This window comes from Ruminococcus sp. (assembly GCF_016283395.1).
The window spans coordinates 1-111217 of record NZ_JAEEMU010000043.1 but is presented as its reverse complement, the minus strand read 5'-3'; the positions used below and the strand labels follow the sequence as shown (position 1 = coordinate 111217).

The window sequence follows — 111217 nt, the reverse complement described above, 5'->3', positions numbered from 1 at the left end:
CCAAGGACGCCCGCGACTATATCGATTCCGCGATAAACGGCAGGGAAAACGTCTATGAGGCGGTCTCGGAGAATAACTTCTTCCGCACCGATATCTCCGACGACTGCGACAACTACCCCATGCTGTGGGGGCTTCCCTCCATGAGGGCTTTCCAGAGCGTTGTCAGCACCTCTATCATGGAGTTTTACGACAATATCGGCGTACAGCGCGATGTTGCCTCGCGTCCCGACTTAACGCATTACACGCTCCGCGGTCTGTGCTCCGTGAAGTATTTCTACCGCGAGGTCACTGACGGCTGCGCGATAGACAAAATATCCGGCAAAACTCAGGATATCTCCGACAAGACCGGTAAAAACGGCATAAACGCCTCAAAGGTGGATATCAGGGAGTACCTCCCCGGCTTTAAGCTGGTGGAGTCCGGCAAGAATTTCGAGGTCTACGAAAACGAGCTCTACATCCCCATGGGATTCGGCTACGATACGTATATCTCAGAGGACACCGCAAAGGGATTCCTCAAAGGCACACGCGAAAAAATGCTTATAAAGGCACTCGTCCTCAGCGATGAGCAGATAGAAAAATACGGCGATATCCTCACGGAAATGTCACCTGCCCTGCCGCATAATTTCTCGAGAACGAGCTACGAACGTGCCTGCCATGAAAAACAGAGGAACTGCTCTAAGAGCTTCTCCTATGATTCCCACGGCTTCACCGCCGATATAGAGCTCAAAAAGCCGGAGCTCGTATTCTTCAGCGTCCCATACAGCGAGGGCTGGACTGCTTCCGTCAACGGCAAGCCCGCCGACGTTGAAAAGGTCTCGTACGGCTTCATGGCGGTAAAGGCTGACGCCGGCGATAACAAAATAGAGTTCCGTTACGAAACTCCCGGCTTCCGCACCGGAGCCTGTATCTCGCTCGGAGCAGGAGGCGTGTTGATAGTCTATTTGCTGATAATGCGCTTGTTCGACAAAAAACGCCGCTTCAAACGCTTCACGCACAGCTATGACTACAGCTCGCTTGAAAAGGTCTCCGCATCGGAGATATACACCCGAAGCTTTATCAAAAAGGATCAATAAATCAGTACACATAATATACAGGAGGAATTTACATGCATCTTGATGAAAAAACACTCAGAAGCGAAACTATCTACGAGGGTCCCATATTCACAATTACCCACGACACCGTTGAGCTCGAAAACGGAAAAGAAGCTATCCGCGATGTTCTTCTGCATCACGGCGGAGTCTGCGTGCTCCCCGTAAATGAGGACAACGAGGTCTTTCTCGTTAAACAGTTCCGTTACCCCTTCCGCACGGTTACTCTCGAAGCTCCCGCGGGCAAGCTCGAAAAGGGCGAGGACCACGCTGAATGCGGCAGACGCGAGCTCCTCGAAGAAACAGGCTGTACCTGCTCGGAGTACACCTTCCTCGGCGAGATGTACCCCACTCCCGCATACAACACCGAGATAACCTATATGTACCTCGCGAGAGGACTCTCCTACGAGAAGCAGTCCCTCGACCCCGATGAGTTCCTCGACGTTGAGAAGATGCCCCTCTCAGATGCGGTAAAGCTCGTAATGGAGGGAAAAATACCCGACGGAAAGACTCAGATAGTCATTCTCAAGGCTGCAAAAATGCTCGGTATAGACTAAAAAAGAAAGCATTCATCGGGACGCCCCGCTGAATGCTTTTTTCATGTTATTCTTCATTCTCTCCTGTTTCAGCTTCGCCGGCAGAAGCCTCTTCTGCGGCGATAACCGCCATTTGCCTTTCATAGGCTTCAAGTATGCTTTCCTCGAAAAGCTTCCTTGCCGCGCCCGAGATAGGGTGAACTATATCACGGAAGACACCGTTTTCATCTTTCCTGCTCGGCATTGCAACGAATAACCGCTCATCGCCCTGCACTACCTTGATATCATGAACTGCGAACATATCGTCGATAGTTACAGAAACGACTGCGCGAAGCCTTCCCTCGGTCATTATTTTCCTTATTTTGACATCTGTGATCTCCATGCTGTGCTACCTCCTTTACTATGGATTCTATTACGTCGAACTGAAAAACAAATTTTACCATTGTTTATTCATCAAAACATATGTCCGCATTATATTATAACTCATTAATCTAAAAAAAGCAATACTTATTTGAAATAATTAAAAAAATATTCGCCGATGTAAACCGTAAAAGTGACGTGCCGGTGACATTCAGCAAAAATCCGAACATTTATTCAAATTTGCTATTGAAAAATCCTGCGGGATATGTTACAATAATAAAATAGGTATACTATGTCAGCTCGCGGAAACGACTGACTCAACACATATTAGAAAAGGTGATAGATTTTGGATAACAGTATCTTGAATATCTTAGAAGGCAAAAAGCATATTCACTTCATCGGTATCGGCGGCTCGGGAATGTATCCCCTCGCGCAGATACTCCACGGACAGGGCTACTACCTCACCGGCTCTGACAACAACGAGACCGAAACTCTCGACGCCGTAAGAAATATGGGTATCCCCGTGTTCATCGGTCAGCGCGCCGAGAATATCGAGGGCGCAGACCTCATCGTCCATACTGCCGCTATAATGGCTGACAACCCCGAGCTCATGGCCGCAAAGGCAAGCGGTGTTCCCGTGCTCGAGCGTGCAGACCTCCTCGGTATCGTTACGAGCTGGTACGATAACGCTATCTGCGTTTCCGGTACTCACGGCAAGACCTCCACTACTTCTATGATAACTCAGATACTCTTCACCGCAGGTATCGACCTCTCTGCATACATCGGCGGAAAGCTCCCCTGCATCGGCGGAAGCGGCAAATCCGGCACAAGCGATATCCTCGTTTGCGAATCCTGCGAATTCGAGGACCACTTCCTCAAATTTTACCCCGATATATCCGTTATACTCAATATCGACGCCGACCACCTCGACTACTTCGGCACTCTCGAAAACATCATCAAGTCCTTCCATAAATTCAACGAGAACACCTCGAAATGCATCATCATAAACGGCTCTGACGCCAACTCCGTGAAGTCGCTCGAGGGCATAACCGGCAAGGAGATAATCACCTTCGGCAAGGACAGCTCCTGCGACTACTATCCCGAGAACGTAAAACATGAAAACGGTCTCCTCACCACTTACGATGCTATGTACAAGGGCGAAAAGCTTGGCACTGTCACTCTTCACGTTGCAGGCATACACAATGTCCTCAACTCACTTGCAGCAGTTGCCGCTGCCCGTTATGTTGGCACTGATTTCAAGTTCATACAGAAAGGTCTCGAGGACTTCCGCGGTGCTAAACGCCGTTTCGAGAAGCTCGGCTTTGAAAAGGGCATAACCGTAGTCGATGACTACGCTCACCACCCAACCGAGCTGGAAGCTACTCTCAATGCAGCTATGGAGATGAATTTCAACCACGTATGGGCTGTGTTCCAGCCTTTCACATTCTCACGTACAAAGCTCCTGCTTGACGACTTTGCAAGAGTTTTACAGATACCCGATCACGCAGTTCTTACCGACATAATGGGAAGCCGTGAAAAAAACACCTACGGTATCTTCACCCGTCACCTTGCAGAAAAGATACCGAACTGCATATGGTTCCCACAGGACGAGACAGCTGAATGGACAGACGAAAGAAAAAACGCTAACTTTGAACAGATATGCGACTATGTATGTAAACACGCCGAGGAGGGCGACCTTGTGATCACTCTCGGCTGCGGTGACGCTTACAAGATCGCTAAGATGATACTGAAAAAGCTTTCGGAGGAATAATTATGCTCAAGGATAAGGAAATCGCTGTTTTCAACTATATCAAATCCCGTCTCAGTGACGGTATGTCGCCGTCAGTCAGAGAGATAATGGACGCAATGGGTTTCAAATCCACATCAACTGCTCACCGTTATATCGAGACTCTTGTCCGCAACGGACTCATCGAGAAAACAGGCAACCTGAACCGCACCCTGCGTCTGCCAAACAGCGGAACTACTTCCGTTCCCGTTATGGGCACCGTCACAGCAGGTCAGCCTATCACAGCTGTTGAAGATATCACGGGATATATCGGCTTTGAAGCTCCGGGAGTTGATCCGCAGGATCTTTTCGCACTGAAAATACGCGGCGAGAGCATGATAAACGCAGGTATCCTCGACGGTGATATCGTTATCGTTCAGCGCGCGAATTACGCTGAAAACGGCGATATCGTCGTAGCCTTTATCGACCGTGAGGAGGCTACTGTCAAGACTTTCTACAAGGAGCGCGGACACTACCGCTTACAGCCTGAGAACGATACAATGGAGCCTATCATCGTTGACGAAGTGGAGGTTCTCGGCAAGGTCATCGGCTTGAAGCGTTACTATTAAGCCGTTAGCTCTTAGCCATTAGCCATTAGCCTTTAGCTTGTAGGGGACGGCGTCCTCGACGTCCCTCAGACAGACGTTACTACGATAAATCGGAATTTATGTGAGGAATAATATGATATTAAAAAGAGGAATTACAGGTTTTTTTGACGGCGATAATTGTTCTTTAACAGAAAATGGCTATATGGCTTTCAAACAAGTCTGTTATTGCATTCAGACAAATACAACTAATTTACTTGATATTTGTAAACCTGATAACGCCAATTATTTTTATGCTCACTTTAATACATATGGAAAGGAACTTTATGTTCTTCTAAATAAATATCACCCTATCATAGCTTTTACAAATGAACTTACTTTTATGAATAAAGTATTTATTAACGTTCCAGAAAACCACGTTTACTTTATGAATTATGATATAGTTAGTGCTGATATCTTAAATTCTCCATTCACTAATATTGAATATGATTTATTCAAGGTAGAATTGGAACAAATAAAATATTGGAATCCTACTTCTATTGGAAATATTATTTTTAATGAATGGGATTAAAAGTATATATTCTGATTTATCTCAGACTCTCAACTCTCAATTCTAAACTCTCAACTAAAACAACTCCGAGGTGAAAACATGACACTAAACGAAATAATGGCACTTATTGACCGTTCATTATTTGCCGCTATAGGATACACCGACGAACAAAACAGACAGAATATACGCAAGGTTTTCTGCGTATGGCATAAGGGCTTGGGCAGACACCTAATCTCCACGAATACAAGTTCGAGCCATGTAAAGAGCCTTATGAAAAACAATAACGTATGCCTGTACTTCTCAGACGATACAACATTTGAGGGGGTATGCCTGTACGGAAGAGCTGAGATACGCTCCGAAAGAGAGTATAAGGAGCTCCTCTGGAATGAGGGCGACGAAAAATACTACCCCAACGGTATAGATGACGAGGACTACTGCGTTCTTGAAATAATAGCCGAAAGCGGCAGGTTTTACCGATTTGACGGAAAAGGTGATCTGTCAAAGGCTGATATTGACTCCTTCGACAGTGACAAAAAATACGAAAACGGGTACTCAAAGTTCAATGAAAAGAGTTGATAACAATGCAGGATAAGCACCAGAATAACGATCTTAACGACATATTGTCAGCCTTTAAGTCAGCTGCGTCCGACGACGGAAGCTCTTCAGGAAAGAAAATGAGCTCAGAGGAAGCTGCGGCAAAAGTCGAGGAAATGTTTGCACAGGCAAGGGCTCAGAGTGCAAGTAAAAAGAAAAAGCGCGGCAGTTCATCTGCCGAAGAAGCTCCTGTTTCTTTTGAATTTCCCGAGACAGCTCCCGAACCCTTGAAAACCGAGGAAAAGAGCGCAGGCATATCAATAGTTACAAAGGAAAAGAAAGAAAGTGCAAAGGCGAAAGATGAGAGATTACAGTCTGACGTTGCCGCACTTTCCACAGAGCTGACCGAGGGAAGGCTGAGTTCGGAAGAAGCTGAGAAAAAGATCACCGAGATGCTGACTCTTGCAAGCTCGCAAAATCAGAAAAAAACGAATAATTCAGCCTATTCCCCAAAAACAGTCGAAGTCATTGTTCTTACAGTCATTGCTGTTCTGCTTTTTGTTATTACAACGGACTCGGGACTCCCCGGACCGCTTTCCCCTGTCGCTATCCTTCTCCCTGCTCTTTTCGGAATAGGATACAGATATTTCAAACAGCAGTTACCTATACGCAAAGCTGTTACGGAAAGTATCCCTCACATCATAATATCAGCTGTATTTATGATAGGTGTCATACTCGCCTTTATATAAGTTGAGAGTTATTATTTAACTCTTTCTGCAAATATTTATAATGGAGGATATCACATACAAATATATATCCTGCTCTGTAATAACGTTCACACTATCACTATGCACTGACAACTTCTCACTAAAATAAAAATTTTTCAAAAACCTCTTCCATTTCTGCGAAAAATAGTGTATAATGTAAGTTGGTTTAAAATACGCCACGGAAAGGACGATACTATGCTTAATGAAGTTAAGGTAATCATCTGCGGAAAGGAATACAAGATAAAGACCGCAGAAGCACCTAATTACGTATTTGCTCTCGCAAGAGCACTTGAAACAAAGATCAACGAGATCACCGCAGCAAGCGGTTCTTCACCCTATGCTGCTTCAATAATGGTCGCTATGGCTCTCCTTGACGACCTCAACAAGGCTAATCAGCGTCTTGACAGTATCCGCGACCAGACTAAGGAATATGTTGACGAGGCTGGCAGAACACGTATCGAGCGTGATGCTGCACAGAAGGAGATCGAAGTCCTCAAGTCAAAGATAGTTCAGCTTGAGAATATGGTAAAGCTCAAGCAGCTCAGTGACAGCATTTAATGAATAAAGCCGAAATACTCGCCCCCGCAGGCAGCATGGAGACTTTACAGGCTGCTCTCAGATCGGGTGCAGACGCTGTATACATAGGCGGCAAGCGTTTTTCCGCCAGAAGCAGTGCTGCAAATTTCTCTGCGGAGGAAATAGCCGAAGCCGCAAGGCTCTGCCACAAGTACGGTGCAAAGCTGGATCTTGCGGTGAATACTATCATTTCCGATGAAGAAGCCGAAAAGTTCTGCGAATATATCAAAGCCGCTGCACAAAGCGGAGTTGACGCGTTCATCGTTCAGGACTGGGGCTGTGCGGAGCTTATACGCCGCTGTGTTCCCGATGCCATACTTCACGGCTCTACACAGATGTCGGTGCATACCGCCGAGGGAGCTTCCCTGCTCCGAGAGCTGGGCTATGCAAGGGTAGTCCCTGCGCGAGAGCTTGACAAAACTGCTATTTCACGCATCTGCAATGTGGGTATAGAGACCGAGATATTCGTACACGGTGCGCTGTGTATGTCAGTTTCGGGACAGTGCTATATGTCCGCCATGATAGGTTCGCGTTCCGCTAACCGCGGCTGCTGCGGACAGGCTTGCAGACTGCCGTTCTCGGCTGTGGGAAATAAGAGCAAAGCCGCATTGTCACTGAAAGACCTTTCTCTCCTGCCATATGCACAGGAGCTTGCAGAAATGGGCGTTGACTCATTCAAAATAGAGGGACGCATGAAACGCCCCGAATATGTAGCTTCGGCAGTACACGAACTCAAAGCTTCTCTTGACGGTGAAGCCCCCGATATGAAGCTCCTGCGCGGAGTTTTCTCGCGAAGCGGCTTTACCAACGGTTACTATACCGCACAGAGAACGGATATGTTCGGCGTACGCGAGAAGGACGATGTTATTTCCGCTCACGAGCTTATACCAAAGATACACGAACTATACCGCTTTGAGCGCAAGGCTTTTACTGCTGATTTCCATGCAGTCATAAAGAATGACACACCTGTGTGCATTACTGCGACTTGCGGTGATATCTCGGTAAGTGCTCAGGGTGATATCCCTCAGCAGGCTATAAATCGCCCTACCGATATAGATATGCTCACAAAGCAGCTTTCTAAGCTCGGAGATACGGTATTCAGCTTCGGTAAGCTTACTGCCGATATAGATGAAGAACTTATTGTCCCCGCAGGCAAGCTCAACGAGCTGCGCCGCGAAGTGGCTGAAAAGCTCACAGAACGCATTATATCTGCAAATACACCTGCTTATACCATAACGGACTATTCACCGCAGAAGCCCGAACGCTCCGCAGTCTGTATGTCTGAAAAGCTTCCTGTAAGGACTTTCTGCCGAACAACGAAGCAGGCTGTCATTGCAGCTCCTCTTTCGGAATATGTAATTATCCCCGAAGAGCTGATAAATGATGAACTTCTCGGTGCCGTGGATACGGAAAAGATAATAGTTTCTCCTCCGCGCTTCATTGCCAATGAGGAAAAACTGGCAGGCAGACTTATCGAACTGAAAAGCAAGGGCTTGAACAGGCTTTACTGTCATACTCCCGATCATATCGCTATGGGCAGAAAGTCGGGATACAAGCTCCACGGAAGCTTCACCCTGAATGTTTACAACTCATTCAGTGCCGAATATCTTCACGGTCTCGGACTTGAGGACTGCGTTTTCTCCGTTGAAGCTACATTGCCGCAAATAGCCAATGTGCGTACATCTCTGCCGATGGGTGCGGCAGTATACGGCAGACTTCCCCTTATGCTCACACGCAACTGCCCCATAAAGAATGAAGTGGGCTGCGGAAAATGCACAAAGAAGCTCATTGACCGCACAGGACGCGAGCTCCCTGTAGCCTGCTCAAAGGACTACGTGGAGATACTCAACGCCGACAGACTCTCCATGCTTGACAGAACAGACGAACTCAGCAATATATCATTCGGTGTCGCTTATCTCTCAGATGAGGACGATGATATGATACGCTCCGTTCTCTCAGGTCGAAAGCCGCAGGGAAACATCACCCGCGGACTATACTACAGAGGTATCTGAATATGAAACTTACCTTCAAAAAACTTGATCCAAAGGCTGTTATCCCCTCCCGTGCCACAGCAGGGAGCGCAGGTCTTGACCTTTGCGCCTGCCTCGATGAGCCTGTTACTCTCGAAGCAGGAGAGATAAAAATGATACCCATAGGTATCACTGCACAGCCTGACTGTGACGATATCGCACTGCTCATCTACCCACGCTCGGGACTCTCATCAAAATTCGGAGTCTCACTTGCCAACTGCGTTGGTGTTGTTGACAGCGATTACCGCGGAGCATGGTTCGTTCCGCTCATCAACCACGGAAAAGCTCCGTTTACGGTCGAACACGGTATGCGTATCGCACAGGTGATCCCAACACGTATCTTAATGCCCGAGATAGAAGTCAGCGACGAACTCTCGGAGACTGAGCGCGGAAGCGGCGGCTTCGGCTCGTCAGGCATCTGATATATACTAAGTTTTACAAAAGATTGGAGATATTATTATGAAAAAAACTCTATATTTTCTGCTTCTTCTTATATGCGGCTGTATACTCGGCGGAATAATCGCAAGTGCGGCTTCGGGCTCATTCGCATGGCTTGGCTGGTCAAGAGGTATCACACTCGCTCCGAGTACATTTGCTACCGACCTTATCTCACTTACCTTCGGTTTTTCTATAAATATCAGCGTTGCACAGGTCATCTGTATCATCGCAGCGATATATGCATACATAAAGACCGCTCCAAAGGTGATCTCAGGCTGAAAAATATATCTTCTGTTGTCCTTTTCGACAGTTTTTCATCACCAGCGGACAGTTATGTCACCGTAATACACTAAATTTGTCGGGAAATGCTTTTTCTCGCCGAAAATTCTTGTACATATGTCCCTTTGGTGATATAATATAATATGTGTATAACAAGAATTAATGCATTTTAAGGAGCTGCAAAATGTTTACAAAAGATATTGGCATTGACCTCGGAACTGCTAATACCCTCGTATATATGAGGGGAAAAGGTATAATAATAAGAGAGCCTTCAGTAGTTGCCGTAAATACAAGAACGGATAAATGCCGCTATGTCGGTAAGGAGGCAAAGGACGTCATCGGTCGTACCCCCGGTTCTATCGTTGCTGTCAGACCTCTGAAGGACGGCGTTATCGCCGATTTCGATATAGCTACCACAATGCTTCAGGAATTTATAAGGAAAGCCCTCAAGGGTACTCTTTTTACCAAAGCTAACGTTATCATCTGTATACCTTCGGGCGTTACTGCCGTTGAAAGACGTGCTGTACGTGAGTCCTGCAAAAAGGCAGGTGCTAACAACGTACTCATTATCGAGGAGCCTATGGCTGCCGCTATCGGTGCAGGTCTCCCCACAAACGCTCCCGCAGGCAGCATGATAGTTGATATCGGCGGCGGTACGAGCGAAGTCGCTGTAATATCAATGGGCGGCATCGTTGCTTCACGCTCTGTAAGATGTGCAGGCGATGAGTTCGATGCAGCTATCATCAACTATATCAAGAAAAAGTATAATCTCCTCATCGGTGAAAGAACTGCCGAGAACATCAAGCTGGATATCGGCTCTGCTTTCCCAAGTGAGAAGGAAGAAGCTCAGGAGATAAAGGGAAGAAATCTTCTCAACGGTCTCCCAGAGAATATAACAGTTACTTCTGCCGAGATACGTGATGCTCTCGTTGAGCCCCTTTCAAGAGTCATAGACGCTATAAAGTCCACTCTTGAAGAAACCCCTCCCGAGCTTTCGGCAGATATCATCGACCACGGCATTACACTTGCAGGCGGCGGCGCACTTCTCCGCGGTCTGGACAAGCTAATAAACCGCGAAACAGGTATGCCCGTTTATATCGCCGAGTATCCTCTTGACTGCGTTGCAGAGGGTACAGGCAAGATACTGGAAAATATCAGCGATTATCAGGACGCTCTCACCGAAAACGTCAAGTACTATTAAGGAGGAGCTTCATGCGTGAATTCTTTAAAAGCACCAGATGTAAGGTCCTGCTTGCTTTTCTCGCTTTCCTTATTGGTATAATGATCTATGCCGTCACAAGAGGCGGCTATTCCATTTCGGGAGCCTCCTTTATCAATACAGTAACAAAGCCTTTCCGTGCAGCCTCCAACAGGATAAGCATGAAAATGGAGAATACTGTCGATAAGCTCTCAAACGCCGACAAATACTATGAGGAGAACGAACGCCTCAAAAAACAGATAGGCGAGCTCAATGCTCAGCTTACAGAATATGACGCTATAAAGGCAGAAGTTGAAGAGCTCCGCAAATTCGTTACCATAAAGGAAAAGAATGAGGATTATCAGCTTTCTCAGCCATGCGGCGTTCTGGGCTATGTTACCAATGATCCTTTCAAGTCGTTTACTATTGACAAGGGCTCTGAGGACGGTATCCTTGTGAACTGCCCTGTTGTTACCGCAGAGGGACTTGTAGGAATAACAGTTGAGGTGTCAAAGCACGTTTCCACTGTGAGAACTATCCTTTCTCCTGATCTTTCCGTAGCAGCTGTTGCTTCGTCGTCAAATGCCGATCAGGGCATAATCGAGGGCAATATACTCTCTTCTGAGAACGGTCAGACAAAGCTTATCCACGTTCCGAAAAAGAACAAGCTCAAACGCGGCGACCTTATGATAACCACAGGTACAAGCGGACTTTTCCCCAAGGATTACCCTATCGGTACTATCCTTGAAATAGGTCTCGACTCTAACGGTCTTTCCGTATGTGCTGATATACAGCCATGTGTGGACGTTACAAGACTTACCTCTGTCATTGTTATAACCGATTTCAGCGGTAAATTCCATGAGGACGAGGACGAAGAAAGCAACGAAAAGTCTGAGGATAAGGCTGATAAGGACGAGGGAAAAGCCCATGAGGATTAAAACTACCCGTCAGCAGCATATCCTGCGCATAAAAACAACACTGCGCTGGCTGCTGTATTACCTGCTTATCTTCCTGAGCTTTATCATAATGACCTCGGGAACGCTCTATAAGCCCATACTCCTTGTGCCCCTTGCCATAGCTATCTCTATAAACAACAATATCTACGGTTCGGCAGTAACGGGAGCATTCTGCGGTTTTCTCATTGATATATGCTGCGGCAAGCTTTTCGGATATAATGCCGTTATACTTGCATTCTTCTGCATATTGACCAATCTTGTATTTGAGCTTTACCTGAAAAACCGCTTCATCAATTATCTGATGATAACGGCTGTAGTATCATACATACAGTGCTGGCTGGATTATAAATTCTACTATCAGATATGGGATTACGAAAATGTAGGACGCATATTCGTGAGAGTTTCCCTTAGAGTCTGGGCATACACTGTAATATCAGCTTTCTTCATGTATCTCCTTGTAAAGCTTGTCAACAAGCTGCTCATGCCAAAGGAGCACCTTACTATCGAAGAAGCTATAAATACAAATATACAAAACGAAAACAAAAGATGAAATGCTTCGACCGCACTTTAACTGTGCGGTCAAAACTATAAGGAGGCAGTTAATTGAAAGGATTTGCAGAAAACCTAAAATCCATGATCATTATCCTGCTGGTAGTCCTGCTCGCTCTGCTCAGTTCACTGAGACTTATGAAAATACAGGTAGTCGGCGATAAGAATATCGCTGCTCCGAACCAGTATGAGCCGGGTACTCTTACCTATAACAAAGGCGTAAAGGCTACCCGCGGAGAAATAATCGACTATGACGGCAATGTGCTCGTTACAAACGACTCCAGAACAGACCTTGTCCTCAGAATGGCTTTCTTCCCTACCGATCTGCAAGAGGGCAACAAAACTCTTCTCGGAATTTACCGCGCACTTGAGGAAAGAGGCTATAAATTCAAGGAAAGCATACCCGTATCCTTTACAAAGCCTTATGTTTTCACATCAAAGGAGACAGATGAGCTTATCTCAGACCTTAACCTCAATGTTTATGCTACTGCCGAAAACTGTATCGACAAGCTCATATCCGATTATGAGATAGACGATAAGTATAATGACGAGGAAAAACGTATCATTGCAGGTATGCGCTATCAGATGATAGATAAGGACTTCTCCTACAGCAATGATCTCCTCCTCGCTGAGGGAGTCGATGAAAAAACTGTAGTTGACCTTAAAGAGCTTGGCAACTTCTATCGCGGCATCGAAGCTATCGATGCTTCCGAGCGAAAGATAGTCCGCGGAGATATTCTCCCACACGAGATAGGCACTGTAGGTCCTATCTACGCAGAAGAATATGACGAGCTTAAAAATAAGGGCTACAGCTACAACGATGTGCTCGGAAAGAGCGGTATCGAAGCCGCTATGGAGACCGAACTGAGAGGTCTTAACGGACAGGAACAGATAGCTGTCAAGGACGGTGTGGTAAGAGATGTAAAGACTATATCCGATGCCACATCAGGTGAAACTGTCAAGCTCACCGTAAACGGTGCTTATCAGCTGAAGCTCCAGAATATACTTGATAACTTCCTTACCAACACTTTCCCGTCTATAAATCCCAAACCTTCAATACTCAAAGGCAACTGCGGTGCAATATGCGTTCTTGACGCTAAGACAGGTGCTGTAAGAGGAATGGCTACAGCTCCGACCTACAATCTCAAGGATTACACAGAAAACTATGACTACTTTTTGCAGGCTAAGGATACTCCCCTTGTTAACCGCTGCACATATGGTCTTTACCGTCCGGGTTCAACTTTCAAGACCATTACTGCTACAGCAGGTCTGAATGAGGGAGTCATCACAGGAGGAACTCCCCTTGTATGTCATCAGGGATATGATTTCTACGGAACATACTACTCCTGTACGGGCTATCACGGCAATATCACTGTCCGCCCTGCTATCGAGGTATCATGTAACTGCTTCTTCTACGAAGTATCAAGAATGTTGGGTATCGACAATATCACAAAGTACGCCAAGCTCTACGGACTCGGCTCACATACAGGCATCGAAACAGGCGATGCTGAGGGCTATCTCTGTAACCCCGAGACCTTTGCCGAGCACGGTCAGGAATGGTATATCGGTTACGTTATACAGGCAGGTATCGGTAACCAGGACTGCGGTATGACTCCGCTGCAAATGGCTGTAGTTGCCAATACTATCGCTAACCGCGGTGTAAGATATCAGCCATATCTGGTAGACAGCTATTACAAATACGGCACAGATACTCTTATCAAAAAGACCGAGCCTACTATAGCTCAGCAGATAGAGCTGAATACTCCCGACCTTTACGACTATATCATCGGCGGTATGATGGACGCTGCAAGAAGTATGCCTGCAAGATACTCTCTTACAGACTTAGGCTACGATGTTGCTATAAAGACAGGTACTCCTCAGACAGGTCGTAACCTCGATGAGCAGAACTCATTCTTCATCGGCTTTGCTCCTGCTGACAACCCCGAAGTTGCTTTTGCAGGCGTTATCGAAAGCGGTGAGTATTCAAAGTATATGATACGTGACCTTCTCCTTGCTTATCAGGAGTGCTACGGTCTTAACGGCGTTAAGCCCTCGAAGCAGAAGCTCCCCGAGGAAGTACGTCCCGAGCTTACAACTACATCATCTACTACTACAACTACCACTACTACGACTACCACAACTACTGTTGAAACTGTTATCGAACCATATTCAGAAGCTCTCACAGATGCTCCTGCTGAGCCGTGGACTCAGCCTGTTCAGCAGCAGCCTTGGACAGAATACCCTGCCGCTGTTCCAACAGAGCCTACAGTGCCTTACGATCCTAATGCACTTTCTCCCGAAGCTTCACAGGATCCGAACTATCAATGATAATTTAAAACTCAAAGGGACGATATTATATCGTCCCTTTTTTGTGCCCGAGTGATTAGTTATTAGTGGTTAGTGCATAGTGTAGGGGCAATGCCACATCGCTCCGTTTGGACTTCGTTACATTTTGTCGAGCTGATGTGAGCAAAAGTCCCAACACTCTCAACTATCAGCTCGCGGACGACCTCTGGTCGTCCCTACAATTCTACTCACTAATAACTAATCACTATGCACTAATCACTAACCACTTGCTGACTTCCAAAGGCAGCCGCTCTAAGTTCTAAAGCATAAAAATGTATATTTTCCGACTAATTGTCAATAATATGGTCGGAGGTGTTAGTGTGAAGAAAAACGAACTGACCGATAAACATTATGCAAAAGGCTCTAAGGGCTTCTATGCCGCACTTGGTATAAGTGCTGTTATGATAGGAGCTGCCTGCCTTTTTGCTCACAAACAGGGCGACAGGATAGCCGATATGAAACCTGTCACAAACAAGCCTGCTGTCCATGAAGCAGCCGTTGACAGACAAGTTACAAACATACCCAAAGCCACGACTCCTGCTTACAGAGTCACTACCGCAGTGGTCACAATGCCGATTTTTACGGACGCACCCACAGCGACAATACCTGCTGCTGAGATAAGCGTAGATGCTCCCCCTGCTGCCGAACCCGTACAGGCAGAAGCAGAGGAAACTGCCGCACAGGACATGACAGACCTTAAACTCCCTGTGGCAGATATAAGCAATATCATCAACCCATTCAGCGGCGGCGAGCTTGTAAAAAACGAGACAACAGGCTCATGGCAGACTCACAATGGTGTGGATATAGCCGCCGAAGTAGGTGCAGAGGTCTATGCCGTAGCTGGCGGTGAAGTAACAGCTGTGAAGAACGACGCTCTGTGGGGAGTAACTCTGCTCCTCGACCACAAAAACGGATATACTACCAGATACTGCGGACTCAATGCTGACCTTGCCGTGCAGGAGGGAGACAAACTCAACGGTGGCGATGTCATAGGAACTGTTGGAGGCTCTGCCGATATCGAAAGCTCACTTGCTCCACATATCCACATTGAAATGACACACAACGGCGCATTTATTGATCCATTGCCTTTACTGGGAAGTTAAAAATTATGTCTTTTGTAGGGGACGGCGTCCTCGACGTCCCGTTGTAGGGGCGGATATTATCCGCCCGTAAGTTTCAAAGTCCAATTAGGGAACGCCTTCTCTTGCAAAGCGTTCCCTCTTTCAAAACAGTCCACTGGACTGTTTTGAAATTCACCCTTTGCGATGCGCCTTCGAATTATTTCGCTGTTCTTTAAGAACTGGGAACAGCGACCAAAGACTCTGCCAAAGGAACACAGTCCCTTTGGAATCCCGTTCATACGCTCATCAAGTAATTACGTTAACTCATAATTTATAAAAGCCATAGCCCTTAAACTTCCGTATGAATACCGCCTTTACATATTGACTTTTGCGTGATACTGTGCTATAATCTGTTTTATTATCATAAAACGGAGGTATCAGTATGAAAGCACTAATTATCAATTGCAGCCCCGTAAGAAACGGCGCAACAGCGGAGATAGTCCGCATAGTCACAGAGGAATTGTCAAAAAAATACACTGCCGAAAGTATCTGCATAGACGACTATGATTTCAGCTTTTGCAAAGGGTGCAGAAGCTGCCATAATACAGCGGAGTGTGTTCAGCACGATGACATTGATGTAATTATGGATAAATTCGAGAACGCCCATATCATCGTTTCTGTAGCTCCCTCCTACTGGGCTGACGTTCCTGCTCAGTTCAAGGCTTTCATCGACAGATGCACTCCGTGGTGCAATACACATGAGCCTCATGCAAAGCTCAGCAGCGGCAAAAAAGGCTACTCCATAGCACTGCGAACAGGTCCGAATATGAAAGAGTGCCAGCGTATCATAGGAACTATCGAGCACTTCTACGGTCATCTCGAAATAGAATGCTGCGGCAGTCTGGGATTATGCTCCATAGAGTACAAGGAAGCCGTTGAACCGAAAAAGTCTGAGATTATAGCTTTCTGCGATACTATATAAAAAGAAAAACCTGAGAACGCAAAGTCCTCAGGTTTTATATTTATGGAATTATTATGATCAAGCCTTGTTAACGCTTCCGAAGAGCTCCATCTTCTCCTTGACCTTAGCCTTGATAGCCTCAACGCCTGGTGCGAGAAGCTTTCTTGGGTCAAAGCCCTTGCCCTGCTTGTCCTTGCCAGCTTCAACATATCCTCTTGTAGCCTCAGCAAATACGAGCTGACACTCTGTGTTTACGTTGATCTTAGCAACGCCGAGAGAGATAGCCTTTGTGATCATATCGTCAGGGATACCTGTACCGCCGTGAAGTACGAGAGGCATCTCGCCAACAGCCTTGTTAACAGCCTCAAGAGTCTCAAAGCTGAGACCTTCCCAGTTTGCAGGATATACACCGTGGATATTACCGATACCAGCTGCGAGGAAGTCAACACCGAGGTCTGCGATCATCTTGCACTCAGCAGGATCTGCGCACTCGCCCTTACCGATAACGCCGTCTTCTTCACCACCGATAGCACCTACTTCTGCCTCGATTGAAAGACCAAGATTGTGAGCAGCATTTACGAGCTCAGTTGTCTTAGCAACGTTCTCGTCGATCGGGAAGTGTGAACCGTCGAACATGATTGATGTAAAGCCAGCCTTGATGCACTTGTAGCAAGCACCGTATGAGCCGTGGTCGAGGTGAAGTGCAACAGGAACTGTGATTCCGAGAGACTTGTCCATAGCTGCAACCATAGCTGCAACAGTCTCAAAACCGCACATATACTTACCAGCACCCTCTGAAACACCGAGGATAACAGGTGAATTGCACTCCTGAGCTGTCTGAAGGATAGCCTTAGTCCACTCAAGGTTGTTGATATTGAACTGACCTACTGCGTATTTGCCTGCTCTTGCTTTCTGGAGCATTTCTGTAGCTGAAGTTAACATAGATATAATTCCTCCTGAGAATTCATTTACGGGGATCGTGACCCCATCGTTAATATTATATCATAGGTTGCTGTGAATTGCAAGAGTTTCCATAAAATTTAGCAATAAAAGCCTATTTGGCAAGTTTTTAGTGGTTAGTGCATAGTGATTAGTTATTAGTAAGCAGGATTGTAGGGGCTGGCGTCCTCGACAGCCCGAGCCTTACGCAATAAGTAACATGAACGCACTGTAGGGGCGAGTTCCGCTCGCCCGTGTGCATCTTACATAATATATGCAGCATTAGCACATTGTAGGGAACGCCTCCCAACAGGAGCCGCGACCCTCTGTCAGCTATGCTGACATCTCCCTGCACTACAGGGAGTCACCCTCGGCGTTCCGCAACTAACAATGAAATTAACATGAACCTATGTAGGGGCGAGTTCCGCTCGCCCGTTTAATAATTGTAAATGGCAATATGTTTATTGCGACGCACATATTTACATATCATATATACAAACTCCACCCGAGGTGTATCTTTTTTGAAATTCAATGGTTTTCCGTTGAAAAATCTCCTTTTTTCGCCCTCTTATAGAAAAACATAAAAAGGGCGGAATGATCCGCCCTACTACTATCTACTCATTACTCTCTACTTACTGATCATTTGTAGAACAATGAGACATCAATCTCTTCTTGCTCCTCATTTTCTTTGGAAATATCAGGAAAACTGTTTCTGTTAGCTGATGCAATATTGTAGAAAGTAGAGCTTGTTTCTGCTAAATAATCATATAAGTATCCGAATACATATATTACGAAACAGATAATATAACTGAAAAACAGTGAGACCAGTGTTAACACAAGCGAAAAGCCCCTCCGATTACTTATTGAACAAACCGAAGAGATCACACTGCCAATTACCGAGATAATAAACATTACTCCTGACACTATTTTAAGTTTTTGGCCTATATTGCGTAACATAAAATGCGCCCCCTTACAAGTATTATATATCCCTAAGAGTACATTGTCAATAATATTCCCACAGCCGCCGCTTATTTTGTAAAGTTTGATAGATGCGGAGAACTGTTTTTTGTACACTAATAATAATATATAAGATATATAATATGAACAAAATGTGTATTTTTCTGAAACTAAAGGTAAAACTATTGGTATGTATAGGCGGAGCTTATCCGCCCGTTCTCAATATAAGGAAGATTAAAGAGAATATTTCCCTGTTACTTGCCCAGTTGGGCAACAAGTGCTTTGAAAGCGTCACCGCGCTCCTCAAAGTTCTTGAAAATGCCGTAGCTTGCAGCCGCAGGCGACATAACGCAGCTCATACCCTCGGGAGTTATCTCCGCAGCAAGCTTTACTGCGACCTCAAGGTGGTCGGCGTAGTGTACGCGGTCTTTATCCTTGAAGCCGCCGCATGACTGTATCATATCGAATACACGCTTGCCAGAAGCTTCCATGCAGATGACCCTTACATCAAAATCAGCGAGGAAGTCCACAAGTGAAGTATAGTCGATACCTCTGTCCATACCGCCGATGAGGATAGTTCCCACGCTTGGAACGCTCTGCAATGCAGATATAGCAGTTGCGCAGGCAGTAGAGATAGAGTCGTCATACCAGCGTATACCGCGGACAGTGTCCACATATTCAAGGCGGTGAGCCAACGGGTCAAACGTGCGTACAGCCTTGTCGAAGTCGGCTTCGTTCACGAACTGACTGCAAACGCCAAGTGCAATAGCGATATTGTAATGATTATGAACGCCAAGAAGCTTTATATCGTCAACAGGAATACTGTACTTCCTGCCGTTTTCGTAGTTCACGATACCGTCAGCAACGTATATATCCGTACCGCTGTCGGAGTTTGAAACGCGGATAACTTGCGTATTATCACAGTTTGGAGCTATGTCGCTGCTGCACCACAAATAGTCGCCTCTCTGCTGGTGGAGGTAGATATTCTTCTTTGCGTTGTAGTAATTCTCCATAGTACCGTAGTGGTCGAGGTGTTCCTCATAAAGATTGAGGAATACTGCATAATGCGGAGAAACTGTCATATATTCAAGCTGGTGGCATGAAAGCTCACAGACCACAACTGTCCCCTGAGACATACCCTCAGCAATATCGAATACAGGGATACCGATATTTCCTGCGATACGGCAGTCAACTCCCGACTCCTTCAGCACATGATATATGAGCGAAGTAACAGTGCTCTTGCCCTTTGTACCTGTAATGCCGATGATCTTTTCACGAAAGACCTCGAAGAACACCTGTGTTTCACAGGTTATCTGACATTTAAGCTCACTGAGGGGCTTTTCGAGGACAATTCCGGGACTTTTGAACACCATGTCAAAATCGTCCAGACACTGCTGATATTCCTTGCCGCAGATAAGCTCAACGCTGTCGGGGATCCCGTTTGCCTCACGGTCAACGGGATTAAGGTCTGCAATAGCTAAAGAAGCCTGTTTTCCGTACTTTTCCAGTATCTTGTATGTGGACTTTCCCTCTCGTCCGAAGCCGAGAATGCATATCTTTTTTCCGTCAGTATATTCTGTTATATATTCGCTGAATTTATTCACAGCAAACGCTCCATTTCCTTTGTCAGTATGTTTTTGAATTCCTCGGGCAGCAGGTTCTGCTCGTTAAATGAGCCGCAGCACTTCTCATTGAGCATATCAATGGTCTCAGGGTGATAAAGTCCCCGTGACTTGTATTCCTCAAACAGCATCGGGAGCTTCTCCCCGTCCTTTTCAAGTTTGCGTATTGCCAGTGAAACTGCAAGATTCACCTCATCGATACTTCCCACGCACTCAAAAGGCTTGTGCTCGGACTGTCCGATAAGCTCGATGAAGTACTCCTTCATCTTCTCGTCGTTCAGCATATCCCTGCCGAAAATGTCATTAAGCGACCCAAGACTGAGGAACGGCGATAGTATCAGGCATACGAAAAGGCATTTCGGACACTCTCCGCACCATATATCGGGAGATACCTTGCTTCCGAGATTACAGCTTCTGAAAATCGGCAGATACTTCCTGTGAGATACGAACATCTTTGCTATCTGGAATTCCGCAAGAGGACGCAGGAAGCTGAAATAGTACTGTCCCGTGCGGAGATACTTCTCCTCATAGTTGTGGAAATCCTGCTCGAATTCAAAGCTCTTGGAATACTGGTGATTTACGTCCTGCCCTACAACTGTGCTCTCGTTTGCACTTGACTCGTTGGAGAGGACGATATATTTAAGTCCGTTGAGGTAAGCTGTTATCTCAGCCGAAAAGGCAACTATGGACGAAAACGGCGTATGACCGTTGATATAGCCCTTGTTGTTAAGGTCGATAAGCGAGCGGTCAAAGTGACGCTGTGAGATTATCAGTGCATCTTCGGAAAGACCTGCCGTAGTAACGGTGTCGATAATGGAACGGCGTTTGTTTATGGAGTAACACCTGCACTTCATACCTGCATTAACAAGAGTTTCAAGTGTCAGTGCAGAGTCCTTTCCGCCGCCTACAGGCACAAGACAGCCTGAGGGCTGACGATTTGTCTCTTTCAGTGAGCTGTCAAAGCTGCCTGTGGGGACTATCTCCACGAAGCTTTCAAAATCGGCTTTTATGCCGTTTACGAAGAAAAGCTCGCCAAGTCCGAGGAACCACAGCTTTTTCCACCACTGTATCTGCTCACTGTCAAGCTCGCCGCACTCTACGCGGCACACGGGTGAACAGGCTGCTTTCCAGTAGCTTACGGCTTCTGCCATACCAAGCGAAAAGACCAGCCTCTCGAATGTAAGATCGCCCTTTACCGTCATATCCGCAGGCTTGCGGAAAGTCCAGCCCGGGGTGAACTTAGCTAAGTTCGGGAACTCGAATTCATAACCGACTTCTATAGTATCGGCAGTTTCCTCTATGCTGTATGACTTGTATACAAATACGGGAGCTTCCTCCCTGAATTGTTCATATTTACCCATTAAGTTCCTCCGAAAATAGCTTACTTCTGCTCTTCGGCAAGCTTTTTGTAATGTGCTTTCAAAAGGGCAAAGGTATCGTCCGACAGATCATGCTCGACCTTGCAGGCATCTTCAGCTGCAACATCACGCTTAACACCGAGATATGTAAAAAACTCGGTAAGAACTGTATGACGATCATATATGCGCTCAGCAACTATCCTTCCGCCGTCGGTGAGTCTGATGTGATTGTCGTCATCAACGGCAACAAGTCCCTCATCCTTCATCTTTTTGAGTATAATTGAGACTGTGGGACGGGAATAGCCAAGGTAAGAGCAGATGTCAATAGCGTGGACATCAGGCTGCTTCTGTGAAAGGATCAGTATTGTTTCAAGGTAATTTTCGACTGCTTCGGTAATAGCCATTCGTATTCTCCTTATCTATATAAATATTATGCTTCTGTCAACAATATACGGTTATATTATTATAACACAAAAAAACGTATAAATCAACTTTTACAGCGAAATATTTACACTTTTTCTGCATTCACAGCAAAGGGTGACGCTTGAAGTCATATGAAGTCTCGAAGCTGTCCCAGTCAGAGGCGCATATTTCCACGTTTTCGCGGACAATTGTCTCAATATCGGCATCATAGAGTTCATCTTCGGGCATGGGCAGTCTCGCCGCGTCTCCGGGGTTCATGTTCATGGTGGGATTGAGCACTTTTGCAAGCTCTGCGGCTACCTTGCTGTTGAGCAGACCGAGAAGCATAAGCAGCTGATGCTCATTTTCGGGAAATGCACTTGAACCTGCAACGTTGAACATGAAGTTTTCATCGTAATACCGCACTGAAAATGCTCCGCTTGTTATCTGTGACCAGCTAACTGACGGTCGGAAATTATAACTGAGCCCCTGCGGACGTGAGCGAAGTTTTCCCTTTTCATCGCAGAAATGCTTTATCTCATAGCCGTCGTTCTCCCAGTTTACGACAAATTCACGGTTTCCGTACCATTTTCTGTACTCGCCTCCCTTATTGAGAAGGTACCAACGCTTATTCTGATTATTCAAAAAGGCTATCCTATTTTTATCAACTTCATACCATCTCCGCAAAAAACGGTCATTATCTCCGGAGATAAGCCCTTCCCTTATATCAACAGAATTTCCGAGCGGAGCTCCACTGAAAGCCTTTAGTAAACCTTGTCCCAGCCAGTAGGCACAGGGAGCAGACGGTATCATCAGAAAGTCCGATGTATCGGCTTCAAATCGGTAGTCGCAGTCCTCTGCCCTCAATGCTTCCGAAGCTTTTTTGCGCTGCTGTTCCATTCCACCCTTGAAGTCTGTAAGTCTCAGATACACTCCTCTGCCGCTTTCAGCCGAATTTTTCATGGTAAAGGAGCATATGGGCACAGTGGCAGCTTCAAAGGCAGAGTACTCAAAGTGGATAAGCGTTTGCAGCGAGCAGTTTTCAAATATCCGCTTTCTCAGCTTTTCGTAGGATTGCAAAAACAGCCATGTAGCAGGAGTCAGAAAGCCCAGATATCCGCTGTTTTCAGCCATATCCATGCATCGTGCCATAAATGTCGAAAAGAGATCTGCTCCGTAATCACCGTAGTTTTTCTTGACGTATGCTGACAATTCCTCGTTCATGGCAGGCTTGCCGAGATACGGTGGATTAGTGACAACTACTGCATATTTCTGCCCGAGAAGCTTACCAATAATTGCTGCCTTTTCACTGACTTTCGGGAGGTCTTTTTCACAGTGCAGCGAGCCTATCGTTTCACTCACACCTGCAAAGTCATACACCTGAGGAAGTACGTCTGCTCCGTATTTATGAGCTTTTACGCGCAGAGCCGTCTCCGCGGCAGCTCTTGCACGTTCATCGAGTTCAAGTCCGAAAAGGTTGTATTTCAGAGTTTTTTTCGCAGCAATTTTTGCATCGTATCCAAGCGAGATATACTGTTCAAAAAATACATCGAACGCATACAGCAGCACATTGCCGCTGCCCATGCAGGGGTCTATGAGCTTTATCTCTTCAAGCGGAAGCTTTTCCGCCTTTTTCAGCTCGGCAGGAAAGCTTAGTTCTCCGCTATTTACGGTATAACCGTGCTCCGCAAGATATCTCCCGAGAGTGTTATCCGCCATATACCGCACCACCCAGTCGGGGGTGAAGATCTGCGTCGCAGGAGCTATTCTCTCGGTGCTGAGACGCTTGCTCTTTTTAAGTCCCACAGCTATCTCGTTCCTGTAAGGCTCGTTGTAGTACTGGTGACACCAGCCCAGCACTGCTTCATCTTCAAAAACTTCGGCTGGCAGAGACAAAAGCTCCGCAGCTGTTCCGCAGTCAGCCAAAAGCTGCTGCGGAACGGGCAGCTCGCCGTAAAGACTGAAAATACCGCCGTAATTATCTGCGAGCTGCCTGCACTTTTCCCCGAAAAGTGCGCTGCGGAGCTCCTCCGGCTCTGCCATGATATTTTCAACTGCCACACGCTCTGCATAAAGCATGGCACATAACCGCATGAATCCGCAGTATGCTTCTTTTTCGCCCACATCTGCAAGGAGCAGTGAACTCGCCCGTGCCGCTGTTTTTTTCAGTTGTAGATCGTTCACCTTATCATCTCCTCACAATTTCCAAAGGCGGACATTAAGTCCGCCTTTTGTTAATCAATATGTAGCCTTACAAAAAGTGCTTCAAATACTATTTTTCCGTTTTCACGGGAATATTGTCCCGTATACTCCTGTACGAAGCCGCATTTTTCAAGGACTCTGCCCGATGCACCGTTATCCTTAGCATAAAAAGCCGTAAAGTCATGTATTCCACGCTCATTATAAGCCCAGTCAAGGAGTCCGCGGACAGCTTCAGTAGCATAACCGTTGCGCCAGAAGCTGCGGTTGATATTGTAGCCTATCTCGTACGCATCGTCTTTTTCGCTCCATTCAAGGCTGATATCACCGATAACTTTATCAGTTCCTTTCAGAACTATGGCATACTTGTCATTGTCAGCTATCCATTCCTCTATCCTCTGCCGAAGTTCCTCAACATTGTCATCGCAGGGATAAGGCATGAACCTGTTGACCTCAGGGTCGGAACGCCACTCAAAGGCATCTTCCGCATCGCTGATACTGAACGGACGTATCAGAAGTCTTTCGGTATTTATCACAGCGTTGCAAGCTTAGCGTACTGAGCCTTGAGAGCAGGATAGATCTCTCTGTAAAGCTGATAGTACTTCTCATACTCTGGAACGTTCTCAGCCTTAGGAGCCTGTACCTTGTCGGTCTTGATGATAGCTCCGCAAGCCTCGGGAACACTGCTGTAGATGCCTGCGCCAACGCTTGCAAGTATAGCAACACCCAGTGCAGGACCTTCCTTAGATGCAACTGTCTTAACGTTGCAGTTATAAAGATCAGCAAGCATACTTCTCCAAAGCGGTGATGATCCGCCGCCGCCGCAAGCCATCATATCACTTACGTTTACGTTCATCTCGCGGAATACCTCAACGCAGTCGCGGAGTGAATATGTTACGCCTTCCATTACAGCACGGAGCATATCCTTTCTTGTGTGGATAGCTGAAAGTCCGAAGAATACTCCTCTTGCATCAGGATCAAGGTGAGGAGTTCTCTCGCCCATGAGGTATGGGAGATAAAGAAGTCTGTTTGCGCCTACAGGAACTGTCTCAGCCTGCTTGTCCATGAGATAGTACTCATCAACGCCCATGAGCTTAGCTGTTTCCTTTTCTGTCATGCAGAAGTTGTCTCTGAACCATTTAAGTGAGAGACCTGCGCCCTGTGTAACGCCCATAACGTGCCATGTATTAGGTACAGCAGCACAGCAGGTGTGTACTCTGCCCTTCTTGTCGATAGATATATTTGAAGTATGTGCAAATACAACACCCGAAGTACCGATAGTTGTGAAAGCCTTTCCGTCCTCAACAACACCTGTACCAACAGCAGCAGCAGCATTGTCTCCTGCGCCGCCTACTACGATAGTGTCCTCGCAGAGACCAAGTGTCTCAGCCATTTTCTTTGTGAGAGTACCTGTTACCTCACAGCTCTCGTGTACCTTGCCAAGCCAGCTCTTGTCAATCTCGAATGCACTGAGAAGCTCGTCCGACCACTTGCGGTTCGGAACGTCAAGAAGCTGCATACCGGAAGCATCTGATACTTCTGTTGCGTACTCGCCTGTAAGGATAAATCTGAGGTAATCCTTAGGAAGAAGGATATGAGCTACCTTTGAGTATATCTCAGGCTCATTGTTCTTAACCCAGAGAATCTTAGCAGCTGTCCAGCCTGTGAGGGCAGGGTTTGCTGTGATCTCAACAAGCTTGTCTCTGCCGACGATACGGTTCATTTCTTCTACCTCGGCAGCTGTTCTCTGGTCGCACCAGATAATAGAACGGCGAAGCACGTTATTGTCCTTGTCAAGCATTACAAGGCCGTGCATCTGTCCCGAAATACCGATGCCCTTGACGTCTTCCTTCTTGACACCGCTCTTAGCCATTACAGCCTTGATAGTATCCACCATTGCGTTTGCCCAGTCCGCAGGTTCCTGTTCAGCATAGCCGTTCTTAGGCTGATACATTGGATATTCGATTGTCTTTGAAGCGATAACGCTTCCCTTTTCGTCAAAAATGACTGTTTTTGTACCGCTTGTACCGCAGTCAACTCCGATTATGTATGCCATATGTTTGCAACTCCTTTTATATATTTCAGGGACTCTGCCCTGCATTATTCTATTAATTATAATATATTATGCGGGGAAAATTTTCAAGACCTTTTTTGCTCATTTTTTTACATTCTGCGCTTCTTTTGCGGACTTACGCAAATATACTTTAAACGTAAGGCGTTGCAGGTATTTTTCACATATTTGCCCGCAACGCCTTTGATTTCTTATTAATTGAAAAGCTCTATAGAGATACGTCTTGAATTTACATCATAGAAGTCTTCGAGCTCTGCTACATAATAGCGGAAAACTGTCTTGTTTTCAGCTACGGTTATCCTCTCGGGAGCAGCAGCTTCTGTATTTTCAGTCTCTTCTGTCTGTTCTTCATCTTCGTTCTTCTTCACATCACGGTAAACAGTTATGGACATAACATCACCGCTCTGCGATACTCCGAGAGATTCAAGCTGTTCATCAGTAAGAGTATTGAGCATTACAGTATGGCTCTTCTTTACGTTGAAAAGAGTGATACCTGTAGCGGCATCTACCTGCTCACGGTTGAACTGTCTGAGACCGCCGTCACTGAGTTCATTGAAGTAAACTCTCTTGCCGTGCTCGCCGTCTATCTCTTCAAGCAGCTCGGCAGAAGGCTCCTTGATGTAGTATCTTCCGTCGGCTTCTCTTCCGATTCCGTAGAAATCAAGCTGTTCATCGGTAAGAGTATCCATTAAAACAGGGTTTACATCAGAAGCTGTAAGACCTATAGCGAACTTACGGCTTGCTGAAAGATTTGTGAGCTGGAGCTTGTTATCGTAAGTATATCCAAGCTGTTCAAGCTCGGCATCCGTAACAGTTACCTCTATCTTGTCCGAAATAGAATTTAGGTGCTCTGTTATCTGCTGGCGGTTCTCTGTTGACCAGCTTACCTGTATCTCGTCATCAGACGGTCTGTCGAGGAACACAACGCGCTCCATATTTTTAAGTGTGAATGTAGCGAAAGCATACTTCACATCGGCAGTATTAGGCTCTACGTAGATAGCTGTGCTTCCGTTTGAAGTATCAACGCTGTTAACTATCCTGTATCTGTAGTCGCCTGACGGTGAAACGCCGCTGCCCACCTCTGTCTCCTTGGCAGGAGATACAAAGAACGAAGTAAAGAGGAAGTATCCCAGTGCGCCGAAAATGTACATAAGAAGTATAATGGTAGCAAGAGCAGTCTTAACGCCTTCTCCTGCGCCCGAAAGCAGCAGTATCACTATTCCCACGACGATAATTGGGATTATAAGCCCCCATTCGCCGAAATACAGCAACACTACAGGCAGCATCGCCGGAAGAATTATAAAGCTTGATATTCGTGTAAGTATCTGATGTCGCGTATAGAGCATTATTATAAGTGCTGCAAGCGAGACACCTGTTATTGACAGGCACAGTGAAGTGCGCTGCTGTACGTGGATATCGTAAAATATTGAGTAATAGCAAAGCTTACATACAAAATATGTATATATAACACTGACTATGGCTACGACTCTTTTAGTCCAGACATTTGCAAATATTTTTTTCATTATTGCCTCCGAATAATCATTATCTATATGTAAAAGCTATGCGGCTAAAAGTCACACACAGTATATTATACCATTTTTATTCTCAGGATACAAGATGTTTTTTAAATTTTTTCTGAAAAACTTCTCCTTTACAAAAGTCCGCAATAATTGTATAATATATATAGCAAGAATTGAAAGGAAAAAATGAAATGATCAAAAAGCTCAAACAACTGAATACCTCTCAGCGCGTATTCATTGTCCTTACCTTAGCGGTAATGATATTGATATTCATATTCTCGGCACAGGACGCAGATGAGTCATCAAAAACCAGCAGCAGGTTCACAAAGTATGCTGTAAGGATCTTTTACAGCGACTACGACAGTCAGTCTCCTGAGATACAGAAGGAAATGTGGGACAAGACTTCGTTCATGATAAGAAAGACTGCTCATTTTTCAATATATACCCTCCTCGGGTTCTGCGCTTCCTTTGCAGTTGGCAAAAGAAAGCTCTTCACACTGAAGAGCCTCGGAGTTATATTATTCGGTTTCACCTATGCAGCTTCCGATGAGTTCCACCAGAAATTCGTAAAGGGACGTTCCTGCGAATTCCGCGATATGATGATAGATACAGGCGGAGTTACCACAGGTATGCTGATATCGCTCATAGTTATGGGGATAATAGCATTGATCCTGCGCAAACGCAGCAGAGTGAGTAGTAAGTAGATTGTAGGGACGCCCATTGGGCGTCTTTTTTTCTGGAGATATTATCCGCCCCTACACAAATAACTGAAAAACCCGTAAGAAGCCAAGCTCCTTACGGGTTTTGTAATTTTACTGCATTCCGCCTCTTACGTAGAAGTTATCCTGAATGATAAGAGCGCAGCCGCCGAGGAAATTGTTCTTTCCGTCTAATCTGCTGAGTACCACTCTGTCAGCGATCTCTTCACTTACAAGGCGTATCATCTCACGCTTGCAGTAGTCAAACTGCTTTTCGTTGAGCTTGAAGTTGTGAAGCACTATCCTCTTTGCAAAATGGCTTATAGCCAGATTGTTAATGAGAACAGTATACTTTGCGATAATGTCGTCAACAAGTGCCTTGACAGGTTCTTCACCTCTCATAAGTGCCATGAACACGTTATCTGTATTGATAGCGGTCTTGTCACCCTCTGTAAGCTCGTACAGAACAGGTGTCTTGTCCTTGGAATATATCTCATAGAAAGCATTGAGCATAGCTGTTCTTGAAAGCTCTGCCTTTACAGAGCCGTTAGGATAGCCCTCATATGACTTTCCGTTCGGACAAACTATATATCTCTCGATAGTTGATGTATAAGATACATAATCTGCTGAAAGCTCATTCTTATTAATCATAGCAAGATTTACCTGATTTCCGTTATGAATGAACGCCTGATTGGTCTGATAACCGTTCTGCGTTCTGAAATCATTGCTTGCAAGAGCCATAAGACCGATAGCATTTCCGCAGTGGATCTCGAAATTGAGTCCGCCCGAGAGCTTATCAATGAAATTGGTGAAGTCAAGTACACCGTCTTTGTAGAATATCTTCAGCTTGCCCCACATTGAAGGAACTACGCCGACACCCAGTCCGAGTATCTTGTCCTTTGTAAGGGCACTGTTCTCGACCATTTCGTTGCTGGTCTTGATTATGTAGTTGATGATATCCTTACTTGTGGTCCTGTCATCAATGACCATGCTTGCCTTGTCCAGAACTTCCGAATTAAGGTTTGTAAGTCCGATGCTTACTTCCTTCTCGTCAACTGTTGCACCGAGTGCAAAGCGGCTGTTGACATTGATGTCGATAAGTATCTTTCTTCTTCCCTTCTGAAGCTTCTCAGTATTTACAGGAGCTTCGCCTATCTCGACAAGTACGCCTTCCTCTATCATTTCGTTTGTAATGATAGTTACAGCAGCTCTTGTTATTTCAAGAGCACTTGCAACGTCAACTCTCGAAATAGGACCTGTTTCCCTGATCACTCTGAGAATCTGCATTCTGTTTCTTCTTTTCAGGTCAAGTTTACTGATTCCTCTTTTTTCCATACAACAACAACTCCATTTCTTAAATCGTTTCGGATTCTTCTTATCCTCACCTACAACCTACATTATCCCCTTGGAATTTCTTGCCGCTGCCAATTATAACTGCCCGTATAATTTTTTCTTTTTATTTTTAAGCCAATCTTTTTTAACGTATTTATATTATAACACAATATTATTAAAATTCAAACCTTTTAACGCAATTATTTCTAAAATCAGCGTTTTTGACAAACTGATTATAGTATTTTTGTTAAATATTCCGTAGCTTTAACGACCAGCGGCAGTGTACCTACGGAAAGTATAGTTCCAGCGGTAAAAATCTCCGATGCGTATACAGAATTTTTTCCATAACGAATAGAAAGAAGTGTGCACATTGCTGCCGGTGGAGCGGCTGCTGCAACCAGCACAGTCATGCGAACCTTGTCGTCAACATTGGTAAAAACCGAAATTGGTACTGCCAATATTAATGGCATAACAAAAAGTTTTAAAAAACAAACATAGTACACTCTGTAATTTTTTAGCAGTTTCGGCACATCAGTTGCAGCTATTGTAACGCCCGAAACTATCATCGCCATAGGTGTATTTACATCTTTTATGAAGCTGAGTGCGCTGACTGCTGTATCGGGCAGTCTTATCTCAAAGAAGAAGGTTATGAGTCCGAGGAATATGGAAATAATCGTCGGCGAATAGAACACCTTCACTACCTGTTTGAAGTCCTTTTCTCCTGATACAAGTATAACACCGTGTGTCCACACGATAAGGTTGAATACGGTAATAAACGCGGTAAGGTAGAATACTCCCTCATCGCCGAAAAGTGCATTTACAAGGGGTATGCCCATAAAACCGCAGTTTGAATACACCGATGAAAAACGTTCTATCTCAAATTCCCTGCCCTCTTTCTTTCGCACAAGGAGATATGAGAATAATATCATTATCGTCATTGCACACAGAGATATAACGAATGTGAGCAGAAGATTTTTCGCCAGCTCCGCTTTATAGGGCTTCTGATACGACATGAATATGACCACGGGATTTACTACCTGAAGCACAAACTTTGAAAGGTCTTTGTTTGAGGTCTCGCTTATCAGTTTAGTTTTGGCGCAAAGAACACCGATAGCTATAAGTATCAGCATGATGATCGTCTGATTGAGTATAGTAGATGACATTTTAGCCTCCGTATATGTATATATTTCAGACGGATTTAAACTGTGAATGAAAGCTGAGTCGTTCCGCTGTTTTGCATTAACCGAATTATTTTACCATATTTCTTTGAATTAGTCAATAAAAAAATCCGAAGCATTTCTGCTTCGGATCCTTTAGACTATTGAATTAGCCGATATAATCAATTGAATTTGGAATTATCTTCCAGCCGTCACCCTTGAGCTTTACAACACAGATCTTTTCTGTTTCGTGTCTCTTTTTGCCGTCTTCGTCTCTGTACTTTACTCTTACCTTGACTTCATAGCCCTTAGAAACTGTTATGTCATCATCTGCATCATAGCGGTCGCACATATCCTCGAAATACTCCTGACAATCTTCCAGCTCTGACTTGCTGAGCTTTTTCTGTCTGATGATCTTCTCAAACTTTGGAGCTGTCTCTTCATCTTCCATGTCATCGAGTCTGTCCTCAACAGCTTCATTGAATGCTTCTACCATATCATCATACTTGTCATCGTCCTTTAAAGCATCGATAACTGTATCAGGGTATGAAAGCGAATAGAATGTCTTTCCGCCCTTCTTATCAGAAGCAGAGTTTACATACTTCTTGACAGTGCTCTTAACTCCGCCGCCAAAGATAAGGCAAAGGAGACAGATAATAAGGATAAGGATAACACCTAATGCAGCATATGCAGCGCCTTTATTGTTCTTTAATCCGCCAGGAAGCTTCTCTGAAATCTCTCCTGCAAGATTATCTACCTTTGTTGCACCCTGCTTGAGACTGTCGCCCACCTTATCGGCAACATCTCCTGCTTTTTCCTTGAGTTCTGCTGCTGTATCCTTAGCCTTGTCGGCAGTCTTTTCAGCAGCATTTTCAATTGTGCTCTGTACATTATCGGCAGCCTTTTCAGCAGTATTTTCAACCGTGTTCTGTACATTGTTGACTTCTTTTTCTACTGTTGCAGCAGCTTCTTTGGCTTCTTCCGCAGCTTTTGAAGCAGAGCATCCACAAGATTCTCCCTCAGTGATCTGCTTACCGCAGTACTTACAATATGGCATAACAAAACCTCCATAAACAAAAAATATTACAGAATATATTTTAGCATATTTCTCAGCATAATGTCAAGTGAAAGATTTAATATTATCGTCAGCATAATGCATAAAAACGTTTTATTTCTTCACTTTGCCGATAGCTGTCATTTATCGGTTTCTTTTCCGCAAATGAAAAGGTATGGTATGATCACTGCCAGTGAAGGAAATACTATCGGAACAAGCATTACAGCAAGCTCTGTATTTGTCAGGTCTTGTGCATGGATACTGCTGTTGATGATATTATAAAACTGCAAAAACGGCGCGTTCAGCAGCTTGTGCGGTGGATAATATTCAAAGCTGCTGCCTTTTGCGGAGATACACAGGAGTATCCAGCTTATTAGCGACGGTACTGTAACAGCTCCGCCTGCTGCAAATATAGCCGCTTTATTTATGGTGCTGCCGTTCATTCTCGAAGCTTTAATGTCAGTTTTGGCTTCTTTCACCGAAAAGTCAGCAAGAACAAATATCATTATCAAAACAGTGCAGACAAGGCATATTAGCTTTATAAGAGCACTCCCCGAGGCTGCAAACGTAATATCAATGAAAAGGCACAGTATCTCACAAGCCGCCAGTCTCAGCAGAGCTTTAAGTATTTTCATAGCTTTTCCTTTCCGTGACATTATAAAAATCAAATTAACGGGCATAATATCCACGGAGGTGGTACTATGCCCGAAAATATCGAAAATGATGTTAAGATCTATATCCCAAGGAACTCAGAACACAAAGGCAGTGAACCTGCCCCTCAGTCATCGTCCTTACAGTCGGAACAGCGTCCGTAAAAAACAGTCTGGGAATAATCTATCTCAAAGCCGTGTTCTTCTTCAATATGATGTGACAGCTCTGCAAGATGTTCGCAGTCAAGATGTATGAGCCTGCCGCAGCTAAGACATTTAAGGTGGAAATGGCTGCGGCACTGTTCATTGTCCTCGATATACTGATAGCAGGCAGAGGTCTTGCCGTCAAAAGCGTACTTTCTGACAAGTCCCTGCTCAACAAGCTTGTCAAGCTGTCTGTATATAGTTGCAACACCTACAGGTGAGCCCTCTGCAGACAAAAACGCGCTTATCTCCTGCACATTTGTATGCTTTTCTTTATTACTTATAAGATATTCCAGCAGCTTTTCTTTCTGCTTGGTATTATATCCCGACTCTCTTTTCATCATTACCTCCGTCAGCGTGTAATTACCTTCCAGCCTTCGTTGTTCAGACTAACTACTATAACAGTCTCATCGCCTGCATCTTCGTCGTTTTTCTTGTAGCTGTATGTAACTTCGTAGCCTTCCTTTATATCCAGAGCATCTTCCTTGAGGTCAGGCACATAGGGTGAACTGAGTTCAACAAAATAAGACTTTGCGCCCGATACCTGCTTCTCACTGAGTTCCTTTGCTTCCTTGACTCCTGCATATGTGTACTTATCACTGCTGTTTTTATTTATTTCAGCCTGTGAATCGTTGAATGTTTTCACAAGGTTATCGAATTCGCCGCTCTGCTTCATTGCATCAAGTGCAGCATTTGGATACATATACGAATAGAACGCTTTTCCGCCGCCTTCAGAATTCATGGCATCAAAACATTCCTTTATGGCACTTTCGTATGAATCGCTGTTCTGCTGAGTTACATTTTTGCTTTTTATATCTTTTTTCTTAGGCTCGCAGCCTGTAAAAACACAGGAAGCTGCTGTTAATGCAACCACAATAGCTGCAAATCTTTTCATTTTGTTACCTCCGTTGCTATCATTCAATATTCATACAGATTATAACACTATTTCTCCGCCTTGTCAATGTCATTCATCACAAAAGCCTAACTAAATCAAAATTCAGCAAAGCTGAATTTTGATTTGAGTGAATAGTGAGTAGTGCATAGTGCTTAGAATTGCAATTATCAACGGTATAAGAAAAAACTAATCACTAAGCACTAACAACTAATCACTATCATAAGCAATAAAAACATCAAGCCCCGAGGCTTTTGCTCGGGGCTAAAATTCTATATAAGCATTGCGGTCATAGTGCGGCTTATTTAAGTGCTACGCCTTTTGCTTCGTCTGCTTTATGGCATAAGCTGTCGCAATTTTCGGCAAGCTCCACCTCAAATGCAGCAAGAGCCATTATCAGTCGTGACGGGAACAGTCTGCCTTTATACTCACGGATAACTCTTTCATAGTCGCCGCTTCTGCGCATAAGGTCAGCTGCAAGCAGTACATAATCGGGCTTATCTGCAAATTCCTGCTTATGCAGGTCGAATATTTTCAGTGCGGCTCTGCGGCACTCCGCAGCCTTTTCGCCGTCATTCTCGTCATCATAGTACCACGCAGCATACAAACAAGCTTTCAGAGCTTCCTCATACACCTTGTTCTTTTCGCAGACAAGAGACATTTTCATAAACTTTTCGGCAAGTCCGCTGCCGCCAACATTCTTATACTTATCGCTTTCAAGGAACTCCTTTGTAAAACGCACGGGTATATCTGTTGAAGCATTGCAGTAGCCGCAGTGAGGGCACTCGCTCACCCAGTATTTCAGGTACGTGCGATGCTCTTCATCGGGACGCATATCAAGGTCAGGCACACTTGTATCGGGATCAAATTCAGCTACGACTGTCTGAGCAGATACTTCACCGCAGACAGCACATTTTATTTCCTTTTCCTCGGTTCTGAAAGCCATACCTGTCTCTCCTTATTTCTGCTTGATACGGAAACTGCTGTTGCGGAGCTGTGAAGCATCAAAACCCTTTGGCTTGCGATCCTCACGCTTTCTGTTGTTATTATTAGGTCTGCGCTCGGACTTCTGCTGCTTCTTCTCCTCCTCGTCGTTAAGACGCATAGTAAGTGAGATACGGTTTCTCTTGAGGTCAACGTCAAGAACTCTTACCTTTACTACCTCGCCGACCTTTACAGCTTCGAGAGGGTGCTTGATGTAGCGGCTGCAAATCTGAGAAACATGAACAAGTCCGTCCTCGTGTACGCCGATGTCCACAAAGCAGCCGAAATCTATGATATTGCGGACTGTACCAACAAGCTCCATACCCGGCTTCAAGTCCTTTATCTCCATGATATCGCCGCTTCTGAGAAGAGGTGCGGGGAGCTCGTCACGAAGGTCACGACCGGGCTTTTTAAGCTCGCCGATGATATCTGTAAGCGTAGGAACACCTATGCCGAGATTTTTGCTGATATTTTCAAGACCTATGCTGTCAGCCTTTTCTGTGATGCCCTCAGCTCCGCTGCCTGCGATATCAGCAAGAGTAAATCCGCACTCGCTGAGCAGTGAAGAAGCTGCTTCGTAGCTCTCAGGATGAACAGCTGTATTGTCAAGAGGATTTTTACCGTCACGTACTCTCAGGAAGCCTGCGCACTGCTCGAAAGCCTTCTTGCCAAGCTTCGGTACTTTGAGGAGCTCCTTACGGTCTGTGAACTTTCCGTTCTCCTCACGGTATGTTACGATATTCTTTGCAACTGTGGCATTGATACCTGCAATATATGAAAGAAGTGAATGTGAAGCTGTATTGAGATCAACTCCGACGGAGTTAACACAGTCCTCGACAACGCCGCCGAGAGCTTCGCTCATTCTTGCCTGCGGCATATCGTGCTGATACTGTCCTACACCGATAGCCTTAGGGTCTATCTTTACAAGCTCTGCGAGCGGATCCTGCAAACGGCGTGCAATGGAGATAGCTCCTCTGATAGAAACGTCATACTCTGGGAACTCCTCAGCAGCTACCTTAGATGCTGAGTATACTGAAGCTCCTGCCTCGCTTACTACCATGTAGCTTACGTCCTGCGGTACTTCCTTTGCTATCTCAGCAGCAAAGCTCTCAGTCTCGCGTGAAGCTGTACCGTTTCCGATAGAGATAACGTTTACGTTATATTTCTGGATAAATTCCTTTACCTTTTTCTTTGCAGCCTCAACAGCTCCTGCCGAGCCGACAGGATAGATGATAGCTGTGTCCAGCACCTTGCCTGTACCGTCGATAACTGCGGTCTTGCAGCCGTGTGCATATCCCGGGTCAAGTCCGAGGATAATGCTGCTCTTGAGCGGCGGCTGGAGAAGCATCTGACGGAGATTTGCTGCGAATACCTTTATGGAGTCCTCGGCAGCCTTTGCACTCATCTCTGAACGTATCTCACGCTCGATAGACGGGAATATAAGTCTCTTGTAGCTGTCTGCGGCAGCTGCTCTCACAAGCTCTCCGCAGGCATTGTTTGCCTTGATGTACTTGCCGAAGATAACGTCTGTAGCCATAGTCTCGTCAAGAGTTACAGCTACCTTGAGGAAGCCCTCCTTCTCACCTCTGTCAAGTGCAAGGACACGGTGGTTGGCAACCTTAGGGATAGCCTCGGAGTACTCATAATAATTCATGTATACGCTCTCAGTCTCAGGGTCGGAAGCCTTTGAAACAAGCTCGCCCTTTTCACCTGCAAGGGCACGGAGCTTCTTTCTGATATCGGCATCATCGGAGATATCCTCTGCGATGATGTCCATAGCTCCCTGCAATGCAGTCTGAGCGTCGGTTATCTTCTTCTCTTCGTCTATATATGCCTCAGCTTCCTTCTCAGGCTCTGTGGAATTCTCCTGAGCCATGATAAGTACAGCAAGTGGTTCGAGTCCGTTTTCACGGGCAATACTTGCACGGGTACGACGCTTTGGCTTGAACGGACGATAGATGTCCTCTACCTCCACAAGTGTAACAGCTGCACTGATAGCAGCCTCTATCTCGGGAGTCATCTTCTCCTGCTCTGTAATGGCATTTGTTACCTCTTCCTTGCGCTTTTCAAGGTTGCGCAGATACATGAGTCTGTCATACAGCTCACGGAGTATCTGGTCATCGAGAGAGCCTGTCAGTTCCTTACGGTAACGTGCTATAAACGGTATGGTCTTATCGTCATCGATAAGTGCGACTGTATTGTCTACCTGTTCCTGTTTTAGTCCGAATTCTTTTGCCAGTGTCTTGTTGATATCCATAATTGATCCTTTCATTTTACGATATAAGGACCGTCGGTACTGCCGCGGTCCTGTAGATCGTCATTTATTCATTTACTGTTTCTTCGTTTTCCTGCTGTGCAGGTGCTTCCTCGGCTGCTGTTACTGCTGCGACTTCGGCTGCGACCTCTGCTGCTGCCTCAAGACGCTCCTCGTTCCAGCGGTCAAGCCACGAAAACAGAGTTTTTGCTATATCCTTATGAACGTTTATGCTGTTCTTCTCCATGAGGACATCATGGCGCATATTGTCGAACAGTCTGTGGGATATGCTGTCATATCCTACTTTTTCCAGTTTTGATACCAGTTTCATGAATTTCTTCTCCGATACCATTGCCATATCTTCCTTACCCGATATGAAACGTATGGGAAGCTTTGGATTTTTCAGTTGCCAACCTGTCCCCGACTGAGAGTTTCTCATTATCCACAGCATTTCCTGATAGCCGTTGAGTGTGGGCTTGAAGTTGCAGAGCTGATCCTCATTAAATGCAAGTACCACATCGGGATCGCTGCATCTCCATGAATTTATGGGATCTTCAAAGAATTTTCCCAGACAGTCATCAATAGTGTCGAATATCTTCTCGCTTCTGAAACGGCTTCCGGGACGCTTTGACGCCACGGAATTTATCACTCTTGTTACAGGTGAAAATGGACTGTAATACAGGCTTCCGAGGAGTACAAGACCGTCTATGCAGTCATCGTATCCCTTGATGAAGCACTTTGCGCCCGAAGCTCCCAGACCGCTTGCCACCATAAAGACAGGCGTATTAGGATATGCTGCTCTTATGCGTTTATTTATCTGGGCGATATCACTTACAAAGCCTTCGCCGCCTTTTCTGAACATGAAGCCGATATCATCAGCTTCCATTATGCTTCCGCCGTGACCGCGGTTATCATGTATCACTGTTATAAATCCCTGCTCAGCAAGGTAATCCATAAAGGGATAGTATCTCTCCTTGTGCTCGTTCATATCGTGAACTATCTGTACAATGCCGTTTATATCTCCCGAGGGCACTGCCAGTACAGCCGAGATCACAAGCTCATCAAAATCAGAAGTCAGTTGAAATTCCTTCAGATCAGCATTAAGCATAAAGTTCCTCCTGTCAAAAAACGGAAAAATAAAATAAGACTTACAATGAATATTATAGCATAGTTGCGAAAATAAATCAATAGCACGGCTTTTACTGCGTAAATACGTTGTTTTACAGCTTATGTACTATCATTTGCCGACCTTTTTGCACAGTTCTTTAAGCTGTCGGCTGAGTGCAGGCGGTACTCCTCTCGGACCGCGCACGGCTTTTGCTCCAAGCTCCTTCATAGCCGTCAGAGGCATATCCTCTTTTTTAAAGCGGCACAGAAGCTTCAGCTTCATAGCCTTTCTGATGTGGTAATCACCATTATCGTACTTATACGGTATATCCACCTCAACAGCCTCGCATTTATACATTATGGCAGATACAGGCGCAGCCATATACATATAGATGATATCTCCCACAATGAAGTTTGCGGTCTGTTTCCAGAGAATCATGCCGTCACGCCGAAAGTCCTGCTCCACATCGTACATGGCAGGCGATGCTGGTATGAGCCACTCTTTAGTATCAGTCCTCAGTCTGTGGCTGCCGCCGCTCTGCTTTATAAGCTCATAGCTCATATCAAGCAGGGAGAAAACCTGCTCCTCACTGACAGTTCCGTCAAGGAGCACTGTTACCCAGCTCTCCTTCTGCATATGATATGCAGGATATATGCCTTTAATAGCAAGAAGCGAGCCTGTCATAAGCGGGCTGCACTTCACGTTTACGATATCATAGCTGACACCCTTGGCAAGTCCCAGCTTGCTGCCGTCTACGCACATTATTATGCCATACCATTTATCATTTGTCTCACATCGAAACACTGCGCAATCGGGAGTCTTTGCCCACAGGTATTCGGGCTTTGTGCCGTAACGCTCATTTGCGTACTCAATGAGCCTGTCCTTCATCTTCTTTACCGTCATTACATTGCCTCCTGTCTGCGCATCTCATCACGCAGGCATATGTAACAGGCATTGCATATCTCGCAGTCTCTTGCAGCTCTGTGCGCACCTGCTATCTCTATACCGTAATGTGCGGCAACGGTGGTCTGACGGCGGTCGGGCAGAAGTGTAAGGACTTTTCTCGAAAACCTCAGCACATCAACAAAATCATTCTGCAAGTATATGCCATGACATCTCAGCAGATTGTCATAGAGGAAGTTGATATCGAAATTAACGTTATAACCCATGAGCATATCGCTTCCTGCAAAGTTATAAAAGTCAAGTATGGCAGTTTTTATGTCGGGAGCATTTTCAACCATTGTATCATCTATCCCTGTCATTCCTGTTATGAACTCTGGGATATGCCGCTCGGGCTTTACAAATGTGCTGAAAACAGCCGATTTTTTGCCGTTTCTGTATCTGACTGCCGCTATTTCGATTATCTCGCAGGTCTCGGGATCAAGCCCCGTAGTCTCTATATCGACTACGCAGTAATCCTCAGGGAATTCTATACGGCTCTTGCCTTTTCTGCGTTTTATACTGCCCAAGCCAAAGCTCCTTTCACATACAATATCAGTATACATTATATTATAGATTTCCGAAAATGTCAAATCAGCAGTTACATTTGTCACTGATAAAGTGACATTTATCATCTTGATAATTAACTGTTTATGAGCTATAATCAGTATGTCATCTGATTAAGAAATCACACTCCTTATTTAATCAAAAGTTAAACCGCTCCCTGCACACAGGAAGCGGTAACTTTTTTATATCTCATTGATACTCATTTTTTACAAGTCTGTCGGATAACATAATATAGATCAGACAGCCGATACAAGCACCTAAAGTATTATGCATTATATCATCGGACTCAAACAACCCCCTGCCCGTATAATACTGCGTAAACTCGATCAGTACCGATACACCGAAGCCCGACAGAGCAGCTACCTTGATGCTCCTGAATTTTTCAGACATAATGGGGAGCATAAATCCAAGGGGAAGCAGCATTATAACATTTCCGCCTATCTGTCCGATCCAGTAGTGATAATCGCCGCTTTTAAGCATGGTGCTCACTTCCCATAATGGTCTGAACACATGACGGCGCATACCTGGTATCCTGTCAATAAGCGTGACGCTCATAACACAGTACAGGTAAATAAGCATTGTAAATGCACACAATCCCTTTATCAAAAGCTCAGAATAGCTGAGCTTTTTCAGTTTATCTATTATTTTCGACATATATCCTCAGCCTTTCCAAGTTTTAATATCCTATATAATAATAGTATACCATATATTTATGAATTATTCAAGTACAATAAAAAACTCGGGCAATTGCCCGAGTTTACCTTACTTATTATAGCCGTTAGGGTTGTTTTTCTGCCAGTTCCATGAATCGCGGCACATATCCTCAAGAGTTTTTTCTGTTTTCCAGCCAAGAACTTTCAGAGCCTTGTCTGCATTTGCGTAGCACTCTGCAAGATCTCCTGCTCTTCTTGGACCGTATACGTGATTTACCTTGATATCGTTTACTCTCTCAAATGTATCAACTATCTCGGTAACGCTGTAAGGAGTACCTGTGCCGAGGTTGAATATCTCCATGCACTGATTTGCAAGGATATAGTCTATAGCCTTTACGTGTCCCTTTGCAAGGTCTACAACATGGATATAGTCACGGGTGCAGGTGCCGTCAGGTGTGGGATAATCATTGCCGAATATAGTCAGGCATTCTCTTCTTCCCACTGCCACCTGTGATACATAAGGCATGAGGTTATTAGGTATTCCATGGGGATCCTCACCTATCATTCCCGACTCATGGGCACCGATAGGATTGAAGTAACGGAGAAGTATAACGGAAAGCTCCTTATCAGCCTTTGCTGCGTCCTCAAATATCTGCTCCATCATTGATTTTGTCCAGCCGTAAGGATTTGTACAAGCTCCGCGGGGCATTGTTTCAAAATACGGAACAGGATTTGCTTCGCCATAAACAGTTGCAGATGAACTGAATATGATGTTCTTGACGTTAAACTGCTCCATTGTTTCAAGCAATGAAAGAGTTGTGTCAATGTTATTGCGGTAATACATTACAGGCTTCTGTACAGACTCGCCAACAGCTTTAAGTCCTGCAAAATGAATGACTGCATCTATCTTGTTTTCCTTGAATACTTCCGAAAGCTTTGCATTGTCCTTGATATCAAGCTCATAGAGCTTTACGGACTTGCCTGTTATTTTTTCAACTCGTTTTATTGATTCAGCCGAGCTGTTTGAAAAATTGTCAGCTACTACTACATCGTAGCCTGCATTTAAAAGTTCAACTGCTGTGTGTGAGCCGATATATCCTGCTCCCCCTGCTAATAAGATCGTTGCCATATCTTTGACCTCTTTCCCTTTTTATTATAAATGACCAAAGCTTCATTATACGAAGCCGAAAAACATTATTGAAAAGTATGCTCTGACTTTTTTATTTATAGTTCAGACCTCTGCACGGTTTCCGTACATCTTCTCATAGTAGTTCTGGTACTCGCCGCTGATGATAGTTTCCCACCACTCACGGTTCTCAAGATACCACTTGATTGTCTTTTTGATGCCGTCCTCGAACTTTGTCTCAGGCAGCCAGCCAAGCTCATTGTGAATTTTAGTCGGGTCGATAGCGTAACGCATATCGTGTCCCTTACGATCTTCAACGTGTGTGATAAGGCTCTCTGGCTTACCGAGCTCCTTACATATGAGCTTAACGATGTCGATGTTCTTCATCTCGTTGTGTCCGCCTACGTTGTATACTTCGCCGACCTTGCCCTTATGGATAATAAGGTCGATAGCGCGGCAGTGATCCTCAACATAGAGCCAGTCACGCACATTAAGTCCTTCACCGTACACAGGAAGCGGCTTGTCTGCGAGAGCGTTAGCGATCATCAGCGGTATCAGCTTCTCGGGGAAGTGATAAGGACCGTAGTTATTTGAACAACGTGAGATAGTCACAGGAAGCCCATATGTACGATTGTACGCCATTACGAGAAGATCAGCACCAGCCTTTGATGAGCTGTACGGGCTGCTTGTGTGGATAGGTGTAGTCTCTGTAAAGAAAAGGTCAGGACGGTCAAGTGGGAGATCACCGTAAACCTCGTCTGTTGATACCTGATGATAACGCTGTATGCCGTACTTGCGGCAAGCGTCCATAAGTACCTGTGTACCGAGGATATTTGTCTGAAGGAATATCTCAGGGTTCTCGATAGAGCGGTCAACATGGGACTCTGCTGCGAAGTTAACTACAATATCAGGCTTTTCTTCCTCGAAAAGCTTGTAGATTGCTTCTCTGTCGCATATATCTATCTTCACGAAACGGAAGTTAGGGTTCTTCATAACAGGCTCAAGTGTTGATAAATTGCCTGCGTATGTGAGCTTATCAAGACATACTATTCTGTAATCTGGATAAGTATCAAGCATATGGAATACAAAATTTGAGCCTATAAATCCGGCTCCACCTGTAACAAATACATTCATTGCTTTATTCTCCTTATAATACATTTTTAAGATCTGCCGCTTGACGAAAATGTCCGCCATGTGCAGATCACCATTCTCCAAAAACCTGTACGCCGTAATTAATGTCGAAGCAATAACCGCCCGACAGCGTATTTAGTACACATTAATTATAACTGCTGACATAAAAAAAAGCAAGCACAAAAATTGCTGTTTTTCAAGACCTGACGTATTTTTTGCACTTTCCACAAAAAACTGATATCTCTCAGCTAAAATATCATCACGTATAGTATCAACGCAAGCTTTACGAGTAAAAATACCTCTTCATGCATACAAAAGCCTCCTTATGATGCATAAGGAGGCTTTGAACCATTATCCAATTGCTTGACAGTCAGCTCTGACTATTCATCTTTCCTGCGTGTTTTTACAACTACGGCTGTGCCAGTAAACGTCATAAGTGCAGCTGCCAAAACTATAGCTCCGTATGTTTTGGCATAGCCTGTCTGCGGAAGTGTTGACGCAGATGTGGTTGCAGTTGTCTTTTCTGCCGTAGTCGAAGTAGTTTCAGTTGATGTAACTGTGGTCGTTGTTTCTGTTGTGGTTGTGGTGGTTGTTGTCGTTGTCGTTGTCGTTGTGGTGATAGTAGTTGTTGTGGCTGTAGTAGTCATGGCGGTAGTTTCAGGCGGTACATCATCAATAGGCACAAACTTATGTCCCGTTCTCTTTGCCCATTCTTCAACCTTTGATCCGGAATAGCTTATTATGGTAACTCCCGTTAAAAAATCGTCTACTGTAATACGTAAATCAGGATTCAGAATAGTTACTTCTTCGATTGAAGTATTTTCAAAAGCAGAATTATTAAAATATGTAATGTTTTTCGGCAATACTATTTTCTTTAAGCTTAAACAGCCATAAAAAGTTCCACTGTCTATAGTCCAGCCTGTTGACGGTATATTAATGCTTTCAAGACTTGAACAATAACAAAAATCTCCACCTCCTAATGCAGTCGTATCAGGCAGATCAACTTTTTTCAGATTTGAGCAATAAGCAAATGTAAATCTTTCAAGTTTTTCTATAGAATCAGGAATTGAAACAGAAGTTATATCTTTGTTCTCATAAAACGCATAACCTGCTATCATGGTAACACTCTCAGGAATCTCAACATCTCCCGTACATGTTCTTCCATCAAGCAATATGTCTTTTTCAATTACAAGTGGGTTTTCTTTGCGTCTTGCTTCTAACCAAAGAGTACCTTCAAAATTATAACCTCCTATGTTTTCCAACGAAGATGATAAAGTAATATCTTCCAACTTAGCACATCTCTCAAAGACATCGTCTTCTATATATTTTACAGAGTCTGACATTTTCACCTTAGTCAGTTCCGTACAATCTATAAAAGCAGCACGTTTAATCCTTTCTACCGAATCAGGTATTGTCACTGAAGTAATATCACTTTTCCAAAACGCCGAGTCACCAATTACTCTTACTGTGTCCGGAATAATAACATCTCCTGAGCATTTTCGACCATCTATAAGAATATCATTTACAATAACAGGTTGTTCTTGTTTCTCAAGCCACGGAGTACCTTTAAATGACCAAACATCTACATCTTTAACTGACGCAGGTATATCTATATTTTCAAGACTTGTACACTTGTCAAAAGCATCAGTCATTTCCGTTAAAGAATCAGGGAGATTGACCTTAGAAAGCTTTGTACAGTTCACAAAACCTTGTGTAATCTTTTTTACACCATCTCCAATAAAAACTTCCGTAAGCTCAGGATAATCACGAAATCCATTAATAGCTGTAATACCTTCTTTAAAAATGATTTTTTTCACTTTATCCTTATAGATCAGCCATGGGGAAGACTCATTATTCATCACAATAAAATAATTTCTTTTAGCTTCAAAAACAAGTGTTTCTCCATCAAACGACCACATGATACCGTTGTACACTCCCCCTACAGGCTCTGTAAAAGCAGCTTCTTCTGTAACGGCATCTTCCGCACCTGCGGTCACTGCTGTTGTTACTGAAAGCGGCATTGTTGCCATTAAGCCCGACATTATAAGTGCCATAAATCGTTTAGTCCATTTTTTCATGCATATCACCCTTTCGCGTAAAGCATCAATGTATTATGATATGATCCATGTAAAAATATAATCTATATCATAATTAGATCATAACTCAGACTTAATATTTTGTCAATATCCACAACATATTGTTTACATATTATATTCCATATGCACACTTTTGACATTAAAACATAGTAATAATGAGGTAATAATCCGCCGTATTATTTTAGCAATATCATCAGGCTTAAATACATCAATGAATAATCTTTCAAACACTGCACAAAATATTCCCACAAACTTTTTTCGGAGGTTTTATTATGAAAGCAACAGGTATCGTAAGACGTATAGATGATTTAGGCAGAGTCGTCATTCCAAAGGAAATACGGCGCACCATGCGTATACGCGAGGGCGACCCGCTTGAAATATACACAAACAGTGAAGGCGAAGTCATATTCCGTAAGTACTCTGCGGTAAGCGAAATGAGCGAAAATGCAGGATATGTTGCGGATATCATGCATAAAATAGCAGGCTGTCCCGTTATCATATTCGACAAAGATCACGTAGTTGCCACCGCAGGTGTACCACGTAAGGAATTTGCCGAAAGACGGGTAACAGGTCAGCTTGAAGAGCTTATGGAGAACCGCGGACAGTTCTTCTGTCCCGACGGAAGTACAAACAACTTCTTCCCTGCCGAAGGAGTCAACAGGACTGCCATAGCCGCACTGCCTATTATCACAGCAGGCGATGTTTCGGGAGCCGTGGCATTCCTCACAAGTGAAAAGTGCAAAGAAGTCACAGATCTGCAAAAGAGTCTTATAAACGCTTCAGCACAGTTCCTCGCGCGGCAGATAGAAGGATAAAGAAAAGAGTATTCCCTCCACAGCGGAGAGAATACTCTTATTTTACTTGAGATAGCTTTTAAGGTACTGTCCTGTATAGGACTTATCGCACTTTGCGACTTCCTCGGGAGTTCCCTGTGCAACGATCATTCCGCCGCCGTCACCGCCCTCAGGTCCGAGGTCGATAATATGGTCAGCCACCTTTATGACGTTAAGGTTATGCTCGATAACAAGCACTGTATTGCCCTGATCTGTCAGCTTTTGCAGTACATCTATGAGCTTGTGGACATCGGCTGTATGAAGTCCCGTAGTAGGCTCGTCAAGGATATAGATTGTATTACCTGTGGAACGTTTTGAAAGCTCTGTCGACAGCTTTACACGCTGAGCCTCACCGCCCGAAAGAGTAGTAGCAGGCTGACCTATTTTAATATAGCCAAGTCCCACTTCCTGCAAGGTTTTCAGCTTTCTTGCTATCTTCGGGATATGCTCGAAGAATTCAACGCCCTCATCAACAGTCATTTCCAGTACATCGTAAATCGACTTTCCCTTGTAATGTACATCAAGTGTCTCGCGGTTGTATCTCTTTCCCTTGCAGACCTCGCAGGGTACATAGATATCGGGCAGGAAGTGCATCTCTATCTTGATTATGCCGTCACCCTCGCAGGCTTCACAGCGTCCGCCCTTTACATTGAATGAGAAACGTCCGCTTGTATAGCCATGAGCCTTTGCATCGGGAGTTTTGGCAAAAAGCTCGCGGATATCGCCGAATACACCCGTATATGTTGCAGGATTTGAACGGGGAGTCCTGCCTATTGGCGACTGGTCGATACATATTACCTTGTCAAGATTTTCAATTCCTTCCATTTCCCTGAATTCGCCGCACCTTGTTTTTGCACGGTTCAGCTTTGCAGCAAGATGCTTGTATATTATCTCGTTTACAAGTGAGGATTTTCCCGAACCCGACACACCTGTTACGCAAACAAGCTCACCGAGAGGTATCTGCACATCTACATTATGCAGGTTATGCTCGGAAGCTCCCTTTACCGTAAGGAATTTACCGTTACCGCTCCTGCGCTTCTTCGGCACTTCTATCTTCTTTTTGCCGCTGAGGTACTGTCCTGTAATTGAGTTTTTGCATTTCAGCAGCTTGTCCACAGTTCCTGCGAATACCACTTCTCCGCCGTGTATGCCTGCTCCGGGACCGATATCAACGATATAATCCGCAGACAGCATGGTATCGTCATCATGCTCTACTACGATAAGGGTATTGCCTAAGTCGCGCAGCCTTTTCAGAGTTGCGATGAGCTTGTCGTTATCGCGCTGATGCAGTCCTATGCTCGGCTCATCAAGGATATAGAGAACTCCCACAAGTGACGAGCCGATCTGTGTTGCAAGGCGGATACGCTGGCTCTCACCGCCCGACAGTGTACCCGAAGAACGGGAAAGTGTAAGGTATTCAAGTCCTACACTGCCGAGGAATCCGAGACGTTCCTTTATTTCCTTGATTATGCGTTCGCCTACATAGCTGTCATGCTCGGAAAGCTTCAGCTCGTTGAAGAATTTAAGCCCGTCCTTTACTGAAAGATCGGTAAGCTCGCTGATATTTTTATCGCCAACTGTAACTGCAAGATATTCATCGCGGAGTCTCTTTCCCTTGCAGACAGGACACTCCACCTCACTCATGTACTCCTCTATCTCGTTCCTTGACCACTCGCTGGAAGTCTCCTTGTATCGGCGTTCAAGGTTATTGATAACGCCCTCGAATGGCGAACGGTAGCTTCCGCCGCCAAGTGAATTTGGGCGGTTGAGTTCCAGAGTCTCGTCACCTGTACCGTACAGGAAAAGATCAAGCTGTTCCTTTTTTAGCTCTTTTACGGGTACATCAAGAGGTACACCGTATTGCTTCGATATAGCGCGGTAATACATCATTGAGATAGAAGTCTCGTCAAGGCTGTTCCAGCCCGAAGCGTTTATAGCTCCGTCCTCGATAGAAAGCTCCTTGTTCGGGACAACAAGATCCGGATCAATATGTCTGAAAACTCCAAGTCCTGTACACTTGGGGCAAGCTCCCACAGGATTATTGAACGAGAACATAACAGGTTCAAGCTCGCCTATGCTTATATTATGCTCCGGGCAGGCGTAATTCTGAGAGAAAAGTATCTCCTCGCCGCCGATAACGTCAGCAATTGCAAGTCCGCCTGTGAGACTGAATATAGTTTCAAGGCTGTCGGCGATACGTGACTCTATCCCCTCTTTGATAACTATACGGTCAACGATTATCTCGATATTGTGCTTTTTATTCTTGTCCAGCTTTATCTCTTCCGTAAGCTCGTACATTATACCATCAACGCGGACACGGACAAATCCCGATTTTCTTGCGCTTTCAAGCTCTTTCGCGTACTGTCCTTTTCTGTTCCTTACAATAGGAGCAAGAAGCTGGAGCTTAGTGCCTACAGGAAGTGCCATAAGGGTATCAACTATCTGGTCAACGGTCTGCTGTGTTATGACTCTGCCGCAGACAGGACAATGCGGAACGCCTATCCTTGCGTATAAAAGTCGGAGATAGTCGTATATCTCGGTAACAGTTCCAACAGTGGAACGAGGATTTTTAGATGTTGTTTTCTGGTCTATGGATATAGCAGGAGAAAGTCCCTCGATGCTGTCAACATCGGGCTTTTCCATTTGTCCGAGGAACATTCTTGCGTATGATGAAAGGCTCTCAACGTAGCGCCGCTGACCGTCGGCGTAGATAGTGTCAAAGGCAAGGGAGGATTTTCCCGAGCCCGAAAGTCCAGTCATAACGATAAGGCGGTCACGCGGCAGTTCAAGGTCTATATTTTTAAGATTATTGGCTCTTGCGCCTTTAATTACAATTTTATCGGTCATATGGTACTCCTCAAAATACTACAGATATTTTCATTATGCGTACAAATAGTATTATAACACACTTATTATAAAAAATAAAGGTATCGAACATATTTTCTTCTTTTAACATAAATATTTTTATTTCCCACCTTGATTTGTTCACAATATTACTATATAATGGGAATTAACAAAGTAAAAAGGGATATTAAAAGAGCTCCATGCAGGAGCATATCATTGACAAAGGAGGTGTAGATGTGGTATACGTATGTGACGCTTGCGGCTGGGAATACGATGAGGAAAAGGGTTCTCCCGAAAACGGTATTGCTCCCGGCACAAAGTTTGAAGATCTTCCCGATGATTTTGAATGTCCTCTCTGCGGAGTCGGCAAAGAGATGTTCTCTGAACAATAAAAATAAGCTCCCATATTTTGGGAGCTTTTATCTTATAACCCCATTTCAAGTTCGGAACGCCGAGGGCGGCGTTCCCTACAAAAAAGAAGCGACCATAAGATCGCTTCTTTTTCTATTATGATTCGTATTTAGGTTCGCAGGTAAGGTTGATGCCCAGTCTCTTGAAGATACGCTCGTCAACTGCCGAAAGTATAACAGTTGAATGTACCTCACAGCCGCGGAGCTTTGATATCTGCTCCATAGCCTTCTTAGCGTTTTCATCTGTATTTGCACAGATAGAAAGTGCTATAAGAGTTTCATCGGTATGCATTCTCGGGTTGTTGTTGCCGAGATGATTTACCTTTAATGCCATGATAGGCTCGATTACATGAGGAGACATAAGGAGTATATCATCATCTATCTTTGCAAAATGCTTCAATGCATTTATGAGAAGTGCGGATACTGCACCGAGAAGATTTGAAGTGCGTCCTGTAAGTATAATACCGTCAGGAAGTTCCATTGCTGCCGCAGGTCCTTCGGTTTCCTTTTCCTTTTCAAGAGCAGCTGCAACCACTTTTCTGTCCTCAACAGTTACGCTTGCCTGCTTCATAAGAAGTTCAAGCTTCATTACCTCGTCATTCGAGATGAGTCCCTTACGAAAATCACACATACCTGTATAATAACGGCGGACTATCTCCTGCTTGGCTGCTTCGCATACAGCTTCATCGTCAACGATACAGTTTCCTGCCATATTAACGCCCATATCCGTAGGCGATTTGTACGGAGATTCACCGAGGATAGTCTCAAACATTGCATTGAGCACAGGGAATATCTCCACATCACGGTTGTAGTTTACAGTAGTCTTGCCGTAAGCTTCAAGGTGGAAAGGATCTATCATATTAACATCGTTAAGGTCTGCTGTTGCAGCCTCGTAAGCGATATTGACAGGGTGACGGAGAGGAAGGTTCCATATGGGGAATGTCTCGAACTTTGCATATCCTGCATTTACGCCTCTCTTGTGCTCATGGTAGAGCTGTGAAAGACAGGTAGCCATTTTACCACTTCCGGGTCCGGGAGCTGTTATAACAACGAGTTTGCGGCTCGTTACGATATAATCATTTTGGCCGTATCCCTCATCACTGATGATATACTGAAGATTTGAAGGATAGCCCTTGATGCTGTAATGGTGGTATACCTTTATGCCGAGAGCTTCAAGTCTCTTCTGGAAAGCGTCTGCTGTAGGCTGACCATCATAACGGGTAAGAACAACACTGCTCACATAAAGTCCGATTTTTGTAAAAACATTGAAAAGACGGATAACATCTACATCGTATGTTATACCGAGGTCGCCTCTGACCTTGTTCTTTTCGATATCGTCAGAGTTTATGACGATAACTATCTCTGCATCTTCTTTAAGCTGAAGAAGCATCTGTAGCTTACTGTCGGGCTTAAATCCCGGAAGTACTCTCGAAGCATGGAAATCATCGAAAAGCTTGCCTCCGAATTCAAGATAGAGCTTATCACCAAACTGTGAGATGCGCTGTCTGATGTGTTCAGACTGTGTTTTGAGGTATTTTTCGTTATCAAATCCGATTTTAAAACTCATTTACTTATTCCTCCCGTTAAAACATCATAACTTATTATATATCAAACCTTTTCAAATTTCAAGTACCAAACCGAAAAAAACTAAAATCAGTAACAATTCATGGTAAAATCATTGCAAATCCAAACATTTTAGGCACATTTTGTAAATTTTTAGTTAAAAGCTTGCCTGCATATATATAATGTGTTATAATGAGTATGGTCTTCTATGGGGAAGGAGGATTCTATGAATCTACAAGCTATCACAGTAACTAACTTGATAGGTGTAACGATACTCTTCGTACTTCTTATCAGCAGTTATCTCGTTCGTCAGCGCAAACAGCTGAGTGACAGAGTTTTTTCTGCTATGATAGGTATTACAATAGCAGCTTGTTTAGGCGAAACTGTTGCCTTCTGGGTAGACGGCAAAACTTTTGCAGGTGCAACTGCCCTGACAGCCATCATAAATACAGTTCTTTTCGCTATGAATGTCTCTCTTTCATTCATGTGGTGTGTTTACGTTGATCTAAGGCTATATAAACAGAAAAGCCGATTAAAAAAATACTATACTCGTCTTGCAATACCATCGGTATTACTTATTCTCGCACTTATCCCTAACCTCAAATGGGGTTATCTTTTCTCAATTGATGAAAACAATGTGTATCATCGTCAGCCTCTGGGATATATCTACTTTTTCAGCGTTTTCCTTTATCTTGGTCTAAGCGTAGTTGTAAGACACAGATACTATAAAGGTTCACCGAAAGCCAGATTTTTCCCGATATGGATGTTTATAACTCCAATTATAATAGGTTCGACGACACAGCTCCTGTTCTACGGCATATCCCTTGTATGGTGTTCCATAGCGATCGCTCTCGCAGGAACATATATGAGTTTACAGAACGAGCTTTCCTACATTGATCCTCTTACACAGCTTTACAACCGTAATTATCTCGACCATATCCTGTCCGATATATCGTGCAGAGGTGCTCAGGTTGGCGGTATAATGATAGATATCGACTTCTTCAAGAGCATAAATGATATGTACGGTCATTCAACAGGAGATAAGGCTCTTATCAATGCCGCAGAGATAATACGCAGTGCAAAGCCGTCAAAGAGCGTAGCCGTTCGTTTTGCAGGTGATGAATTCATCATCATATCCGAAGCTGACAGCGAATTCGATCTGCTCAATATCGAAAAGAGCATCAGAAATCAGCTCAGCAAATTCAATGCTGAGGACAGAAGCGATTATCAGCTGTCTTTCTCAATCGGAAAGAGCCTTTTCAGCGGTGCAGACACTATCGATAAGTTCCTCAACGAAATGGACGATAATATGTACACGGAGAAAAGGAAAAAGCATTGCCGCTCAACTGCCTGAAAATCTTGCTTATGGCTCTTGACAAGCTAAAAAAGATGTGGTATGATAAACAGGTAAATACTGTGAACGAATAAAACCTGTACAGTGCCCGATACAGAGAGTTCCCGTACGGTGCAAGGGAATGACGGCGTACAGAGACTTACATTCGGGAGTTGCCGCATTGAAGCTTTTCAGTAGGTGCGGACGGGCAGCCCGTTACAGCTTCTCGAGTTCCGTATATACGGAAAAATCGGGGTGGTACCGCGAGTAACTTCGCCCCCGGACAGTTTATGCTGTTCGGGGGCTTTTATTTTTCGGAGAGGAGTGAACGCCATGAAAAAAGCAATAGGATATCTCAGTCTTTCGCTGACAGTATTCCTTGTTTCGCTTTTGTTTATGTATATCGGCTTCACGAGCCCTGCAAAAAACGGTGCGGACTCACCTTTTATACGCATGACTGTATGCACTGTGCTGTGTTTTTGCTTCACATCGCTGTTCACAAGGTATATTCACCCGTTTTCGGGACTTGCAGGTCTTGACAGTGCAAATCTAAACCTGGGATTTACCATAGCGATACTCCTTGCAGTATTCGTGGAGTTCGTCACATTCGGAAATACCACCGTTGAGCCCTACATGGACACACTTGTGCAGAAGAATACAGGCAGCTTCGGCGAAAACTTCTACGGATACATTAAATATATATTTATGGGCGGACAGTTCCTTGTAGCAGTCCGTACCTTCATACACTCCGCTTTCCTCGGTCTGCTCAAAGCCATAATGAAACACGCAGACTGAGCAATGTACGCGAAAGGTCGTGATATACATGAAAACGCCCGACGTTTTCATTGCTTATCTGTGTAATATTTAACAGGTAAAATATGAAAAGATTTACTATTATAGGTGGGCTCGACTGTGTTGGCAAGAGCAGCTTTACGGGAGTTCTCGTCCGTAAGACCGACGACCTCGGCTTAATAATCGACACTGACAAGCTCAATGCCGAATTTGACGGAGACCGCAGATACGAAAAGCGTTTTAGCGACCTTGCAGCTGTGCTGCCATATTGCAGCGAAGCCGAATTCTGGGATAATGAAAACGGCTTCGTCAATGTGGCGAATACAAAAATGGCAATCTTGTAATATACGGCAATGAGCCGCCCGAATGGCTCTTAAAGCTTAAAACAGTGCTCAATGATAACAATGAATAATTAATATAAAGGAGAAATAAATAATGACTACTTTTGAAGAACTCAAGCGCAGAGGACTCCTCGCGCAGCTCACAGACGAAAAGGAAATAGAGGAGCTTGTCAACGCAGGCAAAGCTACCTTTTACATTGGCTTCGATCCTACAGCCGATTCACTCCACGTTGGTCACTTCATGGCACTCTGCCTTATGAAGCGTCTGCAAATGGCAGGCAACAAGCCTATAGTACTCATCGGCGGCGGTACTGCAATGATCGGCGATCCATCAGGCAAGACGGATATGCGTAAGATGATGACTCCCGAGACAATACAGCACAACGTTGACTGCTTCAAAAAGCAGATGAGCCGCTTTATCGACTTCTCAGAGGATAAGGCTATCGTTGTCAACAACGCTGACTGGCTCATGAACCTCAACTACATCGAAGTTCTCCGTGAGGTTGGCGCACATTTCAGCGTAAACCGTATGCTCACAGCTGAATGCTACAAGCAGAGACTTGAGCGCGGACTCTCATTCCTCGAATTCAACTACATGATAATGCAGAGCTACGACTTCTACCAGCTCTTCCAGAAATACGGCTGCAATATGCAGTTCGGCGGCGATGACCAGTGGAGCAATATGCTTGGTGGTACAGAGCTTATCCGCCGTAAGCTGGGCAAGGACGCTTACGCTATGACTATCACTCTTCTCCTCAACTCTGAGGGCAAGAAAATGGGTAAGACCGAAAAGGGCGCAGTATGGCTCGATCCCGAAAAGACTTCTCCTTACGACTTCTTCCAGTACTGGAGAAACGTTGACGATGCTGACGTTATCAAGTGCCTTAAAATGCTCACATTCGTTCCTGTAGAGCAGATTGAGGAAATGGAAAAGACTATGGAAGGCGCACAGTTCAACGCTGCTAAGGAGCTTCTCGCTTACGAGCTCACAAAGCTTGTTCACGGTGAAGAGGAAGCTGAAAAGGCAAAGGCTGCTGCAAAGGCACTCTTCGGCGGAAGCGGTTCAAACGAGAATATGCCTGTTGCAGAAATAGACTCCGCTGACCTTACAGACGGTGCTATCGGACTTCTCAATCTCCTTGTAAAGGCTGAGCTTGCTCCTTCTGTCTCCGAAGCAAGACGTCTCGTTCAGCAGGGCGGAATCACAGTCAACGATGAAAAGAAAACCGATCCTAAGGAAATGATAAAGCTCGAGGGCGAAGTCATAGTCCGCAAAGGCAAGAAGGCTTTCAAGAAAGTTATAACAAAATAATTACATAAATCCACTGTAATTGATTAAACGATACAGCACGAATATATACTGGGTGTATTATTCGGATTTGGCTATACATCATCAAAAAATTTTTTTGAACTATGTATTGACAAGTTCAAAAAAACATCGTATAATAAGAAAAAATCATCATTATTTTGCGTTATAAGTTAGGGGGAATTTATATGGCAAAATTCAAAAGACATGGTTTTACACTTATCGAACTTATCGTTGTTATTGCGATAATAGCTGTTTTGGCTGCAATTCTTGTACCCTCTGTAATGGGCTACGTAAGAAAATCCAAACGTACAGCTGACATTTCAAGTGCAAAAACAATATTCGATGCCGTAATGACTGTAATTGCTGATGATGAAGATGCTACTCTATCCTACACTAAGAACAATACTACTTCTCAAAAAACTGTAAAATACAACGGAACAACAAAGACATATACGCTCTATACAGTCTGCACGAAAGACGGTTCTGCCAATACAGGCGGCAATCATTCATTATGGAGCGGCGGAAGTGCCGATGCTAAGTTATTCCAGGACTCACTCAATTCATTGACAGGTCAGGGAAAAACACCTATAAAATATACTATGTCCAAGGCAGGAAAACCGCTTAACCGCTGGTTTATCTGTTACCGTGACGGCGATCCGATAAACACCGAGATATGGGTGGGCGACGGATCATCAAATACACCAATGTACAGGCTGTGGCCTGATACAGATGCCGACTACAACTAAGCAAAAATAATGATGTAAGCCCTGTGTACACAAGTACACAGGGCTTTTTTTCAACTGTAATTATAAAAAGTCATAAACGCCGATGAACTGTATCCGCAGTCTGCAAAGCGTTTTTCAACGTCTTCGGCAGAGACAGCACTTCGTATAGCAGCTGAGGTCTTGGAGTAGACCTTTCTTTCATCTTCAGTCATTTCGGCTTTATTTTTATTCAGAACGAGCATATTGTAATTGGTTTTTAAGTCTACCATTCCGTCAGCCACCAGATATTCATCAAGCTGTGACTTCAGGTAGTAGTAATCCACATCTCCGCTTTTACAGATAAACACTATCTGAGACGGTGTATACGAATTACAGCCTGCATAACTTCCGCCGTTATAGTCCATTACCTTTTTCTTGCCTCTGAAAACCTTTACTCTCGTATTATTTTCAGGGTAATTGGTCTGCTCACAGTAGTTTATGAGATAATCCTCACCAAGTCCGTTGACTACCTGATAAGTATATGTAGGGTAGTCCTGAACAGCACAGCCAAAGAAAAAGAAACATAAAAAAGGCAGAAGAGCAAAATATGCTTTTTTCAGCCTCAAAACATATCCCCCCATTATGTAATATGCATACACGGATATGCATATATCGTTATTTGGGAGCAGACAGACGCCGTAAAGCTTTTTAGCTCTGTCCGCTCATTTGTTACATAAGACATAATGTGCTGAAATCCTTTATGGTAGTTGCCATTTCAAATCCGTAGTATAATGCAGCAAGAACTATTAAGCCTATGCCGTATTTTATTGCTGTGATTATAAGCATATTCATAGGTTTGATGCCGCCTTCAGCCTTTATGGAGGAAGCAGATCTGCCGCTGGTCTTATGTTTTTTCAGCGAATTCATGGCAAATCTGAAATACAGCCAGTTGGCAAACAAACAGAATAAAGCTCTTACGCCAATATCTGCCACAAGACATATATCGCTCACAGCCTGTATCATACTTTTATTGTTCGAGATAAAAGTAGCGAGGCTGTCGGGAAATTCCTCGATATACAGCAGAAGATCCGCCGGAAGATTGAGAAGCACTCCCAGAACAGCTGCCAGTATAGCCCAGCCCCACATCTTTCTGTTCGCAAAATACAGTGTCGGGAATATCAGGCTGAAAAAGTTGAATGAAGGCTTTGTACCGTCGTCCTTCATGCGCTTGAATTTTGGAAGATAATATATGGTGCTCGGTCCGACAAAATCCGTGACCTCCTGCATAGATGCACCGCCCATATCCTCATTTGGATCAAGCCCGAGATACTTTATAGGATCAAGAAACGCTTCCTGCTCCGACGAAAAAGCAGCCTGTATATTATCCTCGACCTTCTCGGGTTCGTTCTCATTCATTGAAACTACCGAAATATCGTTTATTTCCGCACCGCATCGCTGACAGTTGCTGTCAGTTACCCTGTTGGGGAAATTGCAGACAGGACATACTTTGTAAAGCGGCTTTTTATGAACAGTCCTTTCCCATTTCCTGCCTGTAGAATGATATTCTTCATTAGCACATCTGTTCTCGGTTATATAACAGCTTCTATGGTGAGGCGTACCACATTCAGGACAAACAACTATATCGTCATCATCTGTGAAGATCTCTCCACAAACTTGACACTTTTCGCCTTTGTAATCCATATTCTGCCTCCTTCGCAAATACATACAATTAACTATTTTATATTATACCACTTTTTATTATCAAAAATCAAGTATTTTGCAACAATATAATGGTGGATATAACAAAATTTGAAAAAAATGAAAAATACTATGGTAATTTATTTTTAATTGTGTTATAATATGTTGTATAGCTTTTTAGGATTGGAGTGTAAGCTTGATGATATATAAACGGTCAGAGTTGGGCGATAATATAGGATTTACCACTATTATTGACGATAAATTCAAGTCCAGTTCCCTCGCAGTCTATTTTCTCACTGAACTGAGCGAAAAGACCGCAGCCGTGAATAACCTTGGAATAAGTATCCTTACCGTATCAAGCCGTCAGTACAAAACATACGCCTCACTGTGCGAAAAGCTTTCCGAGCTTTACGGCGCAGGTCTTGGCTCTATAGCAAGAAAAAAGGGCGATGCACAAATACTTGGACTGAAAGCTTCATGGCTCGATAACAAGTATGCTATCGACGGCGAAGATATATGCGGTGAAATGCGTCAGCTGATACACGGCTGTCTTTTCGAGCCAAATGTCAGCAATGGTGCATTTGATGCCGATTCGTTTAATATAGTAAAAAAAGACCTCATCGACAGGATAGACGGTGAGCTCAACCAGAAGCGCAGCTACGCCATTTCTCAGGCTTCAAAGGTAGCATTCCGCGGAGAGCCTGCCGAATGTACAGGCTACGGAAGCCGTGAAGCCGCTAACAACGCATCTCCCGAGGACGCATTCCGCGCCTATCAGGAGCTTCTGAAAACTGCGCAGATAGAGATATACTACGTTTCTCCACATGAGGACAATTCGTTCGCGGAAATGCTCTCCGAAAGCTTCGGTAATATAGAAAGAGCTCCGCGAAAAGTAAGTATACGCAATCACAGTCCTCTCAAACCCGAGCCTGAGCACGTTTCCGAGGAATTTGACGTTAATCAGTGCAAAATGGTGCTTGCTTTCAAAACAGATTCCGATGATAAGTATGCACTGAAAATGCTCAGTATAATCTACGGCGAAATGCCATTCTCAAAGCTTTTCCTCAATGTCAGGGAAAAACTGAGCCTCTGTTATTACTGCGTAAGCACTTCTGTTTCCGCAAAGGGCACTTTCTTCGTGGACAGCGGCATCGAACGCTGTAATATAGACAAAGCCCGTGATGAGATACTCGCCCAGCTCGAAGAGATAAAAAAGGGCAATATCACCGATGAGGAGATAGAAAGCTCACTTATGGCACTCGATAACGCTGTATTGCAGATAGGCGATACTGCCTCATCGTATATAAACTGGTTTTTCGACTGTTTCAGCGACGGTAAGCTCATAACTCCCGAGGAGCATTTCAATGAGTTCAGAGCTGTCACAAAGGAAAGGATAGTACAGGCTGCAAACTCTCTGAAGCTTGATACTGTATATCTCATGCTTGATAAGGAGGTGCAGGAATGAACAAAGAGATCCTTACAAGCTCACGCACAGGCGACAGCTGTATACACGTAAAGCACAAAAGCGGACTTGATATATATATCTGCGAAATGAAAGGCTTCAGCAGTATAGAGGCTCTGTTCGGTACAAAGTACGGCTCTGTGAACACTATGTTCAAGACTGCCGCCGACAAGAACTATACAACAGTTCCCGAGGGAATAGCTCACTTCCTCGAACACAAGCTCTTTGAGAACGAGGACTGCGGAGTTTTCGAGCTTTACGCAAAAACAGGCGCATCAGGCAACGCTTTTACGTCCTTTGACAAGACCTGCTACCTGTTCAGCTGCTCAAAGAACTACGAGAAAAACCTGAAAATACTGCTTGATTTCGTACAGAAGCCATATTTCACAAAGGAAAACGTTGATAAGGAAATGGGTATCATCGGTCAGGAGATAAAAATGACCAATGACAATCCCGAATGGCGTGTATTCTTCAATATGCTCAGAGGAATGTACCATGCTCACCCTGTAAAAATAGACATTGCAGGCACTGTTGAGAGCATATCCCATATAGATGCCGAACTGCTTTACAAGTGCTATGATACGTTCTATGATCTGAACAATATGGTACTTTCCGTTGCAGGCAATATCAGTGCGGACAAAGTTCTTGAGATATGCGACAGCTGTCTACGTCCATGTACCGACAAGGGACTTGAAACTGTTTTCCCGGATGAGCCTGCCGAGATAGTACAGCCAGAGGTACATGAAAAGCAGCCCGTAGGTGCATCTATTTTCAACTTAGGCTATAAGTGTACTGCCACAAGCGGACTTGAACGCCTTAAATGCATAGCTGCGGCTTCCACCGCAACTTCCCTGCTGTCAGACCCTGCTCTGCCCATGTGTGAGAGGCTTCTCAAGGAAGAGATAATAAACTCCACTTTCGGCGGCGAAGTATTCTACGGCGATAATTACTTTACAGTTATATTCTCGGGAGAGTCAGATTCCCCCGAAGTCATAAGAGACTCACTCTTTGACGAGGTAGACCGCCTTATAAATGAGGGCATAAACGAAAAGGACTTCCAGAGGATAAAGAAATCCTCATACGGTATGATGATCTGCGAGCTCAACAACGTTGAAGCCGTGGCGAACCTCATGCTCAACGCTCATATAGACGGCGTAGGTCCGTATGACGCTATAGAAGTGCTGTCGGAAATGACAAGCAGCGATGTTATTGATTTTATGCGCAGAGAAATGCGCCGTGACAGGTGTGTACTGTCCATAATAGAAAAGGAGGCATATTTTTAATGTCAACAGAAACGCTTTTAGAACCAAACGAAATACAATTCCCCGAACTTGGCTGGAAATTCCACATTGATCCTACCGCATTCAGCATCGGAAGTCTGCACATTCAATGGTACGGTATCCTTATTACCTTAGGTCTTATCCTTGCTCTTGTATACGCACTTCCGAGAATGAAACGCTTCGGACTCGATGCAGACAGAACTATCGACGCTATCATCGGCGGCGTTATCGGTGGTATAATCGGAGCACGTTTATACTACGTCCTTATGCGCTGGGACGAATACAAAGGCAACTTGGGAGACATAGTCAACACCCGAAACGGCGGACTTGCCATATACGGCGGTATCATAGGTGCGCTGCTGGTAGGTCTTATAATATGTAAGATACGAAAAGTCAAAATGCTCCCTATGCTGGATATAACCGTTATCGGTTTCCTTATCGGACAAGGTATCGGACGCTGGGGCAACTTCATTAATCAGGAAGCTTTCGGAACTAACACAAGCTCATTCCTCGGCATGACAGGCGGTACTATACAGCGTACTATCAGCGGCGAGATGCAGATAGGCGGCGACCTTTACCAGGAAGGCGTGAATATGCTGTGGGAAAAGCCTGTACACCCCTGCTTCCTTTATGAGTCATTATGGTGTCTGCTTGGATTTGTTATCTTTGCATTCTGGTCAAAGCGCAGAAAGTACGATGGACAGCTTTTCCTCATGTATCTTGCATGGTACGGAGCTGAGCGTTTCGTAGTAGAAGGACTCCGCACAGACAGCCTTATGCTTGGAAATATCCGTGTATCACAGGCACTTTCAGCTGTAATATTCGTTGCATCAGTAATACTCCAGATCATATTCTATGCAAAGAGAAAGCGCGATCCCGAGAGCATGGTGCTTTACGCAAGTACAGAAGAATCTCACCGTCTTATCGAAGAATCACGCAGAAAGAGCATGGGCATCAAGGGTGCTGACGCTAAAACAGGCGATGATGATGACGATGATCTCGACATCTTCAACGATGATGACGATGACTTCGATGAAAGCGAACTCGATAACGATGATGATGACGACGATGACGATATCATCGAAGATGACGACGAGGAAAATGACGACTCTGACGCAAATGCAGAGGACAACAAAGATAATAATGAGGACTAAAAGTCCAATAGCCATAAGGAGGACAAATAAATGGCACAGTTAATAGACGGAAAGGCAGTTTCCGCAGCAGTAAAGGCTGAGGTCGCTGAAGAAACAGCCAAGCTCAAAGATGAAAAGGGACTCAAGGTAGGTCTTGCAGTCGTTATTGTTGGAAACGATCCTGCATCGAGAGTTTATGTCAATAACAAAAAGAAGGCTTGCGAGGCTGTAGGCTTCCAGTCATATGAGTACGCTCTTGACGAGTCAACTACTCAGGAACAGCTCCTTGACCTTGTAAACGTACTTAACCGCGATGACAGAGTGAACGGTATACTTGTACAGCTCCCACTGCCAAAGCATATCGACGAAAAGGCAGTTATCAATGCTATCTCACCAGATAAGGACGTTGACGCTTTCCACCCTATCAACGTAGGCAAGATAATGATAGGCGAATATTCATTCCTGCCATGCACTCCCGCAGGCGTTATGCGCCTTATCGAGAGCACAGGCACTGACATCACAGGCAAGCAGTGCGTAGTTATCGGCAGAAGCAACATCGTAGGCAAGCCGCAGGCAATGCTTCTTCTCCAGAAGAACGGCACTGTTACTATCTGCCACTCAAAGACCAAGAATCTCAAGGAGATATGCCTCGGTGCTGATATCCTCGTAGTAGCTATCGGACGCGCTAACTTCGTTACAGGCGATATGATAAAGGAAGGCGCAGTCGTTATCGACGTAGGCATGAACCGTCTCGACAACGGCAAGCTCTGCGGCGACGTTGAGTTCGAGTCAGCCGAGAAGAAGGCTTCTTTCATCACTCCCGTACCCGGCGGCGTAGGCCCTATGACTATCGCTATGCTCATGAAAAATACCCTCACAGCTGCTAAACAGCAGGCAGGGATCGAATGAGCCGTTAGCCTGTAGCGGCGGCATTTCGCCCCCCATCAGCGTTTATTAATGCGTAATTAAGACACTGTGATCTTCACAGTGTCTTTTATTATGTGTAAATAACAGTATGTTTTGGCTACCTTTGGCAGTCAGCGCCTTACAATCCAATTATGCCTTACGCAACACATAAAAAATGTTTTGCATGGACGAACGTCTCTGGCTTATGATTGCTGTAATATCGTTCTTTCACGGGCTTTTTAGAATGTCAGCCAATACAAATGAACATTTGAAATTTTACTGTTATTGGCTGACGACAAATATGTGCCCCTACTAATAACTAATCACTAATAACTTACAACTAAAAAGCAGCAGTTTACTGCAAATTGCTACATTATTCCAAAGCTATTGACAATTAATCGTCAAACGTGTAAAATAGTAATGTATGAGTTTAAATATTGCTATTTTTCGTAGATTATCAGAATATATACAAACCGAAAATAGGGGCAAAAGATTTTACAAAGGGTGGTTTATTTGGTTTTCAGCAGCTTGGAATTTATTTTCATTTTCCTGCCTGTTTTTATGATAGCCTATGCGGCATCAAAAAAAGAATACAGAAATTTCGTTTTATTAGCAGGAAGCATATTTGCAGGGTATAGGCTCTTCCACACTCTCGGCTACACAAAGCCCTGGCAGATAGCTCTCTTTGCATTTGCGGTGCTTTTCTATTTCTGGAAAGCGAACTCGACATCTCGGATAGAATACCAAAATCTTATAATTTTCACGGGAAGCGTCATATTCTACAGTCTCGGCGTACATAAGCCCGTTTACATATTTCTCTTTCTGCTGACGACATTGCTCAACTTCATCGTCGGACAGTTTATCGAAAACAGCCGCCATGCCAAAAAGGCATGGCTGTTCTTTGGTGTATTATTCAACTTCTGGTGGCTCATTTTCTTCAAGTACTGGTCATTCGGCACAGAGAATATAAATCATCTCTTCCACCAGAGCCTTACCGTAAAGGATATTATCCTGCCTATAGGAATAAGCTTCTATACCTTCCAGAACGTATCGTATATAGCCGATGTGTTCAGAGGAAAGGCAAAGGCAGAAAAAAGCCTGATAAATTACGGCGCATACATAAGTATGTTCCCACAGCTCATCGCAGGTCCTATCGTTACATATGACCATGTGGCAAAGGAACTCAAGAACCGCAGACACTCCATGCAGAAAGTTGAGGACGGTCTCAAGACATTTACCATAGGTCTTGGCTATAAAGTCCTCATTGCCAATCAGATAGGCGGACTCTGGAGCGATATCTCCATGATAGGCTACGAGAGCGTATCATCAAAGCTTGCGTGGATGGGTATATTTGCCTACTCATTCCAGCTTTATTTCGATTTCTGCGGCTATTCCCTCATGGCAATAGGTCTCGGCAAGATAATGGGATTCAATCTCCCACGAAACTTCGACCACCCATACCTCTCCCTCACTATGACCGAGTTCTGGAGAAGGTGGCACATGACCCTGGGTACATGGTTCAAGGATTACATATATATCCCACTGGGCGGAAACCGTAAGGGCGCATCTGCTACCATAAGGAATACCTTTATCGTATGGCTGTTTACAGGTCTCTGGCACGGTGCAAGCTGGAACTTCGTATTATGGGGACTTGTTCTCTTTGCGATCATCATGACCGAAAAGAACTGGACAGGCAAGGTGCTTAACAAGATAAAGCCTCTCGGACACGCCTATATGTTCTTTGTGATACCGCTTACATGGCTCATATTCGCCATTACGGACTTCCATGAGCTTGGTATCTACTTCAAGAGACTTCTTCCCTTCCTGCCGCAAAAAACCTATGCCGTACTTGACACAGACTATATCAAATACTGGGGAATTTACTGGAAATACTTCCTTGCAGGATTTATCTTCTCAACAACACTTCCTCAGAAGCTATACAAAAAGATGAAGAATTCCCCCTTTACTGCAATTATCCTTCTGGCAGTATTCTGGGCATCTGTCTACTGTATGTACAGAGGACTCGATGACCCGTTCATGTATTTCAGATTTTAAGGAGAGACTATTGTGAATAGATTCAGACAATGTATATATACGCTTATACTGCTGCTCACCTGCTTTGTGGCTTCACCGTTCATATATAAGCAGATATGGAACAACAGTAAAGTCAAGGCTTCAAAGACAACGATAAAAACACCCGTTGCCGCAACACAGCCTGCTCAGACAACTCCTGCCGATCCAAATGCAGAAACTCAGCCTACATCTGAGGGAGAAACTGCTCCTGCAAACGCAGAACAGACCACAGAACCTGCTACTGTACAGTCACAGTTCACACAGAGCGGTCCTGAGTATTTCGATGATGCACTCTTTATAGGCGATTCACGTACAGTTGGTCTCCGTGACTACGGTACACTGAAAAATGCCGATTACTTCTGCGATATCGGACTTTCCGCATATCAGATAGACAAGACTTCAGTAAACGGCAAGACCGTTTGGACAGTGCTCAACGAAAAGAAATACGCAAAGATATACGTTATGCTAGGCATAAACGAAGTCGGAAACGATATCGAATACACTGTCTCGGCTTACAGAAAGCTTGTGGACGGCATAAAGGAAGTACAGCCCGATGCGGTAATTTACATTCAGGCAAATCTTCACGTTACCGCAGCATATGAAAACAACATTATCAACAACGAGCGTATAAATATGCTCAACAGCCGTCTTGAAGAAATGGCTGACAACAGCAAGGTATTCTTCCTTAACGCGAACTGTATTTTTGATGATGAATACGGCGCACTCCCTGGTGACAGTTCAAGTGACGGAGTACATTTCCTTGCTAAATACTATTCACAGTGGTGCGACTGGCTCTGTCAGAACACAGTTTCAAAGAGCGGCAACTCCGCACCTGCATCGACTGCTGCACAGCAGCCTGCCGAAACATCTGAAAACAAAACTGAGGAACATCCCTCCGAGACTGAACCTGCAACTACAAAGCTTCCTCAGAACGAGGAATTCTCAAATATGTAAAAACTTTATTTATACTTAATATAAGGGATATGAAAGGAGCATTATCATGGCAGAACTCAAAACAGGCTACAAAGGCAAGACTATTTACAATTCAACGTTCACTATTCTTGATTTTCTCGGCGGAGGCGGTCAGGGAAACGTCTACAGAGTAGAGTGCAACGGCAAGCAAATGGCACTTAAATGGTACCACAAATCCACCGTTGAAAAAATGAAAAACCCTGAGGAATTCTACGAAAACCTCAAGGCAAACATTAAAAAGGGTGCTCCCACAAAGGCTTTCTTATGGCCTGAGGAACTTTCCGAATGGATAGACGGCAGCTTTGGCTATATAATGCCCCTTCGTCCGAATGGATATGAAGAGCTTACGCGTTTTCTGCTGTGGGATCCAAAAACACGCCGCATGAAGGCAAGCTTCGCAAATATCACAGCTCGCTGCAATGCCGCTATCAACATCATCGAGGGCTTCCGTGCTCTCCATAATGACGGTTACAGCTATCAGGACTTAAATAACGGCAACTTCTTTATTGATCCGCAGAACGGCGATGTGCTCATATGCGACAACGACAATGTTTCCGAGCGCGGAGTAAACTTCGGTATCGCAGGCAAACAGCGTTATATGGCACCTGAGGTAGTACTTGGCGGTGCTCCCGATAAACGCTCTGACCGTTTCTCGCTGGCTGTTATACTCTTCCGTATGCTTTTCATAGAGCATCCGCTGGAGGGCAAGTACTCGACTCCACCATGCATGACTCCCGAGCTTGAAAAGAAGTTCTACGGCAGCGATCCTGTTTTCGTACTTGACCCCGAGGACGACCGCAATGCCGCAAATAATCAGCTCAACACAAATACTCTCCGCTTCTGGAAGATATACCCCGAATATATCCGCGACCTGTTCATACAGTCCTTTGGCAAGAGCTCAGTAAAGCCGCCTTATGACCGTGTTATCGAAATGACATGGCTGGACGCTTTCGTAAAGCTTAGAAGCGAGACTGTTCCCTGCCCTCACTGCGGCAAGGAGACATTCATAACACCGAAATACTCCGTAAGCTGTATGTACTGCGGTGATCAGCTCACCTGCACAGAGAGCATAAAATTCAAGCGTTTTGAGCTCCCTGCATTTGGCGGTGCTAAGCTCTATGAGGGTATGACGGGAGAAACTGACGGCGACTTCCACAAGATCATCGGCGAGGTAGTCCGCAATAAGAAAGACCCGAGCAAGCACGCTCTGCGCAATCTCACTCAGGAGACATGGAGCGTAAAGCTTCCCGACAATACTGTAAAGACTGTTGACCCTAACGGCATAATGCCTATAAATAAAGGCTTTGTCCTTACTATCGGCAGAAGCGAGGGAACTGTGGAGTAAACAGCATCTTCTATAAGAGGGCTGAAAAAGCGAAAAAATCAATGTATAACCATTGATTATCAAAAAAATATTTTTCAGCTTTGTAGGAGTTCACAAATCAAATTTCCTATAATTGTTGATATCGACTATAAAACAAGCCCGAAGCAATGCTTCGGGCTTTGTTATTACTTTTTTATTCCTTTATGCGCTCTCCTGTACTTTACTATGCCAATAATAATAAGGAAAGGGGCTGCTATTATCAGCAGAAGTCCTGCTTTTTCAAGGATACTCATATCCATGAATATCCTTGATGAAATGAAAATAGCCGTAGGAGCGTCTGCGCCGCCGATAATGCCTATACTTTTTGGCTCATCCGAAATCAGCATAATTATTATCCCGCGTATCACACGTATATTAACGAGCAGCCCGACTGCAAAGAAAATGATACCTGTTAATATAAATGCTTTTCCGCTTTTCTTTTTCATGGCTTTTACCGCCTCGTTTACGTAAATAAATGCACGGGCTGCCAAAGGCAGCCCCTACAATTCTAATCACTATGCACTAATCACTGATAACTATTCATCGTCTTCCTCGTCATCTTCATCATCGTCAACGGGAAGAACTTCGATAATTACCTTTTCCACAGTCTGCTCATTTACCTCAGCGACTGTAATTCGGAAGATACCGCTTTCGGCAGTCTCTCCTGCTTCGGGGATATGCTCCATAACATCTGTTACCCAGCCGCCGACAGAAGTATAATCAGTGGTTATCATATCATCGTCAAGGTCGAGCATCTCAAGCATATCGCTTATGCTCATATCTCCTGCAACTTCGTACTTATCAGGAGCTAACATCATTATATTTGTCTCGATCTCGTCGTCCTCGTCGTATATCTCACCTACAAGCTCCTCGATGATATCCTCAAGAGTAACTATACCCTTAGTTCCGCCGTACTGGTCGATAACTACCGCAAGATGAACCTTTGAACGCTGCATATCGCGCATTGCCTCGCTTATGAGCTTTGAGTCCGCAATATGAGGGACTTCCTGTATTATGGGCTTGATATCATTTCCGCCCTCTACCAGCATCTTGAAGAACGCCTTGTTTGTGATGATACCTACTACGTTATCGAGACTCTTTTCATAAACAGGCAGACGTGAGTACATTTCGCTGCTGAAAAGCTCCTTTATCTCGTCAATAGTCGCATTAAGCTCAACTCCCACGACTTTAACACGGGGAATGAGTATCTCATTGACGTTTATCTCATCAAATTCAAGGGCACTCTTTACAAGCTCGCTCTCCTGCTCCTCAATAACGCCCTGCTCCTCTATCTCGTCTATCATGTATTTCAGCTCTTCCTCGGTAACGCTGGGGGCTTTATCTTCCTTGGAGACAAGTGAAGAAAGCTTATTGAGCAGCCATACGAATGGCTTGAACACCGTTACAAGGAATGAGAGTGCAGGAGCAAATGCAAGCGCAAGCTTTTCCGCATTTTTCTTTGCATAGGATTTCGGGATCACCTCGCAGAATATAAGTACCAGCACCGTAACAACGATAGTGGATACTGCCGCACCCTTGCTTCCCATAAGCTTTATAAATACGATAGTGCTGACTGATGAAGTAGCGATATTGACGATATTATTGCCTATAAGCACCGCCGTAAGGACTTCATCGAAGCGATTTGCGAGTCTCAGGGCTTTTTTGGCTTTTTTATTTCCCTGAGCCTCATAGTTTTTCAGTCTGAGTTTGTTGACACTTGAAAAAGCTGTTTCAGTGCCCGAAAACAGAGCTGAAAATATCATCATCGCAATGACAAGAACTATCTTCCATATATCTGAACTGTCCATAATTTTCCTTTCCTTATATATAATATTTACATTATATCATATAATAATTAAAAAGGCAAGGGCGCGGCGTAATATTACCTAATAAATTATTTTAGACGCGAAAAAGGGTGCAGCGTCACGCTGCTTATATCATATATGTAAGAATAATGCGAGTAGTTTAAGTGATTAGTTATTAGTGCATAGTGATCAGAAAGTAGAATCGTATGGAAATGTCAGCCAATAATAGATTTCGCATTATGCATTGAAATGGCTTTCACATTTTACACATAAGTCCTCGAATTGTGATAGAATTTACACATAAAATTCTCAAAAACATTACATTTGCCGCAAATTTATATCACAAATGGTGAATATAATATAATCAAAGCTTGAGGGAAACCTCAAAAAGAAAAAATGAAAAGGAAAGTGAATAATATGAGTGAGTATAATTACAATTTCAATAACAATAATAACACTGAGGAGAACGAAAGCAATTACAATGGCTTCAGTACCGACAGCGGCAATAACAACAAGCCTCCGAAAAAGCGCACAGGTCTGAAAACAGCAGCCTTCATCATGGCTATGGCTATCGTATCAGGCGGTTCCATCCAGGCTTACCGTTATTTTTCACATGACAGCCTTTCAACAACAGCTGTTGTTGATGAAGCTGATGCAGATGATGAAAAGTCAACAAAGAATTCCTCTATGACTAAACTTGCTGCTCAGAACATCAGCATAATCGAACCTGTTGAATCAGACGGCAGAGCACTTTCAACCGAAGAGATCGTAAAGAAAGTTCTTCCTTGCGTAGTTGGTGTTGAGTCTTCATTTGAAGTGGAAATGCAGTCTCAGATGTCTATCCCTAATGACTTCTTTGATTTCGGCGGATTTGGAGGTTTCGGCGGCTTCGGCGGTGATTATGATTACGGCGAGTCTGAGCCTCAGACAAGAGAATTCAAAGGAACAGGTACAGGTGTAGTTGTATCTGAAAACGGCTATATCGTTACAAACGCTCATGTAATATATGATGATGAATACAAGGCAGGTCGTGCAAAGGAAGTAAATATTCTTCTTAATGACGAAACATACGAAGCAGAGATCATCGGTTACGATGTAGACTGCGACCTTGCAGTTCTCAAAATAGAGGCAACAGGTCTTACAGCTGCTGAATTCGGCAACAGCGACGAGCTCCAGCTGGGTGAATCAGTTATCGCTATCGGCAACCCTCTCGGCTTTGAGCTTAAAAATACTGTTACAGGCGGTATGATCTCAGGTCTTGACCGTGACATCACTATCAACGACAAGGCTATGAACCTTATCCAGACTGATGCCGCTATCAACTCAGGCAACTCAGGCGGTCCTCTTATCAATAAGTACGGTCAGGTCATCGGTATCAACTCTTCAAAGATGTCATCTTCATACTCTTCATCAGGTGCATCTATCGAGGGTATCGGTTTCGCTATCCCTTCAAACGCAACAGCAACTATCATTGACGACATTATGAAGTACGGCTATGTTACAGGCAAGCCACAGCTTGGTATCACCTGCAAGGGCATCGACGAGTCTGACGCTGAATTGTACAATCTGCCATTAGGCGTTATCGTAAGAGCCGTAAACGAAGGCAGTGCTGCTGAAAAGGCTGGCATTGAAGTCGGCGATATCATCATCAAGGCTGACGGTGAAAAGGTAACTACTTCCGAAGAACTCATTGCAAAGAAGAACAAGCACACCGCAGGCGAAAAGTTTGAGCTCACTATCATGAGAAACGGCGTTGAAAAGACCATTGTAGTAACTCTTGACGAGCAGGCACACGAAACTGCAAAGGAAGATAAGGATAACAGCAAGAACGAAGAAAAAGAAGAGAAAGAGTCCAAGAAGTCCAAGAAAAATGCCGAAGTAGAAGAAGAGGAAGAGGCAGAGGACGAAGATGAGGACGAGGACGACGAGGAAGAAGAGCCCACAACCAAGAGCAAAAAGTCACAGAAGGGCTCAGATATCTTTGACTAAAAGTTTTTCATAATATTCTTCCTTCATTATACATAAAAAATAAGCTCCCCTGAAAACGGGGAGCTTATTGCATTTCATATTACTTTCTGAAAGCTGCGATAGACTGCTCTATCTTAGCCATTTTTTCCTCTGCCTTTGCAAGCTTTGCCTTTTCAGCGTCTATGAGCTGTGCAGGAGCCTTTGCGATAAAGCCCTGATTATTGAGCTTTCCGCTGAGGAAGTCTATATCCTTCTGTACCTTAGCCTTTTCCTTTTCAAGACGTGCTATTTCCTTCTCCTTGTCAACAAGCTCGTCCATAGGAATGAAGATACGAGCGGAGTCGGTAACAGCATTTGCAGAATCAGGGATATCGAACTTGTCACCTGTCTCAACTGCGGAAGCAGAAGCAAGCTTCTCGAAGAATACTGCGCATGAGTTGAAGAGCTCCTTGTCAGCAGTCTCAATGAATAGCTTAGCCTTTACTGACGGAGGTACATTCATTTCTGTACGTGTATTTCTTATAGCCTTGATAGCTGAGATTATCTTCTCGAATGCCTTTTCCTCTGCGCTAAAGTCGATAGAAGCATCATAGGTAGGATATGTTTCGAGGATTATCATTGACTTCTCGTTTGTGAGAACCTGCCATATCTCCTCAGTGATGAACGGCATGAACGGGTGGAGGAGCTTGAGCATACCCTGCATTGCCCATACAAGAACTGCCTGAGCCTTTGCCATTGTCTCGCCGCCTGCCTGTATTCTCGGCTTTGTGAGCTCGATGTACCAGTCGCAGTAAACGTCCCAGATAAAGTCGTATATCTTCTGTGAAGCAACGCCAAGCTCATATCTGTCAAGGTTCTCGCCAACTTCCTTAGCAAGCTGATTGAACTTGTTTACGAGCCACTTATCCTCAAGCTCAAGCTCTGCAGGGAGTCCCTTGAACTCGAAGTCCTCGGGGAGATTCATCATAATGAAACGTGAAGCGTTCCAGAGCTTGTTTGCAAAGTTACGTGCAGCCTTTACCTTGTCATCGATATAACGCATATCGTTTCCTGGTGAGTTACCTGTAGCAAGCATAAATCTGAGAGCGTCAGCACCGTACTCGTTGATAACTTCAAGTGGGTCGATACCGTTGCCCAGAGATTTTGACATCTTGCGTCCCTGTGAGTCACGTACAAGACCGTGGATAAGAACTGTATCGAAAGGTACTTTTCCCATATTCTCCAGACCGCTGAACATCATTCTGATTACCCAGAAGAAGATGATATCATAGCCTGTTACGAGTGTATTTGTAGGATAGAAATACTTCAAGTCTTCTGTGTTCTCTGGCCAGCCAAGTGTTGAGAAAGGCCAGAGTGCAGAGCTGAACCATGTATCGAGAGTATCTGGATCCTGTCTCATAGGCTTGCCGCACTTAGGACAAACTGCACTGCTCTCCTTTGTAACTACCATTTCGCCGCAGGCATCACAGTAGAATGCAGGTATCTGATGTCCCCACCATATCTGACGTGAAATACACCAGTCCTTGATATTTTCGAGCCAGTGGAAGTATATCTTGTCGAAACGCTCGGGAACGAACTTGGTATCGCCGTTCTTAACAGCTGCGATAGCAGGCTCTGCAAGAGGCTTCATCTTAACGAACCACTGAGTTGATACCTTAGGCTCAACAGTAGTGCCGCAGCGGTAGCAGGTACCAACATTGTGGCTGTATTCCTCTATTTTAACAAGTGCGCCTTCCTTTTCGAGGTCCTCAACTATCTTCTTTCTTGCTTCATATCTGTCCATACCTGCGTATTCAGGATAATCGTCAACGATAGTAGCATCGTCGTTCATTACATTGATAACAGGAAGATTATGACGAAGGCCTACTTCAAAGTCGTTAGGATCGTGTGCAGGAGTTATCTTAACTACGCCTGTACCGAAGTCCATTTCAACATAATCATCGGCAACGATAGGTATTTCGCGGTGAACAAGAGGAAGGATAACTGTCTTGCCAACAAGGTCTGTGTAACGCTCGTCCTTAGGGTTTACAGCAACAGCTGTATCGCCGAGAAGAGTCTCAGGACGTGTTGTAGCAAGCTCCAGATAACCGTCCGAGTCCTTTATTTTATAGCGAAGATGCCAGAAATGACCTGCCTGATCCTCATAAGTTACCTCAGCATCTGAAAGTGATGTGCGGCACTTAGGACACCAGTTTATGATACGCTCACCTCTGTAGATGAGACCTTTTTCGTAGTACTTGATGAATACTTCCTTTACAGCCTTTGAGCAGCCCTCGTCCATAGTGAAACGCTCTCTTGACCAGTCACATGAAGAACCGAGCTTTTTGAGCTGTTCAACGATACGTCCGCCGTACTGTTTCTTCCATTCCCATGCGCGCTTCATGAAGCCTTCACGACCGAGATCCTCCTTGGTAACGCCTTCCTTGCGCATAGCTTCAACTATCTTAGCCTCTGTAGCAATAGCAGCATGGTCAGTACCCGGGAGCCACAGTGCGCTGTAGCCGCTCATTCTCTTCCAGCGGATAAGGATATCCTGTAATGTCTCATCAAGGGCGTGTCCCATGTGGAGCTGTCCTGTGATGTTCGGAGGAGGGATAACTATAGTATAGGGTGTTTTCTTCGGGTCAGCCTCAGCACGGAAGCAGCCCTTTTCATTCCAAGCGGCATAGATACGATCCTCAAAGTCCTTGGGATTATATGCCTTAGCAAGTTCCTTTGCCATTTCGATCTTCCTTTCAATTAATTCCTAATTCAGAATTCATAATTCATAATTAGTGGTATCGCCTTACGGCGATAAATCATAAACAGTCCACGGCGAAATAATTCAAATTCGTCAGCGAAGCTGACACATTCAATTATGCATTAATAATTATGCATTATGAATTAAAAAAGCCCCGAACCGTTAAGGTCCAGGGCGAACGATTGTCCGTGTTACCACCTGAATTCGGGAATAATATCCCGCACTCTGCGAGGTCTGCAAACCTCTTCCCCTGTAACGTGAGGATCACGCCGCATACTACTGAGCACAGCCGTTGGCACGCGAAGCTCCGAAGCTACTTCCGCAAGTCCGTCATACTGCCTTACACCATACGGCAGCTCTCTGAAAATCGGGTATCCTGCGTACTCCTCTTCATCATCGCCTTTGAATACTTTTTTATTATACACGATAAATTCTTGTTTGTCAAGACAAAATAGTGAGTAGATATTAGTTAGCGAATAGTGAATAGTGATTAGTGGTTAGAAAGCAGACTTGTAGGGTACGCCGCCCTCGGCGTACCACTTGACTTGTGTGAGAGTAGGTTAGCTTTTTTACACTCACGGACTGCCAAAGGCAGCTCTTACACTACTCACTAATCACTAACCACTAACAACTAACCACTGCTAAATATTTGCAAAAAACTGGCTCTCCCCCCTTGCGTTCAGTCCAAAACTGTGATATAATATATGTATCTATGTTTGAAAGGAATTACAGCTATGATAATACTTGATGAACTCAGAGTCGAAATGACAGGCTACCGCGCTGAAATGAAGGAGCTTGCCGACGTACTGAATATAGAAGCTGCTAAGAAAAGAGTAGCTGAGCTTGGCGAAGAAACTGCCAAGGAAGGCTTCTGGGACGACCTGGAAAATTCCCAGAAGGTACTGAAAGAGCAGAAGTCTCTTGAAAGAAAGATCGAGAAGTTCAACAAACTCAATGACAGCCTTGAGGACCTTATCACACTTATCGAGCTTTCTATAGAAGCTGATGACGAAAGCGACATCGAGGAAATAAAGAAAGAGTCCGAAGCATTCAAGACAAGGCTTGAGGAAGAAAAACTTTCAACTCTCCTTACAGGCGAGTATGACAACGCAAATGCTATCCTTACTTTCCATGCAGGTGCAGGTGGAACAGAGGCTCAGGACTGGGCAGAAATGCTCTATCGTATGTACAACCACTGGGCTGAGCGTCATGATTTCAAGGTAGAGCTTCTTGACTATCTTGACGGTGACGATGCAGGACTTAAATCCGCTTCTATCCTTATCGAGGGTGAAAACGCATACGGCTATATGAAGTCGGAGTCGGGCGTTCACAGACTTGTCCGTGTATCTCCTTTTGATGCACAGGGACGCAGACACACCTCATTCGCAGCACTTGAAGTAATGCCTGAGCTCGATGACTCTATCGAAGTTGATATCCGTCCCGAGGATATCGAAATGGAAGTTTACCGTTCAAGCGGTGCAGGCGGACAGAAAGTAAACAAGACCAGCTCGGCTGTACGTCTTATCCATAAGCCTACAGGTATTGTTGTATCATGCCAGACTCAGCGAAGCCAGTACCAGAACAAGGACTACGCTATGAAGATGCTCCGTTCAAAGCTCATCGAGATCAAGGAGCGCGAGCACCTCGAAAAGATCGAGGATATCAAGGGCGTTCAGAACCAGATAGCATGGGGTTCACAGATACGTTCCTATGTATTCATGCCATATACTCTTGTAAAGGACACACGTACAGGCTATGAAAACGGCAACATACAGGCAGTTATGGACGGCGACATCGACGGCTTCATCAATGCTTATCTGAAGTCGCTCTCACACGGAACTCTTGAAAAGTAATTTGTGAGTTGGTTGTTCATTATGATAAAATGAAGAAGCATATCAAAAGATTCCTGCCAATTTTAATTGTAGTCGTTATAATATCAACTATCCTCAGATTTGCCGCTCCATCGGTATTTTTTGGGTATATTTATCCATTCAGCAGAATAAAGGGAAATGTATCTGTATCTTTTGACGGCAAAAAAGTGGCAATCTCGGACTGCGAGATAACTTGTACTCACCAGAGTAAAGCCGAGAAAGTTCACGTTATCGGCAGTAAGATCAGAACCCGTGCAGGCGAATATGGTCGTTACAATTTTATTATAGAATATAACGGCACTGAAATACCATTTTGTTTCTATCAGTCAAACAGCTGGAACTGTGAAGATTTTGACCTTTCATTCAGCGTTGACACCGCAAATCACACCGTGTCATGTACTGGCTGGACAAGAGGTCTTGAAGAGAACGGCTTAAAGGAAGACAAAATAGATATAGACCAGACATTCAACTTTGACGATATTTCGTCTGAGGGAATAAGTATTTCTCATGTATAAATAAGATGTTTCAAGGGACGTTTTTACGTCCCTTTTTTCATCAAAACACACTTGTAAACAGCGGCGTTTCCCCACTTTTCAGCATTTCAAGCATATCGCGGAGCTCTGCAAGCTCAGCTGTCATTTCGTCCTCTTCATTCTCCGCAAGATGAACTATACGCGAGCACAGGCGATCTATCTCCACAAGCTTGTCATATTTCAACAATACAGAAGCCTTTTCGCGGAAGCTCTCCCAATCCGCGTTCATTTTCCTTGCATTAACAGCCGCATTGTAATTATCACCGTTTTCCGCAAGATCATAAATAAAATCAATTTCCCCCAGTATATCATCGCAGCTGCGATTTACCCATATACTTGAAAAAACACTTATCCCCACAAGGAGAAGAAGTATTGATGCACTTACCTTAACTCTCGTCATTATTCTCACCTATCCTCAGCTTCTTCGGCGGACTCCCCTGCTTGTCTGCAACGAAGCAGTTTCCGCTGTCATCAGCCGTCATTATAAAGACATCTTCAATCGACAGCCCATTCTTTTTCAGTTCAGCTTCAACTGTACTCCGTGAAAGCTTCAGCGATTCCATAGCCTTGCAGATCAATCTGCCGTCAGAAATAATAAGTACGGGAGGGTCGGAACAGTCCGCAGCAATTTTCATATCAGTTCTTGTGGGAGGAGCCTCGGTAGGCTTTTTCATTACGGATATGCTTCCCGTAGTTTCTACAATTGCGTACTGCACCTCGCTAAGGTCGAAAATATCCTTGCCGCGAAGTGCCATGAGCAGATCATCAGCCGAAAACCTCAGCTCACGGAGTATATCACGCTCAATACAGCCGCCGCGAACCACTATTTTAGGACTGCCCGATATAAGCCTTCTAAGCTTTGGAAATTTAAGGTTGAGACACGACACTATCACCTCAAAGCACACCAGTGCGAGAATAGGCGTAACGCCAACAACTACAGGGATATTCACGTCCTCGATAGGCAGTGTTGCGATATTTGAAACGAGGATAGTGATAACAAGCTCGGAGGGTTGAAGTTCACCAAGCTGACGCTTTCCCATGAGCCTTACGGCGAAAATGACCAGAATATACAGCATGACCGAACGAATAAGAACAACACACATGAAAACAGCTCCTTTCGGGGTATTATCCCACAAAAGGAGCTGATTTATTCCATACAATTTATTATTCTCCAAAACGTGCATTGTACTCTTGATAAGCCTTCACGATTATGTCCGCACAAAGCTCATCGCCGAGCACCGCACTGTTCAGACAAAGCTCATACTGATCCTTGTCCTGCCATGTTTTTCCTGTATTTACGTTATAGAAAGTTTCGCGGCGTTTATCTGCCTTTTTCATAATATTTTCAGCCTTATTCTCGCTGACACCGTACTCCTCGATCGCACGTTTTACGCGAGACTCCGCATCAGCATAAATGTAAACGCTGAAACAGCCCTTTTCTTCAAGGATATAATTTCCGCATCTGCCAACAAGCACGAAGCTCTTCTCGTTTTCGGCTATCTCATTAATAATACGGCTCTCCATAAGGAACACCTTATCGGAAAGCGGAAGATTTTCCTCCATAGTTCTTGCAGGATTAGCGGATAAAAGAAGCGAATAAAGAAAACTTGTCGGAACATTTTCCTCAGCGTTTTCAAGGTATTCAGGGGCGATACCGCATCTTTGAGCAGTCATTTCCAGTATCTGTCGGTTATAGCAATTGATACCAAGTTTATCAGCAGCAAGCTTACCGATGATACTACCTCCGCTTCCGTACTGTCGTTCAATTGTAATGATAGTTTTTTTCATCGGATAATACTCCCCTCATCTTAATTTATTAATAGATTGATAATATTACTACAGATATATTATACCACATCTTGCACATATTTCAAGCTCGGTAGCAATAATTATTGTATATTTAGTAAAATTCTATATTTTTAACAATTTATACACCTGTTAATTGTGCAATTTATAAATCAAAAACCTCCCGTTGGTTAGCACAACGGGAGGTCATTATTCTTTACTGCTCTACTGATGAGTCACTATCAGTTTTTATTCAATCAAACGCAGCCCTGAGCCTTCATTGCCTCAGCAACCTTGAGGAAGCCTGCAATGTTAGCACCAGCCATGTAGTTGCCAGCCATGCCGTACTCCTTAGCAGCGTCATCGCAAGCCTTGAAGATAGACTTCATGATACCATGGAGCTTCTCGTCAACTTCTTCAAATGTCCAGCTGAGTCTCTCGCTGTTCTGGCTCATTTCGAGACCAGATGTAGCAACACCGCCAGCGTTAGCTGCCTTAGCAGGACCATAGAGAACGCCGTTTGAAAGGTATGTCTCGATAGCCTCTGGAGTTGAAGGCATATTAGCACCCTCAGCTACAGCGTAACCGCCGTTAGCAACGATTGCCTTAGCACCGTCAGCGTTGATCTCGTTCTGTGTAGCGCATGGAAGAGCGATGTCAAGCTTGATATCGCCAGCATTGCACTTGAGTGTCCAAACGCTGCCCTCGTGATACTCAGCATTCTTGTGTGAAGATCTGCCGACGTACTCCTTGATACGGCCGCGCTCAACCTCCTTGATCTGCTTAACGAGATCAAGATCGATTCCGTCTGGATCGTAGATATAACCGTTTGAGTCAGAAACTGTAACTACCTTAGCACCGTACTGTGTAGCCTTCTCTGTAGCGTAGATAGCAACGTTACCTGAACCAGAGATAACTACTGTCTGACCCTTGAAGCTCTTGCCGTTAGCAGCGAGCATTTCGTTTGTGAAGTAGCAGAGACCGTAACCTGTAGCCTCTGTTCTTGCCAGAGAACCGCCGTATGTAAGGCCCTTACCTGTGAGAACGCCAACGAACTCGTTGCGGATTCTCTTGTACTGACCGAACATGAAGCCGATCTCTCTTGCGCCTGTTCCGATATCACCAGCAGGAACGTCGCAGTCTGCGCCGATGTGCTTGCAGAGCTCTGTCATGAAGCTCTGGCAGAAACGCATGATCTCTCCGTCGCTCTTGCCCTTAGGGTCGAAGTCGGAACCGCCCTTACCGCCGCCCATAGGGAGTGTTGTAAGGCTGTTCTTGAATACCTGCTCGAAACCAAGGAACTTGATGATTCCGAGATATACTGATGGGTGAAGTCTGATACCGCCCTTGTAAGGTCCGATAGCAGAGTTGAACTGTACTCTGAAACCTCTGTTAACCTGTACCTTGCCGTTGTCGTCAACCCAAGGAACACGGAACATGATCTGTCTCTCAGGCTCTACGATTCTATCGAAAACGCCTGCGTCAATAAGGTCCTGTCTCTTTTCAGCAACAGGCTGGAGAGTCTCAAGAACCTCTGTAACAGCCTGGATAAACTCAGGCTCGCCTGGATTTCTTTTCTTAACTGTTTCTAATAAATCGATGAGATACTGATTTTTTAACGCCATTGTTAAAAAACCTCCTTTACTAAATTCTGCGTATACCGCAGTTCATTTTAAATTATAGCACTATCGTACAGATTTTGCAATACTTTATTACAGTGAATTTATAAATTCGGCTGTTTTTAGATTTATCGTAGAATTATCGCCGCGCCCTTTGTACGTTTTGCACAACGAACTTGCAAATTTTCTACTTTTTTGCCGATAATTGGTTTATCCAATTATATTTTTATAAGGCTATTTTACATTTCTTATTGATTTTTCGATATATTTATTGTATAATATTCATTGAAGCTTTTTGCTTTTTATGTAATTCCCAAAGGGGGCGTTTATTCTATGCTTAAAGCGATCTGCTCCTCTAAAGATCTTACCAATAACAGCTATTACAGCTGTGTCAGCGATATCATCGACTGCCAGCAGCTCAATAAGCTGAAAAATATAACTCATCATGTCTCGACCACACGTTTCCAGCACTGTGTCAACGTATCCTATTACAGCTATATAGTTTGCAGGAAATTCAGGCTCAATGCACGTTCAGCCGCAAGAGCGGGACTTCTTCACGATCTTTTCTACTATGACCGCAAGGAGTACAACTCTTCAAGGCAGAAATGGCAGGCTTCTCACAGCAAGCACCATTCCATGCAGGCTTCTTCAAATGCATCTGAGCTTACCGACATAACCATGCTTGAAAAGGATATGATTGAAAAGCATATGTGGCCTTTGACAAGACCAAAGCCAAGCTATAAAGAGACATACGTAATAACTATCATCGACAAATATTGTGCTGTCCTTGAATTCTGCGTACCAAACGTACAAAGGATCATACACAGGAAAGTGCGATAACTATATTTCAGGAGGTATCCCTACAATGAAGATCGAAACCAAATGCCTGCACGCAGGCTACACACCCAAGAATACCGAGCCGAGAGTTGTGCCGATAGTACAGAGCACAACTTACGTCTATGACTCAACAGATGACGTAGCGGCAGTATTCGATGATCCTACCAAGAGCCTTATCTATTCACGTTTTGAAAATCCTACAGTAATGGCTGTTGAGGAAAAGATAAACGCACTTGAAGGCGGCGTAGGTGCAATGTGTACATCAAGCGGTCAGGCTGCATCTCTGCTTTCACTTCTCAACATTTTGAAGGCAGGCGACAGTTTTATTTCAGCAGCTACTATCTACGGCGGTACTGTAAACCTCTTTGCATATACACTCAAAAAGCTTGGCATCGAGTGCATTTTCGTTGACGCAGATGCTCCCGAGGACGAGATAAGAGCCGCATTCAAGCCAAATACAAAGGCTGTATTCGGTGAAACTCTTGCAAATCCTGCTCTTGCAGTATTCGATATAGAGAAATTCGCTAAGATAGCTCACGAGAACAACGTTCCTCTCATTATTGATAACACCTTCCCTACTCCTATACTTTGCAGACCTTTTGAGCACGGTGCTGACATCATCGTTCACTCAACTACAAAGTACATGGACGGCCATGCTGTACAGGGCGGCGGCGTTATCGTTGATTCAGGCAACTTTGACTGGACAAACGGCAAGTTCCCTGAGTTCACAGAGCCTGATGAGAGCTACCACGGCACTATCTATACAAAGGCTTACGGCAAGGCTGCATACATCATCAAGGCAAGAATGCAGCTCATGAGAGACTTCGGCTGCTATCCGTCAGCACAGTCCGCATTCTACCTCAACCTAGGTCTTGAGACACTTCCTATCCGTATGAAGCAGTATTGCGAGAACGCTCTTACAGTTGCTCAGTTCCTTGAGAGCAATGACAAAGTAGAGTCTGTAAACTACCCTGCACTAAAGAGCAATAAGTACTATGATCTGGCTCAGAAGTATCTCCCGGGCGGTACAAGCGGCGTTATCTCATTCGTTATAAAGGGCGGCAGAAATACCGCAGTTAAGTTTATGGACTCCCTGAAGCTTGCTTCCAACGAAGTTCACGTTGCTGATATCCGCACCTGTGTACTTCACCCTGCAAGTGCTACTCACCGTCAGCTCACTGATGAACAGCTTGTTGCCTGCGGCATAAACGGCGGTCTTATCAGACTTTCCGTAGGTCTTGAAAACGTTGAGGATATCCTCGATGACCTCAAACAGGCTTTCGCAGCTATCTGAGACTTCCTCTGAGTTTCCGAAAAGGAGTTTATATGAAAACACTGATAATTTATTCATCACAGACAGGATTTACACAAAGATATGCAGAATGGATCGCCGATGAACTCAGGGCAGAGATACTGTCAATAAAAAAAGCCATAAAAAAAGAAGACTCTTATTTCAAAAACTATGATGCTATCATCTACGGCGGTTGGGTATCTGTCGAAAAGATAAACCGTGCCGAATGGTTTACAAGCAGAATAGAGAGCTGGAAAGAAAAGAAATTAGCTATTTTTGGTGTTGGTGCAAGTCCTGCGTTTTATTCGGGCGTTAACAAGCTTCTTGAAAAAACACTGACAGATGAGCAGAAGCAGTACGCAAAGGCTTTTTACTGCCAGGGCGGACTCGATTATGACAAAATGTCTCTCGGCTCAAAAATGCTTATGAAAACCTTTGCAGCTATGCTCAAAAGCAAGAAAACAAAGGATGAGGATGAAAAAGCAATGATCGAAGCTATTTCGGAATCTCATGATTTTTCAAATCCGAAGTATATTGAACCAATAGTTGCTTATATGAAAAAATAAGTTCAGCTCCTCCGAGATCTCGGAGGAGCTTTTTTGCGCCTTGTCTTGTGGTTCATATATTAAAACACCACATAAAAATATACGCTTTATTGTGATTTTTCACGATTTTTTTCTTATTTAGTACATTTTCCCCTCGTTGAAACGATTATATATATGTAATTCAAATAAATCGGCTTATATATTGCTCCAAAACATCCTCAGAGCATTGTTCAATATATGATTTTTCTCTCCTTTTAGTGTGTTCATAAAGAAAGCGGACGTTTCCTCGTGCTGAAGAAACGTCCGTTTTCTTTTTAAGTGGAGCATAGGGGACTTGAACCCCTGCCCCCACACTGCCAGAATAGAAGGATACAGATTCATTACTCAACTCAGTGTCTATTATCCCATATTTTTAGCCATTTCCAAATACTGATTGTTTCATAGTTTTCTTCTAAAACAGTTCTGACTTAATGGCGATAACGGAAATATAACGGAAACGGCTTCTCATTCAGAATTTCTAAACTTACTCGTTACCTACATATTATCATTGATACCATTGGGCTTTCACAGTTTCGGCTGTGAGAGCTTTTTCAGAAAAGTTTGCGTGAAAAAAGTGGTATAAGTGGTAAGAACTTGTTTGTATTTCTTATATTTTTGAAGTCATATATTATATAAAAAGGACGGCATGAAGCCGTCCTTTAAAATCAACTTTTTGTCATTTTTACCTGTATCGGCAGCAGAAGTTTTCTCCATGCAGAACACTGTTTGCTCCCGATATATCATGGAATATGTTGACTTATTGAAAAATATGAGATATAATGATAATAATTACTTTTGGGCGTAAATAAATTATAAAGGAGTAAGACATGAACACGACAGACATCATCATTATCGGGACGATAATCGCTTATCTCATATTAATGGTCGCAGTAGGCTTTATCTTCTCAAAGAAAAACGAAAACGTTGGCGATTTCTATCTCGGCGGACGTAAGCTTGGACCTCTGGTAACTGCAATGAGTGCAGAGGCATCAGACATGAGCAGCTGGCTCCTCATGGGACTTCCCGGAGTTGCCTATCTCACAGGCGGTGCCGAAGCAGGCTGGACCGCTATCGGACTTGCCATCGGTACATATCTTAACTGGCTCTTTGTAGCAAAGCGGCTGAGAGTCTACAGCCAACGCTGCGGTGCTATCACTATCCCTGACTTTTTCTCTGAGCGATATAAGGACAAGAGCAAGATACTTATGGGCATTTCGGCTCTCATAATACTCATCTTTTTCGTTCCCTATACCGCTTCAGGCTTCTCTGCCTGCGGAAAGCTGTTCAGTTCGCTGTTTGGGTGGGATTATCATCTTGCAATGATAATCAGTGCTGCTATCATCATTTCCTATACCTGTACAGGCGGATTCCTTGCAGCAAGCACCACTGACCTTATCCAGAGTATCGTAATGACCGTTGCCCTTATAAGCATTGTCATCTTCGGTATCAATGCAGCAGGCGGTTTCGGCAATGTTATTGAAAATGCTGATTCATTGAAGGGATACTTATCTCTGAGCCATATCCACAATACCGAAACAGGTGCAGCAGATAAGTATACATTCCTCACTATATCCTCTACTCTTGCATGGGGACTGGGCTATTTCGGTATGCCCCATATCCTTCTCCGCTTCATGGCTATCGAGAACAAAAACAAGATAAAGACTTCAAGAAGAATAGCTTCCGTATGGGTAGTTATCTCAATGGGTATCGCAATAGTTATCGGCTTTATCGGAAATGCTCTTTCAACCAGCGGAAAGCTTGAAGCTCTTGACGGCAGCAATTCCGAAAAGGTAGTTATCAAGATAGCTCAGTACATGAGCGAACATCATGTGGGACTTGCTGTTATTGCAGGACTTGTATTCGCAGGTATCCTTGCATGTACTATGTCCACATCGGATTCACAGCTCCTTGCAGCTTCATCATCAATGTCAGAGAATATCCTTAAAGGCGTATTCAATGTAAAAATGAGCGATAAGGCTTCAATGTTAGTTGCGAGAGTTGTACTCCTCGTTATCGCAATCTTTGGCGTTGTGCTCGCATGGGATCAGGACAGCTCGGTATTCAGAGTAGTATCCTTTGCATGGGCTGGCTTCGGTGCAACTTTCGGACCTGTAATGCTGACAGCACTCTTCTGGAAGCGTTCAAATAAATGGGGCGCTATGGCTGGACTTATCGTAGGTGCAGTAATGGTATTCGTATGGAAATTCGCAATTGCTCCTATGGGCGGCGTACTTTCAATATATGAGCTCCTTCCCGCATTCCTCTGCGCATTTGCAGCTATTATCATAGTTTCGCTTCTGACAGGTGCTCCCGAAACGGAAGCAGCTTTGGAATATGAAACTGTAAAGGCTGAACTCCACAAATAACTTTCAATGCTGTCTGACTCAAAAGCACCAAAAATACACATATGATAAAAAAGGATCGGCTGTTTTATGCCGATCCTTTTTTCTATCATATATCATATCACAGTAATATGCAAATACATTGTAGAATTGAATCTGTCATACTAACAAAACATCCGCCCATACGGGCGGATCGCATATGTTCATTCAAGTTTCCAGCCGTTGTCTCCGTGATATATCATTTGCTTGGTCATACCACCGTCAATGCAGATGTTCTCGCCTGTAATGAAACCTGCTTTGCCGGAGCATAGAAAAAGAACCATATTGGCAATGTCAAGGGGATTTCCCACACGTCCGCAGGGCTGCTGATAGGCGTCTGGACCTTCGTAAACCTTGTATGACGTATCAATCCACCCTGGGGATATTGAGTTCACACGCACCTTGCCTGCAAGGCTGACCGCAAGCGCGTGAGTGAGGGCAGCAATGCCGCCCTTTGCCGCAGTATAGCTCTCGGTCTGAGGCTGACTCATACGGTCACGGGAGGACGATATGTTTATTATACTTCCGCCCTTATTGAAGTAGGGCGCGAACAGCTTTGACAGATAAAACGGCGCAGTTACGCCTACTGACAGTGCATACTGAAACTCCTCATAGCTGCATTCGTCAACGCCCTTCATCAGCGGCAGAGCGTTGTTGATGAGATAGTCGATGTGTCCGTGCTCGGATATTACATGCTGTGTAAACTTTTCAAGTACGGATTTGTCAGAGATATCCCCAACGAAGTGGTCGCCCTCAGCCTTGTCGATAACACAGACAGTTGCGCCGTTTTTGCGGAACTCCTCGGCTATGCACTTTCCGATACCATTTGCGCCGCCTGTTACTACTGCTACTTTGTTTTTGAACATATTTTGCTCCTTATATTTTATCTATTGATGCTTTCACTACCGGAGAATGAACTTTGTAAGCTCCTCACGGTTCATTTTCTTGATTTTTCGATATGTATCCCTGTCAATGATCTATTTCTGTCCCATATATAGCTCCTTATTCGTTTCTTGTAACCTATTATACCATATCACCTATACAATGTAAATACGTGAAAAAAAGCGACCTGTACATTAAGTACAGATCGCTTTTCCAGCTATTTATCTTTGCTTAATGACATTGACCTTTAAGTCAGTGCCGATTTATATATATTCTTTTGTTCATAATGCAGCATTCTTAAGGCACTCATTAAGCTCGGATTTGAATGCTTCAATGTTTACAGCACCACCATCGCATCCGAAAGGCAGCCAATCCATTACTCCTCCATCATAATAGCTGCTATATTCGTAATAGTATACTAAAACATGACCATTGTTATATATCATGAAATTTGAATACTTGAGTTTGCCGTCATTATCTTTGTATTTCCATAATACAGAACCTATATAAGTATCATTATCACTAAAAGCTTCACATTCAACATTTGATTTTATAGCAGAATCAAGTTTGTCAACTATATCGGATTTGAGCTTTGCCATATCATGTGTTTTGCCTGATGCGATAATATTGTCATTACTGTCCAACACATATATTCCGGTTGATGTTGAATAGAAGATATTGTCATCATCGTACGCCTGCATATTATCATGATTATAATCAACAGGAGGAATGTCTGACATATCCTGTCCGCGTTCGTCGATAGTAGTTGTCTGAGGCACCTCCTCTTCCTTGCTTTCAGTAACTTTTTCTGTATTGCAATTCTCTAAAAACTCTATGATCTTTACATCAAACTTGTTATAATCTATATAGTAATTCTGATATTCTGCAGGCTGCCATACTCCATTTTCATCAGTTTTGTACTCACAGCGGCTTACATGACCATTTTCAGAAATGTAATAAGTCTGGCGGCGCTTAGTGTTATCATCAACATTGAATATCTGTTCAACGGAATATACCGCTGGTTCACCTGTCAACAAGCCAGGCTTTGAAGGCTTTATCATTCTTAAAAAGTCGCCGCTGAGGAATTCTGCTAACTCAGCTTTGCAGCCTTCATTTACAGGAACTATTTCATAGTTGTTTCCGTCAAAGAGCTTTACACTCTCAAGGTTTACTTCAACAAGATTTGCAATATCCTCCTCAGAAATACTCTTACTATATACATAAGTTTCAAGTATTGCCTTTAATTCACTGTCGAACTTATTAAAGTCGATCTTATAAACGCCTTTTTCAAAGATATCTTCATTTCCGCCCGAAAGCTCACGATAAACGGTGTAGAATACCATTCCGTCATCATATATGTCTATTACATGTCTGTCATTTATCTCATCATCCCAGTATATTGCACATGGGCTCTGAGTGTGAGGATTTTTTTCGTTTGTTTCTATTTTTTCGCCCCAATTGAATGTATTGAGATATTCAGCAATCTTTGTGTATGCTTCTTTTGAATAGCTGCCGCAATTTTCGTCATCGTTCATAAATACGAAATCACGGGCAGTGAAATCTCCAAAGGGGCATAATGTTTCAGAAGCGGCTGTTGTGGTTGCCACAACATTGTCTGTCTCAGATGACGGCTGATTCTTTGACTGTCTGTGCATAAGGTATCCTGTTGTACCTATTCCTCCTGCAAGTACTGCACAAGCTGCAAAGGTGCTTACCATACGCAGCATACTTGATGATCTTCTTACAGTTTCCGTACCGCTTACAACTTCAATATATCCATCCTCATTGTTTTTATTAACTTCACCCTTGGTGTTTGGCTTTACAGCAGAAAAAATATTTTTGATTTTAGAATGTTTCATTTTCTTTTCCTCCTCATATTGAGCTATGCGGCGGTGTACATTCTCGATCATTTCCTCATGTTTCAACATAATCAAAACCCTCCGTTTCAAGCTGTGATCTGAGTGATTTTCGAGCACGATATAACATAGATTCCAGACTGCGAAGGCTCTTCTTCATTATCCTTGCCGCATCCTTATCACTGAACCCTTCAAAATATATGAGCCATAACACCTGCTGATACTTCTGAGGCAGCTTTCGCATTGCCTTATGAACCATGATCCGCTGTTCTTTTTTGATGTAAGATTCCTCTACAGCAGCCTCATCATCTGTCATTTCAGGTGTATCATCAATAGAAATACAATTTCTCTTTGAATATTTGCGTATATGATCTATCGCAATATTTCTGCCGATCGTATAGAGCCATGTCTTGAATGAGCTTTTTTCCTTGTACTTCGGCTTTTTTGTACCAAGAAGGACAAAAGTATCTTCCGTAAGCTCTTCGGCTGTCTGAATATTTCCGACTATGCTTGTCAGGTACAATATCAGGCCGTCGCTGTATTCTATTATGATCTCATCTAATCCGTGTACATCACCTTCGTCACGAAAACGGCGGTAGCTACTTGCACCGTTGTCCATAGACGTACTCCTTTCCGAAAGCTTTTCGTGTGCTTTCACTTATTAGACGATATGAGAAGAAAAAACTACGCGCTTTTTTGAAAATTTTCAGCTTTGTAAAATACTACGAAAAATATTTTGTTTTTTTGAGTATAATCATATCTATATAAAAGACTTATACTGTACCGTGATGCTATCGACGCTGGATTCAATAAGTTCAAGGCTGGCGACACGATTCTTGAATTCGATGGATATAACAAGGAGACTGGCGAGAACGAGGCTCTTACCATGAAAGGCAAAGTTGTAGACTTCGTTGAGCCCCCTCTCTATGAGAAGTTCAGGGATATTTATGGTTGTTTTTAATAGTGGCGGCGCCCTTCGGGGCCGCAGTATACAATAATTATACTCTTATAGGTCAATCCAAAGTAGAACAAGAATTATAGATTACATAAGTAATATGACAGAGCCAATAGTAAGGAGAGTGGTTATTATGGCTGAAAACATAAACGAAAACAAAATTATCATGCTGACTATCAAGGAAGCGGCGGCTTTAGTTGAAGGGCTGACCGAATACAGGGTACGTCAGATGTGCATAAACGATCAGGTTCCGCACATTATGGCAGGCAAGAAATATCTCATAAACAAGGAGAAATTCCTAAGATTCCTGCGTGGCGAAACTGCGTAAAAAGCGAAGGGCGCGTTCCTGCAGGACTTTACCACCGGATTGTGGTAGAATGGTCTTGATAGAAACGCGCCATATTATTGAACGGAGGTTGAATATATGGCAACTTTCAGAAAAAGAAAGAATGGTTCTTATGAGATAAAAGTTTCCTGCGGCTATGGCGTTGACGGAAGGCAGCATAATCAATACAAAAGCTACTACCCGGAACCTGGTATGACTCCTAATCAAGGGCAATTTTATATCCTTCAAAAGTGCTAACATCTATTAGCGTATTATTAGGATTAAAGCGATATCTATATTTTTCTTCGCCATCGCCTTTAGTAATACGCCGACTGCTGTCATGGGTAATAAATGGATATTCACCCATTACATAAGTTGGAGAAGTTATCTCCAACGTGTCTATGCCTGCGATAAGGTCAACATTATAATTGTCCTTTTTCATGCAGCCACCTCGCTTTCACTGTCGGTGACTTTGTAATGCGATATCATATCCAGCAATTCAGACAACAGCCTGTCAATCGCCTTATGTATCGCAACGTGTTGCTCATGTGTTACAGGTAATAAGTTAATTGCTCGGTCATCACATGGGCAAAGGTTGCAATGGTGTATCTCCATTTGGGGAGTACACCCTTTACAAAAAGCCTCCGCAACTAAGCGGCAAATTCTAAACTTTTTCCCTTTTGGGAATTTGTCAGAATACAGCTCAATGATACGGTATCCTTTTTCGTTATATGAGCCGTTAACTATGCGGTTATATCTTCCTCCGTAGACTCTGCCCATATTACTTATCAGATAATTAGGAAAGCACGGAATTGTTTTCCACTGTTCGCCATCTAAGCTGATAGCTGCAACATTTTTTATATCTAACATATAGATATGCCGTTGCAATTACTCTTACCGCATTAACTGAGCCGCACTGATTTATAGTCTTATGATTTTTTATTATGATTATCACCTCATTTCTGATACATAGGAAGATGGTTTTTAAAAGCCTCTGCGGTCATGTAATCACATCTGACAATTTATACCTCCGTATTTTAAGAGACAAACCTAACTTTTTACGTTTACAAAAATTTCTCTTGACATAAAGTCTAAAGCGTGGTACAATAAATGTGTCAAAAAATATTAAACCACATAATTTTTATGTCGTTAAGTCAAAGGCTCGTTGTGCGTATGCAGACGGGGCTTTTTCTTTTTATATATTTATCAACTCGGAGAGCCGCAAAAAGCGATTTTCCAAATTGCTAAAATCCTTGACGGATTTATTTTTTATTGCTGTACCTAATTAGCTTTTCGAGGAAATCTATTGTTCCTTGTAAGCCTTTAGAAAACTTCTTTATATCATTGATAATATCGGCAGAAGACTCCTTGAAAGCATTTGCATCTCTTTCATTTTGAAAGTAGTTTGCAAGTATTTTCTTTTCAATTGTACAAAGATCAGAAAAATGACTGATAAGAAGTCTCTGAAAAGAAACGTCCGAAAATGAGTCAACATTTAAGTTGTAAGTATAGCCGAATATAACGCCCATATCCTCAATAACTCGCTGCTGCTCAATTAATGACTCGTTTATTAATTTTTCGTTTTGCAAATGTTTTCGCTCCTGTACTAACGCAAGTGCATCATCATTACTTAAATTACGGATTTGAGAGTCTATTTTTGCATTGTCTAACATTAGCTTGTCTATCTCATCAAGCTCTTTTTGAAAATATTTTTCTTCGTATGAAGGAAATATCTCATTTAATTGTGACAGCCTTTCTTTAGAAATAGGGCGCACTTGCTTTTCCCATTGAGATATTGTTGAGGGCGTAATGCCTAATCTCTCAGCCAGTTGCTTACCTGTAACGCCATCCAGCTGCATAATATATGTTAGTCCGATCATTGTAACATCTCCGTTCGCTAAATTGTGTGCTTAATATTTAAGCTTGTGAATATAGCATATCACATTTTAACCTATATATCAATACACATATTATTTTTTTAGGATTGCACAATCTGCAAGATTATATTTTTGCAAATTTGCACATCTTCGATAGCTTCATATTTTTGCCGACGAATAATAGCCAACACCTTGCACAGCTGCCGAAAATGGAAGGGCTACAAAAAATGTAAAGGTATCTCCCAGTGCATTATCATTGTATAATAATAGGCGGCTTCGCTATCGCTCCGCCGCCGCTGCTTTTATAATGTCTCGGTCATCAAATTGATGTACTTGTCCAGTGTCGGTCTGCTTATCTCGCACATTTTAGCATACTCACACTTTGTTATATCACCGTTTTTGTAAAGGCTGTATTTGTCCTTTACCTTTTGCGGTATCTGAGCAAGTGTTATTTGTGGTCTGCCAATTTGCTTACCCTTTGCCCTTGCATTTGCAACACCCGACTTCACGCGGCTGCAAATCATATCATGTTCAAGCTCTCCGAATACGCCTGCCATGATTGACATATGCCGGTTGTCTGCTCTTATTTTCCTATTTATCACGATTTATAGTTATTAATTATTTCGATAATTGGTTCGGCATATGTTATAGGGAATATATAAATGTTATTTAATTTAACGGTTTTACTACATCTTTACAGATAATTTATAATAATCAGCAGAAACTTCATTTAAATAAATGTATAATTAAATCAAATCTCATATTATCTAATGGATAAAGGGTAAAGATATGGAAACAAAAAGATATTATAATTTGGATCTGATGAAATGTATAGCTATTTCCTTCGTAGTTTGCAGTCATAGTTTTTATGCGGATAGAGATATTATAAATTCTAAATCTATATTGGCTAATGTAAATTATTGCTTTAATGGATTATTATCTGTTTGCGTACCAATTTTCTTTTTTGTAAACGGATATTTGCTTTTCAGCAAGTCCTTTAATTTGAAAAAACACGTCTCAAAATGCGTAAAACTGGTAGTAATGACCGTTTTTTGGTGTCCTGTTCTATTTTTCCTTTATGAATGGATAAAAGATGAAACGTTTGAATGGGGAAGATTAGTTTCCAGTGTATTAAATATGGATAAAGAATTAAAGTTTTTTTGGTTTATGGGGGAACTGTTTTGTATTTATATTTGGTTTCCTGCACTTAAAGCCTTATTTGATACCAATATAAAAGCATTTATTTATTTTACAGCTATAAGTGCCTTTTTTGCATTTGGCCTTAATTTTATTTCACACATTTTAGAATATTTTTATATGGCATTTGATAAAGAACCTATTTTGGTAACTTTTCCGCTGTTAGATATGTTCATAACTTCCAACTACGCTATAGTATATTTTTGTTTGGGAGGATTAGCATACATGTACAAGGATAAGATCACCGCATTTCCTGCAAAAAAGAGATATATGATATGTTGCATCGGGATAGTAATTTCTGCTTTGGTACTGTATTCTTATGCATATTTTAAATCTGTTACGCTTGATGGTCATTTGTGGAATAATGTCAGTGGTGGGTACAGTTCTATACCAGTACTGTGTAGCACTGTTTTTTGGTATGGTTTGTGTATAGATTACCAAAAAAATAGCAAAATTGTAGTTCTTGTATCAAAAAATACTCTTGGAATTTATATTCTTCATTATTTGCCGATTATCTTAAGCAATAAACTGTTGCTATCACGTAAATACATGAACAATCTTTTACTGATAGCTTTACATGTAGTTTTAGTTATTGCAGTTTGTTTAGGCATGATATGGATACTAAAAAAGATACCTCTTATCAAAAAAATGATCTGAAGCTACATTATTTAAAAATTTTTTGCATTGTCTAACCTCGTATTCTGTATTCTCATTACTTTAAATAGTGTAATCTTATTAAAATATAGATATCGCAATTAACACTATGACAGATTTATGACACTTTCACTTTTGGTTAAATAAATAAGCGTTCCCTCGTTCAGAAGAAACGCCTATTTTTAGCCTTTTGTATTGGTGGAGCATAGGGGACTTGAACCCCTGACCCCCACACTGCCAGAATAGAATGACATAACTTCATTGTTTCTCTCAGTTCACATACTCCCCTATTTTTAGCCATTTTCTAACTGCAGTGTTTGCACAGTTCACTTCAAATATACATCGTATTTTTTCGCAATAACGGAAATATCACGGAAACGATTTATCCAAACTCCCCAATCGACTTTGAGGACTTTTTTGTTCCTGGAAAAACTTTTGCGTGAAAAAAGTGGTAAAAGTGGTAAGGATAGTTTTGTATATACCGTGTTTTGAGGTTATATAGTTTATATAGAGGACGGCGAGAGCCGTCCTCTAATATATTGTTTTGCCATCTTTCTGCATGGTAAGAATCATGTTATAATAGGGGCTGTGCAAACCACCTCTTCAAGTGGTGATTATGATTTATCATTCAATAAGCTTCTTTCTCATAATGCAAAGATCAAAAACATCAAGTATACCATCTTTGCAGACATCGGCAAGTGTAGCATTTATTTCATTCATTTCGCCTTTGCCGAGAAGCCATTCCTGCAATATTACTACATCTGCCACGCCGAATTCACCATCAAGGTTTACGTCGTTATCAGGTATTTTAGCGGATATAAATTTCTCCGGTAATAAATCAATTGTCTCATATTCCATTCCGTCTAAATCTTTATATTTTGTTGTGCTAACATCAAAACTGAATTTTGTTATTCCGCTGCTGTCATTCAGAAATACGGTGTTATCTATAATATAGCTGGGATGAACCAAAAATATTTTTGAGGCAGGTTTCATGCCGTTTACCGAATCAATCCCTGCCGGAGACAAATCCCTTTGGAATGCAGCTTTGAAACTGCCGAAACGGCGACTAAGATCTCCGTCAAGCATAGTTGTTGAGTCAATATCAAAGTTTGCATAAAATTCACTTTGTTTATCCCTGCTAAGCAAAATAAGTTCCCTGTTATCTAAAAAGAAATGATCTTTAAAAAAACAGCTTAAAAGAAGAAACATAGCTTTATCAATGTCAAATATATTAGCATCAAATCTTTTCAATGAATAAATGTCCTTATCTTTTGGCAAGACAATAGCAATAGGATAAGTTCCGCTCTGACGTTTGTAAATTCTGTCGGAAGTCTTGACGATATATGAATCTGAATCTGTGTTACACAAGACGTAAATATTGTCGGTGTCTATATCAACAATATTGTCATGACATATAACAGGAATAAAATACTTAAAACCAAGTGAAACAAAAGTAGTATAGTAATCCCTAAAATATTCATTAACTACAACTATATATTTACCGTTGCTTTCGGGAGTAAAACAACAGGTATCAGTATACGATCTGATTGTTACTTTATCATTTGTGGCTACATCCATAGAGAATTCTGATGCATTATATCCGCAACCATCGGAATGATATTCAACACTGTTCGTGATAAATTTTATTGAGTCTCCTTCAAGTTTTATTGTGAACTGTTCAAATTCTAGATCTTTTATATTACCTGCAATAAGTTCTTTTCCCGAAGCTATCTCCTCTGCATCAGCGGCAATAGCCGCAGGAAAGATACCGCAGGACAAGACAAATACCGTCATAAGCATGGTTGTCAGTAATCCAATGAACTTTTTCATAAAACACACTCCTCTCATGTTATGAAGCAGGTTTGTGCTTCGGTTTATGCAGGATTGTAAAATCCTTACAATATCATTGATTATTGTTAATAATATTATAGCATAATAGAAATGCTTTTGCAATGATATTTCTGTTAAAATTCATATGTATTTTGTTATTATTTTTCCGATATCTGTAATACAACATCTGCCATTCTTTTAGTCCAACATAGTAGAAGTGCTTGATTTCTTCGTTGATGAAAAATGGGACGATTTCGTTGGCAAGACATTGTTTCAGTATTAATAGTCTGCCTATTCGAACGTTTCCGTCGTAGAATGGGTGTAGCTTTTCAAAAGCGGTATGTAACTAGACAACATCATACAGGTCAAGAGCAGACTTGTTGTCGAACCTGCCGAGGAGCTCTTTTACAAGCCCTGAGACCTCTTCCGGTAAAGCTGTTTCTATCTCTTCGACTTCATTAGGGTACTTCTTATAGTCTCCGATGACGGCATAATCTTCATCATCGTCCATAATACCGTTCTTCAGCATACGGTGTAGCTGCTTGATGTAATCCTCAGTAATAGTATCAAGGATATAGTCAAAGCACTTGAAGTGATTAGCAGCTTCAAATACGTCGTTAACAGGAACTGTGCCGTCGATAGTTCGAGTCTCGTAGATATATCTGGTCTGCCAGAATAGAATGATACAATTTCATTATATCACTTACAGTTCATAATCCCGGATATTTAGCCATTTTAAAATAGCAGCCGTTCCATGATTTGTTTCAAATACACATCTAATTTTATGTCAATAACGGAAATATAACGGAAACGGTTTATCATTCAGAATTTCAAAGCTTACACATTATCGAATATTATCTTTCATCCATTAGCTTCTCACATTTTCTGATGTGAGAGCTTTTTGTTTTGTCACACGGACATTTATCTAGCATTTTACTATCATTATTCAATAAGTAATTATAGAAAAACAAGTCGGGCATAAGCCCGACTTGTTTTTCTATTTACTTTTTCATATATGCCTCTAATGAGACTATATCTTCTTTGGTCGTTGAAGCATACGCATAATACGCAAGGATATTCGATGCATCAACAGCATTGATCAATCGGTCTTGATTTACATCTGCATTAAGCTTCTGAATTGCATCATATCCACCTTCCTGATTTGTAGATATACGGGCATAATATGAAAGTACTGAAGAAGCATCAACTGCGTTGATATACCCATCAGAGTTAACATCTCCCGGTGTATCAAGTTCTTCAATAACTACCGGGCTGTCAGAAGCAGGAACCAAAATCATAGTTGTTCCTCCGTAAACGATCGGATTCTGTTGTGTCCATACATATATAAGTTGGTACAGCCTTGCAATTGATCGCTCATTTGCAACAGACGGATCAGGCTCAACAAATATCGCTGCGTATTTTCGATAAGTATACTTAGGATTACCGTCGGCATCATTCTCGGAATGATAACCATATGAAAAATCGTTTTTTTCGGCATGGAATTTGTAGTATTTTTCGGGCAAATTCAAATCTGATGTCATCTTCTCAAAGTCATAATCATAGTAATTTTTTTATTAAAAGCATTACGATTGATGCTTTCCAGCAAATCACTCTCGCCTTTCAGCATATAGTCATTCAGCTTCACATTTACCCAGGTCACAGGTCTGAAGGCGACCCATTCTTCAGCGTATTCTTTGCTTTTATATGTCAGATTATGTTCTGAACAATACTGCTTCAGTTCGTCTTCCTCCAAAGCATATAGTTCCTCAAAAGTCAGTAATTCTCCAGAGTCAGCAGTCTCTGAAACAGTGGTAAGAGTTTTGCTGTCAGCTGCACTTACAGCGTTCACAGGAAATGCTGTAAACATTGATGAAAGTATCATTGCAACAGTAATGCAAGTACCTATTACTTTTTTCATTATTATTCCTCCTGCTATTAAATATCTAAGAATTTCTCTATAACGACCATTATCTCCTCAAGACGCTTACCACCTATACCCTTGATCTTACTTAGCTCTGCTTAAAGAGCTGGAAGATCAATTGTTTTGCCTTGATCTCCGAGCAGTTCATCTCCGTATTTGAGAATGAAATTTATAAGCTCTTCGCGGTTCATTTTCTTGATTTTTCAGTAAGTGTCCCTGTCAATGATCTCTTTCTGTCCCATATATAGCTCTTTTTCGTTTCTTATCACCTATTATAGCACATCGCCGCTATAATGTAAATACGTGAAGCAGAAATGCTCAATTAGCGTTATTCCATATATGTAACCTTGACTTTGGGCTACTGTGCAGTGTATAATATGGATAGTAAGCAGGTTGCTACGATAATCAAAGTTTATGGGGGTAGATTAGCAATGACGTGTCCATATTGCAATAATGAGATGGAACAGGGAATCATCCAGAGTCCTCATGAGTTGTCCTGGAAAAGAGGAACCAAAAGACCAGTACTGGGGAGGGCGGATTTTCACGAAGGATCGGTTGTCCTTTCCAAACTATCATTTATGAAAGGCTCTGCTATAGTGGCATACCTATGCCGGGAATGTAAAAAAGTGATTATTGATTATTCCGATGAGAAAGCCGACTTAAATCAACGATAAATTCTATTCAGCTTAGTTCCGTGATAGATTCAAAACTTATGAAAAATGATACAGAAAGTCCCCGCACTTGCGGGGATTTGTCACGTTTAAAAATATTAACATTAGGAAAGTATTAGTAAAACAACGAAAAAAGCACTTCCGAATTCTCAGAAGTGCCTATTTCATGAGGGTGGGAGATGGGATTCGAACCCACGGTCTTCGGGACCACAAGCCGACGCTGACGGTTTTTCGGCAGTCTCTTGTGTTTTAATAGGATCCTGTTTTGTACCTATTTTTCGAGGACAAAAGCTGATTTGACGCTTATTGCCTTTGCAGAAAAAATCTTAAAACTGTAGGAAAATATTAGCTGGTGATATTATCCGATACTTCATTTTTCACTGATTGTGACACAGGCTGCAATCAACGAAGGAAAGTAATTCCAAAATATACTCAGATTGGCTATTTTACGCTGAATCTGGACGATGCTAAAGAATACCTTTACGCGAAGTCTACTAAGCGTAGGATACTAAACTGGCGTGATATTCACGTTAATGTGTTTATCTGAATAAAACAATAAGGCTCTCACAGCCGAATACAGGTTCGTTTGGGGAGCAAATAGATCATGTTATCGTTCAATGTTATCCAATTCTTTCAGCCAAATATTAGCAGAAGCATCGCTTGGCATACGCCAGTCTCCGCGGGGGGACATAGTAACGGTTCCGACCTTGGGACCATCGGGCAGGCATGAGCGTTTGAACTGCTGTGTGAAGAAACGCCTGTAGAATGTTTTCAGCCATTTCATTATAACTTCTTTAGGATATGTTTCTGCGAATGCGAGACAGGCGATACGGAATATCTTTGACGGAGAAAATCCGTATCTCAGCATATAATACATGAAGAAATCGTGAAGCTCATACGGTCCGACGATATCCTCTGTCTTCTGCGATATAGTGCCGTTTTTATCTGGCGGAAGGAGCTCAGGACTTACGGGGGTATCAAGTATATCGAACAGGACTTTTTTCAGCTCACCGTCCGATATTTCTGCTTCATAGTTTACAAGCCAGCGCACAAGGGTTTTCGGTATGGACGAATTTACTGCGTACATTGACATATGGTCGCCGTTGTAGGTAGCCCAGCCAAGTGCAAGCTCCGAAAGGTCACCTGTACCGATTACTATACCACCAAGCTGATTAGCTTTATCCATAAGCACCTGAGTGCGTTCCCTTGCCTGTGAGTTCTCGTATGTAACATCATGCACCTCGGGAGATTGTCCTATGTCGGCAAAATGCTGCGTCACACTGCTGCAAATGTTTATTTCGGTCAGCGTAGCACCATAAGCCTTTGCAAGAGAGCAGGCGTTATTGTACGTTCTGTCGGTAGTTCCGAAGCATGGCATGGTTATGGTATGGATATCGCTCCTGTCAAGTCCGAGCATATCGAATGCGTGAACAGTAACGATTAGCGCAAGAGTTGAATCAAGTCCGCCCGAAAGTCCGAGCACTGCCGTTTTGCAGCCGATATGACGCAGGCGTGTCATAAGTCCCACAGCCTGCATGGTGAGTATCTCCTCACACCTGCTGTCGAGAGCCTTTTTATCGGAGGGCACGAATGGAGTTCTCGGAAAAGTCCTGTCAAGGACTGTCTCAGAAACATCAAGAGAAAAATATGCTGTATCAATACTTGGAGAAGCCAAAAAAGAATTTATTCTTCTGCGCTCATAGTTCAGCTTTTTTATGTCAATATCAGCAATCGTCAGTCCGCTTGAAAAAGCCTTGGACTCAGCTAAAACAGAACCGTTTTCCGCTATTATATTATGTCCTGCAAATACCATATCCTGCGTGGATTCACCTATGCCAGAATCGGCGTAGGCGTAGGCGCAGGCAAGAGAACCCGAATGTGCTTTGACAAGTGTTCTGCGGTAGTCCGCTTTGCCTATGACTTCATCACTTGCAGACAGATTGAATATGATAACCCCACCTGAGGCAGCGAGACGCTCCGACGGCGGAGAGCTTACCCACATATCCTCGCATATCTCGACTCCAAAAGTGAGTTCGGGCAGTTCCCTGCAAGTGAAAACAGTTTCTTCAAGATGAACGGAATACTCATCATCGAGCTCCACATCTGCACAGAGAACGTCATGGGCAGCGGTAAAATGTCTGACTTCATAAAACTCGCTGTAATTCGGGATATTCTTCTTTGCAACAGCACCGACGGCTTTGCCTATGTTTATGATGACAGCGCAGTTGTACAGTTTTCCGCAGACAGCAAGGGGCACGCCGATAAGTGAAACTATATCCAGCTTTTCTGTCTCTTTTATTATCCTGACCAGTTCTTTTTTTGCCGAGCTCAGCAGTGCGTCCTGCAAGAACAGGTCGCCGCAGGTATAGCCAGTAATGGAAAGTTCGGGAAAGCATATTATCTTAACACCCTTGCTGTGAGCTTCATTGATGAGCTCAATTATCCTGTCGGCATTGTACTGACAATCCGCAACTTTAACATCGGGCGTCGCACAGGCTATTTTTATAAATCCGTCCTTCATAGTATCCCTCCAAAAAGTAAAAAGGCACTGCGAGAGGAGAGCCTCCTCCAGCGAAATCGTGGCATAAAATTACCGAGTCCATAATTCAGGCTCGGTAACCCACTTTTTCGTTAATGGAAGCAGCCTCAATGCAGCGCCTTTGCTTGTCTGACATAATTATATATCAGACAAAAGAAATTGTCAAGGAAAACTTGACAGAATAAAACGAGTATGATATAATGCAAGTAAAGAGCAACGGTGCTGATATTTCAGCACCGTTTTTTGTTTGTACGGGAGGTGCTTTTATGGCTGCATTTGACAGAGTATTATCGGGAATACCCGAAATGGACACTGCACTTGATAATATAAGGCTCGGCGACAACGTTGTATGGAGAGTTTCGGAGCTCTCGGAGTTTCGTCTGTTTATGGAGCCCTATCTCAGACAGGCTATCACTGACGGCAGAAAGATTATATATTTTCGCTTTGCAAGTCACGAGCCCCTTGTGGATAACTGTCCCGAGGTAAAGACCATAGAAGTGCCGCTGTCCCACAGATTTGAGACATTTACCGTTGACATACACAACGAGATAGAAAAGGCAGGCAGAGACGCTTTTTACATATTCGACTGCCTTTCGGAATTGCAGGCTATGTGGGCAACAGACCTTATGATGGGCAACTTTTTCCGTGTCACCTGCCCGTTCCTGTTCATACTCGATACAGTTGCATTTTTTCCGATAATCAGGGGAAAACACTCCGTTCATGCCATAAACAAGATACTTGATACCACTCAGCTTTTCCTTGATGTTTACTCGGACAAGAAAAACGTGTATGTCCGTCCCGAAAAGGTATGGAACAGAAACTCCGACACCATGTTCCTGCCCCACACTTATGAACCAGAAAGCGGACGATTCAGACCGATACTTGACGGCGTAAAGTCCAGCCGTTTCTATCAGGTCCTCGGCAATGCACAGCGTTCGGCAGACGAGCAGTTCATGGACTCGTGGGACAGGTCTTTCAAGAAAGCGAAAGTGCTGTATGAAAACGGAGTCGATATTACCGAGCAGTGCAGTAATATGTGCAATATAATGATGACAAGAGACGCGAAAATGCGTCAGATGGTCAAAAAGCATTTTCGTCCCGAGGACTATTTCAGCGTCCGCGACCACATGATAGGCACGGGAATGATAGGCGGAAAAGCCTGCGGTATGCTACTTGCGAGAGCTATTATCCGCAACACCGAGCCTGATATAAACGAAGTTCTCGAACCGCATGATTCATTCTATGTAGGCTCTGACGTTTACTATACCTACATCGTTGACAATAATTTCTGGGATATGCGTATCAAACAGCGCACTGAGGAGGGATATTTCGCCCTTGCAGATGAATTTGCAAAGCAGCTCATGAGCGGCAGGTTTTCCGATGAGATGCGCGAACAGCTCAATCGTATAATCGAATACTACGGACAGGATCCGTATATAGTCCGTTCAAGCAGTATACTTGAGGACGGCTTCGGAAACGCATTTGCAGGCAAGTATGAGTCAGTATTCTGCGCCAACAGGGGAACTCCCGAGGAGAGAATGGAAGAATTTGAAAAGGCTATCAAGACTGTCTACGCAAGTACTATGAGCCTTTCCGCTCTGGACTACCGCAAACGCCGCGGACTTGACAAGCGTGATGAGCAGATGTCGCTGCTGATACAGCGTGTGTCGGGCTCTTACTACGGTGCGTACTATATGCCCTGTGCAGCAGGAGTCGGCTATTCCTACAGCCCCTACAGCTTTCTGAAAAGCTCCGACCAGTCCGCAGGAATGTTACGCCTTGTAATGGGGCTCGGTACGTCTGCCGTTGACAGGACAGAGGGCTCGTACCCTCGGCTCGTAAGCCTTGATATGCCCGAAAAGACAGTGTATTCAACTTATGCGGACAGGCACAGGTTCTCGCAGGGAAAGGTGGAAGTCATCAATACTTCGATACACGACCTTGAACGTCTGCCCCTCAGGGAGATAGAGCCCGAAATGCCTGAGTATCTGCAAAATATACTTCTCGAACACGACTTCGATGCAGAGAGCAGACTGCGCGAAATGGGACGGAGAGTGTCCTCGACATTCATATCCTGCAAGGGACTTGTCAGCAATAAGACTCTTATGTCACAGATGCAGAGAATGCTGCGCTGTATACAGGACGAGTACGAATACCCTGTTGATACTGAGTTCACCATAAACGTTTCCGACAGCGGCGAATACTCTATTGACCTACTGCAGTGCAGACCGTTGCAGGTGCTTAAAGACAAGTCGGGAGTCGCTGTTCCCGATAATATACCGCAGGAGCATATCCTCCTCGAAAGCAAGGGAGCTTCAATGGGACTTTCCAAAGCCTCAAAGCTGGATATTATCGTGTACGTTGATCCCGTTGTGTACTACAATATGCCTTACAGCGAGAAAAATACCGTAGCGAAAATGATAGGCAGGATAAACTGGACTTACCGCAGCAGCGGAAAACACATGATGCTCATGGTGCCTGGCAGAGTTGGAACTTCCTCTCCCGAGCTTGGTGTACCTACAACATTTGCCGATATAAGCGAATTTGACGTTGTGTGCGAAATGGAAGAAGCCCGTGCAGGCTACAACCCCGAGCTTTCCTACGGCAGTCATATCTTTCAAGACTTAGTCGAAGCGGAGATACTCTACACAGCAGTGTTCAACAACAGCAAAACTCTGCATTTCGCACCCGAAAAGCTGAAAGGACTGCGGAATATGCTTGAAGATATCGACGAAAACAGCGGACTTGACGATGTTATCCATGTCTATGACGTGAGCCGCTGCAAATGCGAGCTCTTCAACGACATCAGGAATGAACATCTTTTGATTACAATCTGAGCAATGGTGCTTATCCGTAAGGGTAGGCACTTTTCTATTGGAGTGAGTATTTTGAAACTGACATTTCCGCCCATAGGCGCAAGAATAGTAAAATCATCAATAGCAGTCGGGCTATGTATGGCGGTGTATTTCATAAGGACATTTCTGCCCGTTGAAAACGGCATACCTTTTTACGGAGCATTGGCTGCTTTATGGTGCATACAGCCCTATTCAGACACCACAAAGAACAATGCATTTCAGCGCTCCGTGGGTACGCTTACAGGTGCAGTCTACGGACTTTTATTCCTGTTGATGTTCCGCAGACTTGATCTGGTCATACCCGAGTTTGTATATATTTCCGCAAGTATTTTCATAATACCTGTGATATATACGACTGTTGTCACGAATAAGAGGAACGCTTCTTTTTTCTCCTGTGTTGTGTTTCTGAGCATTGCGCTCACTCATTCATTTGACGCTGATCCGTATCTTTTTGTACTCAACAGAGTCATTGATACTTTCATCGGAATAATCATCGGTGTAGCTGTGAACGACTTCCGACTGCCTGTCAGAACTGATAAAACTACTCTATATGTCAGCGGAATTGATGATGTACTCATCTCACCGTCCTCGAATTACAGCAAAGTAGAACTTAACAGGCTTATCCGCAGCGGTGTGAAATTCACCGTCTCAACTACCCGTACTCCAGCCGAGCTTATGTCGATAATGAATGGTACGGAATTAAAGCTTCCCGTGATAGTTATGGACGGTGCGGCGATATATGACATTAAGGAAAAGAAATATCTTGAAATGACCTATCTTTCAAACAGTGTTTCGGAAGAAGCTGAAAGGATCATCTCAGAGTGCGGACTGAACTGTTTTGTGAACACCATGCTTGACACTACTCTGCTGATATACTATGGAGAATTCCGTAATCCTGCCGAAAAGAACCTTTTTGAAACACACAGCCATTCGGCTTACAGGAACTATATCAGCTCGGAATACCGTCGAAAAGACGACAATGAGCGTATTTTGTACATTACAGTCCTTGCAGAGAAGATAGATATATTCCTGCTTGAAAGGAGACTTCGTCAGAAGCTGGGAGTAAGTGCGAGGATAAGCTTTTCCGACTCCGAATACGAGGGTTTTATGTACCTTAAAGTTTTTTCGCCGTTGGCTTCAAAGGAGAATATGATGTCAAAGCTGAAAGAGCATACAGGTGCGGAAAAGGCAGTTACATTCGGCAGCATACGCGGTAAATATGATGTATATATCAACGACGGCGGCGGAAATGCCACTGTGAAAAAGCTCAAAAAAATATGCAGATCCCATGGGAATTTTTGACACGCAAAGCTTTGTCAGACTATTGACAATTCGTTTCGGGTGTGGTATCATAAGGGTGTAATAAAGCAAGCAAGGGTGCTTATCCGCATGGATGAGCACCCTTATTTTATTTGCTAAGGAATGGAGTGATAACAATGACACAGCAGAATATTGAGCAGTTTACAAAGGCAGTGGGCAATGCAAACGAGATAAATGAACTTCTCAGACGCTACGGCGTAAAATTCGGAATATACAAAAACGGTGTTTTTAACGAGCAATTCTTTCCTTTCGATCCTATCCCGCGAGTGATAGTGTCAGAAGATTTCAAGAGTATTGAAAAGGGACTTGTTCAGCGTGTAAACGCCCTGAATGAGTTCCTTTTTGATATTTATCACGAAAAAAATATCGTAAGTGACGGTATTATACCTGAGAATTTCATTTATATCTCAAAGGGCTATCTTGCACAGTGCGAGGGAATAACTCCCCCAAACCGCATTTACAGCCATATTTCGGGTATCGACCTTGTACAGGCTAAGGATGGAGAATGGTATATTCTTGAGGATAATCTCAGAATACCATCGGGAGCTTCTTATCCGCTTATAGCAAGAGAACTCACAAGGATCGCCGCTCCCAAGGCTTTCTCGGAGAATGAGATAGTGGACAACCGCAACTACGCACAGCTTCTGAAAGAAACAATGGAGTACACTAACTGCGGCGGCATAAGAGCAATTCTCACCCCAGGACGTTACAACGCTGCGTACTTTGAGCATTCATACCTCGCAGAGCATACAGGCTCAGTCCTCGTGCAGAACGACGAGCTTTTTGTTGAGGACAATATACTGTATCACCGTACATATTCGGGCGGCAAAACAAGGATTGGAGTGCTGTACAGGCGTATAGCCGATGAGTATCTTGATCCGCTGAACTTCCTGCCCGAGTCTCTTATCGGCATACCTAATCTTATGGAAGTATACCGCAGCGGAAATGTTGGTATAATCAATGCTCCGGGCAACGGAGTTGCCGACGACAAGGGCATATACTATTTCGTACCGAAGATGATAGAATATTACCTCGGCGAAGAACCCATACTGAAAAACGCTCCCACATATCTGCCGTTTTACGAGGAGGACATGAAATATGTTATGGATAATCTTGAAAAGCTGGTCATTAAGGACGTTGCGGAGGCAGGAGGCTACGGAGTGGTATTCGGAAGAGAGCTTACAAAGGAAAAGCTTGAAGAGTTCCGCAGAACTATCATTGCAGAGCCGAGACGCTTTATCGCACAGGAAGTCATAGATTTTCTCGACCTGCCGATACTGGATAACGGCGATACCGTAATGCGAAAGGCTGACCTGCGAGCATTCGTGCTCTCTGGAGAAACAACGAGAGTATGGGCTTCGGGACTTACAAGATTCTCGCGTAATCCAGATTCATTTGTGGTGAATTCCTCACAGGGAGGCGGATTCAAGGATACATGGGTGCTTAAATAGGAAAGGAGTATTATGACAACAATATCAAAAGAACACAGCGACCGACTTTACTGGCTGGGACGCTACACGGAAAGGGCATTTACCACTCTGCGGACAATACAGAAGCTCTACGACAAAATGCTGGACAAGAGCAAAGGGTATGCCGATTATCTGAAATGCTTCGGACTTTACGATATCTACGGCAGCAATGAAGCCTTTATAAACAGCTTCCTCTACGACGGTAGCAACGCCAATTCTGTTGCATACAGTCTGGAACGGGCATATGATAACGGCATAGTTCTCCGCGAGGAGATATCCACCCACAGCCTGTCGTTTTTGCAGCTTGCCAAGGACAGCCTTGCAAAGTCCGAATTATCCAAAAATACGAGACTGTCCCTACTTCCTCTGGAGGATCAGCTTTATGCATTCTGGGGCTGTCTGAACGAGTATATCTACAATGACGAGATAAGAAATATTATTTACATCGGGAAAACCATCGAACGCCTTGATCTGTACATCAGAATGGCATATCCCTTTGATACTACACAGAAAGAGTACATACGCCTTATGAAAAATCTTGAAAGGGCTCCGAAGGGAACGCCTTACCGATATAATACAGCGAATTATTCGGAGCTTGTGAAAATAATGGAAAATGAGGAGGGATACAAACAGAACTCAGAAAAAGTGATAGGCTGTCTTGAACATCTTTTTGAACCACTGGAGGTAACAGTATGAAAACGCTTAATTTCAGCTTCTCTACGAAGCTAACATTCGATGATTACGTCCACGATCACAGCTTTGCACTCAGGATAATCCCGCCTGATACGGAGTCGCAGAAGATACTTTCATGCAGTCTCAATATTTCGCCCGGCGTCACTACTAAGCAGACTGTTGACGCATTCGGAAACAACGTCACCGCAGGCTATATACAGGGCGATCACCGCTTTCTCGATTTTGAGATTAAGGGAACGGCAGAAGTTGACTCCTCAAAGCACAGTACATTTCTAATGCCCTGTTATCGGTATCAGTCAGAGTATACTGAACCCGATGATGAACTAAAAAAATTCTATGTCGAGCTGAAAGACAAGTATATGGGCGACGCTTCCGAAAAGGCTGCATATTTCAGTGATATCCTCTCCGACATCATAGAGTACAAAAAAGGAACGACCACTACCGCAACAACTGCCGCAGAAGCATTTGCTCTGCGGAGCGGAGTTTGTCAGGACTTCTCCCATATACTCATTTCACTGCTGAGAATGGACGGTATACCTGCACGATATATCGCAGGTCTTGCGTTTTGTGACGGCGAAACTCATTCGTGGGTGGAATACTGGACTGGAGATCACTGGGAGGGTATTGATCCTGCAAATAATTGTCCCGTCAACGACGATTATCTCGTTATTTCAATGGGACGCGACTTCCGTGACTGCGCTATCGACAGAGGTGTGATGTTCGGGAGATATACCCAGCAGATGCAATTGGTGCGTTCGGTCCTGAGCTGACCGCATATGAAGTGAGAATGGGCGGATACTATCCGCCCGAGAGGAGTGATAAAAATGATAACTATGATAGAAACTATAGCGACTGCATCTCTTGCGGTCAATGAAAACTTGAATATCCAGAAGCGGCGCATTGCAAACGGCAAAAGCAGGAAGCGTCTGAGTCTTGTGACAGGTACACATGGCGATGAGCTTGAAGGTCAGTACCTCGCATATATGATAGGCTCTTATCTCAATGAGAACATCGGCCATCTCGACGGTATCGTGGACATTTACCCTGCACTCAATCCTATGGGTATCGACTCAATAACACGCGGAGTCCCCCTGTTCGACCTTGATATGAACCGCGTTTTCCCAGGCTCTAAGGACGGCACGATGATAGAAATGATATGTGCTTCCATAGTTGACGATATTGCAGGTTCTGATGTGTGCGTGGACATTCATTCGAGCAATATCTTCCTGAAAGAGATACCCCAGATACGCATGAGTGTTCCCACTGCTCCTGCACTTCTTCCATACGCAAAAATGATGAACGTGGACTTCGTATGGATACACGAGTCCGCAACAGTTCTTGAATCTACCCTCGCTCATACCCTCAACACAAGAGGAACGAAAACTCTTGTAGTTGAAATGGGCGTGGGTATGCGTATAACTAAGGAATACTGCCGACAGCTCTTTGACGGCATACTCAATCTTATGAAAGAGCTGGGAATGTGGAGCGGCGAAACAGCCACCGTACGCGAGCCTATAGTTTCTGAGGGGCGTGAAGTTGGCTTTGTGAACTCCGATGCGGCAGGCATTTTTGTGCCCTGTGCCGACTTCGGCGATACTGTAAATGAAGGCGACCATATCGGTGATGTGGTCGATCCGCTGACATCGAATGTCGTTGAAAAGGTGGAGGCTGTGTGCAGCGGTATGATTTTTACGCTGCGGGAATATCCCGTAGTTTACGGTGGCTCGCTCCTTGCGAGAATATTGCAGCCGTCTGAGGGAGGTGCAGAGGAATGAAGAGAAGGGTGCTTTTTTCAATGAAGTCGCCATACCGTGAACAGCTTGACGTTATCGGATTCCGTTTCGGTCACGGAAAAAAGTCTGCGGCAATAGTGGGAGCAATGCGCGGAAATGAAGTACAGCAGATGTACGTTTGCAGCCGCATGGTGCAGGAGCTCAAAAAGCTCGAAGCAAAGGGACGTATCGCCGAGGACTGCGAGATAATGGTCATTCCTTGCGTGAATTACTACTCAATGAATATCGGCAAGCGCTTCTGGGCAATGGATAATACCGACATAAACAGAATGTTCCCGGGCTACGAGCAGGGCGAGACTACACAGCGTATCGCAGACGGGCTTTTCTCGAAGATACAGGGCTACGAATACGGCATACAGCTTGCCAGCTTTTATCAGGTGGGAAATTTCCTGCCCCACGTTAAAATGATGGATACAGGCTTTATGCAGCCTGATTTGATGAAGGACTTCGGACTGCAATTCGGCATACTTCGCAAGCCCCGTCCCTATGATACGACTACTCTGAACTACAACTGGCAGGTGTGGGAAACAAAGGCGTTTTCAGTATACGCAAATGCTACCGATGATATTGATGAAAACGCCGCAGATGAAGCGGTTTATGCGATCCTGCGCTTCCTTGATAAGCAGGGCATAATCAGTGCAAATACTCCCCCGGGGTACATCACAAAAATAATCGACGAGAGCAAAACGAAGCAGATACGCTCGGAAGCTTCGGGCATTTTCAAGAGCCTTATTGACATTGGCAAGCGGGTTGAGCGCGGTGATGTTCTTGGAGTAATATCCGATCCGTTCGAAGGTGAGATAGTGTCAGAGATAAGGAGTCCTGTTTCAGGAACGGTATATTTTGAATATCACGATCCACTTATAAATTCAAACACTGTCTGCTTCAAAATAATCAGGTAGGGGCGGATATCATCCGCCCGAATATCCGATTCAAGTATAAGGAGAAGAACCATGAAAAAGGAATTTTCAGAAACCAAAACTGTCATATCTCCCGACGGTAAAACCATAACAACGATGACCGTGAGCGGCAGCAGTGAAACGACGGAGAATTCATCGACTGTTTCGACAACATTCACTGCAAGCAACACGACTACTTCAACAACAACGACGACAACAGTAAAGAACGGGGAAAAGTGAAATGATAACTTTGAACGACTATCTGTTTTCGGGAAATACGGTGCTGAAAATACTGCATCAGTATTCAAATGACCTGCGAAACAGTGCAAAGTCAACGCACAACAGTATCGACCTTGCACATTCCAATTTCCTGATACAGATTATTGAATTGCTTGAACACAACGACTTCCTGACCTCTCAGTCCCAGAGGATAAAGGAGTTTTACAAATACATGACAAGGGAATATCCCTTCCTTGCATTCACTTTCAAGGGACGTATAAAGTCCCTTATCCGCGCCGAGGAAAAATTCAACGGTTATATCCTTGAATACATTTACAAGTATTACAAGAATAATGGCGAATTTCCGTCAGAAGCCGAAATAAAGAGCAAGCTCATATGCTTCCGCGACCTTATCGCGTATCGCATAGTTATTTCGATGCCCTCCTGTCACATCAAAAACGGAGATGAAAGAAGTGAGATTGAGAAGAAATACCTCTATGAAATTGCCGATGTGGTACCCGAATTTCTTGAGGAGAGAGGGTTCACCGCAGAGCTTTCGGGCTTCACTGAGGACAGGTATTCTGACAAGCTCAAAGAGGCTGTTAGACCGTATTACCGCGACTATGTGTCATTTCCCAGAAGTACAGGCTATCAGTCCATACACATAACCTTTTACGACAATCTTGCACGCTGCTATACGGAATTGCAGCTCCGTACAAAGGATATGGACGACTTTGCGGAGATAGGCGATGCAAATCACTTCGGCTATGAGAAATTGCAGGAAGCAAGACGCACCAAACGCGATGAGATACCTGTTAGCGAGTGTATTTATTTTGATGAAGCATACGAACGCCTAACGAAATTACAGGAGCTGGAGCTCGCGGATATAGATGTGAATATGTTCAAGGCTATAAACAATCAGCTCATAAACGACGGCTGCGGATTGTTCAGAGGTCGGCAGATCCTGCCTTTCGAGCACTTATCACGTTTCCAGAACGATCTTATAGATTAACAGTGAGCAACAAATTCCTTGAAGATAAGGCGACTGTTTTCGTCTTTGAGATAAGAAAATTCGGGGTGCCATTGTACTGCCCAGAGGAACTTTCGCTCTGGAGCGTAAACGGCTTCGATAAGTCCGTCGGGCGCTTTTGCCATAGGTAAAAGTGCAGTAGAAAGTTTGCATATTCCCTGATGATGATAGCTGTTCACAGGAAGGGTATCTGTTTTCAGAAGATCATACAGTGGTGAATCTGATTCTATATTCACTTCATGTACAGGGATATCGTACGGCGGCTTCTGGCAATGCGGCACACTATCGGAGAACTGGGAGGGTATATCCTGCCACAGAGTTCCGCCAAGTGCGGCGTTTATGAACTGTATGCCGCGGCATATGCCGAGTATGGGTTTATCAGCTTCCATTGCCCGCTTTAGAAGCAGTTCCTCCATAACGTCGCGCTCGGGACTGCACTCGCCACAGGCACCTGTTTTTCTTGCGGAGTACAGCTTTGGATCAACGTCCTGACCTCCCGTGAACAGAAAGCCGTCACACATAGATGTTATCTGTTCGATATCAGCACTGTCGCTCGTCAGAGGAAGCATAACAGGCAGACCTCCTGCTTCAATTATCCCGCCGAAATACCCGGGAAGCATCCAATAGCTGGTTTTATTGTAGTCGAAAAGAGGTATAACGCCTATAACAGGTCTTTTGTTCATATTTTTCCTCCAATACAAAAAAGGTGCATACGGTAAATACCGCAGCACCTTTGCTTTATATAATGATTATAGTATTTTTTGTCAGGAAAGTCAAGCATTATCTGCTGTAGGGCTGTGGTGATTCAGAAGGAAATGGACTTGCGTTCTAACACTTTCTACCGTCAGCTCAGGGAATATGAGCAAGGAATATAGTGGCAATATATCGTGGTCTATTGAAATACAAAAAACTATTTCACACAAATGCTTTTTCGTTTTTTGACATATTGCAAATATGAACGACACCCTTTTGAAATGAATCGGAGTCGGCATTGCCGACTCCTCATGCTGTAATGGTCTCAGGTGGAAACTGAGGATAATCAACTGCTCTCTCGAATACCATATTGGACAGTGCCTTCTCAACTATAGTACTGGGATTGCCATTAGGTCGTATCCAGTCAAGTATATTCTCCTTATCCAGTATAAGCGGCATACGGCCGTGTATATCTCTTACGGTACCCGCTGCTTCTCGTGTCAGTATTGAGAACATCGGTACTTGCATCGTAAAAACAGAATCGCTGAATAAGCATCATTTTTCGTATTATTATTTAATCTTTAGCACTTTACGTTTTCACGGATTGCTGTACGTTCAATTGGCTTGTCACTCGTTTACGCTTCTGAATTTGTACAATATATTTTTGTATTCGTCATCGAATATCTTTCCAAGTACCAGAACGCTGTTATTGTCAAGAACGACAACAGATCGTATTTCTTCGGTCGAAGGTATCATGTCGATATAGTTTATAACATTTTCGTACTTCCTGTCCTTATCAAATGCAAAGAGTCCGATACCCGAACTCAGGTACAGCAGGTCATTTCCGTGACCAAAGGTACCCTTTTCTATACAGCCAGATCTTGTTTCACAGCCGAAATTTTCAATTTTGACACTGGTGTTATCAAACAAAGGGTAGCCATTATCATTTCTGGAATAGAAATACAGTACGTCCTTCGGTTCATCAGATGTGTAATTGACGCCGACAAAACACAGTTTATCATCTGAGGTCACTTTTTTGACAGAAGGACCGTAATAAGGAATGTAGTTTTCGATCTGTCCCTTTATTTTGCCTTGTTTATCCACGATATAATATGAAGCGGTGCTTATGTTGTTTTTTACCGCGATTGCTGTTATAACGAGCTCATTATCCCAGCAGTCATCACATAACAGCCATGTTACAGGATCTTTCTTATCAAATCCGATATCTATATTGTTTTCAGATATGATTTCGCCTCTTGTATTCAGTTCAAAAAGCTTGTAATCCACATCTTTCGCCTTACTGAATAGATGATCAAGATGATCCTGCTCAGAGTTTTCTTCAGAAGCGTGACCGGGATCTTTTCCAAAAGTGTATTTTGGTTCGATCACTGTAATGAATATTTCTTCAGTTGTTGTTCCGAGTGCGGAATAATAGGCTGTTTTGCCCAAGCCAAGATTGGGAGTTATCTCGGTAACGGTGCGCTTATCATCATCAGCGATATACAGCTTCTGAGTAGCCGCATCACCATATCCTGATGTATCCGAGCTTATAAGGAAACGGTTATTGTTCAAGGGCGTGATATTTGAGATATTCTCAATACCATTTAAATAGTCCGCCTCATAGACCTCATACTCTCCTCTCGGAAGCTCCTTAAGACTCACAGGATCAACTGCTGCTGAAATAGTTTCATCACTGCTTAATGATACTTTTTTCTTGGATACGGCACATGAAGAAGCTGTGCCTGTCAAAACTGCCATTGATACAATAATTGCAATTACTTTTTTATAGTTTTTCATATTTTATCTCCTGTTGCAATAGGTGCAGAAATACTTATGTAATAGATTATATAATATAGCTACGATTTTGTCAATTGAACTCAATTGTATTCTCAATCAGTTGGTCACAGCAGCAGTATCTTTCCAGATATTTGTGATTCTAATTAACGTAAACAGCACCAAATAGCTGCCTCCCCTTTCGGAGAGACCTTTTTTATATCTATAGCTGTTTGATGTATTATCAAAAATGGAAATTTATCGGGCACAATGCCCCCCTATTATATTGCATTTGGAGTTATAAAGGCTTACATTATAATCATTTACATCCTTTTCAGTTATAGCATATTGTACAACACATTCCAATCTCTTTCAAGAACAGTAAAAAGAAAGCACCGCCCGAAGGCGGTGCAGTTAATATCATAATCCAACAATGTCATTTATTGAGAAGAGTGCAGCTTTTCCGGAGATAATGACTTTATCTCCTGCACAGTCACAGTACAGAATACCTGTACGAGAAGAAGCTTGGAAAGCTGTGATGTGAGATTTGTTCAGTCGTTTGCACCAGTACGGAGCTATCATGCAATGAGTTAAACCAGTCACGGGATCCTCGTTCAGACCGTATCTTGGAGCAAATACTCTGGATATACAGTCATATTCTGTTCCTTCGTCAGTTACACATAGATTAACTATTCCCAACTGCAATCCTGTATATGTAATAGATCTTAAAAGGCTCATTTAATGCGACATGAACTCCATACAAACAGCTAGGCTTCCCCATTATGAACTGAACCATTTTGTACGTACAGTACAAGAAAGCCCCTTATGGCATATTAAATTAAACAAAGAACTGACTCCGTAAT

Annotated in this window: 103 protein-coding genes, 1 tRNA gene, 1 pseudogene and 2 other annotated features; of the genes and pseudogenes, 51 read left to right on the top strand and 54 right to left on the bottom strand. The window is 43.6% G+C overall.

Annotated features, from left to right (window positions below):
• Together QZZ41_RS10385 and QZZ41_RS10380 are read left to right on the top strand one after the other, a co-directional pair.
• Positions 1–1073 (top strand): YfhO family protein (locus QZZ41_RS10385; protein ID WP_295071503.1); only part of this gene is annotated, 1073 nt, incomplete at its 5' end.
• A gap of 32 nt (positions 1074–1105) precedes the next feature.
• Positions 1106–1645 carry an NUDIX domain-containing protein gene (locus tag QZZ41_RS10380; RefSeq protein WP_173331119.1) on the top strand — a complete coding sequence of 180 codons (540 nt, stop codon included), beginning with the start codon at positions 1106–1108 and terminating at the stop codon, positions 1643–1645.
• Positions 1646–1691: 46 nt separating this feature from the next.
• Here QZZ41_RS10380 and spoVG read toward each other — a convergent pair whose 3' ends face one another.
• Positions 1692–2006, bottom strand: a complete 315-nt coding sequence (gene spoVG / locus QZZ41_RS10375; RefSeq protein WP_173331118.1) for a septation regulator SpoVG — start codon at positions 2004–2006, stop codon at positions 1692–1694.
• Between the two features lie 324 nt (positions 2007–2330).
• Between spoVG and murC the strand changes: the two genes are divergently transcribed.
• The 15 genes from murC to QZZ41_RS10300 all read left to right on the top strand — a co-directional run bounded on the left by murC (position 2331) and on the right by QZZ41_RS10300 (position 16581).
• The gene (gene murC, locus QZZ41_RS10370) at positions 2331–3755 is read left to right on the top strand and encodes a UDP-N-acetylmuramate--L-alanine ligase (protein ID WP_295071495.1); all 1425 of its coding nucleotides are present in this window, start codon (positions 2331–2333) and stop codon (positions 3753–3755) included.
• Positions 3756–3757: 2 nt separating this feature from the next.
• The gene (gene lexA / locus QZZ41_RS10365) at positions 3758–4339 is read left to right on the top strand and encodes a transcriptional repressor LexA (protein WP_295071492.1); all 582 of its coding nucleotides are present in this window, start codon (positions 3758–3760) and stop codon (positions 4337–4339) included.
• Positions 4340–4451: 112 nt separating this feature from the next.
• The gene (locus QZZ41_RS10360; protein WP_295071489.1) at positions 4452–4886 is read left to right on the top strand and encodes a hypothetical protein; all 435 of its coding nucleotides are present in this window, start codon (positions 4452–4454) and stop codon (positions 4884–4886) included.
• A gap of 78 nt (positions 4887–4964) precedes the next feature.
• Positions 4965–5441: a pyridoxamine 5'-phosphate oxidase family protein gene (locus tag QZZ41_RS10355; RefSeq protein WP_295071486.1), complete on the top strand. Its 477-nt coding sequence runs from the start codon at positions 4965–4967 to the stop codon at positions 5439–5441.
• Between the two features lie 5 nt (positions 5442–5446).
• Positions 5447–6148 carry a DUF4405 domain-containing protein gene (locus QZZ41_RS10350; RefSeq protein ID WP_295071483.1) on the top strand — a complete coding sequence of 234 codons (702 nt, stop codon included), beginning with the start codon at positions 5447–5449 and terminating at the stop codon, positions 6146–6148.
• Between the two features lie 213 nt (positions 6149–6361).
• A complete protein-coding gene (locus QZZ41_RS10345; RefSeq protein WP_028518409.1) occupies positions 6362–6724 on the top strand; it encodes a cell division protein ZapA in 363 nt (120 codons plus the stop codon).
• Entirely contained in the window at positions 6724–8754 is a 2031-nt protein-coding gene (locus tag QZZ41_RS10340) for a U32 family peptidase (RefSeq protein ID WP_295071479.1), read from the top strand. The genes QZZ41_RS10345 and QZZ41_RS10340 overlap by 1 nt, the downstream gene beginning before the upstream one ends.
• Positions 8755–8756: 2 nt before the next feature.
• Positions 8757–9194, top strand: a complete 438-nt coding sequence (dut, locus tag QZZ41_RS10335; protein WP_074714304.1) for a dUTP diphosphatase — start codon at positions 8757–8759, stop codon at positions 9192–9194.
• A gap of 37 nt (positions 9195–9231) precedes the next feature.
• Positions 9232–9489 (top strand): DUF4321 domain-containing protein, encoded by a 258-nt coding sequence (locus tag QZZ41_RS10330; RefSeq protein ID WP_051411552.1) that lies wholly within the window; start codon positions 9232–9234, stop codon positions 9487–9489.
• A 184-nt stretch (positions 9490–9673) separates the two neighbouring features.
• Positions 9674–10690 (top strand): rod shape-determining protein, encoded by a 1017-nt coding sequence (locus QZZ41_RS10325; RefSeq protein ID WP_028518405.1) that lies wholly within the window; start codon positions 9674–9676, stop codon positions 10688–10690.
• Between the two features lie 11 nt (positions 10691–10701).
• Positions 10702–11625 (top strand): rod shape-determining protein MreC, encoded by a 924-nt coding sequence (gene mreC, locus QZZ41_RS10320; protein WP_295071472.1) that lies wholly within the window; start codon positions 10702–10704, stop codon positions 11623–11625.
• On the top strand, positions 11615–12193 hold the full coding sequence (gene mreD, locus QZZ41_RS10315) for a rod shape-determining protein MreD (RefSeq protein ID WP_295071469.1): 579 nt from the start codon (positions 11615–11617) through the stop codon (positions 12191–12193). The genes mreC and mreD overlap by 11 nt, the downstream gene beginning before the upstream one ends.
• 53 nt (positions 12194–12246) lie before the next feature.
• Positions 12247–14520 carry a penicillin-binding transpeptidase domain-containing protein gene (locus tag QZZ41_RS10310; protein ID WP_295071466.1) on the top strand — a complete coding sequence of 758 codons (2274 nt, stop codon included), beginning with the start codon at positions 12247–12249 and terminating at the stop codon, positions 14518–14520.
• Positions 14521–14858: 338 nt separating this feature from the next.
• Positions 14859–15641, top strand: coding sequence for a M23 family metallopeptidase (locus QZZ41_RS10305; protein ID WP_295071463.1), 783 nt, complete (start codon positions 14859–14861; stop codon positions 15639–15641).
• 400 nt (positions 15642–16041) lie between these two features.
• Positions 16042–16581, top strand: a complete 540-nt coding sequence (locus tag QZZ41_RS10300; RefSeq protein ID WP_295071460.1) for a flavodoxin family protein — start codon at positions 16042–16044, stop codon at positions 16579–16581.
• Between the two features lie 57 nt (positions 16582–16638).
• On the opposite strand, the gene fba is transcribed toward QZZ41_RS10300, so the two are convergent.
• From fba to QZZ41_RS10255, 9 genes are all read right to left on the bottom strand, one after another.
• Complete coding sequence (fba, locus tag QZZ41_RS10295; protein ID WP_295071457.1) at positions 16639–17502, bottom strand: class II fructose-1,6-bisphosphate aldolase; 864 nt, start codon at positions 17500–17502, stop codon at positions 16639–16641.
• 636 nt (positions 17503–18138) lie between these two features.
• Positions 18139–18456 carry a hypothetical protein gene (locus tag QZZ41_RS10290; RefSeq protein WP_295071454.1) on the bottom strand — a complete coding sequence of 106 codons (318 nt, stop codon included), beginning with the start codon at positions 18454–18456 and terminating at the stop codon, positions 18139–18141.
• Between the two features lie 254 nt (positions 18457–18710).
• Complete coding sequence (murD, locus tag QZZ41_RS10285; RefSeq protein ID WP_295071451.1) at positions 18711–20060, bottom strand: UDP-N-acetylmuramoyl-L-alanine--D-glutamate ligase; 1350 nt, start codon at positions 20058–20060, stop codon at positions 18711–18713.
• Positions 20057–21439 carry a hypothetical protein gene (locus QZZ41_RS10280; RefSeq protein ID WP_295071448.1) on the bottom strand — a complete coding sequence of 461 codons (1383 nt, stop codon included), beginning with the start codon at positions 21437–21439 and terminating at the stop codon, positions 20057–20059. Before QZZ41_RS10280 ends, murD begins: the two co-directional genes overlap by 4 nt.
• A gap of 20 nt (positions 21440–21459) precedes the next feature.
• Positions 21460–21840 carry a metal-dependent transcriptional regulator gene (locus QZZ41_RS10275; RefSeq protein ID WP_074714315.1) on the bottom strand — a complete coding sequence of 127 codons (381 nt, stop codon included), beginning with the start codon at positions 21838–21840 and terminating at the stop codon, positions 21460–21462.
• Positions 21841–21961: 121 nt separating this feature from the next.
• Positions 21962–24022: an N-6 DNA methylase gene (locus QZZ41_RS10270; RefSeq protein WP_295071444.1), complete on the bottom strand. Its 2061-nt coding sequence runs from the start codon at positions 24020–24022 to the stop codon at positions 21962–21964.
• A gap of 50 nt (positions 24023–24072) precedes the next feature.
• Positions 24073–24573 carry a GNAT family N-acetyltransferase gene (locus QZZ41_RS10265; protein ID WP_295071441.1) on the bottom strand — a complete coding sequence of 167 codons (501 nt, stop codon included), beginning with the start codon at positions 24571–24573 and terminating at the stop codon, positions 24073–24075.
• Positions 24570–26093, bottom strand: coding sequence for a xylulokinase (xylB, locus tag QZZ41_RS10260; protein WP_295071438.1), 1524 nt, complete (start codon positions 26091–26093; stop codon positions 24570–24572). The genes QZZ41_RS10265 and xylB overlap by 4 nt, the downstream gene beginning before the upstream one ends.
• Before the next feature lie 209 nt (positions 26094–26302).
• Positions 26303–27631, bottom strand: a complete 1329-nt coding sequence (locus tag QZZ41_RS10255; protein ID WP_295071435.1) for a hypothetical protein — start codon at positions 27629–27631, stop codon at positions 26303–26305.
• 188 nt (positions 27632–27819) lie between these two features.
• Between QZZ41_RS10255 and QZZ41_RS10250 the strand changes: the two genes are divergently transcribed.
• Positions 27820–28332: a VanZ family protein gene (locus QZZ41_RS10250; protein ID WP_295071432.1), complete on the top strand. Its 513-nt coding sequence runs from the start codon at positions 27820–27822 to the stop codon at positions 28330–28332.
• Positions 28333–28440: 108 nt separating this feature from the next.
• Here the strand turns inward: QZZ41_RS10250 and QZZ41_RS10245 are convergent, their stop codons facing one another.
• The 15 genes from QZZ41_RS10245 to QZZ41_RS10175 form a co-directional block, all read right to left on the bottom strand.
• A complete protein-coding gene (locus tag QZZ41_RS10245) occupies positions 28441–29661 on the bottom strand; it encodes a MarR family winged helix-turn-helix transcriptional regulator (RefSeq protein ID WP_295071428.1) in 1221 nt (406 codons plus the stop codon).
• A 230-nt stretch (positions 29662–29891) separates the two neighbouring features.
• Entirely contained in the window at positions 29892–30821 is a 930-nt protein-coding gene (locus tag QZZ41_RS10240; protein ID WP_295071424.1) for an AEC family transporter, read from the bottom strand.
• A 163-nt stretch (positions 30822–30984) separates the two neighbouring features.
• Positions 30985–31872, bottom strand: coding sequence for a hypothetical protein (locus QZZ41_RS10235; RefSeq protein WP_295071421.1), 888 nt, complete (start codon positions 31870–31872; stop codon positions 30985–30987).
• A gap of 137 nt (positions 31873–32009) precedes the next feature.
• Positions 32010–32504, bottom strand: coding sequence for a hypothetical protein (locus tag QZZ41_RS10230; protein ID WP_295071418.1), 495 nt, complete (start codon positions 32502–32504; stop codon positions 32010–32012).
• A 143-nt stretch (positions 32505–32647) separates the two neighbouring features.
• Positions 32648–33064 carry a Fur family transcriptional regulator gene (locus QZZ41_RS10225; protein ID WP_295071415.1) on the bottom strand — a complete coding sequence of 139 codons (417 nt, stop codon included), beginning with the start codon at positions 33062–33064 and terminating at the stop codon, positions 32648–32650.
• 11 nt (positions 33065–33075) lie between these two features.
• Positions 33076–33618: a hypothetical protein gene (locus tag QZZ41_RS10220; protein ID WP_295071412.1), complete on the bottom strand. Its 543-nt coding sequence runs from the start codon at positions 33616–33618 to the stop codon at positions 33076–33078.
• A gap of 298 nt (positions 33619–33916) precedes the next feature.
• On the bottom strand, positions 33917–34561 hold the full coding sequence (locus QZZ41_RS10215; protein WP_295071409.1) for a DUF2225 domain-containing protein: 645 nt from the start codon (positions 34559–34561) through the stop codon (positions 33917–33919).
• A 12-nt stretch (positions 34562–34573) separates the two neighbouring features.
• Positions 34574–36856, bottom strand: coding sequence for a Tex family protein (locus tag QZZ41_RS10210; protein ID WP_295071406.1), 2283 nt, complete (start codon positions 36854–36856; stop codon positions 34574–34576).
• Between the two features lie 64 nt (positions 36857–36920).
• A complete protein-coding gene (locus QZZ41_RS10205; RefSeq protein ID WP_295071403.1) occupies positions 36921–37961 on the bottom strand; it encodes an alpha/beta hydrolase in 1041 nt (346 codons plus the stop codon).
• Positions 37962–38090: 129 nt separating this feature from the next.
• Complete coding sequence (locus tag QZZ41_RS10200) at positions 38091–38864, bottom strand: MmcQ/YjbR family DNA-binding protein (protein WP_295071401.1); 774 nt, start codon at positions 38862–38864, stop codon at positions 38091–38093.
• Positions 38864–39430: a PolC-type DNA polymerase III gene (locus QZZ41_RS10195; RefSeq protein WP_295071399.1), complete on the bottom strand. Its 567-nt coding sequence runs from the start codon at positions 39428–39430 to the stop codon at positions 38864–38866. The genes QZZ41_RS10200 and QZZ41_RS10195 overlap by 1 nt, the downstream gene beginning before the upstream one ends.
• A 226-nt stretch (positions 39431–39656) precedes the next feature.
• Entirely contained in the window at positions 39657–40121 is a 465-nt protein-coding gene (locus QZZ41_RS10190; protein ID WP_295071396.1) for a VanZ family protein, read from the bottom strand.
• Between the two features lie 108 nt (positions 40122–40229).
• Positions 40230–41249: a UDP-glucose 4-epimerase GalE gene (galE, locus tag QZZ41_RS10185; protein WP_295071393.1), complete on the bottom strand. Its 1020-nt coding sequence runs from the start codon at positions 41247–41249 to the stop codon at positions 40230–40232.
• Between the two features lie 102 nt (positions 41250–41351).
• On the bottom strand, positions 41352–42380 hold the full coding sequence (gene rfbB, locus QZZ41_RS10180) for a dTDP-glucose 4,6-dehydratase (protein WP_074714332.1): 1029 nt from the start codon (positions 42378–42380) through the stop codon (positions 41352–41354).
• 377 nt (positions 42381–42757) lie between these two features.
• Positions 42758–44455: a leucine-rich repeat protein gene (locus QZZ41_RS10175; protein ID WP_295071388.1), complete on the bottom strand. Its 1698-nt coding sequence runs from the start codon at positions 44453–44455 to the stop codon at positions 42758–42760.
• A 290-nt stretch (positions 44456–44745) separates the two neighbouring features.
• Here QZZ41_RS10175 and QZZ41_RS10170 point away from each other — a divergent pair, with 290 nt between their 5' ends.
• Positions 44746–45288, top strand: coding sequence for a stage V sporulation T C-terminal domain-containing protein (locus QZZ41_RS10170; protein WP_295071384.1), 543 nt, complete (start codon positions 44746–44748; stop codon positions 45286–45288).
• A gap of 42 nt (positions 45289–45330) precedes the next feature.
• Here the strand turns inward: QZZ41_RS10170 and uvrA are convergent, their stop codons facing one another.
• The gene (uvrA, locus tag QZZ41_RS10165; protein ID WP_295071379.1) at positions 45331–48153 is read right to left on the bottom strand and encodes an excinuclease ABC subunit UvrA; all 2823 of its coding nucleotides are present in this window, start codon (positions 48151–48153) and stop codon (positions 45331–45333) included.
• Between the two features lie 233 nt (positions 48154–48386).
• Here uvrA and QZZ41_RS10160 point away from each other — a divergent pair, with 233 nt between their 5' ends.
• Entirely contained in the window at positions 48387–48542 is a 156-nt protein-coding gene (locus QZZ41_RS10160; protein ID WP_295071374.1) for a rubredoxin, read from the top strand.
• 115 nt (positions 48543–48657) lie between these two features.
• Here the strand turns inward: QZZ41_RS10160 and QZZ41_RS10155 are convergent, their stop codons facing one another.
• A complete protein-coding gene (locus QZZ41_RS10155) occupies positions 48658–50127 on the bottom strand; it encodes a DUF1846 domain-containing protein (protein ID WP_295071371.1) in 1470 nt (489 codons plus the stop codon).
• 222 nt (positions 50128–50349) lie between these two features.
• On the opposite strand from QZZ41_RS10155, the gene QZZ41_RS10150 reads away from it, so the two are divergent.
• The 5 genes from QZZ41_RS10150 to QZZ41_RS10130 all read left to right on the top strand — a co-directional run bounded on the left by QZZ41_RS10150 (position 50350) and on the right by QZZ41_RS10130 (position 54644).
• On the top strand, positions 50350–51477 hold the full coding sequence (locus tag QZZ41_RS10150; protein WP_295071368.1) for a GGDEF domain-containing protein: 1128 nt from the start codon (positions 50350–50352) through the stop codon (positions 51475–51477).
• Positions 51478–51530: 53 nt separating this feature from the next.
• Positions 51531–51740 (top strand) — a binding site (T-box leader).
• Positions 51741–51789: 49 nt separating this feature from the next.
• Positions 51790–52251, top strand: coding sequence for a hypothetical protein (locus QZZ41_RS10145; protein WP_295071365.1), 462 nt, complete (start codon positions 51790–51792; stop codon positions 52249–52251).
• 83 nt (positions 52252–52334) lie between these two features.
• Complete coding sequence (locus QZZ41_RS10140; protein WP_295071363.1) at positions 52335–52592, top strand: hypothetical protein; 258 nt, start codon at positions 52335–52337, stop codon at positions 52590–52592.
• 91 nt (positions 52593–52683) lie between these two features.
• The gene (tyrS, locus tag QZZ41_RS10135) at positions 52684–53901 is read left to right on the top strand and encodes a tyrosine--tRNA ligase (RefSeq protein WP_295071360.1); all 1218 of its coding nucleotides are present in this window, start codon (positions 52684–52686) and stop codon (positions 53899–53901) included.
• A 182-nt stretch (positions 53902–54083) separates the two neighbouring features.
• A complete protein-coding gene (locus tag QZZ41_RS10130; protein ID WP_295071357.1) occupies positions 54084–54644 on the top strand; it encodes a prepilin-type N-terminal cleavage/methylation domain-containing protein in 561 nt (186 codons plus the stop codon).
• Positions 54645–54694: 50 nt separating this feature from the next.
• Here QZZ41_RS10130 and QZZ41_RS10125 read toward each other — a convergent pair whose 3' ends face one another.
• Entirely contained in the window at positions 54695–55228 is a 534-nt protein-coding gene (locus QZZ41_RS10125) for a hypothetical protein (RefSeq protein ID WP_295071355.1), read from the bottom strand.
• Between the two features lie 103 nt (positions 55229–55331).
• On the bottom strand, positions 55332–56303 hold the full coding sequence (locus tag QZZ41_RS10120; RefSeq protein ID WP_295071353.1) for an RING finger protein: 972 nt from the start codon (positions 56301–56303) through the stop codon (positions 55332–55334).
• 196 nt (positions 56304–56499) lie between these two features.
• On the opposite strand from QZZ41_RS10120, the gene QZZ41_RS10115 reads away from it, so the two are divergent.
• The 7 genes from QZZ41_RS10115 (at position 56500) to QZZ41_RS10085 (ending at position 65471) form a co-directional block, all read left to right on the top strand.
• Complete coding sequence (locus QZZ41_RS10115) at positions 56500–57765, top strand: insulinase family protein (RefSeq protein WP_295071350.1); 1266 nt, start codon at positions 56500–56502, stop codon at positions 57763–57765.
• Entirely contained in the window at positions 57762–59045 is a 1284-nt protein-coding gene (locus QZZ41_RS10110; RefSeq protein ID WP_295071347.1) for a pitrilysin family protein, read from the top strand. Before QZZ41_RS10115 ends, QZZ41_RS10110 begins: the two co-directional genes overlap by 4 nt.
• Positions 59045–60196, top strand: a complete 1152-nt coding sequence (gene lgt, locus QZZ41_RS10105; RefSeq protein ID WP_295071343.1) for a prolipoprotein diacylglyceryl transferase — start codon at positions 59045–59047, stop codon at positions 60194–60196. The genes QZZ41_RS10110 and lgt overlap by 1 nt, the downstream gene beginning before the upstream one ends.
• A 30-nt stretch (positions 60197–60226) precedes the next feature.
• The gene (folD, locus tag QZZ41_RS10100; protein WP_074714352.1) at positions 60227–61084 is read left to right on the top strand and encodes a bifunctional methylenetetrahydrofolate dehydrogenase/methenyltetrahydrofolate cyclohydrolase FolD; all 858 of its coding nucleotides are present in this window, start codon (positions 60227–60229) and stop codon (positions 61082–61084) included.
• A 510-nt stretch (positions 61085–61594) separates the two neighbouring features.
• Positions 61595–63136: an MBOAT family protein gene (locus tag QZZ41_RS10095; protein WP_295071340.1), complete on the top strand. Its 1542-nt coding sequence runs from the start codon at positions 61595–61597 to the stop codon at positions 63134–63136.
• 12 nt (positions 63137–63148) lie between these two features.
• Positions 63149–64108 (top strand): GDSL-type esterase/lipase family protein, encoded by a 960-nt coding sequence (locus QZZ41_RS10090; protein ID WP_295071337.1) that lies wholly within the window; start codon positions 63149–63151, stop codon positions 64106–64108.
• A 46-nt stretch (positions 64109–64154) separates the two neighbouring features.
• Positions 64155–65471: a protein kinase gene (locus QZZ41_RS10085; protein ID WP_295071334.1), complete on the top strand. Its 1317-nt coding sequence runs from the start codon at positions 64155–64157 to the stop codon at positions 65469–65471.
• A 164-nt stretch (positions 65472–65635) separates the two neighbouring features.
• On the opposite strand, the gene QZZ41_RS10080 is transcribed toward QZZ41_RS10085, so the two are convergent.
• Both QZZ41_RS10080 and QZZ41_RS10075 read right to left on the bottom strand, forming a co-directional pair.
• On the bottom strand, positions 65636–65935 hold the full coding sequence (locus QZZ41_RS10080) for a hypothetical protein (RefSeq protein WP_295071331.1): 300 nt from the start codon (positions 65933–65935) through the stop codon (positions 65636–65638).
• A gap of 90 nt (positions 65936–66025) precedes the next feature.
• Positions 66026–67297 (bottom strand): hemolysin family protein, encoded by a 1272-nt coding sequence (locus QZZ41_RS10075; RefSeq protein WP_295071328.1) that lies wholly within the window; start codon positions 67295–67297, stop codon positions 66026–66028.
• Between the two features lie 414 nt (positions 67298–67711).
• On the opposite strand from QZZ41_RS10075, the gene QZZ41_RS10070 reads away from it, so the two are divergent.
• Positions 67712–69283 carry a trypsin-like peptidase domain-containing protein gene (locus tag QZZ41_RS10070; protein WP_295071326.1) on the top strand — a complete coding sequence of 524 codons (1572 nt, stop codon included), beginning with the start codon at positions 67712–67714 and terminating at the stop codon, positions 69281–69283.
• A gap of 79 nt (positions 69284–69362) precedes the next feature.
• Here QZZ41_RS10070 and QZZ41_RS10065 read toward each other — a convergent pair whose 3' ends face one another.
• Positions 69363–71984 (bottom strand): valine--tRNA ligase, encoded by a 2622-nt coding sequence (locus tag QZZ41_RS10065; RefSeq protein WP_295071323.1) that lies wholly within the window; start codon positions 71982–71984, stop codon positions 69363–69365.
• Positions 71985–72169: 185 nt separating this feature from the next.
• Positions 72170–72408, bottom strand: a binding site (T-box leader).
• A 328-nt stretch (positions 72409–72736) separates the two neighbouring features.
• Here QZZ41_RS10065 and prfB point away from each other — a divergent pair.
• Positions 72737–73855 carry a peptide chain release factor 2 gene (gene prfB, locus QZZ41_RS10060; protein WP_295071320.1) on the top strand — a complete coding sequence of 373 codons (1119 nt, stop codon included), beginning with the start codon at positions 72737–72739 and terminating at the stop codon, positions 73853–73855.
• 29 nt (positions 73856–73884) lie between these two features.
• The gene (locus QZZ41_RS10055; protein ID WP_295071317.1) at positions 73885–74388 is read left to right on the top strand and encodes a hypothetical protein; all 504 of its coding nucleotides are present in this window, start codon (positions 73885–73887) and stop codon (positions 74386–74388) included.
• Between the two features lie 40 nt (positions 74389–74428).
• Here the strand turns inward: QZZ41_RS10055 and QZZ41_RS10050 are convergent, their stop codons facing one another.
• The 4 genes from QZZ41_RS10050 to gdhA all read right to left on the bottom strand — a co-directional run bounded on the left by QZZ41_RS10050 (position 74429) and on the right by gdhA (position 77816).
• A complete protein-coding gene (locus QZZ41_RS10050) occupies positions 74429–74806 on the bottom strand; it encodes a DUF4363 family protein (RefSeq protein WP_295071314.1) in 378 nt (125 codons plus the stop codon).
• The gene (locus QZZ41_RS10045) at positions 74793–75509 is read right to left on the bottom strand and encodes a DUF421 domain-containing protein (RefSeq protein WP_295071311.1); all 717 of its coding nucleotides are present in this window, start codon (positions 75507–75509) and stop codon (positions 74793–74795) included. The genes QZZ41_RS10050 and QZZ41_RS10045 overlap by 14 nt, the downstream gene beginning before the upstream one ends.
• 61 nt (positions 75510–75570) lie before the next feature.
• Entirely contained in the window at positions 75571–76194 is a 624-nt protein-coding gene (locus QZZ41_RS10040; RefSeq protein WP_295071308.1) for an AAA family ATPase, read from the bottom strand.
• Positions 76195–76448: 254 nt separating this feature from the next.
• Complete coding sequence (gdhA, locus tag QZZ41_RS10035; RefSeq protein ID WP_295071305.1) at positions 76449–77816, bottom strand: NADP-specific glutamate dehydrogenase; 1368 nt, start codon at positions 77814–77816, stop codon at positions 76449–76451.
• A gap of 327 nt (positions 77817–78143) precedes the next feature.
• Between gdhA and QZZ41_RS10030 the strand changes: the two genes are divergently transcribed.
• The 4 genes from QZZ41_RS10030 (at position 78144) to QZZ41_RS10015 (ending at position 82888) form a co-directional block, all read left to right on the top strand.
• Positions 78144–78650: an HD domain-containing protein gene (locus tag QZZ41_RS10030; RefSeq protein WP_295071303.1), complete on the top strand. Its 507-nt coding sequence runs from the start codon at positions 78144–78146 to the stop codon at positions 78648–78650.
• A 25-nt stretch (positions 78651–78675) separates the two neighbouring features.
• A complete protein-coding gene (locus QZZ41_RS10025) occupies positions 78676–79941 on the top strand; it encodes an O-acetylhomoserine aminocarboxypropyltransferase/cysteine synthase family protein (protein WP_295071300.1) in 1266 nt (421 codons plus the stop codon).
• Between the two features lie 32 nt (positions 79942–79973).
• Entirely contained in the window at positions 79974–80504 is a 531-nt protein-coding gene (locus tag QZZ41_RS10020; protein WP_295071297.1) for a flavodoxin domain-containing protein, read from the top strand.
• 845 nt (positions 80505–81349) lie between these two features.
• A complete protein-coding gene (locus tag QZZ41_RS10015) occupies positions 81350–82888 on the top strand; it encodes a sodium/proline symporter (RefSeq protein WP_295071293.1) in 1539 nt (512 codons plus the stop codon).
• Positions 82889–83067: 179 nt separating this feature from the next.
• Here the strand turns inward: QZZ41_RS10015 and QZZ41_RS10010 are convergent, their stop codons facing one another.
• From QZZ41_RS10010 to QZZ41_RS10000, 3 genes are all read right to left on the bottom strand, one after another.
• Entirely contained in the window at positions 83068–83769 is a 702-nt protein-coding gene (locus tag QZZ41_RS10010) for an SDR family oxidoreductase (RefSeq protein WP_295071290.1), read from the bottom strand.
• Between the two features lie 297 nt (positions 83770–84066).
• A complete protein-coding gene (locus tag QZZ41_RS10005) occupies positions 84067–85644 on the bottom strand; it encodes a hypothetical protein (protein ID WP_295071288.1) in 1578 nt (525 codons plus the stop codon).
• Between the two features lie 55 nt (positions 85645–85699).
• Entirely contained in the window at positions 85700–86260 is a 561-nt protein-coding gene (locus QZZ41_RS10000; protein WP_295071286.1) for an RNA polymerase sigma factor, read from the bottom strand.
• A 469-nt stretch (positions 86261–86729) separates the two neighbouring features.
• Between QZZ41_RS10000 and QZZ41_RS09995 the strand changes: the two genes are divergently transcribed.
• Positions 86730–86924: a DNA-binding protein gene (locus tag QZZ41_RS09995; protein WP_295071283.1), complete on the top strand. Its 195-nt coding sequence runs from the start codon at positions 86730–86732 to the stop codon at positions 86922–86924.
• Between the two features lie 217 nt (positions 86925–87141).
• Here QZZ41_RS09995 and QZZ41_RS09990 read toward each other — a convergent pair whose 3' ends face one another.
• The 4 genes from QZZ41_RS09990 to QZZ41_RS09975 all read right to left on the bottom strand — a co-directional run bounded on the left by QZZ41_RS09990 (position 87142) and on the right by QZZ41_RS09975 (position 89364).
• The gene (locus tag QZZ41_RS09990) at positions 87142–87363 is read right to left on the bottom strand and encodes a hypothetical protein (RefSeq protein ID WP_295071280.1); all 222 of its coding nucleotides are present in this window, start codon (positions 87361–87363) and stop codon (positions 87142–87144) included.
• A complete protein-coding gene (locus QZZ41_RS09985; protein WP_295071277.1) occupies positions 87360–87791 on the bottom strand; it encodes an NUMOD4 domain-containing protein in 432 nt (143 codons plus the stop codon). Before QZZ41_RS09985 ends, QZZ41_RS09990 begins: the two co-directional genes overlap by 4 nt.
• A 392-nt stretch (positions 87792–88183) precedes the next feature.
• A complete protein-coding gene (locus QZZ41_RS09980; RefSeq protein ID WP_295071274.1) occupies positions 88184–88801 on the bottom strand; it encodes a helix-turn-helix transcriptional regulator in 618 nt (205 codons plus the stop codon).
• Between the two features lie 299 nt (positions 88802–89100).
• On the bottom strand, positions 89101–89364 hold the full coding sequence (locus QZZ41_RS09975; RefSeq protein ID WP_295071272.1) for a hypothetical protein: 264 nt from the start codon (positions 89362–89364) through the stop codon (positions 89101–89103).
• Positions 89365–89587: 223 nt separating this feature from the next.
• Between QZZ41_RS09975 and QZZ41_RS09970 the strand changes: the two genes are divergently transcribed.
• On the top strand, positions 89588–90652 hold the full coding sequence (locus tag QZZ41_RS09970; RefSeq protein ID WP_295071269.1) for an acyltransferase: 1065 nt from the start codon (positions 89588–89590) through the stop codon (positions 90650–90652).
• A gap of 193 nt (positions 90653–90845) precedes the next feature.
• Here QZZ41_RS09970 and QZZ41_RS09965 read toward each other — a convergent pair.
• From QZZ41_RS09965 to QZZ41_RS09945, 6 genes and pseudogenes are all read right to left on the bottom strand, one after another.
• Positions 90846–90935, bottom strand: a tRNA-Ala gene (locus QZZ41_RS09965).
• 338 nt (positions 90936–91273) lie between these two features.
• Positions 91274–92479, bottom strand: a complete 1206-nt coding sequence (locus QZZ41_RS09960; protein WP_295071267.1) for a dockerin type I repeat-containing protein — start codon at positions 92477–92479, stop codon at positions 91274–91276.
• Positions 92480–92552: 73 nt separating this feature from the next.
• Positions 92553–92816: pseudogene (locus QZZ41_RS15440) on the bottom strand (Fic family protein); the annotation flags it as partial.
• A gap of 9 nt (positions 92817–92825) precedes the next feature.
• Positions 92826–93008, bottom strand: a complete 183-nt coding sequence (locus QZZ41_RS09955) for a hypothetical protein (protein ID WP_295071265.1) — start codon at positions 93006–93008, stop codon at positions 92826–92828.
• Between the two features lie 472 nt (positions 93009–93480).
• The gene (locus tag QZZ41_RS09950; protein ID WP_295071262.1) at positions 93481–94008 is read right to left on the bottom strand and encodes a dockerin type I domain-containing protein; all 528 of its coding nucleotides are present in this window, start codon (positions 94006–94008) and stop codon (positions 93481–93483) included.
• Between the two features lie 8 nt (positions 94009–94016).
• Positions 94017–94397, bottom strand: a complete 381-nt coding sequence (locus QZZ41_RS09945) for a hypothetical protein (RefSeq protein WP_295071260.1) — start codon at positions 94395–94397, stop codon at positions 94017–94019.
• A gap of 380 nt (positions 94398–94777) precedes the next feature.
• Here QZZ41_RS09945 and QZZ41_RS09940 point away from each other — a divergent pair, with 380 nt between their 5' ends.
• Positions 94778–95074, top strand: a complete 297-nt coding sequence (locus tag QZZ41_RS09940; protein WP_295071257.1) for a PF20097 family protein — start codon at positions 94778–94780, stop codon at positions 95072–95074.
• Between the two features lie 604 nt (positions 95075–95678).
• Here QZZ41_RS09940 and QZZ41_RS09935 read toward each other — a convergent pair.
• Positions 95679–97592, bottom strand: coding sequence for an NAD(+) synthase (locus tag QZZ41_RS09935; protein ID WP_295071254.1), 1914 nt, complete (start codon positions 97590–97592; stop codon positions 95679–95681).
• A gap of 284 nt (positions 97593–97876) precedes the next feature.
• Between QZZ41_RS09935 and QZZ41_RS09930 the strand changes: the two genes are divergently transcribed.
• The 9 genes from QZZ41_RS09930 to QZZ41_RS09890 all read left to right on the top strand — a co-directional run bounded on the left by QZZ41_RS09930 (position 97877) and on the right by QZZ41_RS09890 (position 107870).
• Positions 97877–100447: a PEP/pyruvate-binding domain-containing protein gene (locus QZZ41_RS09930; protein WP_295071251.1), complete on the top strand. Its 2571-nt coding sequence runs from the start codon at positions 97877–97879 to the stop codon at positions 100445–100447.
• Positions 100448–100498: 51 nt separating this feature from the next.
• Positions 100499–101767 carry an HAD hydrolase family protein gene (locus QZZ41_RS09925; protein ID WP_295071248.1) on the top strand — a complete coding sequence of 423 codons (1269 nt, stop codon included), beginning with the start codon at positions 100499–100501 and terminating at the stop codon, positions 101765–101767.
• A 134-nt stretch (positions 101768–101901) separates the two neighbouring features.
• Positions 101902–103236 carry a circularly permuted type 2 ATP-grasp protein gene (locus tag QZZ41_RS09920; RefSeq protein ID WP_295071245.1) on the top strand — a complete coding sequence of 445 codons (1335 nt, stop codon included), beginning with the start codon at positions 101902–101904 and terminating at the stop codon, positions 103234–103236.
• A 12-nt stretch (positions 103237–103248) separates the two neighbouring features.
• Complete coding sequence (locus QZZ41_RS09915) at positions 103249–103950, top strand: alpha-E domain-containing protein (protein WP_295071242.1); 702 nt, start codon at positions 103249–103251, stop codon at positions 103948–103950.
• Positions 103947–104717 carry a transglutaminase family protein gene (locus QZZ41_RS09910; protein ID WP_295071239.1) on the top strand — a complete coding sequence of 257 codons (771 nt, stop codon included), beginning with the start codon at positions 103947–103949 and terminating at the stop codon, positions 104715–104717. Before QZZ41_RS09915 ends, QZZ41_RS09910 begins: the two co-directional genes overlap by 4 nt.
• Before the next feature lie 63 nt (positions 104718–104780).
• Positions 104781–105722 carry a M14 family metallopeptidase gene (locus QZZ41_RS09905; RefSeq protein ID WP_295071506.1) on the top strand — a complete coding sequence of 314 codons (942 nt, stop codon included), beginning with the start codon at positions 104781–104783 and terminating at the stop codon, positions 105720–105722.
• The gene (locus tag QZZ41_RS09900) at positions 105719–106642 is read left to right on the top strand and encodes a M14 family metallopeptidase (RefSeq protein WP_295071236.1); all 924 of its coding nucleotides are present in this window, start codon (positions 105719–105721) and stop codon (positions 106640–106642) included. Before QZZ41_RS09905 ends, QZZ41_RS09900 begins: the two co-directional genes overlap by 4 nt.
• Positions 106643–106693: 51 nt before the next feature.
• On the top strand, positions 106694–106879 hold the full coding sequence (locus QZZ41_RS09895) for a hypothetical protein (RefSeq protein WP_019679427.1): 186 nt from the start codon (positions 106694–106696) through the stop codon (positions 106877–106879).
• Position 106880: 1 nt separating this feature from the next.
• Positions 106881–107870 (top strand): guanosine polyphosphate pyrophosphohydrolase, encoded by a 990-nt coding sequence (locus QZZ41_RS09890; RefSeq protein ID WP_295071233.1) that lies wholly within the window; start codon positions 106881–106883, stop codon positions 107868–107870.
• Here the strand turns inward: QZZ41_RS09890 and QZZ41_RS09885 are convergent.
• The 4 genes from QZZ41_RS09885 to QZZ41_RS09870 all read right to left on the bottom strand — a co-directional run bounded on the left by QZZ41_RS09885 (position 107867) and on the right by QZZ41_RS09870 (position 111092).
• A complete protein-coding gene (locus tag QZZ41_RS09885) occupies positions 107867–108571 on the bottom strand; it encodes a gamma-glutamyl-gamma-aminobutyrate hydrolase family protein (protein ID WP_295071230.1) in 705 nt (234 codons plus the stop codon). The two genes, QZZ41_RS09890 and QZZ41_RS09885, sit on opposite strands and share 4 nt — an antisense overlap.
• Positions 108572–108890: 319 nt before the next feature.
• A complete protein-coding gene (locus tag QZZ41_RS09880) occupies positions 108891–109097 on the bottom strand; it encodes an SOS response-associated peptidase family protein (protein ID WP_295071227.1) in 207 nt (68 codons plus the stop codon).
• Between the two features lie 111 nt (positions 109098–109208).
• The gene (locus tag QZZ41_RS09875; RefSeq protein WP_295071225.1) at positions 109209–110378 is read right to left on the bottom strand and encodes a hypothetical protein; all 1170 of its coding nucleotides are present in this window, start codon (positions 110376–110378) and stop codon (positions 109209–109211) included.
• A gap of 396 nt (positions 110379–110774) precedes the next feature.
• Positions 110775–111092: a PhzF family phenazine biosynthesis protein gene (locus tag QZZ41_RS09870; RefSeq protein ID WP_295071221.1), complete on the bottom strand. Its 318-nt coding sequence runs from the start codon at positions 111090–111092 to the stop codon at positions 110775–110777.
• Between the last annotated feature and the right edge of the window lie 125 nt (positions 111093–111217).

What these genes read in the sequence shown, in the direction of transcription:
- QZZ41_RS10380 (WP_173331119.1), top strand. Translation starts at nt 1,106, where the DNA reads ATGCATCTTGATGAAAAAACACTCAGAAGCGAAACTATCTACGAGGGT.
- spoVG (WP_173331118.1), bottom strand. Translation starts at nt 2,006, where the DNA reads ATGGAGATCACAGATGTCAAAATAAGGAAAATAATGACCGAGGGAAGG.
- lexA (WP_295071492.1), top strand. Translation starts at nt 3,758, where the DNA reads ATGCTCAAGGATAAGGAAATCGCTGTTTTCAACTATATCAAATCCCGT.
- QZZ41_RS10360 (WP_295071489.1), top strand. Translation starts at nt 4,452, where the DNA reads ATGATATTAAAAAGAGGAATTACAGGTTTTTTTGACGGCGATAATTGT.
- QZZ41_RS10355 (WP_295071486.1), top strand. Translation starts at nt 4,965, where the DNA reads ATGACACTAAACGAAATAATGGCACTTATTGACCGTTCATTATTTGCC.
- QZZ41_RS10350 (WP_295071483.1), top strand. Translation starts at nt 5,447, where the DNA reads ATGCAGGATAAGCACCAGAATAACGATCTTAACGACATATTGTCAGCC.
- QZZ41_RS10345 (WP_028518409.1), top strand. Translation starts at nt 6,362, where the DNA reads ATGCTTAATGAAGTTAAGGTAATCATCTGCGGAAAGGAATACAAGATA.
- QZZ41_RS10340 (WP_295071479.1), top strand. Translation starts at nt 6,724, where the DNA reads ATGAATAAAGCCGAAATACTCGCCCCCGCAGGCAGCATGGAGACTTTA.
- dut (WP_074714304.1), top strand. Translation starts at nt 8,757, where the DNA reads ATGAAACTTACCTTCAAAAAACTTGATCCAAAGGCTGTTATCCCCTCC.
- QZZ41_RS10330 (WP_051411552.1), top strand. Translation starts at nt 9,232, where the DNA reads ATGAAAAAAACTCTATATTTTCTGCTTCTTCTTATATGCGGCTGTATA.
- QZZ41_RS10325 (WP_028518405.1), top strand. Translation starts at nt 9,674, where the DNA reads ATGTTTACAAAAGATATTGGCATTGACCTCGGAACTGCTAATACCCTC.
- mreC (WP_295071472.1), top strand. Translation starts at nt 10,702, where the DNA reads ATGCGTGAATTCTTTAAAAGCACCAGATGTAAGGTCCTGCTTGCTTTT.
- mreD (WP_295071469.1), top strand. Translation starts at nt 11,615, where the DNA reads ATGAGGATTAAAACTACCCGTCAGCAGCATATCCTGCGCATAAAAACA.
- QZZ41_RS10300 (WP_295071460.1), top strand. Translation starts at nt 16,042, where the DNA reads ATGAAAGCACTAATTATCAATTGCAGCCCCGTAAGAAACGGCGCAACA.
- fba (WP_295071457.1), bottom strand. Translation starts at nt 17,502, where the DNA reads ATGTTAACTTCAGCTACAGAAATGCTCCAGAAAGCAAGAGCAGGCAAA.
- QZZ41_RS10290 (WP_295071454.1), bottom strand. Translation starts at nt 18,456, where the DNA reads ATGTTACGCAATATAGGCCAAAAACTTAAAATAGTGTCAGGAGTAATG.
- QZZ41_RS10280 (WP_295071448.1), bottom strand. Translation starts at nt 21,439, where the DNA reads ATGGGTAAATATGAACAATTCAGGGAGGAAGCTCCCGTATTTGTATAC.
- QZZ41_RS10275 (WP_074714315.1), bottom strand. Translation starts at nt 21,840, where the DNA reads ATGGCTATTACCGAAGCAGTCGAAAATTACCTTGAAACAATACTGATC.
- xylB (WP_295071438.1), bottom strand. Translation starts at nt 26,093, where the DNA reads ATGGCATACATAATCGGAGTTGACTGCGGTACAAGCGGTACAAAAACA.
- QZZ41_RS10255 (WP_295071435.1), bottom strand. Translation starts at nt 27,631, where the DNA reads ATGAAAAAAATATTTGCAAATGTCTGGACTAAAAGAGTCGTAGCCATA.
- QZZ41_RS10250 (WP_295071432.1), top strand. Translation starts at nt 27,820, where the DNA reads ATGATCAAAAAGCTCAAACAACTGAATACCTCTCAGCGCGTATTCATT.
- QZZ41_RS10245 (WP_295071428.1), bottom strand. Translation starts at nt 29,661, where the DNA reads ATGGAAAAAAGAGGAATCAGTAAACTTGACCTGAAAAGAAGAAACAGA.
- QZZ41_RS10240 (WP_295071424.1), bottom strand. Translation starts at nt 30,821, where the DNA reads ATGTCATCTACTATACTCAATCAGACGATCATCATGCTGATACTTATA.
- QZZ41_RS10235 (WP_295071421.1), bottom strand. Translation starts at nt 31,872, where the DNA reads ATGCCATATTGTAAGTACTGCGGTAAGCAGATCACTGAGGGAGAATCT.
- QZZ41_RS10230 (WP_295071418.1), bottom strand. Translation starts at nt 32,504, where the DNA reads ATGAAAATACTTAAAGCTCTGCTGAGACTGGCGGCTTGTGAGATACTG.
- QZZ41_RS10225 (WP_295071415.1), bottom strand. Translation starts at nt 33,064, where the DNA reads ATGAAAAGAGAGTCGGGATATAATACCAAGCAGAAAGAAAAGCTGCTG.
- QZZ41_RS10220 (WP_295071412.1), bottom strand. Translation starts at nt 33,618, where the DNA reads ATGAAAAGATTTGCAGCTATTGTGGTTGCATTAACAGCAGCTTCCTGT.
- QZZ41_RS10215 (WP_295071409.1), bottom strand. Translation starts at nt 34,561, where the DNA reads ATGGCTTTCAGAACCGAGGAAAAGGAAATAAAATGTGCTGTCTGCGGT.
- QZZ41_RS10210 (WP_295071406.1), bottom strand. Translation starts at nt 36,856, where the DNA reads ATGGATATCAACAAGACACTGGCAAAAGAATTCGGACTAAAACAGGAA.
- QZZ41_RS10205 (WP_295071403.1), bottom strand. Translation starts at nt 37,961, where the DNA reads ATGCTTAATGCTGATCTGAAGGAATTTCAACTGACTTCTGATTTTGAT.
- QZZ41_RS10200 (WP_295071401.1), bottom strand. Translation starts at nt 38,864, where the DNA reads ATGACGGTAAAGAAGATGAAGGACAGGCTCATTGAGTACGCAAATGAG.
- QZZ41_RS10190 (WP_295071396.1), bottom strand. Translation starts at nt 40,121, where the DNA reads ATGTCGAAAATAATAGATAAACTGAAAAAGCTCAGCTATTCTGAGCTT.
- galE (WP_295071393.1), bottom strand. Translation starts at nt 41,249, where the DNA reads ATGGCAACGATCTTATTAGCAGGGGGAGCAGGATATATCGGCTCACAC.
- rfbB (WP_074714332.1), bottom strand. Translation starts at nt 42,380, where the DNA reads ATGAATGTATTTGTTACAGGTGGAGCCGGATTTATAGGCTCAAATTTT.
- QZZ41_RS10175 (WP_295071388.1), bottom strand. Translation starts at nt 44,455, where the DNA reads ATGAAAAAATGGACTAAACGATTTATGGCACTTATAATGTCGGGCTTA.
- QZZ41_RS10170 (WP_295071384.1), top strand. Translation starts at nt 44,746, where the DNA reads ATGAAAGCAACAGGTATCGTAAGACGTATAGATGATTTAGGCAGAGTC.
- uvrA (WP_295071379.1), bottom strand. Translation starts at nt 48,153, where the DNA reads ATGACCGATAAAATTGTAATTAAAGGCGCAAGAGCCAATAATCTTAAA.
- QZZ41_RS10155 (WP_295071371.1), bottom strand. Translation starts at nt 50,127, where the DNA reads ATGAGTTTTAAAATCGGATTTGATAACGAAAAATACCTCAAAACACAG.
- QZZ41_RS10150 (WP_295071368.1), top strand. Translation starts at nt 50,350, where the DNA reads ATGAATCTACAAGCTATCACAGTAACTAACTTGATAGGTGTAACGATA.
- QZZ41_RS10145 (WP_295071365.1), top strand. Translation starts at nt 51,790, where the DNA reads ATGAAAAAAGCAATAGGATATCTCAGTCTTTCGCTGACAGTATTCCTT.
- QZZ41_RS10140 (WP_295071363.1), top strand. Translation starts at nt 52,335, where the DNA reads ATGAAAAGATTTACTATTATAGGTGGGCTCGACTGTGTTGGCAAGAGC.
- tyrS (WP_295071360.1), top strand. Translation starts at nt 52,684, where the DNA reads ATGACTACTTTTGAAGAACTCAAGCGCAGAGGACTCCTCGCGCAGCTC.
- QZZ41_RS10130 (WP_295071357.1), top strand. Translation starts at nt 54,084, where the DNA reads ATGGCAAAATTCAAAAGACATGGTTTTACACTTATCGAACTTATCGTT.
- QZZ41_RS10120 (WP_295071353.1), bottom strand. Translation starts at nt 56,303, where the DNA reads ATGGATTACAAAGGCGAAAAGTGTCAAGTTTGTGGAGAGATCTTCACA.
- QZZ41_RS10115 (WP_295071350.1), top strand. Translation starts at nt 56,500, where the DNA reads ATGATATATAAACGGTCAGAGTTGGGCGATAATATAGGATTTACCACT.
- QZZ41_RS10110 (WP_295071347.1), top strand. Translation starts at nt 57,762, where the DNA reads ATGAACAAAGAGATCCTTACAAGCTCACGCACAGGCGACAGCTGTATA.
- lgt (WP_295071343.1), top strand. Translation starts at nt 59,045, where the DNA reads ATGTCAACAGAAACGCTTTTAGAACCAAACGAAATACAATTCCCCGAA.
- folD (WP_074714352.1), top strand. Translation starts at nt 60,227, where the DNA reads ATGGCACAGTTAATAGACGGAAAGGCAGTTTCCGCAGCAGTAAAGGCT.
- QZZ41_RS10085 (WP_295071334.1), top strand. Translation starts at nt 64,155, where the DNA reads ATGGCAGAACTCAAAACAGGCTACAAAGGCAAGACTATTTACAATTCA.
- QZZ41_RS10080 (WP_295071331.1), bottom strand. Translation starts at nt 65,935, where the DNA reads ATGAAAAAGAAAAGCGGAAAAGCATTTATATTAACAGGTATCATTTTC.
- QZZ41_RS10075 (WP_295071328.1), bottom strand. Translation starts at nt 67,297, where the DNA reads ATGGACAGTTCAGATATATGGAAGATAGTTCTTGTCATTGCGATGATG.
- QZZ41_RS10070 (WP_295071326.1), top strand. Translation starts at nt 67,712, where the DNA reads ATGAGTGAGTATAATTACAATTTCAATAACAATAATAACACTGAGGAG.
- QZZ41_RS10065 (WP_295071323.1), bottom strand. Translation starts at nt 71,984, where the DNA reads ATGGCAAAGGAACTTGCTAAGGCATATAATCCCAAGGACTTTGAGGAT.
- prfB (WP_295071320.1), top strand. Translation starts at nt 72,737, where the DNA reads ATGATAATACTTGATGAACTCAGAGTCGAAATGACAGGCTACCGCGCT.
- QZZ41_RS10055 (WP_295071317.1), top strand. Translation starts at nt 73,885, where the DNA reads ATGAAGAAGCATATCAAAAGATTCCTGCCAATTTTAATTGTAGTCGTT.
- QZZ41_RS10050 (WP_295071314.1), bottom strand. Translation starts at nt 74,806, where the DNA reads ATGACGAGAGTTAAGGTAAGTGCATCAATACTTCTTCTCCTTGTGGGG.
- QZZ41_RS10045 (WP_295071311.1), bottom strand. Translation starts at nt 75,509, where the DNA reads ATGTGTGTTGTTCTTATTCGTTCGGTCATGCTGTATATTCTGGTCATT.
- QZZ41_RS10040 (WP_295071308.1), bottom strand. Translation starts at nt 76,194, where the DNA reads ATGAAAAAAACTATCATTACAATTGAACGACAGTACGGAAGCGGAGGT.
- gdhA (WP_295071305.1), bottom strand. Translation starts at nt 77,816, where the DNA reads ATGGCGTTAAAAAATCAGTATCTCATCGATTTATTAGAAACAGTTAAG.
- QZZ41_RS10030 (WP_295071303.1), top strand. Translation starts at nt 78,144, where the DNA reads ATGCTTAAAGCGATCTGCTCCTCTAAAGATCTTACCAATAACAGCTAT.
- QZZ41_RS10025 (WP_295071300.1), top strand. Translation starts at nt 78,676, where the DNA reads ATGAAGATCGAAACCAAATGCCTGCACGCAGGCTACACACCCAAGAAT.
- QZZ41_RS10020 (WP_295071297.1), top strand. Translation starts at nt 79,974, where the DNA reads ATGAAAACACTGATAATTTATTCATCACAGACAGGATTTACACAAAGA.
- QZZ41_RS10015 (WP_295071293.1), top strand. Translation starts at nt 81,350, where the DNA reads ATGAACACGACAGACATCATCATTATCGGGACGATAATCGCTTATCTC.
- QZZ41_RS10010 (WP_295071290.1), bottom strand. Translation starts at nt 83,769, where the DNA reads ATGTTCAAAAACAAAGTAGCAGTAGTAACAGGCGGCGCAAATGGTATC.
- QZZ41_RS10005 (WP_295071288.1), bottom strand. Translation starts at nt 85,644, where the DNA reads ATGAAACATTCTAAAATCAAAAATATTTTTTCTGCTGTAAAGCCAAAC.
- QZZ41_RS10000 (WP_295071286.1), bottom strand. Translation starts at nt 86,260, where the DNA reads ATGGACAACGGTGCAAGTAGCTACCGCCGTTTTCGTGACGAAGGTGAT.
- QZZ41_RS09995 (WP_295071283.1), top strand. Translation starts at nt 86,730, where the DNA reads ATGGCTGAAAACATAAACGAAAACAAAATTATCATGCTGACTATCAAG.
- QZZ41_RS09990 (WP_295071280.1), bottom strand. Translation starts at nt 87,363, where the DNA reads ATGAAAAAGGACAATTATAATGTTGACCTTATCGCAGGCATAGACACG.
- QZZ41_RS09985 (WP_295071277.1), bottom strand. Translation starts at nt 87,791, where the DNA reads ATGTTAGATATAAAAAATGTTGCAGCTATCAGCTTAGATGGCGAACAG.
- QZZ41_RS09980 (WP_295071274.1), bottom strand. Translation starts at nt 88,801, where the DNA reads ATGATCGGACTAACATATATTATGCAGCTGGATGGCGTTACAGGTAAG.
- QZZ41_RS09975 (WP_295071272.1), bottom strand. Translation starts at nt 89,364, where the DNA reads ATGTCAATCATGGCAGGCGTATTCGGAGAGCTTGAACATGATATGATT.
- QZZ41_RS09970 (WP_295071269.1), top strand. Translation starts at nt 89,588, where the DNA reads ATGGAAACAAAAAGATATTATAATTTGGATCTGATGAAATGTATAGCT.
- QZZ41_RS09960 (WP_295071267.1), bottom strand. Translation starts at nt 92,479, where the DNA reads ATGAAAAAGTTCATTGGATTACTGACAACCATGCTTATGACGGTATTT.
- QZZ41_RS09955 (WP_295071265.1), bottom strand. Translation starts at nt 93,008, where the DNA reads ATGCTGAAGAACGGTATTATGGACGATGATGAAGATTATGCCGTCATC.
- QZZ41_RS09945 (WP_295071260.1), bottom strand. Translation starts at nt 94,397, where the DNA reads ATGAAAAAAGTAATAGGTACTTGCATTACTGTTGCAATGATACTTTCA.
- QZZ41_RS09940 (WP_295071257.1), top strand. Translation starts at nt 94,778, where the DNA reads ATGGATAGTAAGCAGGTTGCTACGATAATCAAAGTTTATGGGGGTAGA.
- QZZ41_RS09935 (WP_295071254.1), bottom strand. Translation starts at nt 97,592, where the DNA reads ATGAAGGACGGATTTATAAAAATAGCCTGTGCGACGCCCGATGTTAAA.
- QZZ41_RS09930 (WP_295071251.1), top strand. Translation starts at nt 97,877, where the DNA reads ATGGCTGCATTTGACAGAGTATTATCGGGAATACCCGAAATGGACACT.
- QZZ41_RS09920 (WP_295071245.1), top strand. Translation starts at nt 101,902, where the DNA reads ATGACACAGCAGAATATTGAGCAGTTTACAAAGGCAGTGGGCAATGCA.
- QZZ41_RS09915 (WP_295071242.1), top strand. Translation starts at nt 103,249, where the DNA reads ATGACAACAATATCAAAAGAACACAGCGACCGACTTTACTGGCTGGGA.
- QZZ41_RS09910 (WP_295071239.1), top strand. Translation starts at nt 103,947, where the DNA reads ATGAAAACGCTTAATTTCAGCTTCTCTACGAAGCTAACATTCGATGAT.
- QZZ41_RS09905 (WP_295071506.1), top strand. Translation starts at nt 104,781, where the DNA reads ATGATAGAAACTATAGCGACTGCATCTCTTGCGGTCAATGAAAACTTG.
- QZZ41_RS09900 (WP_295071236.1), top strand. Translation starts at nt 105,719, where the DNA reads ATGAAGAGAAGGGTGCTTTTTTCAATGAAGTCGCCATACCGTGAACAG.
- QZZ41_RS09895 (WP_019679427.1), top strand. Translation starts at nt 106,694, where the DNA reads ATGAAAAAGGAATTTTCAGAAACCAAAACTGTCATATCTCCCGACGGT.
- QZZ41_RS09890 (WP_295071233.1), top strand. Translation starts at nt 106,881, where the DNA reads ATGATAACTTTGAACGACTATCTGTTTTCGGGAAATACGGTGCTGAAA.
- QZZ41_RS09885 (WP_295071230.1), bottom strand. Translation starts at nt 108,571, where the DNA reads ATGAACAAAAGACCTGTTATAGGCGTTATACCTCTTTTCGACTACAAT.
- QZZ41_RS09880 (WP_295071227.1), bottom strand. Translation starts at nt 109,097, where the DNA reads ATGTTCTCAATACTGACACGAGAAGCAGCGGGTACCGTAAGAGATATA.
- QZZ41_RS09875 (WP_295071225.1), bottom strand. Translation starts at nt 110,378, where the DNA reads ATGAAAAACTATAAAAAAGTAATTGCAATTATTGTATCAATGGCAGTT.
- QZZ41_RS09870 (WP_295071221.1), bottom strand. Translation starts at nt 111,092, where the DNA reads ATGAGCCTTTTAAGATCTATTACATATACAGGATTGCAGTTGGGAATA.